Below are 111723 nucleotides of genomic sequence, written 5' to 3'. Positions count from 1 at the left end.
CCGACGAGCAGCGTGATCAATAAAGCATACTGGCGTAAGCGATCACTGCGTTCTAAATAAAGCGAGATCAAGACGGTCAGAATCGAGATGACGGCAGGTAATACTTGAATTCGTCCATCCTCGATATTGAGCAATCCTTTCATGACGGATCCGGACAGTTGTGCCGACAGCAACAGCATATAGACACCGATGACTTGCGGTGTAAAAAGAGGGACTAAGCGCCGTAAGACACCGGTTACCGTCAAGATGATACAGATGATGCCGCTGAGTAGGAGTAAGAATCCAAGCGACTGTAACGTGTTTGAATAACTACCGTACAATGTGACACCAATCGACGAATAGAGAGCAAATACACCCCACCAAATTCCAGCAGGACCTTCCATGATCGGTAGACGATGTCCGAGCAGGACTTGAAAGAGACTTAAGATGGCAAATACGAATAGACAACGAGATAAGAAGGAAAGCGTCTCGGCACCCGAGAGTTCAAACGATGCTGCGATGGCAAGGGGCGGGGCAATGTTGGTACAAATGATGAATAAAAACCATTGAATCGTAGACACAAGGGTACGCGGCAAAACGTGAATCTCCTTTCGAAAAAACAATATTGGTTTCATCTTAAACCAATTCATGAAAAAGAGATAGGGATGCTTACAATGACTGAAAATTCTAATATTTGTTTTCATATGTGATTCAACACATAATATGGAGTATAACGGTAACGGGAGGGAATGACATGAAAAAGTGGACGATACGAATCATCGGAACGATTGCTGCGCTCTTGGCACTGCTTGTATGTGCCTTCATGATCTGGGCACAGTTCGATTATGATGCTTCCTCGCAAGCGACATCTTACGTTGAAACAGAGACACCCCGTGAAGTGACGTTCGGGAAAGAGGCGAGTGACGTCGGATTCATTTTTTATCAAGGAGCAAAAGTCGATGCAGCGGCTTACAGTTATTACGGCAAACAACTAGCGAAAGACGGGCACTTCGTCGTCATCCCGAAGCTACCGTTTCGGATTGCGTTGCTTGACTCAAACAAAGGACTCGCTATCATCGAGGAATATCCGCAGGTCAAAAAGTGGTATCTGATCGGGCATTCGCTCGGCGGAAGCGCGGCTTCGACGATCGTCGAACAACATCCGAAAATTAAGGGGATCGTTTTTCTCGCGTCCTATCCGATTGATTCGATTGATGTACCCTCATTGACGATTTATGGTGGACGAGATGGTGTCTTACCCGTCGCTGATATCGAAAAAAGTAAACAGGACGTTCGAAAAGATGCGGTATTCCATGAAATCAAGCAAGGGAACCATGCAAACTTTGGTATGTACGGTCGACAAAAGGGAGACAATAGTAGCCCATTAACGCCAAAAGAACAACAGGACGAGTCATTAGATGAAATCAAACGATTTATCGATACACCTTAATCGATGCTCTTAGTGAATAAACGATTCATCAATCAAACGAAAAGGATGGAGAGATTTCGGCACTGAGTCCGGAATCTCTCCATCCTTATTTCTAATGAGTCATCGATTTAACTCAAGCGATGAGCGACTTCGTCAAGCGTTGGCAAAGCAGCCATCGCTCCTTTGACAGAAGCAGCAAGTCCGCCTGAAATTGCTGCGAACCGACCGATGTCGCGAAGTTCATCTTCAGACCAATCAAATGAAAAATCGCGTAACGCACACTGGTAGAGTAAACCGGACATGAAGGCATCTCCAGCACCTGTCGTATCGATTGCGTCGACCGTAATCGCATCGATGACAGCCATCGCACGATCCGTATAGAGAATCGATCCTTCACTTCCTCGCGTGATGGCAAGAAGACGAATCGGATATTCAGCTAACAATTCAGCAGCCCCGTCATCAAGATTCGTTTGTCCAGTTAGAAACGTCAATTCTTCCTCAGCAAGTTTGACGATTTGTGCATCCGGTAGGACAGACCGAATCGTCGTCCGCGCTTCGTCAAGATTCGGCCATAACGACTCTCGTAAGTTCGGATCGTAAGAGACGGGTACTTCGTGTGCTTTTGCACGTGCGATGGCTTTTCGTGTCGCGTTGACGGATTCTCCAGTGATTAAAGAGATCGAACCGATGTGTAATAAATCGACGGACGTGAAATCCTCTGGGACATGCGTTTCGTGGAATTGCATATCAGCGCGCTCCGCGTTGATGAACTCGAACGATCGCTCTCCACCCTGACCGTTCGTAACGAGCACAAGTCCTGTTTTTTGCGTCGAATCGTGGACGAGATGATCGGTACGAACACCATAATGATGTAACGTATCTTTCAAGAAGTGCCCCATCGAATCATCACCGACAGCTCCAAGAAAATAACTATCAGCACCTAATCGAGCGAGTCCGACAGAGACATTGGCAGGAGCACCTCCAGGATTTTTTTGAAACGTCATGTTATCAGCATCAAGAGGAATCAAATCAATCAATGCTTCCCCTAAACTAAAGATTTTCATACGTAGAACTCCTTTCAAGATCCGGACGAATCCGTTCGATGTGTAAAGCCATATAGCCGATTTCTGATTCAGGTACACGTGTATCGAGTTCGACAGTCAACCAATTGCCCATTTGACTCGCACAGGCATAAGCCTCGGCATAACGTGTTTTGACGGCAGATAAAATCACATCATCCATGTCGTGTAAGGTTTCTCCTTGTTCAATCCGGGCGAGGACCAGTTTCATATGCGTAAAGAAACGATAATACGTCATCGATGAGGTCTCGATCGTTTGTCCAAAAAAGACTTCGATCTGTTCACGTAGTTCATTGAGTAACGTGACCGTTTGTAATGCAGTAGCCATGTTCGGATGCGTTTGACGTGCATTATATAAGTGAAGCGCGATATTCGCCGCTTCTTCTTTCGGTAGCGTGACCTGTAAAGCACGCTCGATTTCAAGAACTGCCCATTCTCCGATTGCATACTCCGGTCCATACAAAAGGCGAATTTCTTCTGCCAATCGATTATGCACGACGAGTTGTTCACGTGCTAATCGTACGGCGTGAGCAAGGTGGTCCGTCAGACTGACATGAATATAGTCATGAAACGGTGTCTGAAGCTCACCTTCTGCATGCGAGATGATCCGTTCCGATAAATCAATGATCTCGAGTGGTGTCGTTGTCAGAATCTCTTTGAACTGTTCTGCATTTTCAAATGACGGGATGAACATTTTTTCGATCTTCGTCGCTTGAATCGGATCTTTTTTCTTTTTTCCAAAAGCAATGCCTGGTCCCATGACGATGCGTTCCTGTCCATTTTCTTTGACGACAACAGCGTTGTTATTGAGGATCTTATGAATAATCAGCCTGACGTCCTCCTTTCCGGTCTTTTCTTTTATTATAAAGCGAACTCCGGCGCTTTGCGAACCGACAAATGCGACCACCGAGCCCGAGGACTCGGTTTGGTCGCATGAAGGATTAAGCAGCAACGTCCGTTTCTTTTTGTTTTCGTGCATCGAGACGCATCAAGACGACAGTCGAGATGAAAGCAGTGACGACTGCAATGGCGAACCCAACGAGATAGTTAATCAGGTTTGATGCACCGAGTGGCGCGACGATCGCAATCATTGGAATTCCAGTTAATCCATAAGCGTTCGCAGCGACTTGTGTCAAGACGACATAACCGCCACCGATCGCACCACCAATGGCACCACCGATGAATGGTTTTCCAAGACGTAAGTTAACGCCATAGATGACGGGTTCCGTGATTCCGAGAAAGGCCGAGAACGCAGACGGTAGGGCGAGTGCTTTGAGTTTGACGTTCTTCGTTAAGAAGTAAACGGCAAGTCCAGCACCACCTTGAGCGACATTCGCCATTGACCAAATCGGTAAGAGGAAGTTCTTTCCGATACTCTTGTCGGCAAGTAATCCTGCCTCAATGGCATGGAAACTGTGGTGCATCCCGGTGATGACGATTGTCGAATAAAGTCCACCGAAGAGAAGACCGGCGACGACTGAGAACTGCTCATAGAAGAAGACGAGTACGAATGAAATGCCTTTTCCGAGTAACGTTCCAATCGGACCAATGACGATCAATGCCAAGAATCCAGTGACGAGGACAGTGACGAATGGTGTGACAAGTAGATCGAGTGTTTCTGGCGTCCGCTTCCGAACTTGTTGTTCAATCTTTGCCATGACCCAAACCGTTAAGAGAACCGGGAAGACCGTTCCTTGATAACCGATCAACTCGATGTTCATTCCGAGGAACTTCATGACTTCCGGATCACTATTACCGAGCGTCCAAGGGTTTAAGAGGGACGGGTGTGTCATGATTCCCCCGATGACGGCACCGAGGTACGGGTTCGCACCGAATTCACGGGCTGCCGAGAAACCGATCAGAATCGGTAAGATGATGAAGGCAGAAGACGAGAACATATCCAGTAGTTGGACGATCGGTGAATCACCGTCAACCCAACCGAAGGCCTTGATCATACCGAGTAATCCCATTAAAAGACCAGCTGCGACGATTGCCGGAATGAGTGGAACGAAGACGTTCGAGAGCGAGCGGGCAAGACGGGCGAACGGATTTAATTTTTGCGATGCAGCCTTTTTAACGTCGAGTGGTTCTTCTCCATCGACCTTTACACCGGCAAGTGGTGCAAACGCAGCAAATACCTTGTTGACGGTACCGGTTCCAAAGATGATTTGGTATTGACCAGAACTTGAGAAGGCGCCGCTGACACCATCTAAGTCTTCAAGTGCTGCTTGATCGACCTTTGATTCATCATGCAAGACAAGACGTAAACGCGTCGCACAATGAGCAGCAGTGATGATGTTCTCGCGTCCACCGACGAGTTCGAGCACACGCTTAGCAGTTTGTTGATAATCCATCGGAAAAGTCCTCCTTTTTCATGAAACGTGCTGAATGAGACAAAAAAAGGCAAGACCGAACGACACCTCTCCTAAGGAGGCGTCATTTCGGTCTTGCCAGCCGTACTGTCACAATCCGCACTATTGATTTGATTTCATCATAAAGGAGAAAAGAAAGCGTTGTCAACAATCAATTTTCATTTTTTTGAATTTGAATATCGACCTCAACCCCGTAGTGATCGGAAACGACCGGTCCGTGAATCCCATCAAACACGACACCGACGCGTTCGACGTCAATTTTCCGATTCGATAAGACAAGATCGATCCGCAATCCTTGTTGATTGTCTTCCCATCCATCGATGTTGCCATTGATCGTCTCAATTCCGACCGTTTCCTTAGCTAGAAGGAAAACGTCGTGCAATCCCCGTTGCATCATATAGTCATAACCTGTATTTCGTTCTAAGGCATCGTTGTTGAAATCACCGAGGAAGAATGTCCATTCGAGTGGATCCATCCGAGCCATCAAATGATTGAATTGTTCCTGGAACGGTTCGACTTCATCTGCCCACCAGCCAAGATGGCATGTATTGAACGTAATCGGTGTTCCGTCGACTTGGATCGTCGCACGAACGATTTTTCGCGATTTCCAATCGAATGTATCTTGACTGCGGCTGACATAATAACTATCCGATTTTAAGATTGGATGTTTCGTCAAAAGAGCGAGTCCTTCTTCGTACTTATCATAGCCGATATGAGCAAAATCCCAGACGAGAGAGTAGGTTTGACCTTGGTCTTTTAACGCTTGCTGGATCAAATAGGCAAAGTTATCGTTGCGCACATCGTCATAGACGATGGGTGTATCCATCAATTGACTCACTTCTTGTAGTGCGATGACATCATAATCTTGAGCGAGAATTTGTTGGACGATCTGGTTTAATTTTTCAAGTGGTTGTTCTTCTTGCCACGAATGACAGTTTAATGTGAGTAGACGCATGAGTGGTCCTCCTGGTTTTTCAAATAAGAAAGGTGAAACTCTTATAAAAGAGCTTCACCTTTAGGTAGTTCCCTAATCTCGCAGGTTTATGCGCCGATCCGGTCTTGGATATCTGATTTTAAGATATCGGCTTTTGGACCGTAGATGGCTTGCACGCCATTGTTCTTAAGGATCAGACCAAGTGCACCGTTTGCTTTCCAGTCTGCTTCTTTTGCAACAAGCGCTGGATCTTTGACAGTGACACGAAGACGCGTCATGCAGGCATCGACGTCCTCGATGTTTTGCTGTCCACCAAGCAAATCGATGATTTGTGAAGCTTGCGAACCGTCGGCAGGAGCTGATGTCGCAGCAGCCTCACCTGAAGCTTCAGTTGTAGATACGTTGATATCGTCCAGATAGTTCCCGTTACGACCTGGTGTCGCATAGTTGAACTTCTTGATGACGAAACGGAACGTGAAGAAGTTCAAGAAGAAGAAGAACACACAGACACCGATGAAACGAATTAAATCACCAATTAAACCAGCTTTTGCGATCAATGGAATCCGCGTCAAGAGTTCGATCGCACCGAATGCGTGAATCCGAAGATGCATGACATCTGCTAGTGCGAAGGCAACACCCGTCAATACAGCGTAGATGACGTAAAGAACAGGAGCGATGAACATGAACATGAATTCGATTGGCTCCGTGACACCTGTCAAGAAGACTGCAAGTCCAGCAGATAAGAAGACAGGTTTGTATGCTTTCTTCTTATCTTCATCAACTGACATGTACATTGCAACAGCAATACCGATCAATGAAGCAAGTGATGTGACGACTTGTCCTTCTTTAAAACGAGCAGGAACGACACTGTTGATTAAGTCATTGTATCCTTGTGTGTTACCGGCTTGTTTTAAGTTAACAAGGTCAGTGATCCAAGCTAACCAAAGCGGATCTTGACCCGCAACCGTCGATCCTTGAGCAGCACCTGTCAGGATTTTGTACGTTCCACCGAGTTCCGTGTAGTTCATCGGTACAGTCAACATGTGATGAAGACCGAACGGAAGTAATAGACGCTCGAGTGTACCGTATACGAACGGTGCAATGATCGGTGCAGAATCACGTGAAGAGGCAATCCAGCGACCGAAGTCATTTAATAAGCCTTGAACGAACGGCCAAACGAGTGATAAGGCGAATGCTGCCACGACTGATCCACCGATAACGACGAATGGAACAAAACGTTTTCCGTTGAAGAATGCAAGCGCATCTGGCAATTTACTGAAGTTATAAAATTTATTAAAGAGAACAGCACCAAGGAAACCAGAGATGATTCCGACGAATACCCCCATGTTGAGAGCAGGTGCCCCCAAAACTGAAGTGAAATAATCTTTTACGATGAGCTCAGAACCAAGCAATGAATCGACCGTTGCTTTTGGATCCGCGATCATGTCAGCGTTGACGCCGAAGATAGCTCCTGTGACGCGGTTGATCAAAATGAAGGCGAGTAACGCTGCGAACGCACCACCAGCACGTTCTTTTGCCCATGATCCACCAATCGCTACGGCGAACAAGACGTGAAGGTTCGTAATGATGGCCCAACCTAAATCTTCAACGATTCGAGCAATCGTTTGCATTAACGCGATATCGCCTCCGTACATGCCGATCAGTTTCCCGACCGAGATCATGATTCCTGCAGCAGGCATAACAGCGATGACGACCATCAACGCTTTACCGAGTTTTTGCCAAAAATCGAACGAAATAGCATTTTTCAAGATCATTCACTCCTTTTGTATCTCTTTTTCTCTAATATGTGTGTAAGAACAGTGCAATAATGTAAGCGATTAATGCAACCGTTTGCATATAGAATTGTAAGCGATAACTTTTTAAAAAGCTAGTGTTTTACAAGAAAAATATTTGAAATTTTATTTTGATTAAAAATTGGTAGTTCGGAAAGGTATTCAGATTTAAAAAAAGTGGGAATAAGACTACAGTGAACGTTGTCTAGTTTTAAAAGAAGAAAGGATGTTTGAAGCGGATGAAAGAAGGGATTCAACCGATCGGACAGTACGGACAGCGAATTCGTACATTACGAGAACGTCATCAGTTAGATCAGCATACATTAGCAGAGTTAACTGAGACGACACCTGAGATGATCCAGCGTATTGAAAGTAGCATTGCCCATCCCTCATTTTCAATGATTGAGCGACTGGCCCGTGTCTTACATGTCCCTTCGGATCACTTAATTCGGCATATCTGGCCACCTGAGGTCATCCGTCAGCATGATAGCACGTCCTTGATCGACCTTCCATCTAGTTGATGAGTATTAAAAAAGAGGAACAAAGGGATTTCCCCTTGTTCCTCTTTTAGTCGTCTTAACGATTATCGATCGTTTCAGGATAGAGATCGTGATTGAATAGACGGTGCTCTGCCATTTGTTCGTATTTTGTACCAGGCTTCCCATAATTGTAGTACGGATCAATTGAGATTCCACCGCGTGGCGTGAATTTGCCCCATACTTCAAGGTAGCGAGGTTCCATCAATTTCACGAGATCCTTTCCGATGACGTTGATGCAGTTCTCATGAAAATCACCATGGTTACGGAAACTGAATAAGTACAACTTCAGTGATTTTGATTCGACAAGTTTTTCGTCTGGGATGTACGAGATGTAGATTGTCGCGAAGTCCGGTTGATTCGTGATCGGACAAAGACTCGTAAACTCTGGTGCATTGAATTTCACGAAGTAATCATTCTCAGGGTGACGATTCGGAAATGCTTCGAGAACTTCTGGTTGGTATTCAAAAATATATGGTACGGCTTTTTGGCCGAGTAACGATAAGTCGTTTAAATCTTCAGGTCGCATGAATCATTTCTCCTTAGACGCCACGATCGTTCGCGAAAACGAGGGCATGTAGTTGTGGTAGGACGCGCGCATGATTAAAGCGTTCATCACGAGCAACGCGTTCCCATAGTGTTTTTAAATCATGTAGCATGCGCGGAGCGATCGTTCCTTCTTCGTGCGGATCAGGATTACCGAGCGATAGATAAAGCGTCTTTAGCGCATATCGTTCTGAAATCATCGCCGCGAAGTCAAGGTCTTCCTCATTAAAGATGACGATTTTAACAGCACGTTGTTGTTCCGGTAAACGTTTGAAAAAGACATCCAACCGATCGAAATCAATCTTCATCCCGCTTGAAGGTGGTTTAGGGCTAAGGGTGACATCATCGATATCAAGCAACCAATTTTGCCAGTAAGAACCTTGGGTCTCAACGGACATCGTGATGTTTCGTTCTTTTAATGCCGTAACCAGTGTGCCGATTGATGCATGAAGTAACGGATTCCCACCAGAAATCGTGACATGTCCGTAAGAGCCGAGTGCATCAAGGCGTTCCACGATCGTCTCTGCCGTCAAGAGTTCTGGTTTTTCAGAGCCATCCCATGTGAAGGCGGAGTCACACCACGAACAGGAGTAGTCGCATCCGCCGGTCCGGACGAACATCGTCTTTTGACCAATCGATCGTCCTTCTCCCTGAAATGTTGGTCCGAAAATCTCGAGAACCGGAATTTTTGGTGTTTTCGTTAAGGCACTCATGCTTCGTTCATCCACTCACGACGAACTTCAGCAAAAGCAGTCGGTGTCTCATAGAGTTTAACGAATTCGACACGGAGTCCACGTTCGTCTGGGAGGTGTTGTCCGAGCGTCTCGAAAATCCAAGCCGCCATGTTTTCAGCTGTCGTATTCATGTATGGTAATGATTCATTTAAATAACGGTGATCGAGAAGTGGTTCGAGATGTGTTTTAAAGATTTTCTTAAGATCACCAAAATCGAGTGTCATACCGCGGTGATCCAGAAAACCACTGATCCCCATATCGACATGGTACGTGTGACCATGAAGGGCACGGCATTTTCCATCGTAATCATATAAATGGTGCGCTGCATCGAACGTTAATTTTTTAACGATCATGACGCGGGATTTTGTATAGATAAGCGAGTCGCCAGTCGGGCGCTCGACCGTTTCAGGTGCTTCGTAATTGAATGTCATGTGTGTTGAACCTCCTTGATGTATGCATCTAAGCCATTTTTACGTAATTCACAGGCTGGGCATTCGCCGCAACCATCTCCAATGACGCCGTTGTAACACGTCAACGTGCGATTTCGAACGAAATCAAATGCACCGAGCGAATCGGCAAGCGCCCACGTCTCTTTTTTGTCGAGCCACATGAGTGGCGTGTGAAGTACGAATGGATAGTCCATCGCAAGGTTCAATGTCACGTTGAGTGACTTGATGAAGGCATCACGGCAGTCAGGGTAACCGGAAAAGTCCGTTTCACATACGCCAGTGACGATATGACGGATTCCGCGTCCTTTCGCAAGGACGGCTGCGAACGAAAGAAACAGGTGGTTCCGTCCATCTACGAAAGTAGAAGGAAGACCATCTTCGTTCGTCGTGATGGTTTGGCTGTGGTCAGTCAAGGCGTTACTCGTCAGTTGACTGAGAAGAGAGAGATCAAGCTCATGGTGTTTGACACCGAGCTCAGAGGCGATGTCGCGTGCGACTTCAAGTTCTTGTGCATGACGTTGTCCGTAATTAAACGTCACGACTTCGACTTCTTCGTATTGTTTCAGTGCCTGAAACAAGCAAGTCGTTGAGTCTTGGCCGCCACTAAAGACGACAAGAGCACGTTCGTTTTTCATAATGTACACTTCCATTCCTAGTTTTTGTAACGGAGGAGGTTACGAACTCCGGAGACGTAGTCTCAACTATTCACACTAGCAGAAGCTATCGAAAAAGTCGACGTTTTCTGATGAAGACAAAAAAAGAGATGCGTATCGTCGGTCGGACGGTACGCATCTCTTGCAAGAAGATTAAAGTGGATAGTGGTAGTAGCGTTCTTTGACGAGCAAGTCACGGATATTCGAGTCTTCCGAGATGACTTTCATCAGACCACCTGTTTGTGAAGCGTGGGCTTCGAGTGCCTTGATCTTTTGATCCGTATAGGCACTGACATCATGAATGAACGTTCCTTCCCCGAGCTCTTCTTTCGTATTGTTCGCGAAAGCGACCGCAAGAAACTCTGGACGATCAGCAGGATCCATCATCCGAAGGGCACGAACGACGGCGCGAGCTGTTGCTTCATGATCGGGATGGACCGCGTAACCCGGGTAGAACGAAATCAAACGAGTTGGTCGTGTTTGTTGAATCAAGGCAAGAATACGGTCGGCAAGTGCTGCTTCATCCTCAAATTCAACAGTCTTATCACGAAGTCCCCACATTTGAAGATCCGAAATCTTCATTTTCGCAGCAGCATCGATCAACTCACGTTTACGAATCGTTGCGAGCTGTTCCCGGTTCGTAAAGACAGGGCGTCCCATGTTACGTCCCATCTCACCAAGCGTCAGACAAGCGTATGTGACAGGACCACGATTTTCAGCGTGCTCGATGATCGTACCAGCAGAACTGAAGGCTTCGTCATCCGGGTGAGGGAAGACGACGAGTAAATGATCTTCGTGTGTCATGCGTCTACCTCCTCTGCACCTTGAGCGAACGGTGTCGAGCTAAGTTCAAAAGCAATTGCAAGACGTCCCTCGATATCGTGACCGGCAATCAATAATTGATCCCCAGCAAATTCGAAGTCAGTCAATCCTTCACCGTATAACCAGCCGTGGGCGAGTTTCAAACCGATCCGGTAAGGTCCGTTTCCTGTGATCAGACCACGTTCGTAAGTGATTTCCGCATTACGGAAAAACATCCCTGCGCTATGGAAAGTTGGATCTTGGTGCGTCGCGTAGGCACCGTTCGTCGTCTCGACGTGAACATACAGCGGTGTATTCGCATGTTCGTCGATATAACGCTGTATTTCTTGTAAATCAATGGCTTGCATAAACTTTTCTCCTCTCCTATACAGAAAGAAGTCCGCGGATATCGCGGACTTCTTAAGCGGATCAAGACTGGACTGTACGATGTGCAGCGTGATCAGTTGGTCCGACGTATTCATTCAAACGGAATGAATGACGAATCGCAGAAGTGATGAAAGATTTTGCTGTACGGACAGCAGCTTCTACCGATGCACCTTTTGCGAGTTCGGCCGTGATTGCTGCAGAGTACGTGCAGCCGGCACCGTGCGTGTACGGTGTCTCGATTCGTTCGTCCTCAATCAGGATAAACTCTTTTCCGTCATAAAGCACGTCAACTGCTTGTGGATGGTCAATCTTGCTGCCGCCTTTGACAAGAACGTATTGCGCACCTTTTTCGTGAATCCGTGCTGCTGCAAGTTTCATCTCGTCGATCGTTGCGGGTGTCTTGCCAAGACCCGACAGTTGTCCGGCTTCGAAGACGTTCGGTGTGACGACCGTTGCAAGTGGCGTCAAGACATCACGGAGTGCGTTTGCCGTATCAGGATTCAGCACTTCGTCTTCGCCTTTACAGACCATGACAGGATCGATCACGACGTTTTGAACGCCGGATGATTTAATTTTCTCAGCAACGGCTTCAATGATTTCGACAGTCGGGAGCATACCCGTCTTCATCGCATCAACACCAATACCTCCAAGGACCGTGTGGATTTGTGTCCGGACGAGTTCTGTGTCGATTGGGTAAACCGCATGGTGCCAAGAGTGATCAGGGTCTTGTGCGACGATGACCGTCAAAGCATTCATTCCATAGACACCAAGTTCTTGGAATGTTTTCAAATCAGCTTGAATACCAGCTCCACCACTCGTGTCGGAACCAGCAATCGTTAAGGCTTTACGTTTTGTCATGGGGCATTCCTCCTAAAGAAATAGACAATCCTTCTTGTTCTTCATCATAGCGAATTATGGGAAAAACAACAACTGTCGACGCTTCTAACGTACACAAAACCCCACCTCTTTTGAGTAGGCGGGGCAAGTACTTATTTAATGAATAAGAAGTCGAGAATATAGTAGATCAAGGCAGCGAAAGCCATCGAAATCGGCAATGTGATGACCCATGTAATGAGCATACGTTGTGCAGTTCCCCATTTTACACCTTTCTTACGGTGCGATGTACCTACACCCAAGATGGCAGAAGAGATGACGTGTGTCGTCGAAACCGGAAGATGAATCGCCGTTGCACCAAAGATGATCGCTGCTGATGTTAAGTCAGCTGCAACCCCGTTGACCGGACGGATTTTCATGATTTGACCACCAACGGTTTTGATGATCCGCCATCCACCGACAGATGTTCCGAGACCCATTGCGATCGCACATGAGAGTTTAACCCAAGTCGCAACTTCGTGATCTGTTTGATAACCAGATGAGATCAAAGCAAGCGTGATGATACCCATCGCTTTTTGTGCGTCGTTCGTACCGTGTGTATACGACTGCAAAGCAGCGGTTGCAATTTGAACATGACGGAAGCGACGATTCGTTTTCGCCAAGTTTCCTTTTTTGAAGATGACTTTAAAGATTGCATAAACGATGAAACCGAGTGTGAATGCAAGCACTGGTGAAATGAGCAAGGCTTGAACGATTTTCAAGAAACCTTTTGCTTCGATTCCTCCGAATCCGACAGAGGCAACAGCAGCACCAGCAATCGAACCGATCAGTGTATGCGAAGAACTTGACGGAATACCGAAGTACCAAGTCAAAAGGTTCCAAGCAATGGCTGAAATCAAGGCAGCGATAACGACGTAGCTACCATGTTCAAGTGTTGACGGGTCAACGATGTCACCAGAGATCGTTTTTGCGACTCCAGTGAACGTGATTGCACCTAGGAAGTTCATCGATGCAGCCAAGATGATGGCATGACGTGGTTTCAAAGCACGAGTCGAAACCGAAGTCGCGATCGAGTTCGCTGTATCGTGGAAACCGTTGATGAAGTCGAAGCTAAGTGCGAGAATCACGATTATGGCGGTGATGATAAACAGGCTATCCATCTCGTTAGCTCCTCACTTAAGCGTTTTTCATGATGATCGTTTCAATGACGTTAGCTGCATCTTGGCAGTAGTCCGCGATTGATTCGAGCGATTCATAGATTTCTTTGTATTGGATGATTTTAATTGGATCTGTTTCTGTTGCGAACAATGCTTTGATCGATTTACGGCGTAGGTTGTCACAAATCGTCTCTTGTTCTTTGATTTTGATGACGTGTTCACGCATCGGTTGCAATTTACGTGCAACAAGAAGATCCATTGACATCGCGAGTTCTGTGACAGCGATGTTGATTTCATCGACGAACTTGATCATGTGCTCGTCTGCTTGAACGATATTGTAGATTTCGAAGATCGCTGAACATTCTTCAAAGCCGTCTAAGACGTCATCAAGTGCGTTAGCAAGTGCGAGTAAGTCTTCACGGTCGATCGGCGTGATGAACGCATTGTTCAAGTCGATGATCAACTGGTGCATCAAATCGTCCCCAGCTGTTTCGAAGTCTTTTACTTTATGTGCAAATTCTTTTACATCCGCGATGCCGTTGATTTTAAAGTCAACGAAGAATTGCGAAGTCGTTTTTAAGTGTCCTGCGATTTCGGATAATTTCACTGCGAATGGATCTTGTTTTTTACTAAACATTTCTTCTGCCTCCATATTAAGAACAAGAATAGAATAGTGAAGTAACTTCACGAGTTCGATTGTAGCAGACGGTATTGTAAAAGAATACATTTATGAAGCGTCTTTACGAAATCTTAATAAATCTTAATATGAAGCTGATTGTAGATTTAATAAATTGTCTGACAATGGTAAAAGTGAAGTGTACTTGATTGAAATGAGTTGGATTACGTTGTGATTGCAAGAGATTGTCTTGTGATTGTAAGAATAAAAGCGCATCAGAAGTGGGAAAAGAGGATATGGCGCATGAAAATCGAATGATATGATTAAGTCTGCGTAATCAGGTAAAAGAGGAGGATTTTATTATGCTCGTACAAAGTTTATGTATTCCGAAGCATCAATGTGTCACGATTTCCGAGACAGCGACGATTCGTGAAGCACTCGACACACTTGAAAAAACAGGATACCGCTGTGTTCCAGTCCTTGATCAATCAGGACAGGACTTCAAGGGCAACATCTATAAGATGCACATCTATCGGCATGGGATGAATGGTGGCAGCTTAGACGACAACGTCATGTCGCTGATTAAGAATACATCCAAATACATCTATACAGGAAGTAATTTCTTTGAAGTTTTCTTCTCGATCAAGGAATTGCCGTATATCGCTGTACTAAATGACGACGGTCATTTCTTCGGCATCCTGCCTCACGGAAAAATGCTCGGAATGCTTGAAGAAGCGTGGAACCGTGATTCTGGAAGTTACGTCCTGACAGTTGCTTTAAGTGAACAAAAAGGGGCACTTGAGAAAATTTCGAAGATCGTCAACAAATATTCGACGGTCGCGAGTCTGATGACGCTCGATGCGAAGAGTAGCGTCATGCGTCGTGTATTGATTACATTACCGACGGATTGTGACGAGAAGACGAAGAAAAAAATTGTCAAGAAACTTGACGACAAGGGACTTCGTGTCGTTGCTGTCGAAGATTTAGCCGTTCGTGTATAATGGACCCGCACAAGACCAGTCATGACTGGTCTTTTTTTGAGGGAAAGGAAGGATAGACGATGAAATTGTTAGTAGTAGGAGCCGGTGCGATGAGTGAGGCACTCGTTCAAGGGTGGGTCGCTTCTGGATTTGCACGAGAAGATATCACGATGACGAATCGGAGTGGCGGGGCACGTTTGACAGAAGTCGCAGCGCGACATGGTGTTCAGACGGTCGAGCAGGAGGACGTCTCCTTATACGATATCGTCATGCTGGGTATGCAACCCGATGGTGTACTCGACTATGTAGCGAATCAAAAATGGACGAATCAGACAATCGTTTCGATTGCCGCACACATTACACCACATGAAATCGAACAGTTGGCAAAACGTCCGACAGTCGCTGCCATGCCGAATACTCCAGTCGCACATTGTTTAGGAATGACTGGACTATGGTTCGGCTCACGCGTGAATGAAGAGATCCGAAGTGTAGTCGAGGCATTATTTGGACGCGTCGGAGAAATTGCGGAAGCAAATGAAGCAACAATGCCTGCATTCATGGCGGCAGCTGGATGTAGTCCGGCTTTCTTCTATGAAATCGTAGCTGGCATGGTGCCGGTTTTGACGGATGCTGGTTTTGAAGAAGAAAATGCACGTCGAATCGTGGCTCAAGCGATGAAAGGTTCAGCTGAAATTCTCATGCGCTCCGACGCAAGCACGGATCGTCTCATTGCCGATGTTGCAGCACCTGGTGGACCAACGGATCGTGGCGTCCAAGTGCTACGCGAGCGTCAGCTGTTCGATACGATGCAAGCGGCACTGCGAGAGAGTGCACGCGAAACAGAAGAATAATGTATTTAAAAATCGTTTGCGTATATCATCGTACGCAAGCGATTTTTCGTTCACGAAAGTTTCACGTGAAACATAAGCAAAGCGATTGCATCTTGAAATAAGAATTCGTACACTGTAAAAAGAAACCGTCCAGACGGTACAGTAAAATATGAGGGAAGGGGGAGACTATTGGCCAGTGCAAAAGCGCAAGAGACACGGCGTCGGATTCTTGAAGCAACGACGACGATCATTTTGCAACAAGGATTCACCCAATTGACGCTCGAAGAAGTAGCGAAACAAGCGAATGTCTCAAAAGGTGGGCTATTGTATCATTTCGCTTCGAAGGAAGCTTTATTAATGGGGGTCATCGAGGCGCAAGAAGCACGACAATTTGAACTATATGAACAGTATCAGTTGACGATGGGACCGATGGAAGCGTTCGTGACGTTGCAAATCCAGCAGCAAGAGGAGTTCCATCTCGACATGGATGCGCTTCTTTACTTGTTGTCCTTGTTAAAGGATCACGCGACGTTCGTTGAGGAACGAAAGCGACAAGCGGAGCAGTTCTTCCGCCAACTGACAGAACAGATGGATCCGGTTGAAGTATTGTCGATTCGCTTTACATTAGACGGTTTGAAATTGTCGGAGCATTTTCAGTTCGGTGCACCGTCTCCAGATGTGCGACAACGATTAATTCAGCAATTAATAGAACGTACACGACGACTAGATAAACAAATTGAAGAGTGAGGGAGAACCATACGATGCAAAAGATCATCCAGTTTTCGGTGAACAATAAGTTTGCCCTCTGGCTCATGACGATCATCATCACGGTTGCCGGTATTTATGCGGGAACATCGATGAAGCTCGAGACATTGCCAGATATCACGACACCGACCGTGTCGGTGACGACAATTTATCCAGGTGCTACACCAGAACAAGTTCTAGATGAAGTCAGTCGAGAACTTGAAAGTAAGGTCGAAAATTTATCAGGAGTCGATACTGTACGCTCGACGTCCTTCCAAAATGCATCGAACCTACAAATCGACTATAACTTCAGTACGGATATGGAAGAAGCCGAGCAAAAAGTAAAAGAAGCTCTTTCAAACGTCGAATTACCGGAAGGTGTTCAGGAACCACAAGTATCACGGATTTCCTTTGATGCATTCCCAGTCATCGGTTTTGCCGTTTCGGATAAGGAACGATCCCTATCTGAATTGACGAAACTCGTTGAAAACGAACTTCAACCAAAGCTTGAAGGAATCGAAGGGGCGCAGACGGTTCAAGTCGCGGGTCAAGAGATTCGTCGGATCGAAATTCGCTTCGATGAGAAAAAACTCGAACGTTACGGTCTAACCGAAGAGAATGCGAAACAATTGATTCAAGCTAATGATTCTCGTTTAGCGCTTGGCTTGTACGAGTTGGGGGATAAGGAACAAGCAGTCGTATTAGATGGAAAAGCAACGACAGTCAAGGAATTAAAAGATCTTCGTCTTCCCTATACACCGCCAGCATCGAATACTCCTGAAGCAGGACAAGCAGGACAAGCACCATCGTCAGCTCCTGCGTCATCTCAAACGACACCATCGACAGGTGCAGCATCAGGTCAAGCAACACAGACGGCGCCTACGCAAGTACCAACTATCACCTTGTCGCAAGTCGCGACGATCGAAGATAAAGGGATCGAAGAATCGATCTCGCGTTCGAATGGTGAACGATCGATTGGTGTTCAAGTGACGAAGTCGCAAGATGCGAATACCGTCGATGTCGTCAATGCAGTGAAGCAGACGATCAAAGACTTTGAAAAAGAAAACGGTTCGGTCAAGGCATCTGTGACACTTGATCAAGGAAAACCAATTGAGGAATCTGTTTCGACGATGATCAGCAAAGCATTGATTGGTGCATTATTTGCGATCGTCATCATTTTGCTGTTCTTACGAAACATCAAATCAACGATCATCGCTGTTATTTCGATTCCGTTATCTCTTTTGATGGCAATCCTTGTGCTGAAGCAGATGGATATTTCCTTGAATATCATGACACTCGGAGCCATGACGGTCGCGATTGGTCGAGTCGTTGATGATTCCATCGTCGTTATCGAAAATATTTATCGTCGTTTGACGGATCCGACGGAAAAGTTAAAAGGAAAAGAACTAATTATCAGTGCAACACGAGAGGTATTCATTCCAATCGCATCGTCTACGGTTGTCACGATCGCGGTCTTCTTGCCGCTCGGATTCGTTACGGGATTCGTTGGTGAACTCTTCTTACCATTCGCGTTGACAGTCGTCTTTGCACTGTTCGCGTCCTTGATCGTTGCGGTTACAGTCGTTCCGATGTTCGCTGATTCGCTCTTTAAGCGTGGTAAAGCACCAAAACCGGAAAAAGAAGAGGGCGGAAAGCTAGCGAATGGATATCGCCGTATGCTGAATTGGTCTCTCAACCATAAACTTATCGTCTTTGGTCTATCAGTCTTGCTGTTGATCGGTAGTTTTGCTCTCGTACCAACGATTGGCGTCAACTTCTTGAATCAAGAAGGAGAAAAGACACTCTATGTCACGTACAATCCAAAACCAGGTCAAACGCTAGATGATTCGTTAAAAGCAGCTGATCAAGCAGAAGATTATTTCAACAAACAAAAAAATATCGATAATCTTCAGTTTACTGTCGGTGGAGAAAATCCATTAAATCCAGGGAACACGAAACAAGGTGTCTTCATCGTTCAATACGATCCAGATACGGAAGATTTCGCAGATGTTAAACAGACAGCCATCAAACAGCTGAATGCTGACATTCCGACAGGAGAATGGAAAGAGCAAGACTTTAGTGGTGGCGCAGCTTCGTCAGGCGTCTCGTATTCAATCTTTGCGAATAATATTGAAGACTTAGAAGCAGTAACGCCGAAATTCGTCGACGCCATCGAAGGTGAATCGAAGTATGTTCGAAAAGTAACGACAGATTTAAAAGAAGCGTATACGCAATATACGTTCGAAGTCGATCAGCAAAAAGCGGCTGAATTCGGCGTTTCAACAGCACAACTTGCGCAAGGCATTGCCAATGTCCAAGGAGAAGAAAAACCACTTTCTACTATTAAGGTAGATGGAAAGGAACTCGATGTCATCGTTCCAAACGAACAAACGACATATGATTCCGTTCAAGACTTGGAAGAGACGGATGTCGTGACACCGCTTGGCGTGCGCAAACTGTCAGATTTCGTTGAAGTGAAAAAAGGAACGACTCCTGATTCGCTCAATGAACGTGATGGAAAACTCGTCGCTACCGTTACAGCAGAACTAAAAACGGATAAAGCAACCGAGGCTTCTCAAGCGATTGAAAAATCTGTTAAAAACATTGATCGTCCGACAGGTGTCTCGTATGAGCAAGGTGGAGTCACAGAACAAATCCAAGAGTCGTTCACACAGCTTGGTCTAGCAATGGCAGCAGCTGTAGCGATCGTCTATCTCGTCCTCGTCATTACGTTTGGAGGAGCATTGACACCCCTCGTCATCTTGTTCTCACTTCCATTCGCAATCATCGGTGGACTGGTTGCCCTGTTGATTACAGGAGAGACGATTTCTGTGTCATCCTTGATTGGTGCTTTGATGTTGATCGGGATCGTCGTGACGAATGCAATCGTCTTGATCGACCGTGTCATTCATAAAGAAGCGGAAGGTTTATCGACGCGTGAAGCACTACTCGATGCAGCAGGTACACGTTTACGTCCAATCTTGATGACGGCCCTTGCGACGATTGGTGCACTTGCACCACTTGCGCTTGGACTCGAAGGTGGCGCATTGATCTCGAAAGGGTTAGGTGTGACGGTCATCGGTGGACTGACAAGTTCGACGTTGTTGACACTCCTTATCGTGCCGATCGTTTATGAATTCTTAGCACGTTTCCGGAAAAAGAAGTCAATCGATTCTTAAAAAAATGATTAATGACTCAAACTGACAGGTGTGTAGAAATGGCTATCCTAAGCCATTCTACAACCTGTTTTTTTATTTTGTTACAAAAGTATTACGAAAAAGAATTCACGTTAAAGAACTGTAATATGATGAAAATCTGGAACATGATAGGATAAATACAGAAATTATCTGACAATTCAGACGTAAAATACATTCATATATAAGAGGAGAATGAATCGATGAAAGCTGTCACTCGTGTTTTGTTAACCTTAACGTTACTAATCAGTAGTTGGACACTCGTCCCAGCATCAACGCAAGCTGCAACAAGTAAAAAAGTAGTGGTGTCAGTGGATGTGTTGAATATTCGTGCAAAAGCTGCTGTATCGAGTAAACGAGTCGGGCAATTGAAACTCGGACAAGCTGTAACCGTCGTAGGTCAGGTCAAAGAATGGTATCAAATTCGTCATCAAGGAAAATCAGCATACATCGCCTCTACATACACGAAAGCATATAATGCTAAAGCAACGAAAGGTCTTAGTAAAACAGGATCAATAATCGTTTCGGTAGCGGAAGGTCTCAAAGGACGTCCTTATGTATTTGGTGCGACAGGTCCAGTTAGCTTTGATTGCTCTGGGTTTACACGTTACGTCTATCAAGCATTAGGAAAGTCACTCCCACGTACGGCAGCGGCTCAATACTCAGCAACAAAACGTACGGCACCTGGCGCTGGAGATCTTGTCTTCTTTACACATGGAAGTGGGATTCAACACGTTGGAATCGCTGTTGATGGTGGTACGATGATCAACGCGAACTCGTATTATGGAAGAGTCGTCAAAGAATCGTTCCGTGGCGGCTACTGGGGATCACGTTATGTAGCGGCAGGAACTCTTTAAACGAAAATGAAGCGACGAATTCAAATCGATGAACTCGTCGCTTTTTTATATGGATTCAGGTATGAGGAAGAACGGTCGTTCCATCAATGAACGCCGAAGGAACTTCGATTTGTGGACGAGCAACAAGATCTTCACGGATGGTTAATTGAAAAGCATGTCGTCCGATCGTGGCATACGGAATCGCGATGGTCGTCATCGCTAAGACTTCAGCGAGTTCACTTCCATCAAAACCAATGACAGACAGGTCTCCGGGAACCTGATAGCCTTGTTTTCGGAGTTCTAAGATGAGACCCGCTGCGACGTGATCACTTGCGGTCAAGATGGCGGTCGGTCGTTGTTTTTGTTGCATCCAACGCCTTGCGATGGTCGCGCCATCTTCAATCGTCAAGGTCTGTTCATAGACGAATTCGTCACGCACGGCCTCTTGATACGCATGTTTACGTGCCAAGCTATTCGTGCTGTCCGGTCGCCCAAGACAGATGCCGATGCTCGTATGTCCTTGTTGTCGCAGATGTGAAAGTCCTTGTTGAAAGGCCGTATAGTGATCGATATAGACGGCAGCGACATCTTCATGATGTTCACAAAAGACGATTGGTCCATAACGTTCATATGGTAAAATCGCTGATAACGGAAGACTGTGCGACACGACGATGAGTGCGTCGATTTCCTGTTGTGCCAGCGCATCCAGTGCCAGTTGCTCATGCGTTTCCACATAATTCGTTTGCCACGTCAAGAACCGATAACTCGCGTCAAAGGCAGCTTGTGCGATGCCTTGAAGAATAGCAGCGTGATACGGATGATCAACGAACGGGAGCATGACTCCGACCGTTTTTGTCATACCCGTCGATAGATGGACGGCAGTCTGATTACGGATATATCCGAGTTTTTCGATGGCTTCTCGAACAGCTTGTCGCTTCTCGTTCGCCACATAAGGGTGATCATTTAGTACACGTGAGACTGTCGTAACGGACACGTTGGCTTCACGTGCCAAGTCTCGGATGTTCGTCATCGCGCATCCCTCCTGGATTACATCTTACGAGATAATCGTCGTTCAAGTCGGCGCCAATCCTGTCGAGAGACGGGAGCTGAGAATGGAGCTGTCTGCTCAGCCAGTTCATTGATTTTTGAGAGCAGTCGCGTTTTTTCTTGAGGAGACAAATCAGGGTATTGATCGACCAACGTGTGCTGACACAAATAATAGCCTGCTGGTGTATGCAATTGTTCGATGGCCCACTCAAAAGCAACATTTCGTTTAAACAGCTGGATTAATCGTGTATGAATCGACATGATATTACCTCCTTTTTAGTGTATATCAAGACGATAGGCTATGAAACGCGTTTCACGGCAAGAACTATTTTTACGCAGCGAATCGATTGGAAAAATTCAGCAAGAATTGACCAGGTAGACAAAGAAGTCTATGATTGTGACGATACAACACAAAGAGGGGCGAACGTAAAATGGAATCGACAGACTCGAAGCTGGCATTGAAAATGCTCGTTGTTCTATCTCGGACGATGCATGCGGTGACGGAGCAAGTGAAGGCAGATATCAAAACACATCAGTTGAATTTATCGGAATTCGGCGTTCTGGAATTGCTGTACCACAAAGGGGACACGCCTCTACAACAAATTGGCGATAAAATTCTATTAACGAGCGGAAGTGTGACGTATGTCGTGGATAAACTTGAAAAGCGTGGGTTGATTGCGCGAAAATCATGTGCGACGGATCGTCGTGTCACGTTTGGGACATTAACCGAAGCTGGGCGCGAACTAATGGAAGAGACATTCCCGAAACACGAAGCCTTTTTAGCAGACCTATTCAAGGATTTGTCGGTTTCTGAAAAGGAACAATTGATTGATCAGTTAAAACGAATCGGTTTACGAGCCGAACATTATACGCCGCTCGAAAATGTGTAAGAATTAGCACTTATAAGATCAAGCAAGCTCAAGTCACGGACTTGAGCTTTTTTTTATTCGTTAAGAAGTCAAACTAATTGACAAACGAAAAGGTGGTTGGTATGTTTAGTTACAGAATTTACTTTAAATAAAAGGGAGAAATAATAATGACTAAATTACTTTATGTAACTGTTAACCCGAAAGCTACAGAACACTCTTTCAGCCTTCAAGTCGGCGAAGCATTCCTCGAAAGCTACAAAGCAGCGAATCCTTCAGCTGAAGTAGAAGTTCTTGATCTATATAACGAAACAGTCCAAGAAATCGATACAGATGTTCTTAGCGCATGGGGCAAATTCGCAACTGGCGAAGAATTAACAGAAGTGGAGATCGCAAAAGTTGGTACGATGACAAAACATCTCGAGCAATACATGGAAGCAGATGAGTATGTCTTCGTCACACCAATGTGGAACTTCTCTTTCCCAGCACGTCTCAAAATGTACATCGACAGCGTTCTTCTTGCAGGTAAAACATTCGCTTACACTGCAGAAGGTCCAAAAGGTTTGATGGAAGACAAAAAAGCACTCCACATCCAAGCAACAGGCGGCGTCTACACAGGATCTGGTCTCAACTTCGGTGATGACTACCTCCGTCAAGCACTTGCTTTCACTGGTGTAACAGACTACGATGCACTCTTCATCGAAGGTATGGCAATGAACCCAGAAAAAGCAGAAGAAATCAAAGAAGCAGCAATCGCTAAAGCGAAAGAACTCGGTCGTTCATTCTCGACTGTCAACGCATAAGATAAGCGTCAAAAAGGCTCCCGCCGTGTCGGGAGCCTTTTTGTGTGCTCTCAAGAGAGCGTTGATTTTTTACGAAGCACGAGCGTCAGGAAAAGTAACAAATCCTTGAGTTTCTCGAATCCACGAGGGTGCGTCGAGATACGATAGAGCCACTCTAGCTTGAAGCGACGGAATAATTTAGGCGCACGTTTACTATGTCCTGACCAGACGTCGAACGCACCACCAACACCGATGAAGATGCCGTGATCGACTTGATCATAGATGGAAGCAATCCATTCTTCCTGTTTTGGCGCACCGAGCGCGACGAGAACAAGATCAGCGTCTGCTTCTATAATGGCTTGCGTTGCTTCTTCTGTCTTTCCAAAACCATGAAACGTTCCAACGAAGTGGATGTTCGGAAAACGAATCGATAACTGACGGATCAACGATTTCATGACTTCCGGGCGTCCACCGAGTAAAAAGACACGCTTCTCGAGTGCGTCTGCCGTCCGCAATAGTTCACGTGCGGTCTCGATTCCTGGCAATGTCGCAGTGAGCGGTGCTCCCATCCGTTTACTGGCAGCCGTCACACCGATTCCGTCTGGTGTGATGAACGTCGCCCGTCGTAAAATGGCTTCGTAGGAAGGTTCACGCAATGCACGCAATACGAGCTCTGGATTTGCGGTGACAAGAAAGGCTTTTCCGCGGTCGTGTAAGATTGTTTTAATATGGGTATACCATTGCGAAGGTGCTGCATCGACGAATGGTAGTCCGAATAATTGTTTTGTCTGAATCATAGTTTTCCACCTCATCATCCATCATAGCAGAATCAAGACGGACGAACAGCGACTTGAGGCTGAAAAAGGAGCGGATTCACATGCATCCATCTTGGCAAACCGTGTTAAAAGAAGAAAAGGAAAAACCCTACTTTCAAGAACTGTGGGCTTTTTTGAAGGAAGCCTATCAAACGACGACTGTCTATCCTCCGAAGGACCGGATCTTTCATGCGTTTGATGCGGTCGCGCCAGAAGATGTCCGGTGCGTCATTTTAGGGCAAGATCCTTATCATGGTCCGCGACAGGCGAATGGACTCAGCTTTTCCGTCCATGACGGAGTTCCGATTCCTCCGTCCCTTCGAAACATGTATAAAGAACTCGTCGCGGATATCGGTTGTCCGGTACCGACATCCGGAAATCTCGAAGCATGGTCACGACAAGGAGTATTCTTACTCAATACATCGCTTACGGTTGAGGAGGGGAAAGCGGGATCCCATGCTAAAAAAGGTTGGGCACAGTTCACGGATCGGGTCATCGAAGTATTAGGAACACAGACACAACCGATCGTGTTCATCCTCTGGGGGAATCACGCGAAGAGTAAAAAAGCGCTGATCGATACGGATCGTCATCTTGTTCTTGAAGCCGTCCATCCGAGTCCCTTATCAGCAAGTCGTGGATTTTTCGGTAGTAAACCGTATTCACAGACGAATGCTTGGCTCAAAGAGCAGGGAAGAGAGCCGATCGACTGGTGTTTAACGTAAATCAAAAGCGTGTGCTCCGTTGAATGCGGAACACACGCTTTTTGAGTTAATTAACGGCTTGAAACGGTTGGTTCTTCATCCATCATGAACTTTTCGACGACGAGAGCAACACCATCTTCATCGTTCGAAGCAGTCATATACTGTGCTTTTTCTTTGACGGTATCGGCTGCATTCGCCATCGCGACGCCAAGACCTGCCCATTCGATCATCGATAGATCGTTGTTGCCGTCTCCACAAGCAATGACTTCTTCTTGAGCGATTCCCAGTTTTTCAGACAGTAAGGCAAGGCTTGTGCCTTTTGTCACACCATCTTCCGTGAATTCAAGGAAAAATGGCTTCGAGCGAGCTACCGCGAGTTCACCCGCAAGTTCCTGTTGAAGCGTCTGTTCGACGCGCGCGAGGTGCGTCTCTTCTGCCATCATTAAACACTTGACGACAGGTGTTTGAATCGCTGCTTTAAAATCAGCGACAGGGATGATTTCCATGCCTGTCAGTTGTCCTTCGAGCGTCGTATATTCATTCGGTTCCTCTGTCAGAATCTCATGTCCGACATACGTGTGGATGTAGACACCCTCCCGTTTACTCAAATCATCGAGACGGTGGACCGTCTCCGGGGAAAGGGTGCTGAGGAAGAGCGACTCGTTCGTTTTACAATCAATGATGGACGCGCCATTGAAGCTCAGGATGTAACTGCCATAGCGTGCGAGTTCTAGTTCTTTTGCGAGGTCGAGCATGGCAAATGTCGGACGACCGCTAGCGAGCACGACCTTCTTCCCGCGACGCTGCGCAGCGAGTAAAGCTTCTTTCGTACGTGGTGAAATCGTATGGTCACTTGTCAACAAGGTATCATCTAAATCGAGAACAATCATTTTATATGTCATACATTCAAACCCCTTTCAATTATCTGTATATCGTAACAACTTGTACCCCGTTCGACAATATACTCTCCTCGAAGAGAGTATGATAAAGTGGAAACAGAGCCCGTACGGAAAGGATTCCAACTTTATGAAATATCTCTTCATGATCATATCAAGTCTATTATTAGCAGGTTGTAGTACGATGTTTCCGCATCCTGCCTCTCTACTCGAACATCCGTCCCTTCCGGCATGGGAGCAGTCGTTGAAAGAACGGATTGACCGCGATTTGCCGAAACAGGCAGAAATCGTGGCACCACGAAATCAAGCGGTATCACGTCTATACGAACTCGTCGATTTAGATCGAAACGGTAAAGATGAGGCGATCACCTTCTACCGCAGCGAGCAGGACGGGCGCTTCACGATTCATCTTCTCGTCCATGAACGACAAGGCGAAAAATGGCGACTCGTGGCGCGACAGACGGTAGCTGACGGTCGAGCCATCGATCGACTCGAAGTCATAACTGACGCACGACATAAACAAAACCACCTGGTCATCGGTATTACCAGTTATGGTGAAAATACGTTATACATCATTGAGCAGTTACTATCGAAGCAACGAGACGTCACGAAAGTCGATCGGTATGATCGTCTGTCGGTAGCTGATTTGAATCAAGATCGAGAGCGGGATATGGTGCTTCTGCAAAAGGGCAGTCCGTCTCGTTTGATTTATTATAAAGACATCCTGTCGAAAGAGCACCAAGAGACGACACTTTTAACGCAGGATGGCGATTTATTCGCAGAACATGATTTATTTGAAGTCGATACGATCAATGCCGCTCGGAATAAAGGCTTGATCGTCTCATATACACGAGATGCGAAAATGCACATCGGATTATTCCGTTTAGCGAACGATACATTGGAACAGGTTCGTTTCGGTCAGGTCGATGAGATCGTCGAACCGATGTATACCTTCCCGAAAGATGTCGATCAAGACGGAATCGTCGAGTTTGGTCATCAATACACGCCAGAAGGTAGTAAAGGGCGTGAAGGAGAACCGAAACCACGCATCACGGCATACTACACATGGAATGGATCAGATAATCCGCCATTTCTCGAGAGCGGGTTCGAACTGCGAGAAGAGCAATACATCGATCAAGAATACAATTTCGTCATGCGGTTCCCTGCCAACTGGGCGACGCGTGAAACGATCGAAAAACGCGAAAATCGTGTTCGGTTCATCAATCGGGAAACGAAACAGATTGATTTCGAATTAGAGGTCATTCCAAAGAATCAATACATTGCGAGTGATCAAAAACGAAAAATCAAAGAAGGTATCGATTATGTCTATGTGATTGATGCGACGAAGGATTATGAAGTGTTCGTCAATCGTGTCACACTCGTGGAATAAAGAATCAGGGGGAGAAGAGAATGACCAAAATACTAGTAGCCGAGGATGAACATGCGATTCGCAGTTTCATTGTCATTAATTTGAAACGGGCAGGCTATGATGTCATCGAGGCGGAGAATGGGAAAGAAGCGCTTGCGCAGTTTGATCAACAAACCTTTGATATTCTGTTACTCGATATCATGATGCCGGAAGTCGACGGTTTTGCCGTCTGTGAACAGGCGCGGGCAAAGGATGAGGTCGTCGGGATCATCATGCTGACGGCACGAACACGAGAAGAGGATAAAGTCATGGGACTGAGCGTAGGCGCAGACGACTACATCGCGAAGCCATTCAGTCCAGCAGAGCTACTCGCGCGCATCCAGTCGCTCCTGCGACGGGTAGAGACGTTACGTCGTCGGAAACAGCCGCGTGAACTCGTCTCTGGACCGTTCCGGATTGATTTAGGGGCGAAACGCGTCCAAAAAGAAGGTGTCGACGTCGAAGTGACGCCAACTGAATACGATTTACTTTGCCACTTCATCAAAAACGAAGATCAAGTCATGTCGCGAGATGAGTTACTCGATGCGGTATGGGGTGAGAATTACTTTGGTGATCGGAAGACGGTTGATGTCAACATTCGCCGTCTTCGTCAAAAAATCGAAGAGAATCCAGCGGAACCGAAGTTCATCGAAACATTGTGGGGACATGGATACAAGTGGCGTAACGAAGAATGAAGCGCCAGATATTGATGCGGTTCATGACGATTATCACGGTGACAGTCTTACTCGTCATCGGGATCCTCTCGTTCGTGACCTATAACTATTACTACGTGACGGCGACGGATGTCTTGAAACGTCATGCGAATGCGAGTGCTGTCTTATTTGCGAATAGCGGTCTTGCTTATGATTACGCCGATTCAGAAGCGACGATCCATGATGTACTCGATTCTTACGCTTATCCAGACGCTGAGATCGAAGTGTTGGATGCGACAGGGATTCCGCGTTACTCCTCGACTGGATTCATCTCAGAACGGAAGTTGACGCGAGAGGCGGTCAATCAAGTAAGGGCGGGACAGACCGTCACGAAACGATATGACGATGAGACAACGGGAGAACATTTACTGGAAGTAACAGAACCTGTCGTGTCGTTCGGTCAGACGACGGGAGCGCTTCGTTATACGACGTCGCTTGAGCGAATCGACCGACGTGTGATCGAAATTTGTTTAGCGATCGTCCTCCTGGGTACAGTAATTTGGGGACTTGCCTTCATCTATTCCTCACGTCTTGTCTCGTCGATCGTCCGACCGATTCAAGAAGTCATCGGTGCATCGGACCAAATCGCGAAACAGCATTACGACGTCAAGGTGAACGAGGAATACTCGTTCGAGCTTGGAGAATTAGCGCGGACGATCAATTATATGGGGCAACAGATCAAACAGCAGGAAACGTTGAAAGATGAATTCATTTCTGGTATTTCTCATGAATTGCGGACACCGCTGACATCAATCAAAGGCTGGAGTGAAACGTTACTCGTCGAACAGGATCAGTTGCCGGAAGAGGCGTCGCTTGGGATGGGCATCATTCATTCGGAGACGGAGCGTTTGATTTCGCTCGTTGAGCAGTTACTCGATTTCTCAAAACTCGAGACGAGTCGCCTCGTCTTATATCGTCAGGAAGTCAACTTGACGGAAATTATCGAGAACGTGACGGCGCAACTTCGTCAAAAGCTGGAAGAAAAAAATGTCCAGATCGTACAGAAGTTACCGGCACAAGTCGTCGGTCTATACGACGAAAACCGATTGAAACAAGTCTTCTTGAACCTACTTGATAATGCGATCCGCTTTTCTCCAGTCGGTGGCACGATCACCATTCGACTCGTTCGTTCAGAGCGTGTATTGTTCCTCTCCTTCAGTGATGAAGGTCCCGGGATTCCGAAAGAGCACTTACGTCACGTCACAGAAAAATTCTATCAAGTGCAAAAAGGAAAGGGTGGAACAGGGCTCGGTCTATCGATTTGTCGAGAACTCGTCGAAGCACATGAAGGCAAGCTATTCATTGATAATCAGCCGGAAGGCGGCGTCATTGCGACGATTCTGCTACCTGTCACGAAAGCGTAAACACTGAGACAGGCAGAGTGAAACAGAAACTGGTAAAGTTAAGTGGATTATAGTACGAAATGGATCAGATGATAGGAAACGGAGGAATCAGTCATGGCACTTGGTGTTTCAAATGGTACGCTTCAACCGCTCTCCGGAAAACCGAACGCGGTATCTACTCAAACCGATCTACAGGAAATGAAAATGCGACCGCTCCCGTTCAAAGGAACGCTTGCAGATTCGAAGTTTCAACTCTTACGCATCCTTCAAAGCCTCGACCGCGTCAAAGTCGTCAAGGAAGAAGGAACATACATTCACGCCATCTTCACGAGTAAAGTTTTTCGCTTCAAGGATGACGTCGAATTTTATTTCGATGAAGCCGCACAGGTAATTCACTTCCGTTCGGCATCACGTGTCGGGTACTCCGACTGGGGCGTCAACCGTAAACGGATGGAAGACATTACACGTCGCTACGAGGAGGGCTCACGATGAAGACCTATCAATTAGTTGTTATCGGTGGTGGGGCGGCCGGAATGACGATTGCTGCTGGTGCAGCAAGTCTCGGCGCACATGTCGCCTTGATCGAACGCCATACGCATCTAGGTGGAGATTGTCTCCACTATGGCTGTGTGCCTTCGAAGGCTTTGATTGAAGCGGCGCACGATGTTCATGTCATGAAGCGAACGGCTGAAAAATACAACGTGACGCTGAACGGGGACGCGGTTTATTCGAAAACGAAAGCAAGCGTCGATCGGGCGCGTAACATCATTCAATCACACGATGGAACGAAACGGTTCGAAGACCTTGGCGTTGATGTCTATATCGGAGAAGCGACATTCCTCAGTGCCCATGAAGTCGAAGTGGCGGGACAGCTTGTCGTTGGTGAGAAATTTGCGATCTCGACTGGATCGCAACCAATCATTCCACCGATTGATGGACTGGATACGATTAATTATTTAACGAACGAGACGATCTTTGAATTGACGGAGCGTCCCGAGCGTCTGCTCGTCATCGGTGGTGGGGCAATCGGTCTTGAGTTGTCGCAAGCTTACGCGCATCTCGGAACGGAAGTCACGGTCATCGAAGGTATGAAGACATTGCTCGGAAAAGAAGACCGTGACATGGTCGAAGTCATTCAACGTCAGCTCGAACAAGAATTGACGTTGCATCTCGATACGAAGGTCACGCACGTCCGCAAGTCAGCCGGGGGCATCGAAGTGACGGTCGAAGCAAACGGCGAATCACGTGTCATCGAAACGGATGCCGTGCTTGTCGCAGTCGGTCGTAAGCCACGCATCGAAGCACTACGTCTCGATCGAGCTGGTGTACACGTCGAAAAAGGATTCGTCCAAGTCGATGGTTCACTTCGCACAAGTCAGCGACACATCTTTGCGGTCGGAGATACGATCAACTCGCTTCCGTTTACGCACGTCGCAGGGCTTGAAGGAAAAACGGTCGTCACGAATGCTTTATTCGGTCTACGGACGAAGCCGGATTATCGAGCGGTTCCGTGGGTCACATTCACGACGCCTGAATTGTTCCATCTCGGATTGACGGAAGACGAGGCACGTAAGAAACATGGCGAGATCAAGGTCTATCAGACTGGTCTCGATGAAGTCGATCGTTTCGTCATCAATGGTCAGACGGAAGGTCGCGTCAAGCTCATCGCGGATAAGCGTGGAAAACTGATTGGAGCACATGCAATCGGAGAACAAGCCGGTGAGTGGATGCAAGAAGTCGTCTATGCGATGGCGCGTAAAGATAAGGTCGGTCAATTGTCGCGTGTCGTCCACCCATATCCGATCCGCGGTGCTGCTGTTCAGCGTGCTGCTGATGTCTACTGGCGTGAACGTCTATTCGCTGGTCCGATCCCAAAATGGTTGAAACGTTATTTCGACTGGAAACAAGGAGAATGATTCATGCAACAACCTGCTACTAAACGGAATTTCGTTCCGCTCGTCATCCTGCTGACGCTTGTCATCAATTTGCTCGTGGCGCTCTTATTCTTTGCGCCACCAGTACAAGTTGATTCAGGATTCGATTGGACGTTGCTTCCTTTTTTGAATGCCATCTTCAATAGTTTTACCTTCATGCTGTTGCTCGGCGCTTGGATTTCCATTCGTCGTGGCAATCGGGTGAATCATCGTCGCTTCATTGGTGGTGCGATGATGACGACGACTTTATTCTTAATTTCGTACGTCACGTATCACGCCGTCAGTGAATCGACGAAATTCGGGGGCGAAGGTTTTGTTCGCCCTGTCTATTTCTTTATCCTGATTACGCACATCATCCTAGCGGCAGTCATCGTTCCACTTGTCTTGATGTCACTCGCGCACGCTGTGAATCAAAACTTCGAGAAGCATAAAAAGTGGACACGCTTTACGATGCCGCTTTGGTTATACGTCAGTTTGACCGGTGTCATCGTCTATATCATGATTCGTCCGTATTATTAAAAAAATCCTTCGTGGTGAACTGCCACGAAGGATTTTTTATCGTTAGGACTTCACTTTTGTTTCGTCGAGTACATTTGCTTTTAAGTCGATCAATGGTCGAATCAACACTTCGACGCGTCGATTCTGACTGCGACCTGCTTCCGTTTGATTGGACGCGATTGGTTGGAATTCACCGTAACCGCTGACGGTGAAGCGTTTTGGTTCAAGCTTTGGATTCCGTTGTAAGGCACGCATGAAACTGATCGCCCGGTCCGCACTCAGTTCCCAGTTCGACGGATACTGTGCTGTGTTGATTGGAATATTATCTGTATGTCCAGACACTTGAATCTGACGTTGCCCTGCTTTGACGAGTAGTGCACTCATCCCCTCTGCGATTTGAAGTGAGCGTCCTCTTACTTCTGCTTGAGCTGGTGAGAACAACGCGCGGTCGCGAATCGTAAAGACAAGTCCTTCATTCGTGATTTCGACCTTGATGTCTTTTTCAAGTTTTTCATTCTTAATGTATTGATTGGCTTCTTCTTTGATTTTTTCGAGTTCTGCGATTTCATAGCTTTGTGCCTTCGTCCGCGCATCGAGTTTTTTCGAATCCTCTTCTTCTTGAGTAGAAAGTGAACTGTTCGTGATCATCCCTGATCCACCGTTGAAGACAGAACTAAATGTCTGTGACATCGCTTTTAGTTTCACGACATCGACACTACTCGAAGCAAAAAGTACGATGAAGAGTGCCAGAAGTAAGGTCAATAAGTCGGCGTACGGAATTAACCAGCCTTCGGAGATATGTTCGTCATGCGGCTTCTTTTTCCGCTTCATAGTTCGCACGCTCCTTCGGTGTCAAGTACACAAGTAGCTTATCCTCTAAGTTTTTCGGTGATTCACCGTTTTGAATCGAGAGAATCCCTTCAATCATCATCTCGTATAATTGAATCTCGTTCGCTGATTTTTGCTTCAGCTTCGTTGCGAACGGGAACCACAGGACGTATCCGGTGAAAATCCCGAATAGTGTTGCGATGAAGGCACCTGAAATGGCGTGACCTAATTTTTCGATGTCCGATAAATCGGATAAGGCGGCAACGAGACCGACAACGGCACCGAGAACCCCAAGCGTTGGTGCGTAGGTACCAGCTTGCGTGAAAATGTTCGCATTTGCATGATGGCGTTCTGTCATGTTTTCGAGGTCACGTGTCATGACATCCTCGACATATTCGGATGGTTGTCCATCGATGACCATCATGACACCACGCTTCATGAAGGCATTATCGACTTCTTCAAGTGCTGATTCGAGAGATAACAGACCTTCTTTACGTGCTTGCGTCGAGAGTGTCAGAAATTGTCCGAGCAACACTTGTTTTGTCATCAGCTTTTGTTCGAATAAGATGACCTTAAACAAAGCAGGTAAGACTTTCAATCGTTCCTTCGGGAAGGAAATCATGATGGCAGCTGCTGTCCCGACGAAGATGATGACGAGTGCTGCAGGGTTAAGCAAAGCGACTGGAGGCGCACCTTTTAAGATCATACCTCCGACTAGTGTGATGAGACCAAGAATGATCCCGATGATCGACACGATATCCATGATTGATGTGTGCCACCTTTCTGTATGTAATCCGTATATGAACGAAAAATAAAAGAGCAGAAGACACTTCTTCTGCTCGGAAATCCAAAAACCGAGAATCAAGCGCCGTTTTCGTCGATTAGCATTTGAATGCTTTCGTTTCGTTCGTCACGCTCTATATCGGTCAGTACGTCGTATTTTTTTAACACTTGATACAATTCATTTAGAATCGGTTGCTCCAAATGTAATGATAAGAGTTCCTCGAATTGATAATACAATTGCGCAGGCATCCATTGTGATTGTCGTTCCAGCCTTCGCCAGACATCCTCAATCGAATGATCAGCCGTCTTAGGGTCCACTGTTTCCCTCAACCTCCTTTAATGATTACACGTCCACTTTTATCTAGTTTACCAAAAAAATACGAAAACGTTTAGTCGATTGCATATTTCGATAGAACTTCTTAATTCGAGGGAGTATGATAAAGACAATTCTGTCTGAAAACAATCTAGGGGGAGTAAGATGTTCTCGCATAAAAGACGTTCACGACTCGCACGCTTCGGGCGTTTAGGTGAATTGATGTATCATCAGCTGTTCGATAAACCGGCACGTTTTATCGCAACTGGCTTTACATTGACGATTTTACTGGGTGGTTTTTTATTGTGGCTTCCGATCTCGCAGCAAGAGGGGCAAGATGTATCATTCATCGATTGCCTATTCGTTGCGACATCGGCAGGAACCGTCACAGGACTGTCACCGATTAATATTGCCGAATCCTATAATTTACTCGGTCAAATCATCATGATGCTCTTAATTCAGGTCGGTGGACTTGGATTCATGACGATCGCGCTCGTCTTGCTCAGCGTCACGGGACGAAAAATCGGGATTCGTCAGCGGATCATTATCCAAGAGATGTTTAATCTCGATAGTCCGGGCGGAACGATTCGTCTCGTTCGTAATATCATCGTCACGACGGTCCTCGTTGAGATCGTCGGCATGTTTTTGATTGCGCTTGATTTGTTCATTCAATACAAATACAGCTTCGGAAAAGCACTCTATTACGGTTTGTTCCACGCCGTATCTGCCTTCAACAATGCAGGATTCGCACTATGGGGTGATAATCTAATCGGTTTCCAACAAGATACGACATTCATTCTGACGATTGCAGCGCTCTTGATGATTGGTGGTCTTGGTTTTACGGTCATCGCGGATATCGCTGGTAAACGAAACTTCAAGAAAATTTCGCTCCATTCTAAATTGATGGTGCTATCACTACTCGTCATCAATGGACTAGGTGTTTTAGCAATGATGCTCTACGAGTGGGTTTCGAACTTGGGTTCATTAAAAGATGAATCGTTCTTCAGTGCGCTCCATATCGTGTTCTTTCAAGTCGTCACGACACGAACGGCTGGTTTCCAGACGATCGATTTAACGACGATGGTGCCGCTCTCGATCGGTTTGATGATGGTTTTGATGTACATCGGGGCAGGTTCCGCATCAACAGGTTCCGGGATCAAGGTCACGACGGCAGCGGTCATCTTGAAGAATGTCTGGACGTATATACGCGGACAGCGTGAAACGGTTCTGATGCGACGGACTGTTCAGACGCAAGCGATTCAAAAGGCATATGCGATTGCTGTCTTCAGTTTACTGTTCATTGCTTTGATCACGACGTTCCTGGCGTTGACCCAGCCGAATATTTCCTTTATTGGTTTATTCTTTGAGACGGTCTCGGCATTTGGAACAGTTGGTCTTTCTTTGAACGTAACAGCTGAGCTCAATAGTTTTGGTAAGTTTTTGATCATGTTCATGATGTTACTCGGGCGTGTCGGCTCTTTAACGATTCTGTTCACGTTCGCGACGCAACGAGATCGGACGATTCGTTATCCAAAAGAGAATATGTTGATCGGATAACCGATAAAAAAGTCCAATCGACTTCCCTCGAGGAAGCACGATTGGACTTTTTTAGTGTGTTGCGTGTGTTTGGTAATACTGGACGAGTCGAGGCATCGTTTCTGCAAGGTCTGGACAAATAATACCAGTGTCCCGTAAATCACGTAAGGCATGTGTCGTGTCATATTGAACGGGATGAATGAAGTAGTCAAGTGTCTGCCGTTGCATCTGAAGTCGTTTCGCGACAGCTGGAGTCAATGCCGTGCTAACGAGTCGAAACGGAACGATTCCGCGCGGATAACGCCCATAATAGGCGACGTGTAACATCTCAAAAATCGCGCGTGCGCCATGTGGGAATGGATCCGTCAGATGATAGGTCTTATTTCTTCCGACCGGTGCATGACTGAGATAAGCGGTCGCTTCAATGACGTAATCATAGGGCACGAGATTGACGAGTGCGTTTGCTCGACCTGGGTACGGAAGAGGGGCGAAGGATTGCAGGAGACGCATCGCGTTCAGAACGAAATACACCCCATCCCACTTCGGTGTTTCGCCCGTTTCGGAATGACCGACGACGATCCCAGGACGGATGATTGTATAGGGAATCGTTCCGATTTCTTTACGGAAACGTACCTCTGCTAAATATTTCGTTTCTTCATAAGCATTTTTAAAGGCACTTGCTTGTAATTCATCTTCTAGAACCATTCCGGAACGAAGACCCGAGACATACGCTGTACTGAAGTAAATGTAGCGCTCTAAGGTCCGACACGTATGAGCAAACTGTGTCACGTTCGCGGTACCGATCACATTGATTCGAAAGGCGGGTTCATATGCTGTTGCTAAATCATATAGCGCCGCGAGATGAAAGATGTGTGTGACGTCTTGTTGCAACATCATCCGCGCCTCTGATGATAAAGCAAGCTGTTCGACCGTGATATCCCCCTCATGTAACACGAGTTGATCCGGTCGTAAGGATGTACGTTCTAGAAGATCCTGGCGTCGCTCAGCGGCCGTATTCCGCTCTGATGATAAGTGCAGTAAATGAAAACAAGCGATTTGATCCGGTACACGTGCCAATTGTTCGATCAGTTTGGTCGCTAAAAAACCAGGAAAACCCGTCATGAAGTAGGTCCGCATCAATTCCATTCCTTTCTTGGATCACGTTCGAGTACAACGGTGAACGTCGAACCATCATTGATTTCTGATTCAACGGAAATCGCCCCTCCGTGTGATTCGATGATTTCCTTACAGATGGCAAGTCCGAGTCCGGTTCCACCAATTTTCCGAATGTCTGAGTTATCGACCCGGTAAAATTTCGTAAAGAGCTTTTCAAAAGCATTTTGTGGAATCCCTAGACCACGGTCGGTTACGGAGAACGTCGCTTGTTCCGGATTTGCCAAGAGACGAACTTCAATATGATCCGCCTGTGGAGAGTACTTAATGGCGTTCGAAAGCAAGTTCAAGATCACCTGCTTGATTTTGTGCTCGTCCGCAAAAATCAGAACAGGATCCTCTGGTAGTTCTAGATCAATCCGATGCGTCTCGACGGTCTCGCCATAGGCATCAACGGTCGATGCGAGAAGATCGCGTAACGAGAACGACGTGAAGGTATACTCCTGTTTTCCACCTTCTAGACGCTGAATGTCTAAAAACTCATTTAATAGCGTCGTCAATCGTTTCGTCTCTTCGTGGACGATCTCAACATAACGTTCGATTCTATCAGCCGATTGTTTTTTATATCGTAGTAATTCCATATAACCAAGAATGGAGGACAGCGGCGTGCGCAACTCATGCGATACCGTACTGACGAGTTCATCCTTTACTTGATCCATCTTTGCTTCTTCTGTGCGGTCACGGAAAACAAATAGGAAGCCATGACGAGAAATGCGGCTCTTTTCCTTTTTGATCGCCGTCGCATAAAATTCGAAATAAAGTGGACTGGATTCATTTGGTCGCTGTAACGTAAAACGAAACGATAGTTCAGAATGTTTTCCGGCGAGTAGTTCCTCTACTTGTCGGAGCATCTCGAATCGAGTATTCAAATCGAGATTCGGAATCAGACTGATTCGTTCTTGAATCTTACTTGGTGCAATACCTGGGACATCGAGTAATTTGCGTGCTTTGACGTTCATGAAGATGAAACTCCCGTCTTCTTCTGTCAGTAGGAAACCTTCATTGGATGCCTGAAGAATCGATTGTGTGATATCACGCTGGCGCATGATGGCATTTTTTTCGCGTTCAAGCATTTTTTCAATCTTTTTTCGTTCGGTAATATCACGAACGACAGCGACACGCATCCGGATATTGTTATAGATGATTTCACGCGGGAAGACTTCGATTTCGACAGAAGTTCCGTCGGCACGTTGACCGAGGACTTCGTATGGTTCTTCTCGATGCTCCTCGATCCGTTGTAAGACACGCGCGTGATGATCCGGATGAATCAATTCAAGCGTCGTCTTGCCTTTCATTTTCTCGAGTTTCGTCCGGAAAATGACTTCTGCTGCGCGATTGGCATCGATGATGATTCCGTGGTCATGAAAGATGACGGCTTCAACGACGGATTCCGAGAAGAGTCGGAAGCGGCGTTCGCTTTTCGTTAGATGCCATTCGATTTGTTTTTGCGGCGTGATGTCCTGAATGAGCAGGAAGTACGTATCGTTTGGCAACCGTGTCATATAAAGGCGTCCATGGAATGTTGAACCATCCAAACGATGATAGGTCCATTCATTTTCGGCTTCCCGTCCATGCAGTAAAAAAAGTTGGGCGTCCGATAAGTCTTTTAAGTTCAATTGTTCGAGATGTTGACGGCGGGTAGCAATTTCCTTTGCATCATGTAGAATCGTCGCTTGGAGACCAATGATGTCTTCGGCATGCTCGAAACGGAATAAGGTGCTTGCCACCTCGTTGCAGGTTTGAATCCGAAACTCCGAGTCGGTGATGAATAGAGCAGTATCTAGCGTTGAATTGAATAAGTCCTCGATTTTCAGGGGAGCGACATGGACAAGAAAATAGTCCGTCGCTTCAATCGCTGTGACTGTTAATTGATGTGTCGTTGCAATGACGGCTTCCTTCTGTAATGGAAAGAAATCATCCGTGATGGGAAACAGTTCCTGAACGGTTTCGATATTCGGGGCGTTCATGAACTGGTGTTGAAAAGCATCATTATGAAATTGAATCTTTCCGTTTGCATCGACTAGAAGAACGGGGTCTTTCATAGCACGTATCGTCGCGTGAATGATTCGTAGCGATGAAGGGGATGAATGTTCTGCCATGAGCTACCTCCTGACTGGTCTTCGACCATGGATTTTAAGACAGTCTTTCCTCGTTAGTTTACTTCTGCAAGACGAGTCGTATTTCCTGTTGAAGGAAGCAACCGACCAAGAATTTTAGTATAGTGAAAAAAAAGGTCACGATACAGTAGAGGGGAAAAGCACGATGAAACGATTGAAACGAAAACGATTGTTACTAGCAGCTTTGTTTGCAATGATAGGAATTTTCGGAACTTATTTTTTTTCGAGTTCTTGGGAACCTTTAATCTTAATCATCAGTATAGTAGGGTGTATCCTTTTTCTTCTTTTGTCCATTTTAACGCCGTCGCTTGAAAAACGACTCGATCGAATGGAAGGACGAGAATTTGAAGAATGGCTTGCCGATTTATTTGAAACAGCTGGATATCGGGTCGAGTTGACACCTGCTTCACGCGACTTCGGAGCAGATTTGTTGATAGAGGATGAACGAGGGTATAAGATTGCCATCCAGGCAAAGCGATATAGTGCGGCTGTAGGGCTCGAAGCGGTTCAACAGGTCGCTGCCTCGGTTCCATTTTACGGGATGGATGAGGGATGGGTCGTTACGAATTCGACCTTTACGGAAGCCGCATATCAGCTAGCGGAACCAAATCAGGTTCGCCTCATTGATCGGGAAGAATTGCTCGCATTTGCAAAGGAGATGAACCTGCATTGAACATGTCGAATGATTGTCGACAAAAGGGGGTTGTCAATTTGGAGAAACGGTGCAATAATCATTTTCGTTAACGAAATATCATACAGATAAAGAAAGTTAAACTATACAGGATGTCTAAATAAACTGGGGACGAAAAACCAGCACGTTTTAGCAGTGAGAGGAGAATTTCTGTTGCGCAAAGTTGTCTATGTGCAGGGTTGCGTTTTTTCGCAAGGTCATGCCGCGATTTATGATGAAGCGCACCAAATGATTGGTGCGGTTCAACACGATGAGAATGGTCGTGTTCAAGTAATGAATGGTGAAGGTAGAGGGGTAGCGTTTGGTAAGTTCATTCCGACGTGTAAGAAATGGGTCGTGATGAACCATGATGGACAAGAGGTAGGTCAAATGCGTGAGAAGTTTTCGCTCTTCTCGAAGAAATGTGAGTACAATGTGTATGAGCGTGGTACGTTCACGATTTCCTTCGACCTGACAAAAGGAAAATTCTCCGTACGGAGTGCCGCTGGAGAAGTCGTTGCGGAATTGTTGCAAGACGGTGATGAGTACCGTCTCGTCAAGGATGCAGACAAACTCTCGATGTACGAACTACTCTCTGTCTTGAAAAGTCTGACGAACAGCGTCCACTATAAATCACTGACAGCCGTCTAAATAAAAAAAGATGCCTTCCATGACATGGATGGCATCTTTTTTTCATCATGTCGTTTGCAGAACATGATGGAGACGTTGTTTCGCTTCGTGCGTCAAATGCGATACACGACGGGCATAGAGACACAGTTGCAGGACGTGGACAGTTTCAGGGCGGTAAGCGTTAATACGCTCGAGCGAGCGTCTGAGACGCTTCTCCGTCAATTCGATTGGACCACTTGTCTCCGCGTGTTGCGTGTAGACGAGATAAAAATTAAGCGGACTGATTAAATCATCCTCATCGATATTCGGATTCTTGAAGACGATTGTCAGCAGTTCCCGTGTTTCTTCTAACGAGAAAAGGTGTTTTAAATCATCTAGCAGATAGATGATCGAAGCCTGATTGATCGAGTACTTCTTTCCGCGATGCGGTACGCCGATGATGTCCCGGACTTCACGTTTCGTCCAGTTCTGAATCGTCGTCGCTGACATATGTTCGCCGATCAGGGCATTTGCCAAATGAACGATTTCATTGATGGATAGGCCATTTTTTAATGGATCGAATTGCTTCAAGCGATTGATGACCTTCGGCAATTCTGTGCCTTCTGTTGCGACGAGGGGTTCGATTCCTTTTCCTTCGTTCAAGCGTTGCAGACAACTTGATAATGTTTGGACTGCTTGAGCATCATACATTTCCAAAACTTCCTCTCTAGGACGTCATTTGACCTTATGTTATCAAATGAAGGTTCAATAGGGCAAATGGCAACTGAAACAACGTACAATAATAGGAAAGAAAGGGGGAATGACGATGGAATGGATAGCTGCTCTTGGCACGATTGGAATCGTCGGGCTAGTTCTCGTCATCCTGGAAGTCATTGGACACCGTTTCGGCTTTTCTCCCGAGACGGTTCGGAAATGGATTCATATTGCAGTTGGTCACTGGGTGTTTCTTGCGCTGCTCTGGCTGGATCACTGGTACGTTGCGATTGTACCGTTATTATTCTTTGCAGTCGTTAATCTACTGATACTACGAAAAGGAATCGGTCAGATGCACGACGTCGATCGTCCTTCTTACGGAACGGTCTATTACCCACTCGCTCTAGCGGGACTCGTCCTGTTCTTCTTCGAACGACAGCCGATGGCGCTCGTTGCGGGAAGCATGGTGCTTGCTTGGGGCGACGGTCTCGCTGCTCTCGTCGGAAAACGCTATGGGAAGACGTTTTACGTCCGTGGTGAGACGAAACGATCCTTTGAAGGAAGTATCGCCCTGTTTTTGGCGTCATTCCTCGTTTTGACCGTGACGTTCTTATTTTATGGACAACCGGTTTGGCTCGCTGTCAGTTATGGCTTCTTGCTTGCGAACATCGCAGCCTTGATCGAAGCCATCTCATATCGCGATCTCGACAATTTGATCTTGCCTTGGACGATCGCGGCACTCGTCGCGTTTGCTTTTTAACGTTCAGTCGCGTAACAACAATTGTTTGAAATAGAGAAAGCGTAATCGAATATAGTCCGGGTACGCACGCCAACCTGCATGACGGATGGTCATATCCCGACACATATCCTGAAAGACATGGCGATAGATCTTTTCTTCGGAATCGTCATAAACAGCTGCGAACAAGCCATGTTCGAGCATGTTGGAAAGGCATTCATCGAGCTTAGCGTAGAGGGTCTCGTCGCTGTCTTCGCGCAATGTAGCATGCAACTTCTCATATTGAATGCTTTGATTGACAGAAGCTGTCGCATGAAAGACGGTGATTTTGTCGAGATGAGATACGCCAAGGATTAATGCATAGAGTGCTTCCAACGTGTCGATCGAATGACCGTCTAATTGTTGGATGGAATCAATGGCCATCAGCGTATCGATTCCAGATGCGCCAACCTTTTTTAAATATGTAAACGCATGAACAGCTGACTCCCCATAAAATTGACGATGATTGTAATGGACGGCAAGGAAACGATGTCCTGCTGGCTCTTCAGGGAACCGTGTGATGGCTGAAAGGAAAAACTGTTCTGCTTCGTGCATATATCCTTCATCTTCACTGATGATACCGAGGAGTATGTATCCGTGCACATGCTCACCGATTTGCTGATGTGTCTCCTCGATCAGCCGGCGCGCTTGAGTGTGTTCGTTCTTGAAGTAAAGGGAATGAGCTGTAGCAATGTTGAGCAATGGATGAGATGGGACAAGAACACGTAAGCGCTCGGTTGCGGCAATACGTACGCTCTCTTCTGTATCGGATGTCAGTGCTTCGAGTAACGCGACTTCAGCGACGTGGCTCTGAAGTTCATGAGAATGGGCGGTTATGGTTTGTGTCATGTAATGAGATCCCCTCTACTAGTTCAAAATCATAAGTCTTCGTTTCTCATCATATGACAAGCCGAGTGTTGCCTCAAGAAGCAATAAAAAATAGTCGATGGTTCCTCAAAAAGGAATCATCGACTATTTCTACTTTCAAGATTATGCGTGTAGATGAAGCACATCTTCAACGGATTTGTACGTGTATCCGAGATCGCGTGCGACCGCTTCGTACGTGACGAATCCTTGTGCGACATTTAATCCTTTTTCAAGAGCATCGTTTTCAGCAAGCGCACGGTGTGTGCCTTTGTTCGCGAGCTCAAGGACATACGGAAGCGTTGCGTTCGTCAATGCTAGTGTAGACGTACGTGGAACAGCACCTGGCATGTTCGCGACTGCGTAATGAACGACACCGAATTTTTCATATGTTGGGTCATCATGCGTCGAGATACGGTCGACCGTCTCGAAGATACCACCTTGGTCGATGGCAACGTCAACGATGACAGCGCCCGGCTTCATGCGTTTGACCATATCGGCAGTGACGAGTTTCGGTGCTTTTGCACCTGGAATCAAGACAGCACCGATGACGAGATCACTCTCAGCGACCGCTTCAGCAATCGTGTACGGGTTGGAGATCAATGTGTTGATCGAGTTACCGAAGATGTCATCGAGCTGACGAAGGCGTTCTGGGCTGACATCGATGATCGTGACATCCGCACCGAGACCAACTGCGAGTTTCGCAGCATTCGTTCCGACGACACCGCCGCCGATGACTGTGACTTTTCCACGACGAACCCCAGGAACACCTGCAAGCAGGATGCCCATACCACCGTGTGGTTTTTCCAAGAACTGTGCACCGATTTGTGATGCCATACGTCCTGCGACTTCACTCATTGGTGTTAACAATGGAAGTGTGCGGTTCTTTTCAACCGTCTCATAAGCGATTGCTGTGATGTTCGAATCAACGAGTGCACGTGTCAATTCTGGCTCAGCTGCTAGGTGAAGATACGTGAACAATGTTAGATCCGGACGGAAGTATTGGTACTCTGAAGCGATCGGCTCTTTAACTTTTAAAGCAAGTTCGGCTGTTGCCCAGACTTCAGCAGCAGTCGCGATGATTTCAGCACCTGCTTTGACGTACTCTTCGTTCGTGAAGCCACTCCCCATACCTGCCATTGATTCAATGATGACACGATGTCCTTGTGCATGTAACGCTGCTACCCCGGCAGGTGTTAATGCAACACGGTTTTCGTTGTTTTTGATTTCCTTTAATACTCCAATGATCATGTGAACGCGATCCCCTTTCGCAAATAAACAAATCAATTTCTCTTCATCTTCAGTATACGAGAAATGAAAGCGTTCCACTTTATCGGCGTTTTCAAAAATAACCGATATCCTTTGTGGAAAATCACAAAGGGTATCGGTCTGCTTTTAGATACAAATAAAGTAAAGAGCGTTCAGGTAAAGATTCCATTCGAATGCCCGCTTCCTCCTCGATTCGTCGCATCCGATAGAGGATCGTATTCGGATGGACATGGAGATGGGAAGCGACTTGTTTGACGTTCCCATCATAATGAAGGAACCATTCTAACGTCTCACATAAGGAGGAGGCATGTTTCACATCGTAAGCACGCAACCGTTCGATTTCTTCCAAGCGAACCGTCCGCCGTCGCAAACGTTCTGAGAAAATCGGTAAGAGCTGAAATAGGCCGAGGCGTTCGTAACGGGTCACGTTCTTCAACTCAAATGGAAAGGCGTCTTTCAAACGCAAGACGATGCCCGCTTCTTCATAGCGCTCGGGAATCGCTTGGACGCCGGTGAAGACTTCACTACTTGCTGCGACGAAGTCAGTATAATCGAACCGCTCCGCGAGTAATTGTCGAAACGACTGGATGAAGGCGTCGAACTGCAGACGTTCTTGTTCTGCGTCGCGGTCGTTTGTGCTGATCCACAAGATAAAATCCGTCTCGTCATATGCATAAAGTAACGGACGAACCGTCTGCTGAATCGTCAATAAATAGCGCAGGCGATCGGCGAGACGCGGTGTGATTGCCTCTGAAAAACGAATGACCGTCAAGCGACTGATGCCGGGTGGTGCGACATGGAGTTTAGAGAACATCTTCAGGATTTCCGACTCGGATAGTTCTTCATGTAATAACTCGAAGAAGAACTGTTCCGTCTGCTCTTCCTTCCGTTTTTTCTGCATGTCAATCGCCAGTAACTGACGTTGAGCAAGTAGAGCTCCTTTCTTTAAGTCCGCTAGTTCCGAAGGAGTAAACGGCGTGCTTCGGGCAATCGACCAAATATAGCCGAGAATTTCTGAATCTTGCTTGATCGCAATAGCGACACGGTCATTCAGTCCGACATCCGTGCGTGCAGAAATAATGAGTGGATCATCTTGTGTCGCAAGGCTCTGGATGACTTCATCTTTCCAGAGTTGGTCGATGACCGATTCCGGTACACGGCGACCAATGATCGTTGCGACACGGGCAGGGTCGGTATCAGCTGTATGTGTACTATACGCAAGAAGGCGGTGATTGCGATCTTCAATCGTAATCGGGGCATTCAAGGCAATACCGATCGCTTCCGCTAAGTCGTCTAAGGAATGATATGAAGCTTCTAACATGGGATTTCCCTTCTTTCTCTTTCACTCGATAGTTTTAGTATATCTTCTATTGTGTAAAATCACAAAAAGTATTCTTTTGTATTGTAAGAAAACACAACTACATGCTACGGTAAGCCTCGGAAAAGAGAGAGAGGATGAAATGGCATGGAAGTATTACGTCTGATATCGGCTTGGGTCTGGGGGATTCCGAGTATGGTGTTGTTGGTAGGAACAGGAGTGTACTTTACGATCCGCTTACGTGGTCTTCAGTTTCGGCGCTTAAAACAAGCGTTTCAATTATCTGTTCAAAAATCAGGGCAAGGTGAAGGTGAAATCAGTAGCTTTCAGATGTTGATGACGTCCCTCGCGGCGACGATCGGAAACGGAAACATCGCAGGGATCGCAGTCGCCTTGACGATGGGCGGACCGGGCGCAGTCTTTTGGATGTGGGTCATCGGTTTAATTGGAATGGCGACGAAATATGCAGAAAGCCTCCTTGCCATTCTCTTTAGAAGTCGAAACGAACGCGGCGAAGCCGTCAGTGGACCGATGTATTATATCGAAAAGGGACTAGGATCTAAATTTAAACTACTCGCCATCCTGTTTGCGGCATTTGGTTTGATCGCATCATTTGGTGTTGGGAATACGGTGCAAGCGAATGCGATGGCAACGGTGCTTGAGCAATCGTTCCACGTGCCGCTGCTAGTATTCGGCATTCTGCTCGCAATTGCGGTCTATGTATCGATTCGTGGTGGGCTCGAACGCGTCAGTGCGATCTCTACGATCTTTGTTCCGATCATGAGCTTACTCTATATCGGTGCTGCTTGTGTCCTTTTAGTATTGAAGGCGGATCAGATTCTACCAGCCTTTGGTTTGATCTTTGAGTATGCCTTCCAGCCGCTTGCGCCAGCGGGAGCCTTCACCGGTGTATCGATCATGATGGCGATGCAAGTCGGTGTAGCACGAGGGATTTTCACGAACGAAGCAGGACTCGGGACAGCAGCCTTGATTGCAGGATCTGCGAAAAGTGAACGTCCGGTCGAGCAAGGATTGATCTCGATGACGAGTACTTTCATCGTAACCTTGATCGTCTGTACGATGACGGCACTCGTCCTTCTGACGACAGGTTTTTGGGATCCATCAGGTGGACTACATTCAGGTATGATGCATGATGCGAATCTTTCCGGTGCCGCGCTTACGGCAACCGCCTTTGCGAGTGTTCTTGGATCATTTGGAGAATGGACGGTCGCTTTCTCCGTTTTCTTCTTCGGTTATTCAACGATCATTGGTTGGTATGTCTATGGAGAGAAATGCTTGGAGTACTTGAGCGGTACGACACGCTTCAACGAAGGATACCGCGTGTTCTTTGCGCTCGCAGCCTGTTATGGTGCAGTCGCGCAATTAGAACCGTTGTGGTTGGTCGCAGATATTGCGAATGGACTGATGATGATTCCGAACTTGATCGGAATGTTGTTCTTGTCACACTTAGTCATTGAACAAACGAGAGACTATGAACGAGCCGGTCACAAACGAGTGGCTTAACGGAAAAAAGCGGTGATGCCTGATAGGGGGCATCACCGCTTTTCTGATGAGACGATTCATCCATTCGTTCGACGACGGCTGTAGATGAGGAGTGTCAGTAAGAAAATCAAACTAAGCGCAACGAGAACGGAGAGTGAAGCGACGTTCCAGCCGATGACTTCGAGGAAGACACTGACCGCAACCGTCAAATAGAAGATCCCGAGGTACTTTTTGACGAACGGACTTTCGAAATGCGTCAACTGCTTCGCGCCAATCGGTGCTCCGAGCAAGGCACCGACAATCAGCATGATCCCAACGAGAATATCGATATTCGTACTCGCGACCGTATAGTTGACGAGTCCCGATAGGACAATCAGTAACGCGGAAGCAATACTCGTTCCGACCGCACGTTTCAACTCATAGCCAACGATTCCGACGAGTAACGGTGTGATGATGAATCCACCGCTGACACCGAGGAGCGAAGAGATAAATCCAGCGAACAGACCAGTGAAGGCAAGAGCGAGATAGCGATTTTTCCAACCCGTCTGTTCACCGGTCGTCGATTTTGGACGTAAGAACTTATTCGCGAAGTAGAGTAAGAGTCCGATATAAACGATCGAGATCACGAGATGGGCACCGTTGACTTCCTCTAAGCGAAGGACGAGTGGTGTCGCAATTGTCGAACCGATGATTCCAACGCCCCCGACGACAAGACTATCGCGCCAGACGACATTTTTAAGACGTAAGTGAGAGATCGTACCTGAAACCGTTGATCCAAGAGTCAACATGAGACTGGTCGCGATCGCAACGCTTGGAGCATATCCTAAAATGAGTAGTAGGGGCGTCAAGATGATACCGCCACCGATTCCGAAAAAGCCGGAGATGATTCCAATGAAAAATCCGAGAATTAAGAAATAATAAAAAGCGAGATCCATGTACAGTCTTCCTTTCCTTTTCTTCTCTATTATCCACTTAGTATGGCAATGAATGAGAAGAATGTAAAAGGGGACGGCTCCTTCAAGGGGGTTGAAGGAGCCGTTAAGGGGAACTTATTCTTTTGACGCGGCGACTTCCGTGGCTGCATCGATACCGGTATTGGCCTTGACTAAGATACGCTCGAAGTTACCGGCAACTTCGTTCGATTTCGTCAACAATGTCCCGACGATGGCTCCGAGGAAGCCAAGTGGGATAGAGACGATTCCTGGATTCGTCAGCGGGAAGAGGGCTTCCCCGACGAACAAGGCTGAACCGTCGACTGCCCAAAGATTTGGACTGAGTGCGACGAGAATCAGTGAAGAGAATAACCCGACGACCATACCTGTGACAGCTCCGCCAGTATTGAAACGGCGCCAGAAGATCGTCAAGAGAATGACTGGCAAGTTGGCACTTGCCGCGACAGCAAAGGCAAGCGAAACGAGGAACGCGACGTTCATCGTTTGTGCGAACAATGCCAGTACCATCGAAATCAAGGCGACGGCGATGGAAGCGAGTCGTGCTGCCGTCATCTGTTCTTTTTCCGTTGCTTGTCCTTTACGTAAAATATGACTATAGAAATCATGGGCAAAGGCGGATGCTGCGGATAAGACGAGTCCCGCCACAACGGCGAGGATCGTCGCAAAGGCGACTGCAGCGACGAACGCGAAGAGTAAATCACCACCGAGTGCTTGAGCGAGAAGTGGTGCCGCCATGTTACCAGCAGCATTGGCAGCAATGATATCTTCAGAACCGACGAAAGCAGCGGCACCAAAGCCGAGGAAGATCGTCAAGATATAAAAGGCACCGATGATCCACGTCGCATATACGACGGATTTACGAGCAGTTGGAGCATCCTTAACAGTAAAGAAACGAATCAAGATATGTGGTAATCCAGCCGTTCCGAGAACGAGTGCGAGATTCAATGAAATCGTATCGAGCGGTAATTTGAACTTGTTTCCGGGATTCAAGAATGAATCACCGAGCGGTGTCGCTTGTTTGACTTCTGAAAACATCTTGAAGATCGAAAAATCGAACTTGGCGAATACCATGAACGAAATGACAGCTGTTCCTGCCATCAAGAGAATCGCTTTGATGATTTGGACCCATGAGGTCGCTGTCATACCACCGAAGACAACGTAGACTGTCATCAAGATACCGACGATGATGACACTCGTCGTGTAAGGAATTCCTAATAACAGTTCAATCAAGGCACCCGCACCGACGAGTTGTGCAATCATATAGAAAATCGAGATCGCGATTGAGTTCATGGCAGCGACTCCGCGAACTTTTGAAGCATTGAACCGAGCGGCAATCATATCTGCCATCGTGTATTTCCCAAGGTTCCGAAGTGGTTCGGCAACGAGGTACAAGACAACCAGATAGGCAACGAGGAAACCGATCGAGTAGAAGAATCCGTCAAATCCGGCCAAAGCGATCATCCCAGCAATTCCGAGGAACGAGGCAGCGGACATATAGTCGCCGGCAATCGCCATCCCGTTTTGTGCACCCGTGAGTCCGCCATCCGCTGTATAAAAGTCGTTAGCAGTTTTTGTTTTACGAGCAGCAAAGTATGTAATGACGAGCGTCAAACCGACGATCGCCGCAAATAAAGCAACGGCAGTATAATTCATTTCGACTCCTCCTTGATCTGTTCGACAAGTCGATCAAAGGCACGTGCTTTTTTGCTGTACATCATGCAGAACGTCCACGTCATGATGAACTGAGCAAAAGCGAAGATCCAAGCACCTGTAATATCACCGAACACCGGCTGATTTAAAATCGTGAAGTAGCTTGTTAAAATCGGAAGCGTAAAATAAAAAATAAGACAGAAACTGATGGCTGGAAGAATGAAGCCATTCTTTTGACGCATCAATTGTTGAAAGGTAGCGCTCTCGACGATTGCTGGAGCGGATTGAGTCGCTTCATTTTTTTGAACTTCGGACACTTGATGCATGAGGACGCCTCCTTTAAGGAATGAATGTAAATTCATTATAAGGATGTCGTTTCTGGAAAAGCTATCCTAATTTTTAAGAAGAAAAGCTCATTATTATATTAATATTGGTCATACCAATTTAATGTAAGCGTTTGCAATATTGAACATTGTTTGAACGTTATTTTTATATATTATTTATGTCGGAAAATGATTCAAAAGACCTAGTACGACAAAAAACGAAATTAACTCAAAAAAAGCCTGTCTATGAAATCATAGACAGGCTTGAGTCATTTTTCAGTTGGACGTTCGATTTTGTCTTCGATTTCCCGTAAATGATCCGCGCGTTTTGAAAGGGCGCGACGCTTTAACCACTCTTCCGTTCCGCGACTGACTCCCCAAATGGCGAGTAAAATCAAAAATAGAAGAACGAGACGCATCGGACGCTCAAGGAACGTCGACCATTCTTTTCCGATCAGCGAGAAGATGATGACGACGATTAAACGACCGGCACCAGCAGCGATCAAATACGTCCGCAACGATAGTTGAATCATGGCGGAAATGGACGTGATGATGAACGCAGGCATGAACGGAAGCGAGAAAAAGAATCCGAGTGAGATGGGACTCATGTGACGAACACGTTCGATCCACTGTTGCGCGGCATGGTGTTTTTCAAGCCAACGCGTGACCGGACGACGAAATAGATATCGAATACAAGCGAAGACGACGAGTGATCCAAGCATGCTCCCGACCCATGATACGAGAACACCCATACCAAAACCATAGGTTGCCGCATTCGCGGAAATGATCAGGACGAGTGGCAGGAAAGGAAATAGAGACTCAAGAAACGGGGCAATCAAACCGGTGGCAGCTCCTCCAGGTAAGTCTTGGAGAAAGAAAATCATCTGCTCGATCCAGTCACGAAGTGTATGGAGCATTCGGAATCCTCCTTGCGAGATGTACTACTGTGTTTTATTTTACCTCTTTCTGATTCAGAAAGGGAATGAAATTCCTTGAAAGGGATTCAGGAATTGTAGATTGTACATTCGAAAGGGAGTTGGTATTATACTTAAATGGGTGCGTTTTGCAGGCGTTCCCAGCTAGTCAATAGCTAGACGCTTCGTTTGCCAACGTTCGTTTTACTGCAAAAAACTGACATGGGGGCTAATGAGGAATATGAAACCTTATCGCGTACTATTATTTTATAAGTATGTTCCGATCGAAAATGCGGAACAGCTAACGAAAGAGCATCTTGCTTACTGTAAAGAGCTCGGTATTAAAGGTCGGATTTTGATCGCACCAGAAGGAATCAACGGCACACTCTCTGGAACGGTCGAACAAACGGAACAATACATGAAGGACTTGACGGCGGATCCACGATTCGCTGACATCGAATTCAAAATCGATGAAGTCGAAGAGCACGCCTTCAAAAAGACGTTCGTCCGTTACAAAAAAGAACTCGTCACATGGCGTTTTGAGGATGAATTCAACGTACCAGAAGAACACGCTGCGTATCTTGAACCAGCAGAGTGGAAAGAAATGATGAAACAAGATGATGTCGTCATTCTCGATGTACGAAACAACTATGAATACGACCTCGGACACTTCAAGAATGCTGTAAAAGTCGATGTCGATGCTTCACGGGAATTCCCGGAGTGGCTTGACGAGAACGAGCATTTATTTGAAGGAAAAAAGGTTCTCACATATTGTACGGGTGGCGTTCGTTGTGAAAAATTCACGGCGTACTTCCGTAAACGGCAACAGAGTGATGATATCTTCCACCTAAAAGGCGGAGTCGTCATGTACGGAAAAGATGAACAGACGCAAGGAGAAGACTGGGAAGGCGAACTATACGTCTTTGATGAGCGTGTACAAGTTCCTGTAAATGCCGTCAATCCTTCTGTCGTCTCAGAATGTTACTACTGTGGAAAACCGGAGACGCGTTACGTTAATTGTGCAAACCCGGAATGTAATCGACAGCACTTCTGCTGTGAAGAATGCGAACCAAAAGTCATGCGTTCGTGTTCCGATGAATGCCGGGAGCATCCGCGCAACCGTTATGAAAAAGAGCAACAAGAAGAATTAGTATAAGACAAGACTAAGAGTCGGATGATTTCTACTTAAAGAAATCACCCGACTCTTTTTGTGTACTCAAGAGGAAGGAAATAAGTAACGCAAAATATCCGGTAAACGTTTCGCCCAGGCGGTTTCATGATGAATCGCTTCCGGGATGATCGTATAGCGACTTTGAGTAAGTTTCTGTTCGACCGCTCGTGCTAAGACATCATTCGTGTGTAAATAATCTGTCTCGGTCATCGGACCGCTCACTTCTTTAGTACCAACATCCATATAACAGCGATGAGCGGCAGACAGAGACGGACTACGCTCGATGAATTCAAGGAGTGAAGAAAAGTTTGCCCATCCAGCAGTCGACAAAGCAGCGACACGCGTGATGACTTCCGGATATGCGAATAAACCATAGAGCGAGATGACGCCACCCATCGAGCTACCGATCATCGTCGTATCATCAGGACGTGTCGCGTAGTTGGCGTCAATATATGGTTTTAACTCGCGGATAATCCAGTCCATGTAGACCTTACCGTTTCCCCCGATTGACGTCCGGTGCGAGGGATAGGCAGTCCGCATCAGTAAAGCTTCGTCACTCCAGGGGGCGTAGTCATCGTAACGATCCATGCCGTCTTCTGGACTGTCAATCGCAACGACCATTGCCGGAATTTGTGTCTGTTGTAGTGCAAGATGAATCTCCCAGCCTTTTCCGAACGAGGCGGTTTCTCCACTAAAGACATTTTGTCCATCGTGCATATAAATCACCGGTAAGGCTTCGTTCGGATCTAAATGGGGCGGACGATGAATCCGAATCGTCCGGTGGGCTTGTGATGTCGGAAGCGTCATTTCAATTTCTGTAATCGACAATAGAGTCACGACCTTTCAAAGGTTTGCATAATGCGCGGTACAGTTACGTCCGTTGTGTTTTCCGCCGACATAGAGTGCATGGTCGGCTTGACGTAACGACTCTTCGAACGTCCGTTGATATCTTTCTTCCACTGTATCAATTCCGAGGCTGACGGTTAAGGACAGTCGGTGACCATCGACGAGGAAGGGACGATCCATGACCGCATGGCGGACCGTCTCGGCAATCTGGATGGCAGCCTCTTGACTACCATTTCGTAAGAGAAGTACGAATTCCTCCCCGCCATAACGAGCAGCAAAGACCTCATCATGTTGCAATTGGATCGCTTGGATACGTCGACCGAGTTCACGAAGGACAAGATCGCCTACTTTATGACCGTACGTATCGTTGACGCGTTTAAAATGATCAATATCAAACAGGATCACGGAGAGCGGATAGCAGTCAGCAGCAAACTCCTGCCGACCGTGTTCGTAGAAGGCACGACTATTCGGTAATTCCGTTAAGGCATCGGTCCGACTTTCCGTGTAGAGTTGAACCGTTTCACGAGAGCGCTCTAAGACACGACAAAAGATACGGAGCAGACGAGATAACTCATCGGCATTCGTCGCATCATAGGCATCTGCGACTTGATGGAACAGGATGATCGAGACATCGACCTCTCCGCTCGTAATCGAAGGAATCGCCAGCATCGAGTGACGATCGACAGGCAATCCGATTTGAATATCGTTGCCCCAGTCGCACCGAAGACCATAGATGATCGGGGTATGCAAATCGTCGGCTGTCAAGGAATGAAACAGTGGTAATACATCAATCGGTTGTTTCGTCCGGATGTTATAGATGACTTGTTTTCGCTGTTGTTGGATTGAGATCCAACCTTCAGAAAACGGTAGCAGATGCGGTAAATCAAGGAGTAACGAATCAATCGTCTCGCGTTCGAAGCGGGAAATCAACAAGTGTTCCTTCGCATCATCAAATCGCTTAGCATTATCGTTTGCTTCAAGGGAGTCGCCACGCTCTTGCAACAGACGTTTGAACAAAAAGAGAATCAAGGCGGAAACTGTAGCCGCGACGAGCGGACTTTCATCGTAGAACCAGATTCCAAGTAGAGCACTTAACATGCTGATTCCGTAGACGAGGGACTGAAGCTTTACGAGACGTTGCCAATCGTATTTCAAGAAGAGGAAGCGATTGACGAATAGACATTGGAAATAAGAGACAAGGAAAACGGTGATTAAAAAGCCGGTGAAAGGGAGCAAGGCTTTCGTATACGTAAAGTTTGAGCCGATCGGACCACCGAGCGCATAATACGCAAAGGCGGGAAGCGAGATGTAGACTAAATCGAACAAGGCGTTGATCGGGTAGAGGTAGACGAAACGTTTCCAGCGAATCGCTTTTCGGTGAGACATGAATTGAAAGACGAGAATACCGATTTGGCTTAAAATCAAGGCGTACGTTAAACCGTAATTGAGGAATAAAAATAAGATGATTCCTTCTTGGAATGTATAGTAAATGCCACCACGACGGACATTATCGAACTGAAACAGGAGAACGAGTCCGAATAAATAAAGAGTGTTGATGATGGAGACAGAAGGATGGAAGGTTGGTGGATGAACGATGCCGATCACTAATAACGTCAAGGCGACGAGACCGAAGACGATCCAGCTTGTCCGGGCTACATGTTGGTAGTAGCGCATGAAACATCCCTCCCCCTGAGAAGTATCTTTTATTCCTATACCCGAATTGTGGAAATTTTGATAAGCCATTTACCAAAAAAATAAGGTTGAGAGAAAAGAAAGAATTGCGTATAATGTGAAAGATATCGAATACAGTCGATGATGAAGAGAGTAACGGTTGATTTTCGTCAACTAGCGAATCAGGGAATGGTGGAAGCCTGAGGACGAACCGATCGTGAAACGCACTTCTGAGACGCTGCCCGATTCCTGATGGAAGAGGCGTAGCCGGGGGAACCCCGTTATCCCCGAACAAGGTGGGTGTCAAAATGACACCAAGAAGAGTGGTACCGCGGTCATTCCGTCTCTTTGCGCGTGGCGCAAGGGGCGTTTTTTATTGCCAAAAAATCAGTAAAGCAGGAGGAAATAAAGATGAGTTATAAAGCGCAGTATGCAGAAGTATTACATCAAGTCATGGAAGGTGCCTTATCGGTTGAACAAATCGAACAACTGATCGAGCAACCAAAACACGAAGATCATGGTGATCTTGCTTTCCCATGTTTCATGCTCGCAAAAGCATTCCGTAAAGCACCGAACATGATTGCTTCGGAGCTCGCAGAAAAAATTGACGCGCCGTTGTTCTCGAACGTTCAAGCTGTTGGTCCTTACATCAACGTCTTCTTGAATCGGGAAGTCGTCTCGCAAGAAATCGTCAACCAAGTTCTGACCGAGCAAGAGGCGTTCGGATCAAGTGAAGCGAATGGAAAAACGATCGTCACTGATTTTTCATCACCAAACATCGCGAAACCATTCTCGATGGGGCACTTGCGTTCGACGGTCATCGGGAACGCGCTCAACCAAATCTCACGTAAAAAAGGGTATGACGTCGTCGGTGTCAACCACTTAGGGGACTGGGGAACACAGTTCGGGAAATTGATGGTGGCTTACACGATGTGGGGTGAGGAAGAAGCGGTCCGTACAGAACCAATCAAGGAATTGTTGAAATTATACGTCCGGTTCCACGAAGAAGCGGAAACAAATCCATCACTCGAGGACGAAGGACGTCTCTGGTTCAAAAAACTCGAACAAGGTGATGAGCAGGCGACGACGCTTTGGACATGGTTCCGTGAAGTCTCACTCGTCGAATTCAACCGTGTCTATGAGATGCTCGGTGTCAAATTCGATAGCTTAAACGGAGAAGCCTTCTACAACGATAAGATGCAGCACGTCATTGATTTGCTCGAAGAAAAAGATCTCCTCGTCGAATCAGAAGGGGCGATGGTCGTCGACCTCGAAGCAGAAGGTATGCCGCCTGCCTTGATTAAAAAGAAAGATGGCGCAACGCTCTATGCGACACGTGACTTAGCGGCTGCTGTCTACCGTCTTGAAACATATCGTTTTGAGCAAGCGTTCTACGTCGTCGGTGGTGAACAAGCACTTCACTTCAAGCAATTGTTCGCAGTCTTGAAGAAGCTTGGATTTGAGAACGTCGACGGTATGCACCATGTACCATTCGGTCTGATCATGAAGGACGGAAAGAAAATGTCGACGCGTAAAGGTCGGATCGTCTTACTTGAAGAAGTACTACAAGAAGCGATCGACGTCGCGAAGAACAACATCGCGGAAAAAAATCCGAACTTAGCGAATGCCGAAGCAACGGCTCGTCAAGTTGGTGTCGGCGCCGTCATCTTCCACGACTTGAAAAACGAACGGATGAATAACATCGAGTTCGATCTTGAGCAGATGTTGAAATTCGAAGGTGAAACAGGACCGTATGTCCAGTATACGAATGCCCGAGCGCACTCGTTGCTCCGTAAAGGTGGCTATGATGGCACACCATTCGCTGGTAGCGCCGATGATCATGCATGGGGTGTCGTGTCGATGCTGAACCAATTCTCGACAGTCATCGATCGCGCGTTCACACGTCGTGAGCCGTCAATCATCAGCCGTTACGTCTTAGATCTTGCACAAAGCTTCAATAAATACTACGGACACGTCCGTGTTCTCGAAGATGACGCAGCAAAACAATCGCGTCTTGCACTCGTCAAGTCCGTCACGATCGTCTTGACAGAGGGTCTTCGTTTACTTGGTGTCGGCGCTCCAGAAGAAATGTAAGACCAATCCACGAATAAGAAGAGGTAGATTATGAAGACTGAGACGAAAGAACGATTACAGCAAGCTGCTTCACAGATGAAGCAGGAGCCTTTGGCAGAAACGGTCGCCTTCATGGCTGATTTTCACGGGAAAGTCGCGGCTTGGTTACCGGGAGAGTCTGTCGATTTCGTTCACGATTTCGTGACGGCGCCGGAAGCAGAGTTGATTGCTCCGATCGAAGGAGACGCATTACGGACGAAAGACAATTTTGAATTCTTCATGCGCAAGAAACAGACACGGAAAAAACTAGGTGAACTGTTGACGCTTTGGAAGTCGGCACGCACGACAGAGACATTGAGTCAGATCGATGCGATCGGATTGAAGAAGTGGCTCGCTCGTAATGAATTCCGTTCGGAAGACAAGCCGTGGGATTATTTGAACCGTCTGCACGTTCTGCTGTTCCTTGATTTGATGACGACGATCATCGACGATCATCAATTGACGAGTCTGCATGAGCAACTGGTTGGTACGACACCGGTTCCGACGAGCTTCGTACGTCGGCAAGGGGATGTCCGTCAAGTCATCGAAGCATTCGTGGAAGAAACGAACTTCACACAAGTAGATGTCGTCAAGGCATCACTTGTCCGGTATCTCTGATCAATAGGATGCACGAACAAAAGCCGTCGAGCCCTGTGCCCGACGGCTTTTGTCGTATCTTCTTACTTCGCCTGATGGAACACGATCGATTGTTGTTCTGAATCGTAAAGACACCATTCCCGTTCGAACACGACGGGACCCAGATTGACAGCATATTGTTTTCCTTTGATGGATAAAGTTTGACCTAGTGGGCTCGGTTTGGCGATGCCATTTCGAAACAATCCTCTGATGTGACTATGACCAAAAAAGAGTAATGGTTCACGTTGCTGTGACAGATCGGGTTGAAAATCCCGAGACCAATTCAATTGGTCTCCATGAATCAATAATGCCCCCTCGATGCGTTGTTTTCGCGGGCAATCGCGTAACGCATCGATGACAGGAGAGAGATGTGGTGGAACGAGCGACAGGATCCGTTCTTCTTGATTACCAAGTAAACTCTTAAAATCAATCAGGTCTAAAAAAGCATCATCGAGCGTCACGACAAGGGAGAGCGATTCAAAAGAATAGCGCTTCGCTCGCTTTTTACCGACATGGCATTCATGAATATCACCGAGACAAAACAAATGCGCATCGGGAGCGAGTCGCCGTATGTCAGCTAAGACAGCCGCTGTGTCAGCTACTGAGCTGTGAAGATCCGCAAAAAGGGCATAACGCATAATCGACCACTCCTTTCGTTAAGGAGATACCCGAAAATGCGTCATGCCCATCTTTTTTCAATCAAGTCGTACGTGTTTTATTCAGTTTCGACTGTGACGCCACGTTCTGCGAAGACGACTTTTGCGACTTCGAGTGCGTTTAAGACACGTGGGAATCCAGTGTAAGGAACAAGGTGCATGATAGCTTCGACAATTTCGTTTCCTGTCAAACCAGCTGTCAATCCAGTATTGATGTGAAGAGCGAGCTGTGGTTCTGTACCTTGTGTGACGAGAGAAGCGATTGTGACGATTGCGCGGTCACGATTGACGAGACCATCGCGGCTGTAAACTTCACCGTATGCGAAATCCGTGATCCACTCACCGACTGCTGGAGCGATATCTTTCAGGGATTCAGAGATTTTATCATGCGTAGATTGTGCGGCGTTTGCGTCTGTGAATTCGCTGAGTTTTTTTACGCCTGTTTCGTGACGTGATTCAAAATGAGTTGCCATGGTAGAGGACTTCCTTTCTTTTCTAACGATGTTCTTATCGTAAAGGAGGAAATACCATTCTACAAATACATGGTTTTTATGAAAGGTATGCTTATTTGGAATACATATCACTGACGAATTGAATCCATTTCCGCGTCACGTACGATTGATAGCGACCGGTCGGAACGGCGATTCCTAAGTGCCACGGCACTCGTGTTTTAAGCGGGATCGTTTTGACACCACGAATCGAAAAACGATTAGCGATTGAACGTGGAAGGACGGTCACGGCATTTCCTTCTGCGACGAGTAAACATAAGAAGTCCCACTGTGAGCTCACCCGAGACACGTTAGGTGTAAATCCGGCATCTTGGCAGGCGTTCAAGACGACATCGTGAAGCGAGAACGTTTCATTAAACAAGACAAACGGCATGTCGGCGACTTCTTCTAACGCAATCATCGACCGATCGGCGAGTGGATGATCATTTGGTAAAAACAAATGCAATTCCTCTTCGATAAAGGGATGTGTCGTTAAATGCTCATCCGAAGGCAACACCGTTGCGATCAAATCGACTTCACCGGCGACGACCGCTTTTTCTAACGCATGTCCACCGGCTTCAATCAATTCGATTTGGATCATCGGATACATTTCCTCAAAACGGCGCAATAGACCTGGGAAAAACAGCGAACCGATCAGTGGGGGAACACCGAGACGGATCGTTCCTTTCGTCAAATGCATGACATCATAGAGGTGAGAAGGCAAATCAGATAACTGACGTAGAATCTTTTCACCTTCGATCAATAAGGTCTCACCGGCATCCGTCAAGACGATTTGTCGTTTACTCCGATCGAACAATTCCATCTCAAGTTCTTCTTCTAAATGACGGACCATTTTACTGAGTGTCGGTTGCGTGACATGGAGATGTTCAGCGGCACGAGTGAAGCTTTTGAAGCGTGCTACTTCCGTAAAGTATTCCAATTGGCGGAAATCCATCAGTATTCTCCTATTCTTTTGAGTTATAGATGTCATAACAAGTATTCATTTTTATTATTCTTTCAATCAGCGTACAGTAAAGAGACCGAACACGTAAAGATAAAGAAAGAAGGAATCAATCATGATGAAACAACTTGAAGGAAAAGTCGCGTTAATTACAGGAGCAGCAAGTGGAATCGGGCTTGAGATCGCTGAAGAATTCGCTCAAGAAGGCGCTAAGGTCGTCATCGTCGATCTTCAAGAAGAAGCCGCAAAACGCTCTGCTGAAACACTTCGTGAAAAAGGCTTCGATGCATTTGCCGTCGCAGGTGACGTGACGAATGAAGAGGCGATCAAATCAAGTATCGAACAGACTGTCGCGCATTACGGAACGATCGATATCGTCATCAACAATGCAGGAATGCAACACGTCTCACCAATCGAAGAGTTCTCGACTGAGAAATTCGACTTGCTTCAAAGCATCATGCTTCGTGCACCGTTCCTCTATACGAAATACGTCTTCCCGATCATGAAAAAACAAGGCTCTGGACGAATCTTGAACATGTCATCGATCAACGGATTGATTGGTTTTGCAGGGAAAGCTGCTTATAACAGTGCGAAACACGGCGTCATCGGTTTAACGAAAGTCGCAGCATTAGAAGGGGCAACTTCAGGTATCACGGTCAACGCGATTTGCCCAGGCTATGTCGATACACCACTCGTCCAAAACCAATTGTCTTCGCTCGCTGAAACACGGAATGTACCACTCGAACGTGTATTAGAAGAAGTCATCTATCCACTTGTCCCGCAACAACGTTTACTCCAAGTCAAAGAAATCGCGGATTACGCTATTTTCCTTGCAAGTGACAAAGCAGCAGGTGTCACGGGGCAAGCTGTCGTTCTCGATGGTGGTTACACAGCGCAATAAACAACACTTTAAATTAAATGAAGGGAGGTACTTTTTGGATACGATCCAGAAAGCACCTCCCTTTTTTGTTTGATCGACTGAACATGAACGTTCAGCCGATTGATGAGAATCGATTAACGGAAGTTAATGAACTGCACGTCGACTGATAACGGAAGCTCACGAACGATTTGCATGACTTGTTGTAGGTCGTCACGTGATTTACCTGTGACACGGATTTGGTCATCTTGAATCTGTGTCTTCACTTTTAATTTCGATTCCTTGACGGCATTGTTGATCTTTTTCGCGTCGTCACGGTCGATTCCACTTTTCAGAATGACGCGTTGACGAACTGTATTCCCTGCAGCCTGCTCGACTTTTTCGTACTGCAGGTTTTTGGTCGGAACTTCGCGCTTAATCAATTTTGCTGTTAAGACATCTTTGACTTGATCGAGTTTGAAATCGTCATCTGAGATTAGAATCAAATCCTCTTTTTCGAGCTTCATGTCGCTCTTTGAACCTTTGAAGTCGAAGCGATTCGTGATTTCCTTCAGTGCGATCTGGACGGCGTTCTTGACTTCCTCGATGTTGATTTGTGACACGATATCAAATGAATTATCTTTTGCTGCCATGTTAATCTCCCCTTTCATTCCACTCTCTATTTTAGAGAGGAATACCGGAAGCGTCCACTGCTTTGAAATTTTGTTATAATAAAAACCATGAAATGAAAGGGGTGCTTAGCTTTGAAACAAACAGCAGACATGTTGACGCTCACACCGCAAGAACTGGATGAGCGATTTGCCTATAGTGGAAATGATTTAGGAGCGACTTTCTCAGAGACAGCGATTCGCGTGCGCTTGTGGGCGCCGACGGCAGAACGTGTCGTGATTCGTCTCTATAAGACATTACGCGCACGAAAAGTCGAAGAGGTCGAGATGATGGCAGGCGAACGGGGAACATACGTCGTTGAACTCGATCGAGCGGCATATGAAGGTTATTTCTATACGTTTCAAGCGAGCATCAACGGACAAAAGGTCGAGGCAGTCGATCCGTATGCGAAAGCCGTCGGAACGAACGGAAAACGCGGTGCGCTGATTGACCCGACAAGTGTGACACCAGAACGATGGATTGAAGAACGCCCACTGTTCCATTCTTCGCAAGACGCAGTTGTTTATGAACTACACGTACGCGATGCAACGAGTCATCCGGCTAGTGGTGTCGTCGCACGTGGTACATTCGCTGGACTGACGGAAGCAGGAACACGGACACCAAATGGTGGATTAACAGGACTTGATTATTTAGCGGATCTCGGTGTGACGCATGTCCAGTTATTGCCGATCTACGATTTTGGCTCAGTCAATGAGGCAGCGCCGAACGACCCGGATAACTATAACTGGGGATATGACCCGGTGAACTACTTTGCGCCGGAAGGTTCGTACTCGTCAAATCCGGATGATCCAAGAACGCGGATCCTTGAATTAAAACAATTGGTTCAGGCGTTACATGACCGTGGGATCCGTGTCATCATGGACGTCGTCTTCAATCATACGTATGATGCGGCAACGGTTCCGCTCGGTCAGTTCGTTCCTGGCTACTTCTATCGTCAAGAGGCGGATGGTAGTCTCTCGAACGGTAGTTTCTGTGGAAATGATACGGCGTCTGAACGTCTGATGATGCGGAAGTTCATTCTTGATTGTGTGACGTACTGGGCGAAAGAGTATCATCTGGACGGTTTCCGATTTGATTTGATGGGACTGCATGATGTCGAAACGATGAATCAGGTGCGTCATGCACTCGATCGCATTGATCCGTCGATTCTGATCATTGGTGAAGGCTGGGATCTCGATACGCCGCTTGATCCGGAAGAAAAAGCGAACTATTTCAACGCACCGAAGATGCCAGGAATCGCGCATTTCAATAACGGCTTACGGGACGGGGTCAAAGGCGACGTTCAAACACCAGAAGATCGTGGTTTCATCAGTGGTGCATTCGACCGGACGAGTGAAGTCAAACGGGGAATCGCTGGTAACGTCTCTTCGCAAGGGTTTGCCGATGAACCGAATCAGGTCGTCTCGTACGTCGAGGCTCATGATGATTTGACGATTTGGGATAAATTAACGGTATCTCGTCCAGAGGACACGGAGGAGATTCGTCGGAAACGACAAATGCTCGCGAATGCGATCATCTTGACGGGACAAGGCATTCCTTTCCTTCATGCCGGACAAGAGTTCTTCCGGACGAAGGACGGGATTCGTGACAGCTTCAATGCAGGAGAGGTTGTCAATCGTCTTGACTATGAACGGGCGGAAACAGAGCGTCCAGCAGTCGAATACGTCAAAGGATTGATTGCCCTTCGTCGGCAATATCCGATGTTCCGTCTCGCAAACGCAGCGCTGATCAAAAAACATCTGCGTTTCCTGGAAGAAGGAGAAGGCGTCATTGCCTTTGAACTGAAGCGCACCTATGAAGGATACGTCGAACGGCAACGTGTCTATCATAATGCGACGGAAGAGGATGTCACGATTGAATTGCCAAGTGGTGAATTCGAGGTATTAGTGGAGTCGGGTGCTGTTAAGTTGCACGCACCACGGTTGCATGAAGAGAAACAGTTGGTCGTCCAAGCATTGACGACGACGGTCATCGCCGAACGAAAAGCGGACTACAAGAAATATGCGGTAGCAGGTGGTGCAGCACTGACGATCATTGGATTGTTGTATGCAGCGAACAAACGTCGAAAGAAAACCGATTAACTATAGAAGGACGAAGCGCAGGATGGCTTCGTCCTTTTTTTCGTGGATGACAAACCGATGTCACCCTGTCATGCAATTGACTTGCGAAAAATCATCAAAAGATTGTTTGAAGAGGCATCTTTCGGGAAAAATCTATATGTAGTATCTAAGATGTTGTTTTAAAGTGAGAGGGTGTACGTAGTATGTTCGGTTTCGGTGATTTATGGAAATTCTTTTTATCGTTCTTTTTACTTTTGCCTATCGTGACATTGATTCATGAGATGGGGCATTACTTTTTTGCCCGATTATTCGGTGGAAACATGGAAATCAATATTGGGTCAGGAAAATCGTTGCTTCGTGTCGGTCCAATCCGCTTGAATCGTATCTATTTCTGGGATGGCTGGTGTCAATATGAGGCATTACGCAATGAGTCGAAATTCGCTAACATACTCGTTTATGCTGGCGGATCGATCGCAAACTTGGTGAGTATCTTAGTCGTGAACGGTCTCATTTATGCCGGTGTATTCGAGGCATCGATCTTTACCTACCAATTTGCATATTTCTCATTTTATTTCGTCTTTTTCTCACTCTTCCCGATCGATCACCCGAATGGTTATCCGAGCGATGGGAAAGCGATCATCAATGTCTTCCGCTACGGGAAATCGGATTATCATCCACAATCCTAAACGAAGATTAAAGCCTCTTTCCATCGTTGGAATAGAGGCTTTTTACTCAAGATTCTGATTCGCTAGACGAATCAGATTCCGTTTTCGCTTGTTCCTGTTCGAGTTCAACGAGCTTTTGAATCAGGATATGGCGTGGCATATGCATTAACTGCTCAAGTGGTACGTTCAGACGTTTTGCGAGTTCGACAGCCGTCTCTGCTGATAATTGTAAAGGTTTCATCGTGTTCGTCCTCCTTTTTCCATGAAGTTAGTATAACAGGAGGTGCAAGCCGAGCGCATCAATAGTAGCGAGAAACCGAGAAGGTTGATACCGTATGAAGTAGGAAGTGATGCATATGTATAAACCTGCTGCAGAGCTGTTACTCCATGAATCCGTCTCACTGTTCGATCGAATCGGGGAGGATTTGCTTCTTTTTCGAGATCGCCACGGATTTATGAAATGTGATGCGGATTTAAGACCACTATGGGAAACAGCATGTGCGTATGTTCCATTCTCCTGGTACATTGAGCCAGGCGGTGGACGATTGTTCATCGTATTTGAAGAGTCAGCTTATTTTGGTTTATTGGATTTAGAGCAAGGGCATTTAGATTATATCGAGCGACCCGCTGCTTTTTCCGAAGCATGGTTCAGTAATTTATTCTTGTGGCAAGACGATGAGATCTTCCTGTACACGGCAGAAACAGACGTCATCTGTGTGAACGTTCAAACAGGGGACTGGCGGTACTCAAATTATGAAGAGGCGCCACTGTTCGGACGCTTAGTGGAGCGAGGATATGATACACGTTTGACGTTCGAACGATTCATCGCACCTACGACGATTATCTCCTATGATGATCTAAAAGAACGGTATGTGATTTGGGACGCTGCGACGGATCAGGAATCGATCATTCCTTTTTCGGATTACGCGGAGTATTCACTCGTTGATCACCGGCACCAATTGTTTTCGATCACCGATTCATCTCGTTTTTACTTGTATGAGAAGAGTCAGCTGAAATATAAGTTCGAGGGATGTCATTCCTCCGTTTTACTCAAAAGTGTGTTACTCGATGAAGAGGCGCGACGTCTTGCGATCGTGTCGACATCGGCGACATTCGGCAACACATGGGTTCAAATTTTTCAAAAGACGTAATGAAACATCCTTTTCGCTTTTCAGCAAGAAGGATGTTTTTTGTACGTTTTATACAGAAAGGGGACGCATCATGGAACGGCTTGGTCATCTGATGAGTACGTATTTTCGAGGAGTGTTGATTGTTTGGGCAATCCTGCTCGTCGTGCTTGGATATTTCGCTTATCAACTACCCGATCGGCTAGAAGGAAACGGATTTACGCGTGACGGTGATTTTCAACGCGTCGAGACCGTACTCGATCAAGACTTCGGTCAGGATCCGCATACGATCATCGTTCTATTTGAAAATCAAGAGAATCTACAACAAACGATGGTGGAACATGTCGAGCGCTTCCGTGATATTAATGGCGTCGGAAACGTCACTGGTCCCGTCGAAAATCCGCGAGCGATTCGGGACGATAAGGGGTACGTGACGGTCGGTGTACCGACACTTGATGCGAAATGGGCAGCTGCAGTCACGCGTCAATTGGATGACACTGGAACAATTCGACTGACCGGTGAACCGGTCGTCGTCGATGATTTGAATACAGCGTCCAAAAATGACCTCATCCGGGCTGAGTTGATTGGAATTCCGGCAGCATTGATCGTCTTGCTACTCGTTTTTGGTACACCGGTTGCGGCGATTTTGCCGTTGATCATGGGTCTCGTTACTTTTATCTTTGGTGCCGGTGTTCTGTATTTCGTTGCCGGACAACAAGAGTTATCAATCTTCGTCTTGAATGCGGTCGCGATGATTTCGCTTGCGCTCGGAATTGATTTTTCGTTGTTATACGTCAATCGATTTCGCGAAGAACGGCAGGACGGACAAGATATTCGGAAAGCAGCAATCCGTTCGGTCGAGACGGCAGGACGTTCGATTTTATTTTCCGGAATCTGTGTCTTCGTCGGACTCGCTGGATTGTTATTGATTGATGTGGATGTCTTCCGTGCTGTTGCGATCGGTACGCTCGTCTCGGTCCTCGGGGCAGTCATCAGTGCGTTGACACTGCTGCCGGCACTATTGATCGTCTTCGGGAAGGTGCTAGAGAAAGGGCGACTCTTCCGGCAACGAGCCGGTCGTAGTGAAGATCGTTGGCGGCGCCTCGCTCGTTTCGTCATGAAGCGGCCGGTCGCAGTCACGATTCTATCTTTATTACTTCTTTTGCCTTGTTTATTGCCGTTACGTGACTTGACGTTGAATATTCCGCAAGCGACTGCTTTACCAGAGTCGTATCCATCGCGTCTCGCTTTTGAGTCGTGGGAAAAAACATTTGGAAACGATGGAACAGATGCCGTCCTCATCTTGTCTGCCGATCCTGCGTCAGAGGTGGGACGAGAAAAAATCGAAGACGTGACGATTCGACTCGAGTCAGATCCTGAGGTGCGTTCCGTCGTATCCGCCGCAACGATTGCCGAACAGCAACAAGTGCCGCTCGAGCAGTTAGTCGCTGTTCCCGCCGGACGCGATGCACTGAAGCCATTTCTGTCAGAGAACGATCAAGCACGGATCGACGTCAATTTAAAAGGGGATCCGGGGGATGCTGCTTCGCAAGACTGGGTGCGAAAGATGCAAGCGGACGGTTATCTTGTCGGGGGACCGGCAGCCTTCAACCAGGAAATTTATGATGCCATTGAATCGAAACTCCCACTGGCAGTCGGTGTCGTCGTCTTGGCGACATTCATCATCCTGCTGATTGCGTTCCGGTCCATCTTGATCCCCATCAAGGCGATTCTGATGAATTTGCTTAGTCTAGGAGCGACATTCGGATTACTCGTCATCTTGTTCGAGTCCGGCGCAGTTCTTCCGCAGGAGACGATTGGTATTCTGACACCGGTCTTCATCTTCTCACTCGTCTTTGGTTTATCGATGGATTATGAAGTGTTCCTCGTCTCGCGAATGGAAGAGTATTATGACGAGACAGGCGATAACGATTACGCGACCGAGATGGGGCTTGCGAAGACGAGTAAAATCATTACGTCTGCTGCCTTGATCATGATCGTCGTCACTGGAGCGTTTGCCTTCACGGGCGTCAGTCCAATTAAACAACTTGGCGTCGGTATCGCGCTTGCGATATTTATTGATGCTACGATTGTCCGGATGTTACTCGTCCCCGCACTGATGAAACTATTTGGTCACTGGAACTGGTGGTGGCCGGGTGGTCGTCGTAAAGCGATCCGCAAGTGACACATCGCGTAAGCACATCAGTAGCTATTCAGAGGAAGACGAGCGTATACTGTCGATATTCAATTCAAGAAATTAGAGGAGGCACTTCACTCATGGCAACTCAAGCAATGTTTGAACCATTTACATTACCAAACGGTGTGACGCTGAAAAACCGCGTCTTGATGGCACCGATGACGAACTATGCAGCACAAGAGAACGGCGAAGTATCGGATGCGGAACTCGCGTACTATGCAGAACGTTCAGGCGGCGTCAGTGCGGTCATTACAGCATGTGCGAACGTCACAGCAGACGGTCAAGGATTCCCGAATGAGTTCGGTGCGCATCGTGACGATCTCGTTCCAAGTCTGAAGCGACTCGCAAAAACGATTCAAGATAAAGGCGCAAAAGCGATCTTACAAATCTTCCACGCTGGTCGTATGGCACCACCAGAACTCGTCGGTGGGCAAACAGTCAGTGCAAGTGCTGTCGCACCCGTACGTGAAGGGGCAATGACACCTCGTGCGCTAGAGGCGGAAGAAGTTGAAGCGATCGTTGAAGCATTCGGTCAAGCGACACGTCGTGCGATGGAAGCTGGATTTGATGGTGTTGAGATTCACGGTGCGAACACGTACTTGATTCAACAATTCTTCTCATCACACTCAAACCGTCGCGAAGACAAATGGGGCGGTAGCTTAGAAAAACGTCTCGCCTTCCCATTAGCGGTCGTGGATGCAGTCGAAGCTGTCGCGAAACAAGATCCTTCGTTCATCGTCGGATACCGTTTCTCTCCAGAAGAGATCGAAAATCCAGGAATCACACTCGATGACACGATGCGTCTCGTCGATGAGCTGGCGAAAAAAGATCTCGATTACTTGCACGTTTCCGTGATGGACTTCTTCGCAGGTTCGATTCGTGACGAAAATGAAACGACATCACCAATCACACTCGTTCAAGAACGGGTTGGCGAACAAGTACCTGTCATCGGTGTCGGATCGCTTCACACAGCGGACGAAGTCGAACAAGGTTTGGCTGTCGTTCCAATGATCGCTCTCGGTCGTGAGCTGATCATGGAACCGAAGTGGGTTGAAAAAGTCGAAGCGGGTGATCTTGCGTCAATCCGGACAGAACTTGATCCAGAAGCACAAGCAGAACTCGTCGTTCCAGATGCATTATGGGCAGGCATCACAAGTCGTCCAGGCTGGTTCCCAATCAAACAAACAAGCAAATAATTGAACACCATCAAAAAGCACTCTAGATCTCATGTCTAGAGTGCTTTTTTGTTTAATAGGCAACCTGTCCCATCCGAACGCCACAGAATGTATGCAAGGTGACCGGATCCTGTAGATTCGTTCGTTCCAACATATCGTTTAAGAGTAGGGCGCAGACGTAAGCATCTTCTTTCGCGTCATGATGTTGAAAAGAGACGTTGAGGAATTCTGCCATCGTATTCAATCGATGGTTCGGCAACCATGGATACAGTTTGCGGGATAATTTGACCGTGCAGCCGTACGTGAAAGCGGGCATCTGGTACATATCGTATTTTTGAATCGCTTTCTGAAGCGCCCCCATATCAAATGATGCATTATGGGCAACGACCAGTTGAGCACCTGCGATTAAATCGTATAAGCCATGTGCTTCCATCGCTTCAGGTAACGTCGGTGCATCGAAGACATCACTCGGACGAATTCCATGAACCCGGATGTTTCCGGCATCGAAGTTCTCTTCTGGATTGATTAAGACCTGTTTACTCTCCGTGACGCGACCGTTGGAGAGAACGGACCAACCAAACGCACAAATGCTTCGGCTATTCCGATTTGCCGTTTCAAAGTCAATCGCTAATGTATACATGCAGCAGGCTCCTTTCTGTCATTCACTAGTAACAGAATACATGTTCGTATTATAGAAGTCCATCAAAAAAGACCATCTGCAAGGCAGACGATCTTAAATCCATTCCAGTCACTTCGCGGTGGCGACTTTTTGTTCCTCTGCGACGTATTCCTCCGGTTTAAATAACAGAACGCGATCTTTATAGGCAAAGACAAGGGCTGTCAAGACAGCCATCGCATCAGCGATCGGGAAAGCGAACCAGACACCATTGACACCGAAGAACAGGGGCAAGATCAGAACGAGTGGAATCGTATATAACGTTTGGCGTGACAAGGACAAGAATAAAGCGACTTTTGCTTTAGCGAGCGATTGATACATCCCGTTGATAATCATTTGAATTCCATAGACGAACGATAGAGCGAATAAGATACGCATCGCACTCGAGCCTTCCTGTAGAAGTGTCGTTTCTTCCGTGAACAAGCCGACCCAAAAACGAGGGAACAATTGAATCAGTAACCACAAGCTAATCGATAACGATAAGCCATAACGGATTGCGAGCTTAATGGCAAGCGACATCCGGCTAAATTGCCGAGAACCGAAATTATACCCGACGATTGGTTGCATCCCTTGCACGATCCCCATGATCGGCATACCGACGAGCGCCATGAACTTATTGATGACCGCAAACGTCGCTAGTTCTGTCGTACCCCCGTACCGGACGAGCATATGGTTGACGGTGATGAACAGAATCGATTGGGAGACTTGCATGATGAACGACGATGATCCGATTTGCATCATCCGAAACGTTAAACGGAAATCGGGTTTGAAAGCATTTCGATCGAGTGTTAACCCCGTTTGCCGACGTTTCGTAAAGAAGAATCGGAAAACAAGTGCAGCACCGACGATTTGCGCAACAACTGTTCCGAGTGCAGCACCTTGAATGCCCCAATCAAGACCAAAGATGAACAGGGGGGTCAAGACGATGTTGATCGCAACCGTCGTCAGCATGACGCGCATCTGATAGTTCGCACGTCCTTCTGCGCGGAGCATCGCACTTGACGCCATCGTCAACATGAAGAAAGGAGATCCGATCAAGAGGACGCGTAAGAAATCGATACTATACGGCATGATCTCATCTGTCGCTCCAAAGAGACGAAGTAACGGTTCGACGAAGATGAAAGCACTGATGATAGCGAGCATACTGATGAAGAAAACCGCGATTAAGACGTTTGCATAAGCACGACTAGCACCATCCGTTTGTTTTTGACCGAGCCGTTGTGATGCAATTGCAGCACCCCCGATCCCGATCGAGTTGGCGATTGCCATCAATACGAGCTGGACGGGGAAAGCGATTCCGACGGCGGCGACGGCAGCTGTACCGATGCCTTGGGCGACAAAAATCGTATCGACGATATTGTAGAGTGCCGTGACGAGCATCCCGACCATTGCCGGTAAGGAGAGACTAAGTAAGAGCTGATTGACAGGTGCCTCACCCAGGCGGGCAGTGTTTTTATTCATGGAAGGAGAGCCTCCTTTTTTAGACAAGTGGTAAGTAGGGTTTTACTCAGAGTAGTCGCTTCTTTGACGAGATGCAAGAAATCACTCTATTCAATGTGTTTGTTCCATGAAAAAAGGATGCGCCATGAAGCGCATCCGATAGAACTAAATTTAAGATGGTGTAGGCAAGTACCCTTTCGAGTACTCAAAAGCAATGAATAAAATGGCGCCGAGCGCCAAGTAAGCGAGAAGCGTGATCGTTTGTTGTTTTTTCGGCATCTGGTGATACTGGACTGACTCTTCAGCGAGTCGGAGCGGTTCAATCCGCTGATCGATTCGACGCAACAATGCATCGTAGTCGTTCGCAGCATCATATTGATACCGTAACAGATCGTCGGCTTCCTGACGTGCCTCTTCCGGACTCGCTTGTCGCAAATCCTGTAAATCGAGACGAAGCGACCAAGCAATCGGATCGTACGTACTTTCGACCGTTTGTTCTTCCTCCACTTCCGGTGCAAGAGCGACTTCAGCGTTTGCACGTTCTTGCTCCGCTTTTGCGCGCAAGACGCGTTCGCGTGCAGCACGGTAAAGCATCAAGGTCGATCGGTTCTCTTCGTATTGTTTTGCGAACTTATACCGTTTCCAGACAGCACTGCCGCCGAAGAAAGCAATCAAGAGCAGAATCAGGCTGAAGTTCGTGATGCCGTAAGCAATCAAGGCAGCAAGACCCGCAACCCAGACGATGATCGGAAGTCCCGCAAGAATCCGTCCACCGTCAAGCGGACTGACAGGAAGTAGGTTGAAGAGATTCAATAGAGCCCCGAGGTGGAAGATGACGAGCCAGAAGTCATTTCCGGTCACGGCATATCCAATCGCAAGCGGAATCAGGGACAAGAGACCCGCGAGTGGTCCACCGTACGCAAGAATCGCTTCTTGTTTTGGTGTCCGGAACGTATCTTTGATCCCGATGACAGCTCCCATGAAGGGTACGAAAATCGCAGGACCCGTTTTAAAACCGAGTCGTTTAGCGGCGAGTAGATGTCCCATCTCATGAATGAATAGGAGATAAAGCAATCCGACCCCGAACCAGACGCCAAATACTTGAGCGTAAAAGAGAAGCGAAACTCCAAACGAAATCAGAGTGCCTCCAAACTTCGAAAATTTCAATAAGGCAAGGATGACCTTTCCTTTTGTTAAGAGAAAGGCGCCGGCAACAGCAAGCCCACCCCAACGTTTTTTAGCCATCGTGAAATTCCTTCTTTCATCATGTGACGTTCTTCCTTAAGTGTACGACACAAATGTAGAAAAAGTTTCATTTAGACTGCTCGGGAATTAGATAGAAACAACTACCATCTGGCTGACGCGCTTCACTACCGACCTGAAAATGATGTGTCGTTGCAAGCGCAGCAGCAATCGACAATCCGAGTCCACTTCCTGAACGGTCGCGTGCTGTATCGAGTCGGTAAAACCGATCGAATAACCGGGCACGTTCTTCGTCCGTTAGAGATGTTCCTCGGTCAAGAACAGTCAGACGTTCTTGACGAAGATGCAATTCGGGTGAAGTGGCATACTTCAGGGCATTATCGATATAAATCGTCAAGATGCGTAACACCGCTTCGCGATTCGCCCGAATCGTCCCAGAGGCATCAACAGGGATGATCGTTCCTGTCGCATGATACATCCGATCGGCGAGTTCGCTACCAAGTTCCGCTAAGTCGATCGCTTCGACAGATGTTTCCTCATAACCGAGACGCGACAATTCAAGCATGGGTTCAATCAATGTCGTCCGCATCGCGTGCGTCTCCTGCAAGATGTGTTCAATCGATTCATCGAGGACGTCCGGCTTCGTTTTGCCCCAACGTTTTAACAATTGGGTATAGCCCTCGATGACCGTCAATGGTGTCTTCATCTCATGTGAGACATCGGCGACGAACTGCCGTTGTTGTTCCATCGTCTGATCGACACGACCAATCATCTGGTTGAAGACGCGACCGAGGCGACCGATCTCATCATCGCGTTCGGTCTGCACGGTCTCAAGCGTACCGGAAGACGAAATCCGTTGCATCGTATCATTCAGTTGCCTGAGCGGGCGGAGCGTCTGATACGCAATCCAGAAGCTACTGATGAACGCGATGACGATGCCAACGACCAACACGATGGTGAAGGTCAAGACGAGTGTCGAGACCGTATCATCGACGCTCTCATCTTCGAACAAATAAGCTTGATCCTGATGGACGATACCGAACCAATCGCCAGACTTGAATGGATCATTCGAACGCGGAATACCGGGGAGGTCACTCGCTTGTACGTCTCCGTTAACGGTAGAAGAGTCATCACCATCTTCATCGTTTGAAATGACCCATCGTCCATCTTCGTTCGATAAGACGACGGAATCTTCATGAAGCGTCAGCAATGCCCGGACCGATGAATCATCCTCCATCAATTCCTCTGCTTGTTCAAGCTGAGTATAACGGGATTCAATCAGGTGACTTCGAACGACAAGGGTGACGACGATGAACGAAAGGAGTAACAAGAGTGTCGTAAAGGCGGTGACGGATAAAGCAAGTTTCGTTCGAAGCTTCATGGCGTCGCCTCCCGTAGCACATACCCAACTCCACGAACGGTCTGGATCAAAGCAGGAGGGTGGGCATCGACTTTTTTGCGAAGATAGCGGATGTAGACGTCGACGATATTCGTCTCACCGAAGTAATCGTATCCCCAGACGCGATTTAAGATTTGTTCGCGTGTCAGGACATGTTCCTTGTTTTCGAGTAAATACGTCAAAAGTTCGAACTCACGTGGTGTCAAATCGAGTCGTAATTCATCGCGAAATGCTTCATGTCGATCAAGATCGAGTACAAGATCGGCGAACTGTAACGTGCGCGATGCGTTATTCGTTGAAGTCGGAGTACGGAGTAACGCCCGGATCCGGGCAAGGAGTTCCTCCATCTCGAACGGTTTCGTCACGTAATCATTCGCACCAAGATCGAGTCCTGCGACCTTATCGTAGACTTCCCCACGTGCTGTGAGCATAATGACGGGGACGTGAATGCCTTTCCCACGGAGCCTGCGCAACACCTCGAAGCCGCTCAGCTCCGGCATCATCACGTCGAGTAAGACGAGATCAACCGAATGCTCAGCGGCAGCGAGACCATCTTTTCCGTTGGGGGCGACACGTGTCGCGTACCCGGCATATTGGAGTTCGAGTTCAAGGAGACGTGCGATTTTTGCATCGTCCTCAACGATTAAGATGGTGGTTGGCATAAACATCCTCCTTTAATGATCATTCATCGATTTCTGTTACTTCGTCTGACGCGTTCAACTCAAGTTTGACGGAACCACCGACTCGGACGTCATCATCTTGCTCCATGTTCGATGCACGAGAGTACGATTTTTGCGCACCATTCTGTTCGATTATGATCTCTTGATTCGTTATTTTAGCGAGTGTGCCGCGGACTTCTTGTTCCCGTGCATCGTCACGGTCTTCGTCGCGTGTAGCATTACGATCCTCGTCGTCATCTTCGCGATCAAGCTCACGGACTTGACCGTCTGCATTCAATTCGATTTTCACGATATCCCCGGATTTCGCAGCGTCGCGTTCCGCACGATCCGCAATCGCGTAGACAGTCTCTTGTCCATCTTGTTCAAGTGTCAATTCACTTTGTGATAGGGTACGAAGGATGCCGTATCGTTCATTCGCATCATCTGATGAATCATCTGAGCGATTGCCATCGTCCTCTCGGTCATTCCGATCATCTTGATCTTCTCGCTCGAGTTCTGTGATTTGCTGATTCGCATTCAAATCGATTTTAACCCAATCGCCTTCTTGCACGGCTTCGCGTTCGACTGACGATGCAAAGTCAAACGTCCGAGATTCACCGTTGACGTCGATCGTCATCGAACGATCCGATAGTTTCTGCAATATGCCTTCGATTTCCTGATCGTCACGCATGGAAGCAGGAAGCTTTTGTTCGACTTGGCGCGAAGCAGCTTCGACTTTTTGCTCTGCCTGCTGTGAAGTGGTGACCGTCGAGTTGACGAGAGAGTGTCCCGGACCTGTGAAGAGTAGGAACGCGCCGGCTCCTGTTAAGACTGTACCCGTTACGGCAAGTGTAGCGATTCCTTTTTTGAAGCGTTTATTCCCTTTATCTGTTCGTTTTTCAGTCATGATGATGTCCTCCTTTAGTAGTGGCTGTTGTTCTTATACATAGAATAACCAGACCACGTGAAAGGAAGCTGAGGAACAGATTAGAATTTGATGAGAATTAGATTGTTTTAATGATTCGGGCGGGATTTCCACCGACGACGCTGTTTGCTGGTACATCCTTGACAACGACACTACCTGAGGCGATGACAGCATTATCTCCGATTGTCACACCGGGATTGATGACCGCACGTCCACCGATCCAGACATTATTGCCGATGACAACCGGTTTTCCGAATTCATAACCACTATTGCGTTCGACAGGATCGAGTGGGTGAGTCGCGGTATAGATATGTACTCCTGGAGCAAGCATGCAGTTATCGCCAATCGTAATCGGACAAATATCGAGCAAGACACAGTCGTAGTTGGCATAAAAGCGAGCCCCTAACGTGATGTTATAGCCGTAGTCACATTTAAAGGTCGGTTCGATGTAAAAGTCAGCTTGCTCTGTCCGGAATAATTGTTGAAGAAGTGCCTTCCGTTTCGCACCATCATGGACACTCAATTGATTAAACTCATGGCAGAGCGATTGTGCCCGGATGCGGTCAGCCACGAGTTCCGGATCTTGTGCTAAGTAAAGTTCCCCTTGAATCATCTTTTCTTTTTCAGTCATCTGATTCACTCCTTCATCGTTATTACTCTCATTAGACTAAATGGTACCTCGTGATGCAACTGATATCCCGTTAACACACACGAAAACAGGATAGCCGAAGCTATCCTGTCGAGATTCAATCCTTATGCCAATTCGATTCCGCCTGTGACACCATAGATTTGCGCCGTGACGTAACTCGCAGCGTCTGAAGCGAGGAAGACATACACATCTGACAGTTCGACCGGTTGACCACTGCGTTTCAGTGGTGTTTCCTGTCCGAACTCTGGAATGTTCTCGCTCGGTTGACCACCCGAGATTTGAAGCGGTGTCCAAATCGGACCAGGTGCGACGGAATTGACACGGATTCCTTTTGGTGCGACTTGCTTAGCGAGTCCACGCGTGAACCCGTTGATAGCAAACTTCGTTGAAGCATAATCCAAGAGGTTTGCACTTGGGTTATATCCTTGAACGGATGTCGTCGTGATGATTGAAGCCCCCTCCTTCAAGAATGGCAGGGCTGCTTTGACGACCCAGAAAAGGGAGAAGACATTAATTTCGTATGTCTTACGTAATTGCTCCGTCGACAGGTCGAGAATATCTTCGACGGCTTGTTGTTTACCAGCGACAAGTGCCAAAATGTCGAGTCCACCGAGTGATTCGTGGGCTTCTTTAATGAGTTGCTGACAGAACGCTTCATCACTTAAATCACCAGGTAAAAGATATGCTTTTTGTCCTGCTGCTTCAACGAGTGCTTTGACTTCTTCTGCATCCTGTTGTTCTTCCGGTAAGTAGTTGAGGACGATATCAGCCCCTTCACGAGCATAGGCGATGGCTGCTGCTCGGCCGATGCCGGAGTCGCCACCCGTAATCAGTGCTTTTTTGCCGATTAATTTGCCAGAGCCTTTATAACTCTCTTCGCCACAATCGGGAACAGGTTCCATTTTTGCTTGAACCGCTGGTGCGTCCTGATATTGTTTTGGAAAATCGTCATTGAAGTATTGTGTTAACGGATTTTTCGATGCAGCCATGTAAACATTCCTCCTGAAAGTTGGTTTTGGTATAGGTTGTATGTTCCCTCAACAGGTCGGATTAAACGTTTCTGATGGTAGTAAATTTGGAAATTGATGGTTTACACTAGAAAAAGAGGAGTGTGAAGAAGATGATTGCTGGACTGTATGAAGCCCATTTACCGGTTAAAGAACTCGAACGATCGATTGTCTTTTACGAAAAATTGGGTCTTGCATGTGCGTTCCGAAATGAACGCGTCGCTTTCTTTTGGATCGAACACGGTAAGAGTTGGTTAGGACTATGGAAAGCCGGTCAAGTCGAGTTACCGTATCATCCATCGATTCGACATGTAGCGTTTCGAATGGAGCAAGAAAATATCGATAAAGCACAGGACTGGTTAAAGGAGAGAGGCATTACCGTTCGATCCGCCTTTGGTGTAACGGCAGCTGATCAACCGCTTGTTCTTGATAACCATCCACATGCGCACGCAGCAATCTACTTCGAGGATCCAGATGGCAATTCGCTCGAATTGATCGCACCGTTACGCTTTGACATGGAAACAGTGAATGGCACGATGCCGTATCATGACTGGCAAGAAGTATACGAAAAATGAATGAGAATAAACGAAAACAAGCAACGGATGATCCGTTGCTTGTTTTATTTATCTGTGATTCGTTTAAACACGAGCAGATTGGCGCTCGTTCATCGCTTGTAGAGCTGCTTGGTTCAGCAAGTTCCAAGGTTTGTTGTAGTGCGGTTGGAAGAAGAAGTCGACGAAAGCGAGCTCTTCAAGTGTCATATCATTTTGAATCGCGACAGAAAGTGTGTTCATCGCTTGTGTCAAATCCACTTTCGAGATAATTTGTGCACCGACGACACGATGAGTTTCCGTCTCGAAGACGAGTTTCAATTGGACGTCTTCTGCTGTTGGCATGAACTCTGGGCGATACGCATCTGTGACCGTCGTGCTGCTCACTTCAAGTCCGAACAACGGTGCCGCTTCTTCTGTCAAACCAGTCGACGCAATGTTCAGATCATATAGGCGAAGACCCGATGTGCCTTGTGTTCCTTGGTAACGAATCTTTGGTGCGCGTAAGTTTTTACCGATCAATGTTCCCATCCGGACAGCATTTGTTGCAAGTGGGATATAGGCATGTGTCCGAGCTGGATTGTAATAGACGGCACAGCTGTCACCAGCAGCAAAGATGTTCGGGTTGCTCGTCCGCATGTAATCGTCAACGATGATGGCACCGTTCGGTAGCATGTCGACTTGACCTTTTAAGAGTTCCGTACTTGGGCGGAAACCGACACAGAGAATGACGAGATCCGTTTCGAACGTTCCTTTGTCTGTCACGACGTGTGTCACAGCACCGTTTTCTCCTTTGAAGCTTTGGACGGTTTGTCCGAGTTCGAGGCGAATACCGCGGTCTGTCAATTCACGTTCGATGACGTCAGTGAATGAGCGGTCGAGGTATTTGTTGAGAATGCGATCCGCACTGTCGATGAACGTGACGTCTTTTCCGTATGCTTCAAACGCTTCAACGAGTTCAGCACCAATATATCCTGCACCAACGACGGTGATCCGTTGTGCATCTGTCGCTTTTTCAATGATTGTTTGAGCGTGGTGATAGTTTTTACAAAGCTCGATTTGATTCAACTCGATGCCAGGAAGCATCGGAATGATTGGCCATGATCCTGTCGTCATGATGAGTTTATCGTACGTATCGTGAACGACTTCACCAGTCATGAGGTTTTTCGCAACGATCGTTTGGCGTTCACTATCGATTTCAAGCACATCATGTTTCAGACGCATCTCAGCGCCGAGTTCAGCGAGTTCACTTGGTGATGAGTAGAAAAGTGATTCCGCATGTTTGACGACACCACCGACGTGAAGCGCGATTCCACAAGAGAGAAACGATACATTGTCATTCCGCTCATAAACGGTGATCTCGACGTCTTGTTGTGAAGCGAGTTCTTTGACTGCTGCTGTTCCTGCGTGTGTACATCCGATGACTGCTACTTTCATGGGTAAAGTCTCCTTTGTGTTTTGTTTGTGATAAATATCACATTCATTTGATATACTTAGTGTAATCCTTCACAAGGTCGTTTTCAAGTAGTTTGTTCAATGTTGAGCATAATCTTGTCTAAATTGTGAATGAGTGAGCAAAACTGTTTGGATTATGTGAAGAATGCGTAAAACTGTTTTAGTTACTGAAATTCGGGTTATAATGAAAGTAGATTTTTAATGAAGGGGTGGAAACCGATGGATACCGAGAGGACCAATCATCTATTCAGCTTACCTGATTTTTAGCAGTACCGGTCATAACGAACAGACGGTAATGGCTTATAAAAATCAGGGAGAGCGAAAATAGATGAATACCCAAACGGGACGTATAAAACCTCTCCCACGATGTAAACGGGAGAGGACAATAAAACATGAAACGAATCGCAACCATCTTAACCGGAACGCTCATCATGGCGTTTGGTTACTACACATTGAATGAACAGTTCGGATTAGCAGAAGGCGGCTTCATCGGATTATCGTTGCTAGGTCGATACTTTTTTGATATCAATCCTTCAATTTCGATGATCGTGCTCGATATTCCATTTTTCATTGGTGCTTTGTATTTCAAAGGAAAACGCTTTGTCAGTGAAGCGTTACTTTCAGCAGGTGCGTTATCAGTCTTTTATGAAATGTGGCACCGACTTGATTTGTTCCACTTTCCAGAACAGGCTTGGCCAGCGACGCTCATCGCAGCGATTGCTAGCGGAATCGTGACCGGATATGGTCTCGGACTTGTTTTGAAAAGTGGAGCGGCAACAGGTGGGGACGACCTGCTATCGATGGGACTCAGCAAACTGACAGGTCTATCGATCGGAACAATCTTGTTCGGACTCGACGCCATCGTGTTAGTCATCTCACTCGTCTATCTGCCGCTCAGCTTAACGTTATATACGTTACTAGCTGTAGCGATCGCTGGACGTGTCGTTGCTGTCATGACACGGGAGCCTGTCATCGTACCGGCACCAGTCGTACAAAAAGTCACGCAGTGAAACGAATGAATGTCCAAAAAAATCATGTATCGGATTCGACATCGTCGAGTCCGATTTTTCAGGTTTATTGATTAGAAAAATTCAAAGGAGAACGACTAGATGATTCGACAAGCATATGCTTCAGAAGCACAACAGATTGCCCCGTTGATTGAGCAAGCAATTCATGAGATTGCTGAGACACTGACGGGAACGACAAAGCGGGAGGAAGTTTTAGATCGACTCGCGTACTTCGTCGCTGAAACAGGAAACCGACTGAGCCATGAGAACATCCTCGTGAAAATCATCGAGGGTGAAGTAGCGGGCATCGTGATCGCTTATGCCGGAACGGATGCCGAACAACTCGACGAACCGATCAAAGCACAACTGAAACGTTGGACGGGGCGCGATGTCCAGATTGATGTCGAGACGGAAGGTCCGGTCTATTACCTGGATACTTTATCGGTTGACGCGCGTCATGGCGGAAAAGGAATTGGTACGGAACTGCTTCAGGCAGCGGCGGAAGAGGGCGAGAAACGAGGACTACGAGCGTTCACCTTAAACGCTGATCAAACGAATGCCGGGGCACAGCGTCTGTATCGTCGTCTCGGCTTCGAACCAGTCCGGACGATTGAAATTAGCGGCGGTACCTTTGATTATATGGAACGTCGTTACGATACGCAGCAATGAAAAAAACCATGTCGATTTCCACGATGTCATTCGGGAATCGACATGGTTTTTCGTATGCATGCAGTTGTGTCATCAAGGCGTTAGTTGATACAGCATCGCTTGCGCGTCTTCCGGTTCGTAGCGGGCATCACTCGTGAAGCGAACGATTTGTTTGACGTTTGGTCGCACGCCTTGAGCGTGGAGGCGCTCGAGCAATCGACCGGTCACGTAACTCTGATCGGATTTTGGTTCTGCGTTCCATTTACTGATTGATCCGATCGGAACGATTGCGGCATCCGGTCGTTCGGACTGGAATTGGCGAGCTTCCTCGTCGGTAAAGACTGTCGCGCCGATTGGAAGAGTCGCTACGTAACGAGCCAGTTCAATCGTCGCCGGGGGACGCGTGGCTTGATCGTTCAATGCGAGGCTACCGATCGTCAACTGAACGACTAAAAATGGTAGATACATCTGCAACGGAAGCTGACGGATCAACCAGATGAGTAGCAATAGGACAAGCGGTAAGACATGACGGGGTTTATCGATGTTTTGTCCGAGCCAGACCCAGACGAAATAGAGTCCAGCCGTCGCTCCCCAAGCGACATCGACCGTCCAACGTTTCCGTAAGAATAGCAGCAGTCCTGATACTAGCCCGATCCACGTGCCATAACCGATCCCATGCCAGAAGAGTTGCTGAAGTGTTTGAACGAATCGTTGGAGGATGGATGCATCATCGGTCTGAGCAGAACCACCCCAATCGGAAAAATGACCGCTGACGAAACGGAGTGACAATTGAAGAAACGAATAGGGTCCACCGACGGAAAAGGCGACCGGGAGCAACCAAGCCAGTTGCGCCAGAACAAGGAGCGCACATTCGGATAAGAGTTGCCAGTAATCCTTTCGTACTTGCCACAGCAAGACAAGCAACATGAAACCAAACGGCGCATAGGACAGTCGAGTCGCCATCAGTAAACCGAACAGAAGATACGGAAGCCAGCGACGAATCTGATGTCGGGCGCGTTCGATGCTCCAGCCGTACCAAACGAGTAGTCCGAGGGCGAGTCCATCTGACATCCCGGTTGCAGCGAACGTCACGAGTGAGGCAGTGGAGAGAACGGTAAAGGCAGCGATCAGCCGCGTCGTATCATATGCATGACGGCTGAACAGCAAGTAGAGTGGCAAGAGGGCACTGGCTAGTCCTAATGTGGAGACGAGTCCAAGTGCTTTGACAGGTATCATCAGTGGCAGAAACAGATTGGCAAATAAGATGAAAAAAGGATAACCCGGAAAATGCGGGCGTAAATCAGCCAAATCATAATCAGTCACAGCGAGCGTGAAGTTCGCGATATCGTAGCTCGCGATGAATGGACTGACGTAGGCAATCCGCAAACTGATCCAGCCACCGATGAATAGCAACGTGATCCAAAAAAGCGATCGTCCACGCGGACGTGAACGATCGCTTCGGACGGTCAAGAAACCTCCTGTAAGGACTTCGATGACTTCGATGGTTTGTTTTGACGGAGCAACATCCAACCAGCAAAGGCGAAATAACCCCACCAAGCGATGACTTGTTCGAGCGATGGGTTATGACTGTATCCGAACATTGCACCCATGAACGTTCCGATCTGTCCACTGATCAATGTCGAGTTTCCTGTATCACGCAAGTATTGTACCTGATCGATGTAGTGCTCCGGCATGAAGCCGACGATGTTATATACAGCAGCTGGTGTGCCGTCAGCATTCATCAGGAGACTACCGAGCAAACCAAGATCTTGGAAGCGTCCAATCGTTTGGACGAGCATGCCGGCTGCGATGAAGAGAATTAATACGCCCGTTACTTGGAAGAAGCGTTTGACGGGAATCTTCATTGAGCCGGAAACGAATAAGTATCCGAAGATCAAGGCGAGTAACAGACCAGAAACCGCACCGTAACTCGTTAGGACTTTTTCGATTTCCCCACCTGAGATGGCAGCGAAGAAGAAGACTGTCTCAATTCCTTCTCGAACGATGACGAGGAAGGAGTGGATGATCATCGTGATCGCACTACCCGTCGAGACGGCAGCGGCGACCTTCGCTTGGGAGGCTTTTTGATTCTCTTTCGCTTCCTTCCCCATCCAGAGGACCATGTGTGTCAAGAGCAGGACGGAGACCATCATGATGCCGAGACGGAGATACGTATCGCTTCCGAAGCTCGCAAAACTCGTAAAGACGACTTGGAACAGGAATGCGACACCAAGGCTAGCGAGAAGTGCTAACCCGACACCTGCGTAGACCCACTTTTTATATTGTGGAGCGTTCAATCGATCGAGATAACCTAAGATCAACCCAACGATGAGAACAGCCTCGAGACACTCCCGAAGTGTAATCAAAAACGCTTGAAAATCCATCTGTCTTCCTCCTTATGAGCGGCGTTTCTTCTTCCATTGACCAATGACGACGATGACGATGAGTACGATGACGAGTCCGAGCGCAATCAATTTCCAAATCGCGTCCGTTCCGAACGTTTGACCGAGGAAGGAGTCTTCTTCCGTGAAGACGCCTGTTTTTTCTTCACCCGGCAGGACGAAAAGAGGCGTCAACGTATCTTCGATCATCGTAATGTTTTTCTTGAAGGATTCTTCATCACTCGCTTTTTTCCCGACCCCAAACAGGCCAGGATTTCCGAGTGCCTTTAATGATTCATCAAATGCAGTATACACGTCATCGGATGTTTGTGCATCCTTGCTTTCCTTAACGTAAGGTGCGAGCACATCATACGTGCCGCGGGCTTTCGCGAGTAAGAGTTTCGCTTGACCGAAGTCCTCGAACTGCTCTTCAGCAAAGTGCAGGCGACGTTCGATATTTTGACGGAGAGCGACACGATACGCTTGCTTTGCAGCCTCGGCATCTTCTTGTTCGAGAGCCGTGTCGATCTTCGCTTTCGCTTCAGGGAAATACAGTTTGAATTCTTTATCATAGGCGGCAAGCGTCTCTTTCGCAAGCGCGTAATCCTTGGCATCGAGTTGTTCTTCAAATTGTTTATACGCTTCCGCAAAAGCTTCCTTTCCTGGGTCTCCGTAACTATAAGCGGAAACCGTGGAAGTGCTCACGAACAGTGAGAGCAGGAGGAGCGGTAGCAAAAGAAGGCGTTTCATCCGAGGTGCTCCTTTCGTTCCATGCGTTCTTCAACGCTAAGCTTTGTAATCGGTCGTCGCCACTCCCGGTAAATCGCTGGGAGGACACGTTGGACATAATTCAGACGGATAAAGGACTTTCCTGCTTCCCGGACCCGGTAACGAATCGGGACTTCGTGAAGGCGGAAACCTTTCCGGACGAGATTGAGGGTTAAGACTTGCGCATAGTTATAATCGTGAATGATCTCAGCATGGTGACACGCTGCGCGCGAAAAAGCACGCATCCCGCTTTGACCATCATAGATTTTACGTTTCAATAAAAGGCATTGCAACCACGTGAAGACATGATTACCGATATAACGATAAAGTCGCATCCCGTCGACGGTACCGAGGAAGCGTGAGCCAAAGACATAATCTGCTTGGTCATCGAGGATCGGTCGGACGATATCCGGAATTTGATCGGCAGGGTATTCGTTATCGGCATCAATCATGACGGCCACATCAGCACCGAGTTCATAGGACTGGCGGAGTCCTTCCCGGACTGCGGCGCCGAGTCCTTGATTCTGCTCGAACCGATAGACATGTGCGCCGTGTTGACGCGCAATCGAACTCGTCGCATCCACTGAGCCATCGTCGATGACGAGGGTCTCGACCGGAATGCCGTCAATCATATCCGGGATTCGTTTTAAGACGAGCGGAAGTGACACTTCTTCATTGTGTGCTGGTAAAAAGACGATGATCTTCATTTAGACGTCGCCTCCTTGAAAGCTTCTGTCAGCAGCACACCACGGCTATCGTGCGGGATGTCTGCCCCTAGGACTTTGGTGATCGTCGGTCCGAGTGACAAGATATGGCGGTGCGTATCCACTTTCAGACCGGCATGAACGTTCTTGCCATACATCCAGAACGGAACGAACCGTTCGCCTTCATCCAAGTGACCGTGTCCACCGATTCCGTCCGCTTGACCGTGATCCGCCATGACGATGAGTGTCGCATCCTCGAGTTTACCAAGACGATCAAGTTCCTCACAAAACTCGGCAAGGAGTGCATCCGCTTCCTCGATTTTTTCGACATACTCGGAATAGAGGGTGCCTCGACTGTGTCCCGTTTGATCCGTTCCGATCAGCTGGATTGCGAGTAGATCCGGATCCTCTTCATGGACGATTTGTTTCGCACGCTCTACGATATTTCGATCCGCGACATCGTTATGCATGACTGCCGTGACGGTCCGTACATCGGTTGAACCGAACGCATCGACGAGGTGAGCGATACCAAGAATCTTACCGGATTTATCGACGGCACGGAGACGGTCGAAGACGGTATCCGTTTTAACGCCGGTCGTGTTCCAGACCATGTTCGAATGAATGCCGTGATCTTCTGGGCGAGCACCGGTGAACATCGAACTGAAGCAGACGACGGTCCGGGCGGGGTAGACCGTTTCCATATTCGTATATTCCGTTCCTTCCTGACGCAATCGTTCGAGGAACGGTGTGTTTGCTGCCATGTAGCGATCTTTGCGCATCCCGTCGACAATCAGGACATAGACTTTTTCTGAAGTCGGAAGTGTCGCGTCCGTCGTTAATGCTTCTGGTAACTTCGGTTTCCAGTCGAACAGGTAGTGATGCAGAATCCATGCAAAGATGAATAGACCAATTGGGAACCAGACGAATGTCATGTCGAGTGTCGACGCGTCACTTGCCGTCCACCAGTACATGAGCAACAGAGCAACTTTAGGCAGTTGCTCCTGCGCGTTACCACTTGTCGAATCACTATTCTTCAGAACGAGTTTCCAAAAACGCGTGAAGTTCGTCCAGCGCGTTCCGATCCGGAGATGATAATAGATCGTCCCCCAGAAAAAGATCGTGAAGAAGAAATAGAGACCCGCGCCATAGGCGAACAAAGGTAAATAATCTACATTCGTACTCCGAAGGAACAGCCAAACGATGACCGGAATCCAAAGGTAATTTCGTAAAAATAACGGAAAATCATAACGCCAAAGCAAGATAAATAAAGGAAGCGTCACGATGAAACCAAGACCAGCTTCTGCGAGAGGCATCTGCGTCCATAAGGCGTACGTCAAGAAGACGCCGATCGTAAAAATGGGTGTGAAGGGTTTTCCTTCATTGAGTAAGTTCCAGGCGCGTGCTGCGACTTTTTCAAAGCGAGAAGCACTTTTCATCGTCTTCCTCCTTTCCAATCAGTGTATTTGAGCTGACGAACCAACAACCGAAGTGTAGCCGGATGCCGAATGAGAACGTACAGCGGGATGAGAAAAGCAAAGGCATATTTAAAGAAGTGCGTCATCAAGGCAACGTCGTACGCATGAGCAACACCGGCTTGCCGTAACACCGTGCCCATCGCGAGTTCGTACGTTCCGAGTCCACCCGGCGTGAACTGAATCACACCGGACAGGACACCTGCACTCATCGCGATCAATGTCGTCGGGAAGGACACATCGATACCTGCTCCGTGCAAGAGGAGGAAGACGGCGAGTGCCTCGACGGCCCAAGCGAGCGTTCCGAACAGGACGAGCGCTGGGAGATGCGGGACATGTCGGCGTAACACGAGTAATAACGCGGTCGCAAGGAGCGCGACGAGCAAGACGATTGTGTGAAACAACCAACCAATCAGAATGAAGGTGCACAGAACGATCAAGTCAATGCTTCGTTGTAAGACGAAGATCGCGCTCGTCTGTTTCCATGGACTTCCGACGGCTCTTGCTGTCACGAGTCGGATCATCTCTCCGAGCTTGACCGGTGAGAGGTGATTGATCGTCAGTCCGAGATACAGGCTCGACAGGTACACGGCAGTCGGTGCACGTTTGGCATCGGCGCGGCGCCAGGCGACCGCGCGTAAATAAAAGGCGATCGCATACGTCAAGGTCGCAAGGATCGTCCAGGGACTCTTGAATAAAGCTTCGATATACCGATAAGAGACCGGTAACTCCAAGAAAAAACGGAGCAGTAAAAAGATGACAAGCCCGGTAAGCGTCAGGTACAGAAACGTTCGGATTAGCGGTTTTGATGCCACGCGATCACCTGCTCCAGTCCAACATCAATCTCGATTGACGGTTGGTAACCGAAGGCTTCCTGTGCCGCCGTCGTATCACTCCATGTCATCGTCACGTCCCCGCGCCGTGCAGCCTGAGTATGCACGGGAACATCGAACCGTTGACCAATCCGTTCAGCTAGCGTGCGGACGGAGACCGGCTGATTCGCGCCGAGGTTATACGTCCCGACTGCACGAGCTAGCAACGCCTGTTCCATTCCGCGGGTGATGTCATCGATATACGTGAAGTCACGGATCGGATCACCGAAGACGGTGAGTGCCTCTCCGCGCAATGCCTGTTCGATGAATCGAAACAGCGCCATATCGGGACGCCCCGATGGACCATAGACCGTAAAGAAGCGAAATAATGTCACGTTTACATCATATAAATGAGCATAAGCATGGCAAAAGCTTTCGGCACTATACTTGGCTGCCGCGTAAGGACTGGCGACGTGTCCCGTTGCCTGTTCCTCTTTCAGCGGCCCGGTCTGTTCCCCATAAACGGAAGAAGAAGACGCGAAAAAGACATGCGGCATGCCATGTCTTTTTGCGGCTTCTAACAAGGTCACCGTCATATCGATGTCCTCACGAATATAGTGATGCGGTTCTTCGAGCGAACGCGGAACACCTGGAAGAGCTGCGAGATGGAAGACAGCGTCGAACGATGTCTCCATCCAGGCGTCGAGATCGTGATGAACGTCACCCGTCGTCACGGTAACGCCGGCACGTCTTAATGCAGCTGCCCGTTCTTCTTTCAATTGGACATCATAGTAGTCCGTAAAGGCATCAAGGACATGGACGGTATGATGCTGCTGGAGCCGGAGGGCGAGGGCGGCGCCAATGAAGCCGGCACCTCCTGTGATTCCGATATTCATCTTATCCCTCCGTTTCCATTTCCTTCTTAGTTAAGTGGTTCGAGTGCGTCTGTGATCCGTTCGCCTGTCGTTTCAGCCTTGACGTCACCTTTTTCGACGAGTGCGAACCATTCGTTTGCGTCTTTTGCGACTTGTGCTGCTTTGTCTTTACCGAGACGGTTCTCAAGCGTCGGTTTCATCGCCACGACGAACATGTTCGCTTCCATTGCTTCTACACGTGCTGTATCGACGTCTTTCTTCTCGATCGCTTCTTGTGCTTCTTCATGATAACCGTCGACTTTTTCCGTCAACGCTTTTGCGAACAATCCTTCGATTTCTTTGTAAGAGACGTCAGCTGGCTTTGTTTTTGAGAAATCATAGCGCTCTTTCAGCGTTTTGACAGCTTCTTCGTCTCCGCCTGCTAATGATTCTTCGATCGCAAGGAGGAAACCATATCCTTCTGCTTGCTCCATTTGTAATTCTTTTTCGTCCGTACCTGCTTTTGCTCCATCCTCGATTTTTTGTGCATAACCGAGTGCAGCTAAATAGAAGGAACGATAAATTGATTTATCTGTCACTTGTTTTGCAACGTTGAAGTCACCGAGTTCTTTTGCGTCGATGGCTTCTTGCTGCGCTGCAAGACCTGATGTGATCGCTTGAGCGATGGCGTCTTCGTTTTTGAAGCCGTAACTCGCGTCGCGTTTTTCTGCAGTCGGGATGAAGACAGTCTTCGCCATTGCTTCGATATCCTTAAGTGCTTCTGTTGCAGCTTCTGGTTTACCGGCGACGAGTGCTTCTTCGGCTTTTGCTTGTGTTGCTTTTTGTAATTTATAGAAATACGATTGTAGACCTTTATCAACGAGTTGACGAGCGATGTTCTCATCGAGATCCTTCGCTTCCACACCTGCTAAAGCAGACTGGATGACTTGTTCGATTTCTGGTGCTGTCGTTTCGACACCACCTTTTAGTTTCGATTCATAACTTGTCGTGACCATCTTCCAATCGATTGCTTGTCCTTCTTTTGCTTTGTCGAGTTCTGTTTTGATTGAGCTGAAGATCGTCAATTCATCTGTCAGTGTCGTTGCAGCAATCCCCGCATCTGCTGATTTTGTTTCGGTCGACTGTTCCGTTTTCTCTTTTTTCGGTGCAGTCGTATCCGTTTCATTCGAACCGCAGGCAGCCAAGATACCAGCTACCATGAAGATAGAAGCTACTTTTAAACGTTTTTTCATAATCGTGATTCCCCCAGAAGAATTAATAAGACGTTTTCCGTCATGTAGTCGTTTTCACAAATCTAACTATAGCGAGAATAATTCTCATTGTCAATTGAACTTTAAAGAAAAAAACGGCTTCGGAGCAGGGCTCCAAAGCCGTTTTAAATGAGAAATTAGAACTGTTCGTACAGTTTTGTCAAATACGTGTAGACTTCGTCTGATGCTTGGAACATCATGACAGAATGTCCGAAGATCGCAGCTGGGTTGAAGCCATGATCGAGATCGATCGTTGATGCGATCGTGACATCACGGTCGCTATCGAGAACGACGCGGAAGTATTTGAACTCTTGGTTGAAGTCGTTGATGGCGTTAAGGATCGGGAGATCCTCGACACCGTCTGGTACGTGTGTCACCGTACGAGCGAACAACTCGACATCTGTCGTCGTTTTACTGAAGACGATCATCATCATCGGTTCTGCTCCAGCAGGTGTTTTTTCTTGTGTCATGAAGAAGACGTGTGTCTCATTTTCACGCGCTTCCATTGGAATCCCTTTTTCCACGAGGAAAGCTTGGAAAGCTTCCAAGTGTTGTTGCTGTTGTGGTGCGATTCCTTGTTCGTTTGTTTCGGGTTGACGATCTTGGTGAATCGGTGTCACTTTATTATTCTCGTTTGATTCGTTCGAGTTACGTTCCTGGTCCATTGCAAAATCCCCCTTTATATACTATAAGTTCAGTTTCAAGCATTTCAGAAGGAATTGCAACTAATGTCCGTTAAGATAGGAAGAAAATACAAAAGAGCAGAGATATGTCTTGTTTGTGAATTTGCGAGCAATTGACTTGAAATGACATACCTAACAGGGTATATTAGGTGACAGATAGAAACTCAAGGAGGAATCATCAGATGAAAACGATCATCGTAGGTGGCGTCGCAGGTGGCGCTACGGCAGCAGCACGACTGCGGCGGATTGACGAAACGGCAGAAATCATTTTGCTTGAACGGGGAAAAGAGATTTCGTTCGCGAACTGTGGACTGCCTTACTACATCGGAGACGTTATCAAGGATCGCAATAAATTACTCGTCCAAACGCCGGAAGGCATGCACGCACGGTTTAATTTAGATGTCCGTAATTTGTCGGAAGCGATTCGGATTAACCGTGAAGCGAAGACGGTCACGATCCGCAACGTCGAAACGGGTGAAGAATACGATGAATCGTACGATCATCTGATTCTTTCTCCAGGCGCAAAACCGATTCGTCCAAACATTCCAGGACTTGAAGAAGCAACGAACGTCTTTACATTACGGAACATTCCAGATACGGACCGGATGCGGGAATACGTTGATACGACGCGTCCAGAGCGAGCAGTCGTCATCGGTGGAGGATTCATCGGTCTTGAAATGGCAGAAAACCTCGTCGAACGTGGGACGCACGTCAACCTCGTCGAGATGGCGGATCAAGTCATGGCTCCGGTCGACCCAGAAATGGCAGCAATCGTTCATGAACATCTTCGTGCGAAAGGCGTCGAGTTGATTCTAGAAGATGGCGTCGCTCGTTTTGAAGAGGCAGGTCGCCGCATCGTCCTGACAAGTGGACGCGTGATCGAAACCGAGATGAACATCCTATCGATTGGTGTTGCACCGGAGAGCACGCTCGCAGCAGATGCTGGTTTAACGCTTGGCATCAAACAGACGATTCAAGTCGACGATCAACTGCGGACATCCGATCCATCAATCTTTGCGATTGGCGACGCGATTGAAGTCAAAGATTATATCACGAAGGAAGCGACACACGTCCCGCTCGCATGGCCAGCAAACCGTCAAGGACGCCTCGTTGCTGACATCATTGCTGGACGCGACGTTCGTTACAGCGGCACGCTTGGAACAGCGGTCGCAAAAGTCTTCGACTTGACGGTCGCTTCGACTGGTAACAATGAAAAACGGTTACGCCAGCTCGGTCTACGTTATGAAGCGGTTCATCTCCATCCGGGATCGCATGCGGGGTATTACCCAGGAGCGAGTCCGATTTCGATGAAGCTGTTGTTTGATCCGATCGAAGGAACGATTTACGGCGCACAGGCAATCGGTATGACAGGTGTTGAGAAACGGATCGATGTCCTCGCGACAGCGATCAAAGGTGGATTGACAGTGCTTGATTTACCAGATCTTGAACTATCATATGCACCGCCATATAGTTCAGCAAAGGATCCGGTCAACATGGCAGGTTATATTGCGTCGAACATCGTGCTTGGTGACAGTAAGAACGTTCATTGGCACGAAATCGATGAAATTGTCGCCAACGGCGGTCTGTTACTTGATGTCCGTGAACCATCGGAAAACGAGTTAGGTTCGATTCCGGGATCGGTCAATATCTCGTTACCAACGTTACGTGAGAAGTTGGATGATCTACCGAAGAATCAAACGATCTATGTGACGTGCCAAGTCGGATTACGTGGATATGTAGCGAGTCAACTATTGCAACAACACGGTTATGATGTGAAAAACTTAAGTGGTGGCTACAAAACATGGTCGGTCGTGCATCGCGATCAAGAAGCGCGAAGCCAGGCAAAGGAGGAGACAGCTGTGACGGTAACGAAACGTGAGCCAAAAACGAAAACTGCACCGGAACAAGTGACGCTACTCGATACGTGCGGCTTACAGTGCCCAGGTCCAATCTTAGAGCTGAAAACAAAAATCGATCAGATGACGGACGGCGAGCAAATTTTCGTCAAGGCGTCAGACCCAGGATTCTTGCCAGACGTTCAAGCATGGGCGAAAAAACTAGGTCACACGGTCCATTCAGCGGAGATGAATCAGGGAGTCGTTGAGGTCATGCTTGAAAAAGGGCAAGGAGAGACACTAGCTCCAGCACCGGTTCAAGTCAATCCAGCAGATGATGCGACGATGGTCGTCTTCAGTGGTGATCTCGATAAAGCACTTGCGTCTTTTGTCATCGCGCAAGGTGCACAAGCGATGGGGAAACAAGTGACGATGTTCTTTACGTTCTGGGGCTTGAACATCATTCGAAAACCAGACGCACCGGCAGTTGAAAAAGCTGGTATTGAACGGATGATGGGCATGATGATGCCAAAGCATGCTGGGGAGTTACCACTCTCGAACATGAATATGGCAGGAGCCGGTCAAAAGATGATGAAAAAAGTCATGAAGGATAAACAAGTCGATGCGCTCGAGACGATGATGGCAAAAGCGCAAGCAGCGGGTGTACGGATGATCGCCTGCACGATGTCGATGGATATCATGGGCATCAAGAAAGAGGAATTACTGGATGATATCGATTACGGTGGTGTCGCGAGTTACCTTGGTGCAACGGATGGTGCTAACCTGAACTTGTTCATCTAATTCAAAAATGCTTGATAAAAACGTGTTAAACCTGACATCGGATGTGAGGTTTAACACGTTTTTTGTAGTCTGAAGTATAGATGAGTTTGATTTTTCAAAAAAAATTGCGTATGATAATTCACATGTGAAAAAAGTTTACATCTAAAAAGAGAAACTATGTGGTGGAAGTGGAGGGAATCGGATGGAGAAGCAGGTAATGGATGTAGTCAGTAGAATCAGTGACATGTTATGGACAAACGTACTGATCATCTTACTCGTCGGATTAGGCATTTATTTTACATTCCGGATGCGGTTCGTTCAATTCCGGATGATACCGGAGATGTTACGCTTACTGTTCCAAGGAACGGATAAAGGGAAAGATGGCGTGTCGCCATTCCAAGCATTTGCGATCAGTACGGCAGCACGTGTCGGTACTGGTAATATCGCAGGTGTCGCGACAGCGATCGCACTCGGTGGACCAGGAGCGGTCTTCTGGATGTGGTTGATTGCTTTGATCGGATCGGCATCGGCATTCGTCGAGAGTACACTCGCTCAAATTTATAAGGTACGTGATGATAAGGCGTGGCGTGGGGGCCCTGCCTATTATATGGAGAAAGCACTCGGTCAACGTTGGTTAGGGATCTTATTCAGTATCTTGATTACGATCTCATTCGGATTTGTTTTCAATTCCGTTCAATCGAATACGATCTCGCTTTCACTTCAAAATCAATACGGCTTTGATAAGACCTGGATTACGGTCGGACTGGTCGTGCTGACGGCACTCGTCATCTTTGGTGGCGTCCGTAGCATCGCAACTGTCGCGTCGTTCCTCGTACCAATCATGGCAGGTGGTTACATCCTGATCGCGCTCTACATCATGGCGACGAATCTTGAAGTACTGCCAAGTATTTTTAAATTGATCTTCCAAGAAGGTCTATTCGAATTCAAGACGCTCGCAGGTGGTGCAGTAGGGGCAGCGCTCTTGAACGGGATTCGCCGTGGATTGTTCTCGAACGAAGCCGGTATGGGTTCAGCGCCGAACGCAGCGGCAACAGCGGAAGTCTCTCACCCAGTCAAACAAGGATTGATTCAATCGTTTGCGGTCTTCGTTGATACATTGATGGTCTGTTCAGCGACAGCGATGATCGTTCTCGTCAGTGGAGTGGCAACAAAAGATGCTAGTGGTCAACCGGTAGCTGGGATCGACTTAGCACAAGGTGCGCTCGCATCACAAGTTGGATCACTCGCGACAGGATTCATGGTCGTCGCAATTTTCCTCTTTGCCTTTAGTTCCGTCGTCGGAAACTACTACTACGGTGAATCGAATATCAACTTCATCCGTGAAAATAAACAAGTCTTGATGGCATATCGTGTGCTCGTTCTCGTCATGATCGTCTTCGGTTCACTCGTTGAATCGGCGAACCTCGTGTGGGCTTTAGCAGATATCTTCATGGGGCTGATGGCGATCGTTAACTTGTACGCGATCTTCCGTCTTTCAAAAATCGCCAAACTGGCGCTCGAAGATTATGTCGGGCAACGAAAAGCTGGAAAAGAGCCACGATTCTATGCGGACTCGATTTCGAACTTGCCAGGGAAAGATACGCTTGAAGCATGGCAAGAATCAGAAAAAGACGAAAAAGCGATCTAAGGAGAGGGAGTCAGAGAAATCTGGCTCTTTTTTTGTATAGAACGAATTTAAAAAGGGAATACAGAGTACAGAAGGGAGGGGGAGAATGGAAAACGTACATTTCGTCCGCGTCACGGATGCGGTCTGGGAGTCGTTCGGAAACGATCCCCACATCATCATGGACTGGATTTTATTCATTCATGAGACACAACCCGATCATGAACAATTATTCGCTCTCGAACAGACGAATGCCATCTATCATTTGATGAATCAAATCGATATCTATATTGATCAAGACACACATTACAACCTGGGACGAGCCATCGTTGGCGAAGAGTTGATTGTCAATGAGGAGAAAGCGGCGATTGTCGGTATTCTGCCCTTGCCACTCCTCATCATCTCGGCTGAGGTGATGCGGAATTTTGATCAACGGGCACTCGCTTCGATTCATGATGAAGCCGGAACACCGGGCGAATTCGAGGATATCTGGGAACAGTTCGCCGATTTGCGTGCCTATTTTCAAAAGGCAGAAGAAGCGGAAGATACGATTTTGATTTATTATGTCTGATCAGCTTAAATCATAAAAAAAGAGACCCGCTTCTAAGTCATAGACTAGAAACGGGTCTCTCGTCGTTCAAATGAATCAAGAGGCTGACTTAAAAAAAGAATGACGCGTCTTTTCACGCCCTTTCCTCAGGCGAGACACAAGCCAATTTTCCTGCTTTATTCAAGCAGGAAAACGGGTCTTGCTTGTCTCTGACAGCGCAAAGATGCGCTTTTTCCTGTAGGAGTTGCGTGAAACGCGTCATTCTTTTTGTTACGAGATAGGGTGGCAGATCATCGTTCTGCCACCCCTCTCTTTGTGGAAACGGACTTTTGAGTCAGCCTCATCTTTTACGTGAATCGTCAAATTAAAAATCGATTTCGTCCGGATCTGGTCCAAGGCGGACGTCCGTTGCAATACGATCAATTTTCTCAAGATCATCGGCATCGAGTTGGAAATCAAAGACGTCGAAGTTTTCCGCAATGCGTGCTGGTGTGACAGATTTCGGAAGAGCGACGATGCCGTTGTCGAGGTGCCAACGTAAGACGACTTGTGAAGGTGTCTTGCCGTGTTTCTCTGCGATTTCCTTGAAATCGTTGATTTCGAGGAATTTCCCTTGCATGAGTGGACTCCATGCTTCGACTTGGATGTTGTGATCTTGCAAGTATTCATGCAATTCGTGTTGTGGCAATTGTGGATGCAACTCGACTTGGTTGATCATTGGTGCCATCAAGCCCTCTTCTGCCAATGTATCGAGGTGATGTTCTTTGAAGTTCGAGACACCGATCGCTTTGATCTTACCTGCTTCATACAGTTCAACCATTGCTTTCCACGCTTCGATATAGCCTTCGACCGGCCAGTGGATGAGATAAAGGTCAAGATAATCTGTTTCGAGACGTTCGAGCGATTCTGCGAATGCTTCCTTCGTCCGACCGGCACGAATATCATCGTTCCAGACTTTTGACGTTAAGAAGAGATCCTCACGTTTCACGCCGCTTTCCTTGATTCCTTTTGCGACACCGCGCTCGTTTTTATAGACAGCAGCCGTATCGATATGACGATAGCCGACACGTAGTGCTTCAGCGACAGCAGCTGGTGCTTCTGTTTCTTCGTCTACTTGCCAGACACCGAATCCGATTTGGGGAATCGTAATACCGTTTGAAAGTTTTGCGTATTGCATGTGTTACTCCTCCTCATAAAACGTAGTTTAGATTTGCTCGTTTAGTTTAGCATGAACGAACGAAGACGTCCGTTTCCATGCTCATGGAGGAATAAAATACGGTAAAATAGAAAAGAACCATGAGATTTAATCGTGTGTTAAAAGAGGGGGAGAAAAGATGGCTCAAAAGAATAAAAAGTTATCCAAATGTACTTGGCTTAGTATTGGCGCCTTGTTAGTAACGCAGGCAGTGGGTCTATTTCTTAGTGCGCGAAAATCAGGACGTAATCCATGGGTTTGGGGAGGCGCTGGACTTGTTCAATTCCCGCTTCCGGCAATTGCTTATTTAATCTTAGAACGACAAGCGAAGCAGAAAAAATAATAAAACAGGTCCAATCGTCGACGCGATTGGACCTGTTTTATGGTTACGAAGAAATTTTTTCTTGCTTCGTCGCTGTCTTCTTCATGCGTGGCAAGCCGAAGAAAATGGCGATTGATCCACAGACGAAGAGGAGGAATGGATAGAACAGATACGGAATCAGTTCAGGAGAAGCCGTTTTCGTCAATTCTGCTGCAATCAATAGTTGTGCTCCATACGGAATGATGCCTTGAATCCCACAAGAGAAGATATCAAGAATACTCGCTGATTTCTTGCGATCGACTTCATACGTATCGGCGATTTCAGCTGCCAGTGGTCCAGCGACGAGAATCGAGATCGTATTGTTTGCTGTCGCAAGATTCGTCGCACTGACGAGTGCCGCCATACTGAATTCGGCACCGCGACGCTGTGAAATCTTGCGTGTCAGCGTCTCTTTTAAGAAGGCGATTCCACCGTTGAACGTAATCAAGCTGACGAGACCACCCATGAGGAGCGTCAAAATGGAGATCTCCGCCATGCCCATCATTCCTTCAGACATCGAGAGGACGAAGCCACTCAAGCCGAAACTACCATCGATCATACCGATGATACCGGTTAGCAAAGTACCACCAATAAGGACAAGGATGACATTGACGCCAAATAGTGCAAGGACGATGACAGCAAGGTATGGAATCAACTTATAGAACTCAAATGCTTTTGCTTCGACGACGTCACCAGAACCAGACACGAATGCGAGCAAGATGACCGTCAAAATAGCAGCCGGTAGGACGATCATGAAGTTCGTCCGGAATTTATCACGCATGTTCGTTTTTTGGGTCCGGACGGCAGCAATCGTCGTATCCGAGATGAACGACAAGTTATCGCCGAACATCGATCCACCAACGACAGCAGCCGCTGCTATCGCAACGTTGATGCCTGTCGCTTCATGAATACCGAAGGCGATCGGCGCGAGTGCAGCAATCGTTCCAGTCGATGTTCCCATTGCCATCGAGATGAAGGCGGCAATGACGAACAGACCACTCATCAGGAGTGATGGAGGGAGGAACGTCAAAGCAGCATTGACGGTCGCATCGATGGCACCGATTGCTTCTGCCGTTCCAGAAAACGTACCGGCTAATAAGAAGATGAAGACCATGATCATGATATCGGGATTTCCGGCACCCGTTGCAATTCGTTCAACCGTTTGATTGATGGATCCTTTCGTCGTGATTGCAGCAAAGATCAAAGCGATCAATGCAGCGATGAGGATCGGGAATTTGTAAAAGTCGCCATAGAAGATCCCGGCTCCGATGAAGAGGACCAGGAATACGACGAGGGGAAGCAGTGCCCATTTGTTAGGCGTGATCGTTTCATTCATTGTTGACACCTCGTTTCTCAAAGATACAAAAAAAGACCCCTTCGCAAGAAAGAAGGAGGTCTTTATGAAATAAAGACGCTCTTCTTATCTCTCAAGCTTTCGCTTGCTGGATTTGGCACAGTACGAATCAAATCGTCCGCTGCCGAAACATCATTGGGCCAGTCCCTCCGTTTCTCGCGATAAAAAGAAGTCATTCAATTGTTGTAAAACACGTTTCTTACCGTACCGTATTGAGTAACGCGTGTCAACTGTACTTTACTGAAGTGCTTGTTTCAATGTTTGGACGTTTTCTTCCATCAACTTGAAATAAGAACTGTTTTGTTGTGCTTTCGTGACCGACTCTAGGTTATGAATCGTCACGGATTCAGCTCCGATTTCTTTTTGGATGACACGTGCGACCTTAGGTGAGACCGTCTCTTCGAACGCGACGTATTTCAAATCATGCATCCGTGCTTCTTTCACTAAAGCAGCCAGTTGCTTTTGTGACGGTTCATCGGAAGGAGAGATTCCCGCAATCGGTAGTTGCGTGAAACCATATCGTTCTGCGAGGTAACCGTATGCGGCATGTGTGACGAGAAGTTCTTTTTTTGATCCGTCAGCAACCGCTTGTTTGAATTGTTCGTCCAATTCATCTGCTTGCTGATCGAACGTTTTTAAGTTTTTCTCGAATGTTGCTTTGTCTTTTGGTACTTCTTTTGATAAGGCAGTTGTAATCGAGCGTGCCATTGCTTTCGCGTTGACAGGATCGAGCCAGACGTGTGGATCGTATTTTCCATGGTCATGACCCTCTTCTTCATGCGCATGTTCATCCGTTGCATGATCATCGTGCCCTTCTTCTTCGTGGGCATGTTCGTCTTCTGTATGCCCCTCTTCTTCATGTGCATGAAGTGTAGCATCCGATTCTAGTAAGTTGACATCTTTACTCGTCTCAATGAAGCGGACGTCTGTACCCTTTAGGCTCTCTTGAATTTTTTTCGAATACGGCTCAAGCGTCGTACCCGTTAAAAGGAACAAGTCTCCTTTAGCAATCTCAGTGAGTTGTTTTGATGTTGGTTCGTAAGAATGGGGATCCGCTCCAGGTGGGACAATCATTTTGACATTGACTTGATCGCCACCAATTTCGCGGGCGATAGCAGCCGTCGCAAACGTTGATGCGTAGACTTCTGTCTGTTTGCTATCTGAAGTCGATGAATCGGTATTTGATCCGCAAGCCGCGAGGACACTTGCACTCGCGAAGGCGACTGTTAAAGCAGGAATGATTTTTTTCATTATATGATACCTCCATTATTAAAACGTAACTATTCCGATTTGGACTTTCTCACTATAGCGGAACACCGATGAAGCGTCAAGTACGAATACCAAGACGTTCGACTTCTTTTAAAACGGGGTAAAAGGATAATAAAGTGAAGAAACTGGCACGTCTTTTGGAGGTGATCAAGTGAAACGTGAAACTGCATGGCTAATGGGGGGAGCTGCATTATTGACGACAGCAGCAGCGGGAGCGAGCATCTGGAACAATTACGGTGCATTACTTCGGTGGACCGAACCCGCCTTGCCACTCACAGAAAAACAACTTGCACCGCGGACACTCATCTATAAACAGGTGGGGGACCGCACCTTACAGCTCGATCTCTATTATCCGCTGGGGGAAGGACCATTTCCAATTGCCATCTACGCACACGGTGGTGCATTCGTTCGTGGAGAACGGGACGATATGTTCTGCTTTAGTCCAATCGTCGACCGCCTACTTGAACTCGGAGTTGCCGTCTGTAGCATCGATTATCGTTTGTTCGAAGAGGGCAGTTATTTTCCGGATAACCTCGAGGATGTACGGGATGCGTTATGTTTTTTGAACAAGGAAGCAGAGGACCTTCGTATCTTAAGAGGACGGATGATGGTATGGGGAGACTCTGCCGGAGCCGCACTCATGTTGACGACGGCACTTGCCCCAACTGCTTTTGTCGGAGAGCGTGATGAACGCCACATGCCATTGGTCAGTGGTGTCATCGCTTTATATCCGCCGACGAATTTTTTATTGTTTAATTTCATTCAGACTTGGATTGCCCACATTAAGTTCTATAAGGGTGGACGGGAAGAATGGCGCAAGCTGATGACACACGTCTCACCGGTCACACACCTATCTTCGGATGCCCCACCGATCATGCTCTTGCATGGCAAAAAAGATCCAATCGTTCCCTTTTCGCAAGCACTCCATTTCGTCGAAAAAGGAGCCGATGTCGGAGCTGATGTCCGTTTATTTTCTTTTCCGAACGGTACCCATTCGCTTGCCAGTTTTGCTCAGACGGAAAATCCATTGAAGATCGAGCGATTGCTCGAACGAATTGAGCGTTTCACCTGTCAGGTGCTACTGTTGCCACCGCGACAACTTCCGAATGGAAAACATGATACAATCAGTCATATTTCTTAAATGAGGGAGACAGAGACATGACTGAAATTTGTTTAGTGCGGCATGGTCAGACGGATTGGAACTTAAACGAACGGATTCAAGGAAGAGAAGATATACCGTTGAATGCAACAGGAAGAAGACAAGCGGAACTCAGCGCCGCTTATCTAGCGAATGAAAAATGGGATATCTTATTAGCAAGTCCGTTGTCCCGTGCTGTTGAGACAGCGGAAATCATCGGGCGTGCTGTCGGTTTGACGATTACGGCGACAGACGAGCGACTCGTCGAACGCGAATTCGGTGCCGCCTCTGGTGAACCGGTCGCAGCGATTTACGAGACCGTTCAAGCGAACGATACGACACTTGTGCCAGGTCTCGAAACGGAACAAGCCATCCAGGGTCGCGTGTTCGAGGCGCTACAGGAAGTGACACGCATGCATGCGGGCAAACGGATCTTGATCGTCTGTCACTCGCATACGATTAAGGCAGCTTTATCATCGATTGATGCGACGTTCAGTTACCGGACACCTTTGAAAAACGCGTGTGCGAATTATATCCAATATACGGATCACTATACGATTGATCGAATCAACGTAGCGGATCACATCACGGACGAGGTCGAAAAACCTTAAGAGACTGGCGCTTTCGGGTGTTCTGCTAGATATTGCTTGAACGTTTCCTTTGCAATGCTCGTAATATGCGCGCCGCGCTTCGAACGACGATCCTTATATTCTTGGACGAGTTCTTCGCCAGCGAATCCATCTTCGACGACTTCGCGTAGGATTGATTCAGATAAATCATTCTTCATCATGACCATCTTACCCGTGAAGACATACGAGACGTGTTCGCTTAAGGCAGTCCGTTCAAGGGGCGTGACGATCATCGCGGCAGGATCATTATCAGGTCGTGAGATCGTGATTTCAATCAAAGCACGTAAATGTTTTGTGAACAATTCATCGACGATCGGCTGATCCATCGGAGGAACGACGATTTCTGCAACCCACTGTGCCGTCTGTTCGGTACTAACCGTCAATCCGTCCTGAATGGCGACGGGAATCGTCGTATCACGTCCTGATTCGTCCATTAAAATGCGTAACGTGCATAACTTAAAGGTTTTCATGAAAAAATGCCCTCCTTTGTTCGCTTACGATTTTCCTACAGTATACCGTGAGGAATGGGGGACGGGAAACTTTTCCTGACGAAATTCGTATGAACTATGTTTAAATAAGACTAGATACTACTAAACAGGAGGATCGTTCATTATGCCGCAAGTACTCATTGGAATATTAGGAATCCTGGGTATCGTTCTACTTGCCCACCATATCATCATGTATTGGCATGCTGAACCGACAGACCGCCCGACGCTTGCATATCGCATTGCGCTCCTGATTGCCTGTTTGCTACTCATTAGTGGAAGTGATCATTTAATCAGTATTTTCTACGCTGATTCCTTAGCTGAATTCGGTCAACGCATCACGTATATCGTCTTCATCGGAGGTGCACTCGGCTTCGCGTGGTACTTTCGTAAGAAGATGGAACAAGCGCCAACAGAAATGACACCTGTCGGAAACGAAGCAGGATTAACATGAGAAAAAACGCCGTTCTTCCTGAGGAGGAACGGCGTTTTTTGGCGTCTTATTTTAAACCACTCGCCAGTCGGGTATCCCGAATCATGTCGAGTTTGAGCTTCCAGAGACGATCGCTGAATGTGACAGCATAAATCTCTGGCAAACGCAGCCGTTTGTACTCTTCCCAGAGACGACCGATCTGTGTTTCGTGGAAGTGGCGACTTTCTTCAATCGTTGGGACCGTATAGACCAGTTCTCCATCTTTGAAAATTGGTTCAAGTAACCGCTCGACCTTGAACTGTTCGATGCGATTTCGGAACGATGGGTCCCGGACGTCGATGAGATCGACAGCTTCAAGTGTCGACGGATCTTCGTCCATCAACGTCACGTAATCCCCTTTGAACTTATCCGTCACTGGATCGATGATGCGATAGACTTCCTTGATGTGAGGCGTCGTCGTCTTGGCTTTTGACGAGGATACTTTAATGACGGGTGCGAGCTCGCCATCTACTTCACGCGCGACTAGTTTATAGACCATCCCAAGAGCCGGTTGTTCGTAGGCCGTGATGCCACGTGTTCCGACGAGGAACGTATTGGCTTGGGCACCTTGGATGCGCAAGTCCTGGATGACGTATTCATCGAGGTCACCCGATAAAACGATATCGACTTCCGGGAAGCCAGCTTCGTCAAGCATGTTGCGGGCACGTTTTGACAAGTAGGATAAGTCACCGGAATCGATTCGGATGCCGCGTAGTTTATGTCCTTTGGCTTGGAGTTCTTTCGCAACCGTGATCGCATTCGGAAGACCACTCTTGAGCGTATCGTACGTATCGACGAGTAATGTCGCCTGATCCGGATAATGAGAAGCGAATGTCCGAAATGCCGTCAATTCGTCATCGTGGAATTGAATGTCGGCGTGCTCCATCGTTCCGCCACACGGGATGCCGAAGTCGCGTCCTGCTGAAGCAAGGCTTGTGACGTCAAAACCAGCCAGGTATGAAGCACGCGTTCCGAAGTAAGCGGCATCGATTCCTTGCGCGCGACGAGCACCAGCTTCGAGGAACTTCGCACGGGGAGCCGATTGACGAATACGTGCGTATTTCGTCGCGATGAGCGATTCGTGGTTCGCGATGTTCAGAATCGCAGTCTGTAAGAGTTTCGCTTCAAAGATGCGTGCTTCGATCCGAATCAGTGGTTCGTTCGGGAAGACGATTTCGCCTTCTTTGACACTTGAGATCGAGCCATTGAACTTGAACTGACGCAGTTCATCCTTGAACTCATCCGGGAAGCCGATCATCTCTTGCAAGTACGTGATATCTTCTTCCGTGAAACGGAGTGTTTGAATATACTCGATGATATTTTCGAGACCCGCAAAGACGACATAGCCTCCTGCGAACGGATTCGAACGGTAGTAAACATCAAAGACGGCGCGTTCATTATGACGTCCTTCTTTCCAATAGATATACATCCACCGTGGTAAGTACAGATCGGTATGGAGTGCAAGATTACGTTGTAACATGACGGACAGATCCCTTCTTATTCGCCGACGACTTCTGCGCCGATCGATTGTTTAAAGTGTGTAAGCGCCCAGTCGTGACCCGTCGCGTTAAAGCTTGCGACTGCATCGGCATGGACGACGATACGATACCCGAGATTGTAGGCATCGACAGCTGTATGAAGGACACAAATGTCCGTACAGACACCGACGAGGTGGACTTCGCGGATACCGCGTTCACGCAAGCGTAAATCGAGGTCCGTCCCGGCGAACGCACTATAACGCGTCTTGTCGATGACGTGATCGGCGACCCGTGCCATGGCTGCGACTTTCCCGAACAGATCACGTCCATGTGTTCCGCGGATATTATGAGGTGGGAAGAGGACAGTTTCCGGGTGGAACGTATCGCCTTCCTCGTGAATATCGTTGGCGATGACGACGTAATCTTCCGTTGAAAACTCCTCCATCAACGTAGCGATCCGTTCTTCAATCGCTTGTCCTGGTTTTCCGCAAGTCAGCTTTCCTTCGTCAGCAACGAAATCGATCGTGTAATCAATGACAATCAGAGCGCGCATATGCGTAAGCCCCTTTCCGATTTTGAATTAGTGTTCTCTTTCACATTGTACTCTATCTCACACAGAAGGCAAAAGGAAGAAATCGGATACAAACAGGTATAGAGAAGTAAGAGAATGGGGTATAAGGTATAGGACGAAAATGATAGTAGAGGAGGAGAAAGGGATGGCTAGGTTGAATGAGTATGAAGTGGAAGAGCGTCTTGAGCGGTTGCAGGATTGGAGTGTCGTCGATGATGAAATCGTCCGGACCTATACACTTGCATCGTTTCCTGCGGCACTGGATTTCGTACAGGAAGTCGGGAGTGTTGCGGAAAACTTGAATCATCATCCACGGATCGTGATCGACTATAAAAACGTCACACTTGCTGCGACGACTCATGATGAAAACGGATTGACGGAAAAAGACTTTCAACTTGCGGAGGCCTGTGATGCCATCTAAACTTTCGATCACATTCGGTAGCGGTTCGTTCGTTGAACAAATTCGTTCCCGTGATGCTCATATTCGTGTCGCTAGCGGAAGCGGCGATGCCATCCTCTGGATGGAGACGGACTCGAAATCACCTTTTCAAAGCGGCAATACCTACACGTTGCTCGAATCACGTGGCAACTTTTCGGATGAAGGCAGTCTCTTCTACTGGTCGATTCCGGCAGATCAAAATAGCGGGGATCTATTCGTACATCAAGTGATGTCGAATCCGAAAGTCATTGGAGCAGAATATGGTGGTTTCCAGGCATTTCGGATTGGACGTGTCGAGAAGGGAACGGATCTTGTCTTATTGATCCAGTTCCATGAGACAGGGGACGGGGCTCGTTATGCAAAATCAGTTGAACGTCTCACGGTAGACCAGTATGCTGAAGAGGCAGGGAAGTCGTTCGCGCCTTCTCCCGTCATGAAACGGTATCAAATCGTACCACCAACAAATGAGTGAGATGCAGGGGGACTAACAGATGAAGAAGAACTATTTTGTCGTAGCAACACTTGGTGGCGCACTTGTCGGCGCTACTTTATCACTACTGCATAAAGATACGCGTCAAGCGCAGTTCGCAGCAGTGAAACGGACATTCAGCGGCGCAGGAACACAATTGTCTGCTGTCAAACAAGATCCAAAAGGACGTTTTGAAGAATTAAAAGCACTCTATACGGACAATCAGGAAACGATCCATAACCTGATTGATGATGTGAAGGACTTGGCAGAAGTTCTTCGCAAATAAGCTAAAAAAGGGACTCGCGCTAAAAGCGTGAGTCCCTTTTTTATGCCGGTTTACAAGTAGCGGAAGAATAATCCGAGTACAGCAAATGCGATGATGATGTAGAAGAATACACGGCCAAGTTGACCAGAACCGCTGACGAAGACAGGACCACCGCTCGTACGACGACCGGTTTGGAACGGACGTGTGAATGGAACGGCACGATTACCGAAGACGAATCCGAAGAGGAATCCGAGGACGAAACCGTACAAGTGACCGAAGACAGCAACGTTCGATCCAAGCAACGTAAAGACTGCCGTGACCGCGGTAAAGATGTACACAAGACGTGTATCATCTGCCATGATGACCGTCCGTTTGAACCGACTTAAGTAGACGTAAAAGCCAAGCAGACCAAGAATGGCACCAGATGCTCCAGCTTGTCCATAGAACGGTTCATTGATTTTCGTAAAGTACGTCAAGATGTTCGCAAGCGTACCAACGAGCAAATAAAAGGCAGCAAATCGACCATGACCGATCATCCGCTCAAGCGGTGGAGCGAAGATGACGAGAGCAAACGTATTGAACGCAATGTGCCAAAAATCGTAATGCAAGAACGTTGCTGTGACGACACGCCACCATTCACCTTGTTCGATTAAGAGATTGATGGATGCCCCTGCATTTAGAGGAGAGAATGTCAGATTAAGGAGTGGGCCCAACTGTTCGATGACAAACAGGGCGACTTGGATTAAAATGAACAACGAAACGACCGGATAAGAACGTGTGAACGTTTGTAGGTTTTCCGTTCGACTAAACATGACAACACCTCGCTTCATCTTCATTCTATATGAAGATGGCGAAGAATAGTACTGTGGAGGCGCCTTGGATGATTTATGGAATTGGAATCGATTTAGTGGAACTGGATCGAATCGAGCAAACGCTTGAGCGCCAGCCACGTTTTGTAGGAAGAATCTTGACGCAGGCAGAGCAGGAACGATTTCAATCGCTCTCGGGACACCGTCGCATCGAGTATCTCGCTGGACGTTTCGCCGCAAAGGAAGCGTTCGTCAAAGCATTCGGAACCGGCGTCGGAAAAGAAGTCTCTTGGCAAGACGTTGAAATCTTAAACGATGAGACGGGGCGACCGATCATGAGTGGACCATTCGATGGCGTCATCCACGTCTCGATCACACATTCAGAACATTATGCATCTGCGCAAGTCTTATTAGAGAAGAGGGAATGGGATGTACCGACCAACTTGGATTGAAATCGATCGGGAAGCGATCGCACATAATATACGCGAAATCAAAACACGGATGGGCGAACAACAGGTGATGGCGGTCGTCAAGGCGGACGGCTATGGTCACGGGGCAGTGACAGTTGCTGAGATCGCTCTTGAGAACGGAGCCGACTTACTCGCTGTCGCACTCCTTGAAGAAGCGATCGAGTTACGCGAAGCGGGGATCCAAGCACCGATCCTGATGCTTGAAGCCTTATTGCCAGAACATGCACCAGTCGCATCGAATTATGATGTCGCCGTTCCTGTCTTTTCAGCCGATTGGCTTCAGGAAGCGAAACGTCATTTGACGGAAATCGATCATCTCCGTTTGCATATCAAGATCGATACGGGAATGGGACGACTCGGACTGCAACATGTCGATGAGTTGAAGCGAATTCTTGCTGAGTGTGATGATGATCTCGTCGAGCTCGAAGGCATCTATACGCATTTCGCGACTGCTGACGAGCTGAACAGTCAGTTATTCGAGCGCCAGCTCAAGACGTTTTTATCGTATGTCGCACTAGTACCGGACATCCGTTATGTCCACTGTGCCAATTCGGCGGCAGCGATTCGCTTAGCAGGTCAAGCGCCGTTTAACGTCGTTCGAGTTGGTATCGCATTGTATGGAGCGATGCCGTCGGATGAGATGGCAGGACATTACGAGTTCTTAAAACCAGCGTTTTCACTGAAAAGTCGTCTGATGCAGGTCAAACAAGTCGAACCGGGACAAACGATCAGTTACGGAGCGACCTATACAGCGCCGACGGATGAATGGATCGGTACCGTTCCGATCGGTTACGCGGATGGCTGGTCACGTAAGTTCCAAGGTTATTCGTTGATCGTAAACGGTCTGCCGTGCGAAATCGTCGGACGGGTCTGCATGGATCGGCTCATGATTCGTTTACCACGGGAATATCCGATCGGAACGGAAGTCATCTTGATTGGAGAAGGGGCACCAATCGAGGAAGCGGCGCATTGGCTCGGAACGATCAACTATGAAGTTCTCTGTCAATTCTCGAAGCGTGTTCCGCGTCAATGATTCGTACAAGACATCAATAAGATGGCAAAAATATGTTATTTGTTTGAATTTTGATTGTATTTTCTGAATTCGACTGATATATTGAAGTAGAAAGTGAGTCGTTCGTTAAGGTTTCAGTGAATCTGGAGGTGCCATTATCTTGGTCCAACAACGGGAAATGCAGTTTGTTGAGCGAAATGTAGCGAAGGAGACGATTGGGATGAAGTCGAACCATACGACCGAAGAACGCAAGCGTCAGCTACGTGAGGAATTGAAGCGTGGTTACGAAGAAATGGCAGCAATCAATTTATCGATCGTTGGCGAAATGTTCCAGATTGAAACGGAGGCGGAGTTCTCACTCCTACGTCAAGTAAGCGGGGTGTAAGCTTTGATAGTCAAACGTGGCGACGTGTTTTATGCAAATTTGTCACCTGTGGTCGGATCGGAACAAGGGGGAGTTCGTCCCGTGCTTGTTCTACAAAATGATATTGGTAACCGATTCAGCCCGACAGTCATCGTGGCTGCGATCACGGCACAGATCGACAAAGCCAAACTACCGACCCATGTGGAAGTATATCGAGAGCGACACGGATTAGAACGTGATTCGGTCATCTTACTTGAGCAAATCCGGACAATTGATAAACGCCGTCTAACGGATAAAGTCACACATCTAGATCCAGACACGATGATGAAGGTAAATAGTGCCGTCGCAATCAGCTTAGGCTTGGTTGATTTTTAGGCACTTACATAGAAGCGCAACACAAGAAGAGTCGATACTAGCGTATGCGACTTTTTTTGACCTCTTTTTTTTATAAAATGGGTTTCAAAGTTTTCACTTCGGGGAAACATACCCAAGTGACCTTTTTATAAAAGGATGAGGTAGGATAAATAGTAAGACCACATAGACAGATTTTCCTTGAGGAGGAACTTGAAGATGGATTTAACAATTAAAACAGAGCAGCTTGACGGTCAGACGCATCTTTATATCGCAGGTGAGATTGATACGTATACAGCACCAAAACTTCGCCAAGAACTAGTCCCGGCAGTTGAAACAAACGATGTCGTCGTCCATTTGGATGAAGTCCACTACATGGATTCGACAGGTCTCGGCGTGTTCGTCGGAGCACTCAAAGCAGCGAAAAAGAACGGTACATCGTTCACGCTCGTCGGCGTTTCTGAACGCATCCGTCGTCTATTCGAAATCACAGGTCTTTCAAGCATCATTACAATCGATAGTGGTGTAAGAGGTGGAACGCAATGAAGAACGAACAACTAAACATGACATTACCGGCAAAACCGGAATATGTAGCCATTGCCCGTTTGACGGTTTCAGGCGTCGCGAACCGGATGGGATACACGTATGATGACATCGAAGATATCAAGATCGCTGTCTCAGAAGCATGTGCGAACGCTGTTCAACATGCGTACGAAGGAAAAGAAGATGGTAGCATCGCCTTGACATGCAACGTCTATCCGGATGATCGTCTTGAGATTGTCGTCAAAGATAACGGCATTACGTTCGATAAAGATGAGGTCAAACGCCAGAGTGAACCGATTACAGATTCACACGATCTCGACTCCTTGCATGAAGGAGGACTCGGTATCTTGATGATCGAAGCATTGATGGATCAAGTAACGATCGAGAAAGCGAACGGCGTCACTGTCCATATGACAAAATATATGAATAGAGATGAGGTGGGTCAAAGTGCCAGCAAAGTCTCAACAACGCCATCACAGTGATGATGAAGTACTTCGACTGATTGATTTGTATCAGCAGGACGACCAAGATGAGGAAGTGCATGCGGCATTACTCGAGCGTTATTCAGACTTGGTAGAAGCTTTGGCCCGGAAGTTCTCGCGTGGTCGACCAATTCATGACGATCTTGTTCAGGTCGGTATGATTGGGTTGCTCGCAGCGCTTCGCCGCTTCGATAAAGAATTCGGTCGCAGTTTTGAGTCATTTGCTGTTCCGACGATCATCGGTGAAATCAAACGTTTCATCCGCGATAAGACATGGAGCGTCCATGTTCCACGTCGCATCAAGGAACTCGGACCGAAAATCAAGAAAGCAGTGGAAGAATTGACGACGGAGTTGCAACGCTCTCCGCGTATCGATGAGATTGCTGCGCGTCTTGAAGTATCGGAAGAGGAAGTCCTCGAAACACTTGAAATGGGTAAAAGCTATCAAGCGTTATCCGTCGATAGTTCGATTGAGGCAGATCAGGAAGGTAGTACCGTTACGTTACTCGACCTCGTCGGGAATCAAGAAAACGGCTACGACTCCGTCGATCAACGTCTGATTCTTGAGAAGGCATTTGCTGTCTTAACGGACCGCGAGCGTTCGATTCTCGAATGTGCCTACTACCGCAATATGAGTCAAAAAGAAACGGGCGAACTACTCGGCATTTCACAAATGCACGTATCCCGTCTCCAACGACGCGCTTTGCAGAAGTTGCGTGAAGCGATCAAAGTTGAACCAAATGAAGTATTCTCAAAAGACTGACCTCGTGTCAGTCTTTTTTCTTTTCCATGCGTTCTTCGGTATAATGAATGAGAGGTGAAGCAGATGGAAAAGAGAATCGCAAGTGAATTGAATGTACGTCCTGCGCAAGTGAAGGCAGTCCTACAATTGACGGAAGAAGGCGGTACAATTCCGTTCATCGCCCGCTACCGAAAAGAACAGACAGGAGAACTCGATGAGGTCGCGATCAAAGCGATTCTCGATCGACATAAACAATTAACGCAACTTGAAAGCAGACGGAGCGACGTCCTTGAAAAGATCGAGGAACAAGGTGCACTGACTCCGGAACTTCGTCGAACACTTGAAGAAGCGACGACGTTACAGCAAGTCGAAGATATCTACTTACCATTTCGACCAAAACGTCGGACGAAGGCAGAAATCGCACGGGAATCAGGACTTGCACCGCTTGCTGACTGGTTCCGCGACAAGTCCGCCTATGATGAAGCGACATTCCACCGCTTAAGCAATGGGCTGGATCCGGAAGAAGCACTTGCTGGAGCACAATCGATCATTGCCGAGGAATGGGGCGAACAAGCGACGGTGCGTGAGTTCATTCGTAAGCAAATGCGCCGTTCAGCAGAAATCGTCACGAAACAGAAAAAGGATGCAGTTGATGAAAAAGGTGTCTTTGCACAGTATTATGCCTACAGTGAGCGGATTCAACAGATCGTTCCGCACCGGATTCTGGCGATCAACCGTGCGGAAGCATTGAAAATCGTCTCTGTGAAAGTGGTGTTAGAGGAACAACAGGTTTTACCCACATTGCTTCGTTCATACGCACAACTGGCGCCAAAGAAACGTGATATCATCGAAGCGGCGATCACGACGGGCTATAAAAAATCCGTCTTTCCTGCCATCGAACGCGAAATTCGAAATGAACTGACGGAAAAGGCAGAACTCCAAGCGATTGACGTCTTTGGTAAGAATCTCCGCCAACTCTACATGCAGCCACCGATGAAAGGGAAAGTCATGTTAGGTCTTGATCCGGCTTACCGGACAGGGTGTAAGTGGGCGGTCATCGATCCGACAGGTGAGATGAAGGAAGTCGGCGTCATCTACGTGACGATGTCAGAGCAAAAAGCGAAAGAAGCACGTCAAACCCTTTCACAGCTCGTCGATACATACGGGATCGAATTGATTGCGATCGGGAACGGAACAGCTTCACGGGAAACAGAAGCATTCGTTGCGGACTGGATGAAGGGACAAAAAGATATCGCCTTTACGATCGTCGACGAGGCAGGAGCAAGTATTTATTCCGCTTCAGAGATTGCCCGGACCGAGTTCCCAGAGCTTCAGGTCGAACAACGATCCGCGATTTCGATTGCGCGTCGCCTGCAAGATCCGCTGGCTGAACTCGTTAAAGTCGATCCACAGTCTGTCGGAGTCGGTCAGTATCAACATGATGTCTCGCAAATGAAACTGAAGGAGACACTTGATTTTGTCGTTGAAACGGTCGTCAACCAAGTCGGAGTTGATGTTAATACAGCGTCAGAACCGCTTTTGAGTTACGTCGCAGGAATCACGAAGGCGACAGCGAAAAAAATCGTTGAACGCCGCTCGGAACTTGGAACGTTCAAGACGCGTCAGGAATTATTGAAAGTCCCTCGTCTTGGTGCAAAGGCCTATGAACAGGCAGCAGGATTCTTGCGAATTCTAGAAGGTACGCATCCGCTCGATCGGACGCCGATTCATCCAGAGCAGTACAAAACAGTCGAGAAGTTGTTCAAGACATTAGGCTTAACGCTGGAGCAAGTTGGAACGGATTCGGTGCGGGAACAGTTGTCTACATTGTCATTACCGGAGATGGCACAGACGCTCGAGATCGGAGAACCGACACTACGTGACATCATCGAAGCGTTACAACGTCCAGGGCGTGACCCACGGGAAGCGCTCGATAAACCGTTACTTCGTCAAGATGTTCTATCGATGGATATGATCCAAGTCGGAATGGAGTTCCAAGGAACGGTCCGCAATGTTCTTGATTTTGGTGCGTTCGTTGATATCGGAGTGAAAGAGAATGGCTTGATTCATATCTCGAAGCTCAGTCGTAAACGTGTCAAACATCCACTTGATGTCGTCGCTGTCGGGGATATTGTGACGGTCTGGGTGACGAATGTTGAACCAGAGCGGGGACGGATTGGTTTGACACTGGTTCCGCCGAAATGACGAATGAACAATTACAACGATACGTCGAGCAACTTTCGCTCGACGTATTTTCCTTACCGTTTCGACATGAAGCTTATTTTAATCCACGGCTGAAGACGACAGGTGGTCGTTACTTCTTAGGCGATCATCATTTAGACTTCAATAAACGATATATCGATGACATGAAAGTCTTCCGCGGAATCGTGATTCATGAACTGTGTCACTACCATTTACATCTAGCAGGAATGGGGCACCGTCATCAAGATCAAGACTTTAAAGAATGGTTAGAGCGCTACGGTGGGCTTCGATACAGTCCGAGGAGACAAGAAGATGAAAAAAAATCCTATCTTTACGAATGTGAGAAATGCAGCACATTATATAGAAGGAAAAGACGCATGAATACGGAAAGATATCGATGTGGTCGATGTCGCGGAAAGATTTTTTACAAAAGTAGTTGACGTTCATTTCGGAGCATGATAAATTATAGAAGTCGTCAAAACGACAGCAACTAAACAACTTATCGTCGCTAAAAACTTTTTTAAAAAAGCATTGACGGAAAGAAAAAAAGTTGCTACTATATAAAAGTGTTCCGAACAGAACGTAACGTTCCGCAATAGCTCAGTGGTAGAGCAACCGGCTGTTAACCGGTAGGTCGTAGGTTCAAATCCTACTTGCGGAGCCATTCTTTTGGAGATGTACCCAAGTGGCTATAAGGGGCGCCCCTGCTAAGGGTGTAGGCCGGGAAACTGGTGCGAGGGTTCGAATCCCTCCATCTCCGCCAGACCTCTTATGTGAAAATGTTTCTTGAGAATAATTATTAATTACGATATGGCCCGTTGGTCAAGCGGTTAAGACACCGCCCTTTCACGGCGGTAACACGGGTTCGAATCCCGTACGGGTCACCATATGGAGGATTAGCTCAGCTGGGAGAGCACCTGCCTTACAAGCAGGGGGTCGGCGGTTCGATCCCGTCATCCTCCACCATTTCTTTTTAAAGAGTTGTTTACAACTTCAAATTGCGGTCCTGTGGTGTAGCGGTTAACATGCCTGCCTGTCACGCAGGAGATCGCGGGTTCGAATCCCGTCAGGACCGCCATTTTTGGGCTGTAGCCAAGTGGTAAGGCACTGGATTTTGATTCCAGCACGCGAAGGTTCGATCCCTTCCAGCCCAGTTTTTATGTGTCATTAGCTCAGTTGGTAGAGCATCTGACTTTTAATCAGAGGGTCGCAGGTTCGAATCCTGCATGACACACCATTTTTAATTTCATATTTGCGGTCGTGGCGGAATCGGTAGACGCGCTAGGTTGAGGGCCTAGTGGTGGCAACATCGTGGAGGTTCAAGTCCTCTCGACCGCACCATATCGCACCCTTAGCTCAGCTGGATAGAGTACTTGACTACGAATCAAGGGGTCGGGAGTTCGAATCTCTCAGGGTGCACCATATTTTGTTTGCTTTGACGGGCCTATAGCTCAGCTGGTTAGAGCGCACGCCTGATAAGCGTGAGGTCGGTGGTTCGAGTCCACTTAGGCCCACCATTTTCAAAACAAACAATGACGAACTTTGAAAACTGAACGATGAGGCAAAAATCGTATTCTACGGAATACAAACATGAATGAAGCGCAAGCTTCGTCAATCGTGACTTCGGTCACAACAACGAGCAAGTCAAACACTTTATGGAGAGTTTGATCCTGGCTCAGGACGAACGCTGGCGGCGTGCCTAATACATGCAAGTCGAGCGCAGGAAACTGACGGAACTCTTCGGAGGGAAGGCAGCGGAAT

At 47.4% G+C, this 111723-nt stretch carries 116 protein-coding genes, 10 tRNA genes, 1 rRNA gene, 1 riboswitch and 1 other annotated feature (1 of these 129 only partly in view); of the genes, 63 read left to right on the top strand and 64 right to left on the bottom strand.

The genetic code is table 11. The features are described from left to right. Nucleotides 1–575: the 5' end (the start) of a purine/pyrimidine permease gene (locus ACZGCQ_RS14145; RefSeq protein WP_481266642.1), read on the bottom strand. 697 nt of this gene lie to the left of the window's left edge; only the first 575 of its 1272 coding nucleotides appear in the window; the start codon lies at nucleotides 573–575; its stop codon lies off the left edge, out of view. Between the two features lie 158 nt (nucleotides 576–733). Between ACZGCQ_RS14145 and ACZGCQ_RS14140 the strand changes: the two genes are divergently transcribed. Then, nucleotides 734–1429, top strand: a complete 696-nt coding sequence (locus ACZGCQ_RS14140; RefSeq protein WP_481266641.1) for an alpha/beta hydrolase — start codon at nucleotides 734–736, stop codon at nucleotides 1427–1429. 107 nt (nucleotides 1430–1536) lie between these two features. Here ACZGCQ_RS14140 and ACZGCQ_RS14135 read toward each other — a convergent pair whose 3' ends face one another. From ACZGCQ_RS14135 to ACZGCQ_RS14115, 5 genes are all read right to left on the bottom strand, one after another. Further along, a complete protein-coding gene (locus ACZGCQ_RS14135) occupies nucleotides 1537–2472 on the bottom strand; it encodes a carbohydrate kinase family protein (RefSeq protein WP_481266640.1) in 936 nt (311 codons plus the stop codon). After that, on the bottom strand, nucleotides 2459–3394 hold the full coding sequence (locus ACZGCQ_RS14130) for a PRD domain-containing protein (protein WP_481266639.1): 936 nt from the start codon (nucleotides 3392–3394) through the stop codon (nucleotides 2459–2461). The genes ACZGCQ_RS14135 and ACZGCQ_RS14130 overlap by 14 nt, the downstream gene beginning before the upstream one ends. Nucleotides 3395–3428: 34 nt before the next feature. Beyond that, the gene (locus ACZGCQ_RS14125) at nucleotides 3429–4841 is read right to left on the bottom strand and encodes a sucrose-specific PTS transporter subunit IIBC (protein ID WP_023469730.1); all 1413 of its coding nucleotides are present in this window, start codon (nucleotides 4839–4841) and stop codon (nucleotides 3429–3431) included. A gap of 169 nt (nucleotides 4842–5010) precedes the next feature. Then, entirely contained in the window at nucleotides 5011–5814 is an 804-nt protein-coding gene (locus tag ACZGCQ_RS14120) for an endonuclease/exonuclease/phosphatase family protein (RefSeq protein ID WP_481266638.1), read from the bottom strand. A gap of 86 nt (nucleotides 5815–5900) precedes the next feature. Further along, nucleotides 5901–7568, bottom strand: a complete 1668-nt coding sequence (locus tag ACZGCQ_RS14115; protein WP_023469728.1) for a PTS transporter subunit IIBC — start codon at nucleotides 7566–7568, stop codon at nucleotides 5901–5903. 257 nt (nucleotides 7569–7825) lie between these two features. Here ACZGCQ_RS14115 and ACZGCQ_RS14110 point away from each other — a divergent pair, with 257 nt between their 5' ends. After that, entirely contained in the window at nucleotides 7826–8107 is a 282-nt protein-coding gene (locus ACZGCQ_RS14110; protein WP_029342924.1) for a helix-turn-helix domain-containing protein, read from the top strand. A 55-nt stretch (nucleotides 8108–8162) separates the two neighbouring features. Here ACZGCQ_RS14110 and queF read toward each other — a convergent pair whose 3' ends face one another. The 9 genes from queF to ACZGCQ_RS14065 form a co-directional block, all read right to left on the bottom strand. Then, nucleotides 8163–8651: a preQ(1) synthase gene (queF, locus tag ACZGCQ_RS14105; protein ID WP_023469726.1), complete on the bottom strand. Its 489-nt coding sequence runs from the start codon at nucleotides 8649–8651 to the stop codon at nucleotides 8163–8165. Between the two features lie 13 nt (nucleotides 8652–8664). Beyond that, complete coding sequence (queE, locus tag ACZGCQ_RS14100) at nucleotides 8665–9381, bottom strand: 7-carboxy-7-deazaguanine synthase QueE (protein WP_336798674.1); 717 nt, start codon at nucleotides 9379–9381, stop codon at nucleotides 8665–8667. Beyond that, a complete protein-coding gene (gene queD, locus ACZGCQ_RS14095) occupies nucleotides 9378–9833 on the bottom strand; it encodes a 6-carboxytetrahydropterin synthase QueD (RefSeq protein WP_023469724.1) in 456 nt (151 codons plus the stop codon). The genes queE and queD overlap by 4 nt, the downstream gene beginning before the upstream one ends. Further along, a complete protein-coding gene (gene queC, locus ACZGCQ_RS14090) occupies nucleotides 9830–10486 on the bottom strand; it encodes a 7-cyano-7-deazaguanine synthase QueC (RefSeq protein WP_023469723.1) in 657 nt (218 codons plus the stop codon). Before queC ends, queD begins: the two co-directional genes overlap by 4 nt. 171 nt (nucleotides 10487–10657) lie before the next feature. Then, on the bottom strand, nucleotides 10658–11308 hold the full coding sequence (gene bshB2, locus ACZGCQ_RS14085) for a bacillithiol biosynthesis deacetylase BshB2 (protein ID WP_023469722.1): 651 nt from the start codon (nucleotides 11306–11308) through the stop codon (nucleotides 10658–10660). Continuing rightward, nucleotides 11305–11673 (bottom strand): YojF family protein, encoded by a 369-nt coding sequence (locus ACZGCQ_RS14080; protein WP_481266637.1) that lies wholly within the window; start codon nucleotides 11671–11673, stop codon nucleotides 11305–11307. Before ACZGCQ_RS14080 ends, bshB2 begins: the two co-directional genes overlap by 4 nt. A 61-nt stretch (nucleotides 11674–11734) precedes the next feature. Further along, on the bottom strand, nucleotides 11735–12550 hold the full coding sequence (gene pdxK / locus ACZGCQ_RS14075) for a pyridoxine/pyridoxal/pyridoxamine kinase (protein ID WP_023469720.1): 816 nt from the start codon (nucleotides 12548–12550) through the stop codon (nucleotides 11735–11737). Nucleotides 12551–12681: 131 nt separating this feature from the next. Next, nucleotides 12682–13686, bottom strand: coding sequence for an inorganic phosphate transporter (locus ACZGCQ_RS14070; protein WP_023469719.1), 1005 nt, complete (start codon nucleotides 13684–13686; stop codon nucleotides 12682–12684). A gap of 16 nt (nucleotides 13687–13702) precedes the next feature. Further along, complete coding sequence (locus ACZGCQ_RS14065) at nucleotides 13703–14320, bottom strand: DUF47 domain-containing protein (protein WP_023469718.1); 618 nt, start codon at nucleotides 14318–14320, stop codon at nucleotides 13703–13705. Between the two features lie 341 nt (nucleotides 14321–14661). Here ACZGCQ_RS14065 and cbpA point away from each other — a divergent pair, with 341 nt between their 5' ends. The 5 genes from cbpA (at nucleotide 14662) to ACZGCQ_RS14040 (ending at nucleotide 20904) form a co-directional block, all read left to right on the top strand. Beyond that, nucleotides 14662–15300 (top strand): cyclic di-AMP binding protein CbpA, encoded by a 639-nt coding sequence (cbpA, locus tag ACZGCQ_RS14060; protein WP_023469717.1) that lies wholly within the window; start codon nucleotides 14662–14664, stop codon nucleotides 15298–15300. Nucleotides 15301–15359: 59 nt separating this feature from the next. Continuing rightward, nucleotides 15360–16130: a pyrroline-5-carboxylate reductase family protein gene (locus tag ACZGCQ_RS14055; protein WP_481266636.1), complete on the top strand. Its 771-nt coding sequence runs from the start codon at nucleotides 15360–15362 to the stop codon at nucleotides 16128–16130. A gap of 168 nt (nucleotides 16131–16298) precedes the next feature. After that, the gene (locus ACZGCQ_RS14050) at nucleotides 16299–16856 is read left to right on the top strand and encodes a TetR/AcrR family transcriptional regulator (RefSeq protein WP_481266635.1); all 558 of its coding nucleotides are present in this window, start codon (nucleotides 16299–16301) and stop codon (nucleotides 16854–16856) included. 14 nt (nucleotides 16857–16870) lie between these two features. Next, entirely contained in the window at nucleotides 16871–20032 is a 3162-nt protein-coding gene (locus ACZGCQ_RS14045; protein ID WP_481266634.1) for an efflux RND transporter permease subunit, read from the top strand. 218 nt (nucleotides 20033–20250) lie between these two features. Then, nucleotides 20251–20904: a C40 family peptidase gene (locus ACZGCQ_RS14040; protein WP_481266633.1), complete on the top strand. Its 654-nt coding sequence runs from the start codon at nucleotides 20251–20253 to the stop codon at nucleotides 20902–20904. 55 nt (nucleotides 20905–20959) lie between these two features. On the opposite strand, the gene ACZGCQ_RS14035 is transcribed toward ACZGCQ_RS14040, so the two are convergent. Beyond that, nucleotides 20960–21913 carry a LacI family DNA-binding transcriptional regulator gene (locus ACZGCQ_RS14035; RefSeq protein ID WP_481266632.1) on the bottom strand — a complete coding sequence of 318 codons (954 nt, stop codon included), beginning with the start codon at nucleotides 21911–21913 and terminating at the stop codon, nucleotides 20960–20962. A 17-nt stretch (nucleotides 21914–21930) separates the two neighbouring features. Further along, entirely contained in the window at nucleotides 21931–22191 is a 261-nt protein-coding gene (locus ACZGCQ_RS14030) for a hypothetical protein (RefSeq protein WP_029342914.1), read from the bottom strand. Between the two features lie 170 nt (nucleotides 22192–22361). Here ACZGCQ_RS14030 and ACZGCQ_RS14025 point away from each other — a divergent pair, with 170 nt between their 5' ends. Together ACZGCQ_RS14025 and ACZGCQ_RS14020 are read left to right on the top strand one after the other, a co-directional pair. Next, complete coding sequence (locus tag ACZGCQ_RS14025; protein ID WP_029342913.1) at nucleotides 22362–22820, top strand: MarR family winged helix-turn-helix transcriptional regulator; 459 nt, start codon at nucleotides 22362–22364, stop codon at nucleotides 22818–22820. A gap of 146 nt (nucleotides 22821–22966) precedes the next feature. Further along, nucleotides 22967–23599 carry an NAD(P)H-dependent oxidoreductase gene (locus tag ACZGCQ_RS14020; protein WP_481266631.1) on the top strand — a complete coding sequence of 211 codons (633 nt, stop codon included), beginning with the start codon at nucleotides 22967–22969 and terminating at the stop codon, nucleotides 23597–23599. A 50-nt stretch (nucleotides 23600–23649) separates the two neighbouring features. Here the strand turns inward: ACZGCQ_RS14020 and ACZGCQ_RS14015 are convergent, their stop codons facing one another. Continuing rightward, entirely contained in the window at nucleotides 23650–24375 is a 726-nt protein-coding gene (locus ACZGCQ_RS14015) for a WecB/TagA/CpsF family glycosyltransferase (RefSeq protein WP_481266630.1), read from the bottom strand. 80 nt (nucleotides 24376–24455) lie between these two features. On the opposite strand from ACZGCQ_RS14015, the gene ung reads away from it, so the two are divergent. After that, nucleotides 24456–25115, top strand: coding sequence for a uracil-DNA glycosylase (ung, locus tag ACZGCQ_RS14010; RefSeq protein ID WP_481266629.1), 660 nt, complete (start codon nucleotides 24456–24458; stop codon nucleotides 25113–25115). Between the two features lie 50 nt (nucleotides 25116–25165). Here ung and ACZGCQ_RS14005 read toward each other — a convergent pair whose 3' ends face one another. Beyond that, nucleotides 25166–25996 carry a Cof-type HAD-IIB family hydrolase gene (locus ACZGCQ_RS14005; protein ID WP_481266628.1) on the bottom strand — a complete coding sequence of 277 codons (831 nt, stop codon included), beginning with the start codon at nucleotides 25994–25996 and terminating at the stop codon, nucleotides 25166–25168. A gap of 139 nt (nucleotides 25997–26135) precedes the next feature. Here ACZGCQ_RS14005 and ACZGCQ_RS14000 point away from each other — a divergent pair, with 139 nt between their 5' ends. The 6 genes from ACZGCQ_RS14000 to ACZGCQ_RS13975 all read left to right on the top strand — a co-directional run bounded on the left by ACZGCQ_RS14000 (nucleotide 26136) and on the right by ACZGCQ_RS13975 (nucleotide 31907). Continuing rightward, the gene (locus ACZGCQ_RS14000; RefSeq protein WP_262415771.1) at nucleotides 26136–27380 is read left to right on the top strand and encodes a hypothetical protein; all 1245 of its coding nucleotides are present in this window, start codon (nucleotides 26136–26138) and stop codon (nucleotides 27378–27380) included. A 20-nt stretch (nucleotides 27381–27400) separates the two neighbouring features. Then, complete coding sequence (locus tag ACZGCQ_RS13995) at nucleotides 27401–28093, top strand: response regulator transcription factor (RefSeq protein WP_023469704.1); 693 nt, start codon at nucleotides 27401–27403, stop codon at nucleotides 28091–28093. Further along, a complete protein-coding gene (locus tag ACZGCQ_RS13990; protein WP_481266627.1) occupies nucleotides 28090–29475 on the top strand; it encodes a sensor histidine kinase in 1386 nt (461 codons plus the stop codon). Before ACZGCQ_RS13995 ends, ACZGCQ_RS13990 begins: the two co-directional genes overlap by 4 nt. Before the next feature lie 93 nt (nucleotides 29476–29568). After that, on the top strand, nucleotides 29569–29946 hold the full coding sequence (locus ACZGCQ_RS13985; protein ID WP_029342907.1) for a DUF1499 domain-containing protein: 378 nt from the start codon (nucleotides 29569–29571) through the stop codon (nucleotides 29944–29946). After that, on the top strand, nucleotides 29943–31370 hold the full coding sequence (locus ACZGCQ_RS13980; protein WP_481266626.1) for a dihydrolipoyl dehydrogenase family protein: 1428 nt from the start codon (nucleotides 29943–29945) through the stop codon (nucleotides 31368–31370). The genes ACZGCQ_RS13985 and ACZGCQ_RS13980 overlap by 4 nt, the downstream gene beginning before the upstream one ends. A 3-nt stretch (nucleotides 31371–31373) precedes the next feature. Further along, nucleotides 31374–31907, top strand: coding sequence for a DUF420 domain-containing protein (locus ACZGCQ_RS13975; RefSeq protein ID WP_029342905.1), 534 nt, complete (start codon nucleotides 31374–31376; stop codon nucleotides 31905–31907). Nucleotides 31908–31949: 42 nt separating this feature from the next. Here the strand turns inward: ACZGCQ_RS13975 and ACZGCQ_RS13970 are convergent, their stop codons facing one another. The 3 genes from ACZGCQ_RS13970 to ACZGCQ_RS13960 form a co-directional block, all read right to left on the bottom strand. Beyond that, complete coding sequence (locus ACZGCQ_RS13970; RefSeq protein ID WP_195865998.1) at nucleotides 31950–32717, bottom strand: flagellar motor protein MotB; 768 nt, start codon at nucleotides 32715–32717, stop codon at nucleotides 31950–31952. After that, a complete protein-coding gene (gene motA / locus ACZGCQ_RS13965) occupies nucleotides 32692–33477 on the bottom strand; it encodes a flagellar motor stator protein MotA (RefSeq protein WP_029342903.1) in 786 nt (261 codons plus the stop codon). The genes ACZGCQ_RS13970 and motA overlap by 26 nt, the downstream gene beginning before the upstream one ends. Before the next feature lie 98 nt (nucleotides 33478–33575). After that, nucleotides 33576–33815: a hypothetical protein gene (locus ACZGCQ_RS13960; protein WP_023469697.1), complete on the bottom strand. Its 240-nt coding sequence runs from the start codon at nucleotides 33813–33815 to the stop codon at nucleotides 33576–33578. Nucleotides 33816–33975: 160 nt separating this feature from the next. Between ACZGCQ_RS13960 and ACZGCQ_RS13955 the strand changes: the two genes are divergently transcribed. Beyond that, the gene (locus ACZGCQ_RS13955; protein ID WP_035395598.1) at nucleotides 33976–35367 is read left to right on the top strand and encodes a TrkH family potassium uptake protein; all 1392 of its coding nucleotides are present in this window, start codon (nucleotides 33976–33978) and stop codon (nucleotides 35365–35367) included. Nucleotides 35368–35418: 51 nt separating this feature from the next. Here ACZGCQ_RS13955 and ACZGCQ_RS13950 read toward each other — a convergent pair whose 3' ends face one another. Together ACZGCQ_RS13950 and ACZGCQ_RS13945 are read right to left on the bottom strand one after the other, a co-directional pair. Further along, nucleotides 35419–36468, bottom strand: a complete 1050-nt coding sequence (locus ACZGCQ_RS13950) for an SDR family oxidoreductase (RefSeq protein WP_481266625.1) — start codon at nucleotides 36466–36468, stop codon at nucleotides 35419–35421. A gap of 14 nt (nucleotides 36469–36482) precedes the next feature. After that, on the bottom strand, nucleotides 36483–38618 hold the full coding sequence (locus tag ACZGCQ_RS13945) for a PAS domain-containing sensor histidine kinase (protein ID WP_481266624.1): 2136 nt from the start codon (nucleotides 38616–38618) through the stop codon (nucleotides 36483–36485). A 304-nt stretch (nucleotides 38619–38922) separates the two neighbouring features. Between ACZGCQ_RS13945 and ACZGCQ_RS13940 the strand changes: the two genes are divergently transcribed. After that, the gene (locus tag ACZGCQ_RS13940; RefSeq protein ID WP_230088865.1) at nucleotides 38923–39309 is read left to right on the top strand and encodes a restriction endonuclease; all 387 of its coding nucleotides are present in this window, start codon (nucleotides 38923–38925) and stop codon (nucleotides 39307–39309) included. A 171-nt stretch (nucleotides 39310–39480) separates the two neighbouring features. After that, a complete protein-coding gene (locus ACZGCQ_RS13935; RefSeq protein ID WP_481266623.1) occupies nucleotides 39481–39957 on the top strand; it encodes an LURP-one-related family protein in 477 nt (158 codons plus the stop codon). Between the two features lie 45 nt (nucleotides 39958–40002). Here ACZGCQ_RS13935 and ACZGCQ_RS13930 read toward each other — a convergent pair whose 3' ends face one another. Next, nucleotides 40003–40626, bottom strand: a complete 624-nt coding sequence (locus tag ACZGCQ_RS13930) for a DUF1836 domain-containing protein (RefSeq protein WP_023469690.1) — start codon at nucleotides 40624–40626, stop codon at nucleotides 40003–40005. 115 nt (nucleotides 40627–40741) lie between these two features. Here ACZGCQ_RS13930 and ACZGCQ_RS13925 point away from each other — a divergent pair, with 115 nt between their 5' ends. Then, nucleotides 40742–41389 carry a diacylglycerol/polyprenol kinase family protein gene (locus ACZGCQ_RS13925; protein ID WP_481266622.1) on the top strand — a complete coding sequence of 216 codons (648 nt, stop codon included), beginning with the start codon at nucleotides 40742–40744 and terminating at the stop codon, nucleotides 41387–41389. Nucleotides 41390–41392: 3 nt separating this feature from the next. Here the strand turns inward: ACZGCQ_RS13925 and ACZGCQ_RS13920 are convergent, their stop codons facing one another. From ACZGCQ_RS13920 to ACZGCQ_RS13910, 3 genes are all read right to left on the bottom strand, one after another. Beyond that, the gene (locus tag ACZGCQ_RS13920) at nucleotides 41393–42253 is read right to left on the bottom strand and encodes a tetratricopeptide repeat protein (protein ID WP_481266621.1); all 861 of its coding nucleotides are present in this window, start codon (nucleotides 42251–42253) and stop codon (nucleotides 41393–41395) included. Between the two features lie 141 nt (nucleotides 42254–42394). Further along, nucleotides 42395–43519: an alanine dehydrogenase gene (gene ald, locus ACZGCQ_RS13915; RefSeq protein WP_029342897.1), complete on the bottom strand. Its 1125-nt coding sequence runs from the start codon at nucleotides 43517–43519 to the stop codon at nucleotides 42395–42397. 121 nt (nucleotides 43520–43640) lie between these two features. After that, nucleotides 43641–44858 (bottom strand): PucR family transcriptional regulator, encoded by a 1218-nt coding sequence (locus ACZGCQ_RS13910; RefSeq protein WP_035395605.1) that lies wholly within the window; start codon nucleotides 44856–44858, stop codon nucleotides 43641–43643. 144 nt (nucleotides 44859–45002) lie between these two features. Here ACZGCQ_RS13910 and ACZGCQ_RS13905 point away from each other — a divergent pair, with 144 nt between their 5' ends. Further along, nucleotides 45003–46379 carry an alanine/glycine:cation symporter family protein gene (locus ACZGCQ_RS13905; protein ID WP_481266620.1) on the top strand — a complete coding sequence of 459 codons (1377 nt, stop codon included), beginning with the start codon at nucleotides 45003–45005 and terminating at the stop codon, nucleotides 46377–46379. Nucleotides 46380–46435: 56 nt separating this feature from the next. Here ACZGCQ_RS13905 and ACZGCQ_RS13900 read toward each other — a convergent pair whose 3' ends face one another. From ACZGCQ_RS13900 to ACZGCQ_RS13885, 4 genes are all read right to left on the bottom strand, one after another. Continuing rightward, nucleotides 46436–47293: a sulfite exporter TauE/SafE family protein gene (locus ACZGCQ_RS13900; protein ID WP_481266619.1), complete on the bottom strand. Its 858-nt coding sequence runs from the start codon at nucleotides 47291–47293 to the stop codon at nucleotides 46436–46438. Nucleotides 47294–47407: 114 nt separating this feature from the next. Beyond that, complete coding sequence (locus ACZGCQ_RS13895; RefSeq protein WP_214729068.1) at nucleotides 47408–48964, bottom strand: solute symporter family protein; 1557 nt, start codon at nucleotides 48962–48964, stop codon at nucleotides 47408–47410. Further along, nucleotides 48961–49287, bottom strand: a complete 327-nt coding sequence (locus ACZGCQ_RS13890; RefSeq protein WP_023469682.1) for a DUF485 domain-containing protein — start codon at nucleotides 49285–49287, stop codon at nucleotides 48961–48963. The genes ACZGCQ_RS13895 and ACZGCQ_RS13890 overlap by 4 nt, the downstream gene beginning before the upstream one ends. A gap of 266 nt (nucleotides 49288–49553) precedes the next feature. Further along, on the bottom strand, nucleotides 49554–50201 hold the full coding sequence (locus ACZGCQ_RS13885; RefSeq protein WP_029342892.1) for a TVP38/TMEM64 family protein: 648 nt from the start codon (nucleotides 50199–50201) through the stop codon (nucleotides 49554–49556). Nucleotides 50202–50439: 238 nt separating this feature from the next. Between ACZGCQ_RS13885 and trhO the strand changes: the two genes are divergently transcribed. Next, nucleotides 50440–51354: an oxygen-dependent tRNA uridine(34) hydroxylase TrhO gene (gene trhO, locus ACZGCQ_RS13880; protein WP_023469680.1), complete on the top strand. Its 915-nt coding sequence runs from the start codon at nucleotides 50440–50442 to the stop codon at nucleotides 51352–51354. Nucleotides 51355–51414: 60 nt separating this feature from the next. Here the strand turns inward: trhO and ACZGCQ_RS13875 are convergent, their stop codons facing one another. Next, nucleotides 51415–52197: an alpha/beta hydrolase gene (locus ACZGCQ_RS13875; RefSeq protein ID WP_069940082.1), complete on the bottom strand. Its 783-nt coding sequence runs from the start codon at nucleotides 52195–52197 to the stop codon at nucleotides 51415–51417. Nucleotides 52198–52212: 15 nt separating this feature from the next. Continuing rightward, nucleotides 52213–53889, bottom strand: a complete 1677-nt coding sequence (locus ACZGCQ_RS13870) for a GGDEF domain-containing protein (RefSeq protein WP_481266618.1) — start codon at nucleotides 53887–53889, stop codon at nucleotides 52213–52215. A 129-nt stretch (nucleotides 53890–54018) separates the two neighbouring features. After that, nucleotides 54019–54237 (top strand) — a binding site (T-box leader). Nucleotides 54238–54297: 60 nt separating this feature from the next. On the opposite strand from ACZGCQ_RS13870, the gene argS reads away from it, so the two are divergent. Together argS and ACZGCQ_RS13860 are read left to right on the top strand one after the other, a co-directional pair. Further along, nucleotides 54298–55980: an arginine--tRNA ligase gene (gene argS / locus ACZGCQ_RS13865; RefSeq protein ID WP_481266617.1), complete on the top strand. Its 1683-nt coding sequence runs from the start codon at nucleotides 54298–54300 to the stop codon at nucleotides 55978–55980. A 30-nt stretch (nucleotides 55981–56010) separates the two neighbouring features. Further along, nucleotides 56011–56616 (top strand): hypothetical protein, encoded by a 606-nt coding sequence (locus tag ACZGCQ_RS13860; protein ID WP_481266616.1) that lies wholly within the window; start codon nucleotides 56011–56013, stop codon nucleotides 56614–56616. A gap of 62 nt (nucleotides 56617–56678) precedes the next feature. On the opposite strand, the gene ACZGCQ_RS13855 is transcribed toward ACZGCQ_RS13860, so the two are convergent. The 3 genes from ACZGCQ_RS13855 to ACZGCQ_RS13845 all read right to left on the bottom strand — a co-directional run bounded on the left by ACZGCQ_RS13855 (nucleotide 56679) and on the right by ACZGCQ_RS13845 (nucleotide 58733). Then, entirely contained in the window at nucleotides 56679–57272 is a 594-nt protein-coding gene (locus tag ACZGCQ_RS13855) for a metallophosphoesterase family protein (RefSeq protein ID WP_481266615.1), read from the bottom strand. Between the two features lie 77 nt (nucleotides 57273–57349). Continuing rightward, on the bottom strand, nucleotides 57350–57763 hold the full coding sequence (locus ACZGCQ_RS13850; protein WP_023469674.1) for a carboxymuconolactone decarboxylase family protein: 414 nt from the start codon (nucleotides 57761–57763) through the stop codon (nucleotides 57350–57352). 91 nt (nucleotides 57764–57854) lie between these two features. Further along, nucleotides 57855–58733, bottom strand: a complete 879-nt coding sequence (locus tag ACZGCQ_RS13845) for a LysR family transcriptional regulator (protein ID WP_481266614.1) — start codon at nucleotides 58731–58733, stop codon at nucleotides 57855–57857. 121 nt (nucleotides 58734–58854) lie between these two features. Between ACZGCQ_RS13845 and ACZGCQ_RS13840 the strand changes: the two genes are divergently transcribed. Beyond that, complete coding sequence (locus ACZGCQ_RS13840; RefSeq protein WP_029342884.1) at nucleotides 58855–59640, top strand: 3-hydroxybutyrate dehydrogenase; 786 nt, start codon at nucleotides 58855–58857, stop codon at nucleotides 59638–59640. A gap of 113 nt (nucleotides 59641–59753) precedes the next feature. Here ACZGCQ_RS13840 and ACZGCQ_RS13835 read toward each other — a convergent pair whose 3' ends face one another. Further along, nucleotides 59754–60248: a YajQ family cyclic di-GMP-binding protein gene (locus tag ACZGCQ_RS13835; RefSeq protein WP_023469671.1), complete on the bottom strand. Its 495-nt coding sequence runs from the start codon at nucleotides 60246–60248 to the stop codon at nucleotides 59754–59756. Nucleotides 60249–60359: 111 nt separating this feature from the next. On the opposite strand from ACZGCQ_RS13835, the gene pulA reads away from it, so the two are divergent. Together pulA and ACZGCQ_RS13825 are read left to right on the top strand one after the other, a co-directional pair. Next, on the top strand, nucleotides 60360–62366 hold the full coding sequence (gene pulA, locus ACZGCQ_RS13830; protein WP_481266613.1) for a type I pullulanase: 2007 nt from the start codon (nucleotides 60360–60362) through the stop codon (nucleotides 62364–62366). Nucleotides 62367–62548: 182 nt separating this feature from the next. Next, complete coding sequence (locus ACZGCQ_RS13825; RefSeq protein ID WP_029342882.1) at nucleotides 62549–63031, top strand: site-2 protease family protein; 483 nt, start codon at nucleotides 62549–62551, stop codon at nucleotides 63029–63031. 46 nt (nucleotides 63032–63077) lie between these two features. On the opposite strand, the gene ACZGCQ_RS13820 is transcribed toward ACZGCQ_RS13825, so the two are convergent. Continuing rightward, nucleotides 63078–63251: a YycC family protein gene (locus tag ACZGCQ_RS13820; protein ID WP_023469668.1), complete on the bottom strand. Its 174-nt coding sequence runs from the start codon at nucleotides 63249–63251 to the stop codon at nucleotides 63078–63080. Between the two features lie 115 nt (nucleotides 63252–63366). Between ACZGCQ_RS13820 and ACZGCQ_RS13815 the strand changes: the two genes are divergently transcribed. From ACZGCQ_RS13815 to ACZGCQ_RS13805, 3 genes are all read left to right on the top strand, one after another. After that, the gene (locus ACZGCQ_RS13815; protein ID WP_481266612.1) at nucleotides 63367–64161 is read left to right on the top strand and encodes a hypothetical protein; all 795 of its coding nucleotides are present in this window, start codon (nucleotides 63367–63369) and stop codon (nucleotides 64159–64161) included. A 70-nt stretch (nucleotides 64162–64231) separates the two neighbouring features. Next, nucleotides 64232–66322 carry an MMPL family transporter gene (locus tag ACZGCQ_RS13810; protein WP_481266611.1) on the top strand — a complete coding sequence of 697 codons (2091 nt, stop codon included), beginning with the start codon at nucleotides 64232–64234 and terminating at the stop codon, nucleotides 66320–66322. Between the two features lie 92 nt (nucleotides 66323–66414). Further along, a complete protein-coding gene (locus ACZGCQ_RS13805; protein WP_481266610.1) occupies nucleotides 66415–67530 on the top strand; it encodes an NADH-dependent flavin oxidoreductase in 1116 nt (371 codons plus the stop codon). A 52-nt stretch (nucleotides 67531–67582) separates the two neighbouring features. Here the strand turns inward: ACZGCQ_RS13805 and ACZGCQ_RS13800 are convergent, their stop codons facing one another. The 8 genes from ACZGCQ_RS13800 to ACZGCQ_RS13765 form a co-directional block, all read right to left on the bottom strand. Next, nucleotides 67583–68149, bottom strand: coding sequence for a 3'-5' exonuclease (locus tag ACZGCQ_RS13800; protein WP_053452136.1), 567 nt, complete (start codon nucleotides 68147–68149; stop codon nucleotides 67583–67585). Nucleotides 68150–68257: 108 nt separating this feature from the next. Continuing rightward, nucleotides 68258–69646 carry an MATE family efflux transporter gene (locus tag ACZGCQ_RS13795; protein ID WP_481266609.1) on the bottom strand — a complete coding sequence of 463 codons (1389 nt, stop codon included), beginning with the start codon at nucleotides 69644–69646 and terminating at the stop codon, nucleotides 68258–68260. A 150-nt stretch (nucleotides 69647–69796) separates the two neighbouring features. Next, entirely contained in the window at nucleotides 69797–70870 is a 1074-nt protein-coding gene (locus tag ACZGCQ_RS13790) for a site-2 protease family protein (protein WP_029342876.1), read from the bottom strand. Nucleotides 70871–70937: 67 nt separating this feature from the next. Further along, nucleotides 70938–72209 (bottom strand): sensor histidine kinase, encoded by a 1272-nt coding sequence (locus tag ACZGCQ_RS13785; protein WP_029342875.1) that lies wholly within the window; start codon nucleotides 72207–72209, stop codon nucleotides 70938–70940. Further along, nucleotides 72206–72889 (bottom strand): response regulator transcription factor, encoded by a 684-nt coding sequence (locus tag ACZGCQ_RS13780; protein ID WP_481266608.1) that lies wholly within the window; start codon nucleotides 72887–72889, stop codon nucleotides 72206–72208. The genes ACZGCQ_RS13785 and ACZGCQ_RS13780 overlap by 4 nt, the downstream gene beginning before the upstream one ends. Nucleotides 72890–72908: 19 nt before the next feature. Further along, nucleotides 72909–73793: a hypothetical protein gene (locus tag ACZGCQ_RS13775; protein ID WP_481266607.1), complete on the bottom strand. Its 885-nt coding sequence runs from the start codon at nucleotides 73791–73793 to the stop codon at nucleotides 72909–72911. 97 nt (nucleotides 73794–73890) lie between these two features. After that, nucleotides 73891–74442 carry a maltose acetyltransferase domain-containing protein gene (locus ACZGCQ_RS13770; RefSeq protein ID WP_432238431.1) on the bottom strand — a complete coding sequence of 184 codons (552 nt, stop codon included), beginning with the start codon at nucleotides 74440–74442 and terminating at the stop codon, nucleotides 73891–73893. Between the two features lie 122 nt (nucleotides 74443–74564). Beyond that, nucleotides 74565–75449: an SDR family oxidoreductase gene (locus ACZGCQ_RS13765; RefSeq protein ID WP_481266606.1), complete on the bottom strand. Its 885-nt coding sequence runs from the start codon at nucleotides 75447–75449 to the stop codon at nucleotides 74565–74567. A 131-nt stretch (nucleotides 75450–75580) separates the two neighbouring features. On the opposite strand from ACZGCQ_RS13765, the gene ACZGCQ_RS13760 reads away from it, so the two are divergent. After that, on the top strand, nucleotides 75581–76042 hold the full coding sequence (locus ACZGCQ_RS13760) for a VOC family protein (RefSeq protein WP_069940075.1): 462 nt from the start codon (nucleotides 75581–75583) through the stop codon (nucleotides 76040–76042). Between the two features lie 63 nt (nucleotides 76043–76105). On the opposite strand, the gene ACZGCQ_RS13755 is transcribed toward ACZGCQ_RS13760, so the two are convergent. Next, on the bottom strand, nucleotides 76106–77455 hold the full coding sequence (locus ACZGCQ_RS13755) for an FAD-dependent oxidoreductase (protein WP_214729028.1): 1350 nt from the start codon (nucleotides 77453–77455) through the stop codon (nucleotides 76106–76108). Between the two features lie 410 nt (nucleotides 77456–77865). Between ACZGCQ_RS13755 and ACZGCQ_RS13750 the strand changes: the two genes are divergently transcribed. Beyond that, nucleotides 77866–78483 (top strand): YitT family protein, encoded by a 618-nt coding sequence (locus ACZGCQ_RS13750; protein WP_064300662.1) that lies wholly within the window; start codon nucleotides 77866–77868, stop codon nucleotides 78481–78483. A 99-nt stretch (nucleotides 78484–78582) separates the two neighbouring features. Further along, nucleotides 78583–79149: a GNAT family N-acetyltransferase gene (locus ACZGCQ_RS13745; protein ID WP_350469031.1), complete on the top strand. Its 567-nt coding sequence runs from the start codon at nucleotides 78583–78585 to the stop codon at nucleotides 79147–79149. Between the two features lie 72 nt (nucleotides 79150–79221). Here the strand turns inward: ACZGCQ_RS13745 and ACZGCQ_RS13740 are convergent, their stop codons facing one another. The 9 genes from ACZGCQ_RS13740 to ACZGCQ_RS13700 all read right to left on the bottom strand — a co-directional run bounded on the left by ACZGCQ_RS13740 (nucleotide 79222) and on the right by ACZGCQ_RS13700 (nucleotide 88055). Then, nucleotides 79222–80658 carry a hypothetical protein gene (locus ACZGCQ_RS13740; RefSeq protein WP_481266605.1) on the bottom strand — a complete coding sequence of 479 codons (1437 nt, stop codon included), beginning with the start codon at nucleotides 80656–80658 and terminating at the stop codon, nucleotides 79222–79224. After that, entirely contained in the window at nucleotides 80595–81512 is a 918-nt protein-coding gene (locus ACZGCQ_RS13735; RefSeq protein ID WP_214729915.1) for an FTR1 family iron permease, read from the bottom strand. The genes ACZGCQ_RS13740 and ACZGCQ_RS13735 overlap by 64 nt, the downstream gene beginning before the upstream one ends. Nucleotides 81513–81524: 12 nt before the next feature. After that, nucleotides 81525–82259, bottom strand: a complete 735-nt coding sequence (locus ACZGCQ_RS13730) for a hypothetical protein (protein ID WP_235515952.1) — start codon at nucleotides 82257–82259, stop codon at nucleotides 81525–81527. Further along, complete coding sequence (locus tag ACZGCQ_RS13725) at nucleotides 82256–82984, bottom strand: glycosyltransferase family 2 protein (RefSeq protein ID WP_481266604.1); 729 nt, start codon at nucleotides 82982–82984, stop codon at nucleotides 82256–82258. The genes ACZGCQ_RS13730 and ACZGCQ_RS13725 overlap by 4 nt, the downstream gene beginning before the upstream one ends. Then, nucleotides 82981–84417: an alkaline phosphatase family protein gene (locus tag ACZGCQ_RS13720; protein ID WP_481266603.1), complete on the bottom strand. Its 1437-nt coding sequence runs from the start codon at nucleotides 84415–84417 to the stop codon at nucleotides 82981–82983. The genes ACZGCQ_RS13725 and ACZGCQ_RS13720 overlap by 4 nt, the downstream gene beginning before the upstream one ends. After that, nucleotides 84414–85268: a lysylphosphatidylglycerol synthase domain-containing protein gene (locus ACZGCQ_RS13715; protein WP_481266602.1), complete on the bottom strand. Its 855-nt coding sequence runs from the start codon at nucleotides 85266–85268 to the stop codon at nucleotides 84414–84416. The genes ACZGCQ_RS13720 and ACZGCQ_RS13715 overlap by 4 nt, the downstream gene beginning before the upstream one ends. Then, entirely contained in the window at nucleotides 85250–86161 is a 912-nt protein-coding gene (locus tag ACZGCQ_RS13710) for an NAD-dependent epimerase/dehydratase family protein (protein WP_481266601.1), read from the bottom strand. The genes ACZGCQ_RS13715 and ACZGCQ_RS13710 overlap by 19 nt, the downstream gene beginning before the upstream one ends. 26 nt (nucleotides 86162–86187) lie before the next feature. Continuing rightward, on the bottom strand, nucleotides 86188–87372 hold the full coding sequence (locus ACZGCQ_RS13705) for a hypothetical protein (RefSeq protein WP_481266600.1): 1185 nt from the start codon (nucleotides 87370–87372) through the stop codon (nucleotides 86188–86190). A 155-nt stretch (nucleotides 87373–87527) separates the two neighbouring features. Beyond that, nucleotides 87528–88055 (bottom strand): type III secretion system chaperone family protein, encoded by a 528-nt coding sequence (locus ACZGCQ_RS13700; protein WP_023469644.1) that lies wholly within the window; start codon nucleotides 88053–88055, stop codon nucleotides 87528–87530. A gap of 200 nt (nucleotides 88056–88255) precedes the next feature. Between ACZGCQ_RS13700 and ACZGCQ_RS13695 the strand changes: the two genes are divergently transcribed. From ACZGCQ_RS13695 to ACZGCQ_RS13685, 3 genes are all read left to right on the top strand, one after another. Further along, nucleotides 88256–90709, top strand: coding sequence for a CoA-disulfide reductase (locus ACZGCQ_RS13695; protein ID WP_481266599.1), 2454 nt, complete (start codon nucleotides 88256–88258; stop codon nucleotides 90707–90709). A gap of 181 nt (nucleotides 90710–90890) precedes the next feature. After that, complete coding sequence (locus tag ACZGCQ_RS13690) at nucleotides 90891–92336, top strand: alanine/glycine:cation symporter family protein (protein WP_481266598.1); 1446 nt, start codon at nucleotides 90891–90893, stop codon at nucleotides 92334–92336. 85 nt (nucleotides 92337–92421) lie between these two features. Continuing rightward, nucleotides 92422–92883, top strand: a complete 462-nt coding sequence (locus ACZGCQ_RS13685; protein WP_029342856.1) for a hypothetical protein — start codon at nucleotides 92422–92424, stop codon at nucleotides 92881–92883. Between the two features lie 343 nt (nucleotides 92884–93226). Here ACZGCQ_RS13685 and ACZGCQ_RS13680 read toward each other — a convergent pair whose 3' ends face one another. After that, a complete protein-coding gene (locus ACZGCQ_RS13680) occupies nucleotides 93227–94039 on the bottom strand; it encodes an aldo/keto reductase (protein ID WP_029342855.1) in 813 nt (270 codons plus the stop codon). Between the two features lie 157 nt (nucleotides 94040–94196). Here ACZGCQ_RS13680 and ACZGCQ_RS13675 point away from each other — a divergent pair, with 157 nt between their 5' ends. Continuing rightward, complete coding sequence (locus tag ACZGCQ_RS13675; RefSeq protein ID WP_023469639.1) at nucleotides 94197–94400, top strand: hypothetical protein; 204 nt, start codon at nucleotides 94197–94199, stop codon at nucleotides 94398–94400. 43 nt (nucleotides 94401–94443) lie between these two features. Here the strand turns inward: ACZGCQ_RS13675 and ACZGCQ_RS13670 are convergent, their stop codons facing one another. Beyond that, on the bottom strand, nucleotides 94444–95754 hold the full coding sequence (locus ACZGCQ_RS13670) for a Na+/H+ antiporter NhaC family protein (protein WP_481266597.1): 1311 nt from the start codon (nucleotides 95752–95754) through the stop codon (nucleotides 94444–94446). Nucleotides 95755–95835: 81 nt separating this feature from the next. Next, nucleotides 95836–95940, bottom strand: a riboswitch (SAM riboswitch). A 69-nt stretch (nucleotides 95941–96009) separates the two neighbouring features. Then, nucleotides 96010–97023 (bottom strand): metal ABC transporter solute-binding protein, Zn/Mn family, encoded by a 1014-nt coding sequence (locus tag ACZGCQ_RS13665; protein ID WP_481266596.1) that lies wholly within the window; start codon nucleotides 97021–97023, stop codon nucleotides 96010–96012. A gap of 169 nt (nucleotides 97024–97192) precedes the next feature. Between ACZGCQ_RS13665 and ACZGCQ_RS13660 the strand changes: the two genes are divergently transcribed. After that, nucleotides 97193–98182, top strand: coding sequence for an alpha/beta hydrolase (locus tag ACZGCQ_RS13660; RefSeq protein ID WP_481266595.1), 990 nt, complete (start codon nucleotides 97193–97195; stop codon nucleotides 98180–98182). Nucleotides 98183–98199: 17 nt separating this feature from the next. Then, nucleotides 98200–98790, top strand: coding sequence for a histidine phosphatase family protein (locus ACZGCQ_RS13655; protein ID WP_481266594.1), 591 nt, complete (start codon nucleotides 98200–98202; stop codon nucleotides 98788–98790). On the opposite strand, the gene ACZGCQ_RS13650 is transcribed toward ACZGCQ_RS13655, so the two are convergent. Continuing rightward, the gene (locus tag ACZGCQ_RS13650; RefSeq protein ID WP_029342849.1) at nucleotides 98787–99278 is read right to left on the bottom strand and encodes a YwpF family protein; all 492 of its coding nucleotides are present in this window, start codon (nucleotides 99276–99278) and stop codon (nucleotides 98787–98789) included. The two genes, ACZGCQ_RS13655 and ACZGCQ_RS13650, sit on opposite strands and share 4 nt — an antisense overlap. Before the next feature lie 142 nt (nucleotides 99279–99420). Here ACZGCQ_RS13650 and ACZGCQ_RS13645 point away from each other — a divergent pair, with 142 nt between their 5' ends. Next, complete coding sequence (locus ACZGCQ_RS13645) at nucleotides 99421–99747, top strand: hypothetical protein (protein ID WP_029342848.1); 327 nt, start codon at nucleotides 99421–99423, stop codon at nucleotides 99745–99747. A gap of 46 nt (nucleotides 99748–99793) precedes the next feature. Here the strand turns inward: ACZGCQ_RS13645 and ACZGCQ_RS13640 are convergent, their stop codons facing one another. After that, nucleotides 99794–101245 carry a nicotinate phosphoribosyltransferase gene (locus ACZGCQ_RS13640; RefSeq protein WP_029342847.1) on the bottom strand — a complete coding sequence of 484 codons (1452 nt, stop codon included), beginning with the start codon at nucleotides 101243–101245 and terminating at the stop codon, nucleotides 99794–99796. Nucleotides 101246–101262: 17 nt separating this feature from the next. After that, nucleotides 101263–101796, bottom strand: a complete 534-nt coding sequence (locus ACZGCQ_RS13635) for a cysteine hydrolase family protein (protein WP_481266593.1) — start codon at nucleotides 101794–101796, stop codon at nucleotides 101263–101265. Nucleotides 101797–101959: 163 nt separating this feature from the next. On the opposite strand from ACZGCQ_RS13635, the gene ACZGCQ_RS13630 reads away from it, so the two are divergent. Genes ACZGCQ_RS13630 through ACZGCQ_RS13620 form a run of 3 tightly spaced genes read left to right on the top strand, consistent with a single transcriptional unit; the run spans nucleotide 101960 to nucleotide 103008 of the window. Continuing rightward, entirely contained in the window at nucleotides 101960–102235 is a 276-nt protein-coding gene (locus tag ACZGCQ_RS13630; protein WP_053452165.1) for a 4a-hydroxytetrahydrobiopterin dehydratase, read from the top strand. After that, nucleotides 102225–102725, top strand: coding sequence for a hypothetical protein (locus ACZGCQ_RS13625; protein ID WP_481266592.1), 501 nt, complete (start codon nucleotides 102225–102227; stop codon nucleotides 102723–102725). The genes ACZGCQ_RS13630 and ACZGCQ_RS13625 overlap by 11 nt, the downstream gene beginning before the upstream one ends. A 19-nt stretch (nucleotides 102726–102744) precedes the next feature. Continuing rightward, entirely contained in the window at nucleotides 102745–103008 is a 264-nt protein-coding gene (locus tag ACZGCQ_RS13620) for a hypothetical protein (protein WP_023469628.1), read from the top strand. A gap of 50 nt (nucleotides 103009–103058) precedes the next feature. Here ACZGCQ_RS13620 and ACZGCQ_RS13615 read toward each other — a convergent pair whose 3' ends face one another. Then, entirely contained in the window at nucleotides 103059–103799 is a 741-nt protein-coding gene (locus ACZGCQ_RS13615; RefSeq protein ID WP_029342844.1) for a rhomboid family intramembrane serine protease, read from the bottom strand. 68 nt (nucleotides 103800–103867) lie between these two features. On the opposite strand from ACZGCQ_RS13615, the gene acpS reads away from it, so the two are divergent. From acpS to ACZGCQ_RS13515, 20 genes are all read left to right on the top strand, one after another. Then, complete coding sequence (gene acpS, locus ACZGCQ_RS13610) at nucleotides 103868–104248, top strand: holo-ACP synthase (RefSeq protein WP_029342843.1); 381 nt, start codon at nucleotides 103868–103870, stop codon at nucleotides 104246–104248. Then, nucleotides 104226–105299 (top strand): alanine racemase, encoded by a 1074-nt coding sequence (gene alr, locus ACZGCQ_RS13605; RefSeq protein WP_481266591.1) that lies wholly within the window; start codon nucleotides 104226–104228, stop codon nucleotides 105297–105299. The genes acpS and alr overlap by 23 nt, the downstream gene beginning before the upstream one ends. Before the next feature lie 139 nt (nucleotides 105300–105438). After that, nucleotides 105439–105663, top strand: a complete 225-nt coding sequence (locus tag ACZGCQ_RS13600) for a hypothetical protein (protein WP_023469624.1) — start codon at nucleotides 105439–105441, stop codon at nucleotides 105661–105663. A 3-nt stretch (nucleotides 105664–105666) separates the two neighbouring features. Further along, a complete protein-coding gene (locus ACZGCQ_RS13595; protein ID WP_023469623.1) occupies nucleotides 105667–106017 on the top strand; it encodes a type II toxin-antitoxin system PemK/MazF family toxin in 351 nt (116 codons plus the stop codon). Nucleotides 106018–106212: 195 nt separating this feature from the next. Beyond that, nucleotides 106213–106539, top strand: a complete 327-nt coding sequence (locus ACZGCQ_RS13590) for an STAS domain-containing protein (protein ID WP_023469622.1) — start codon at nucleotides 106213–106215, stop codon at nucleotides 106537–106539. Further along, entirely contained in the window at nucleotides 106536–107018 is a 483-nt protein-coding gene (gene rsbW, locus ACZGCQ_RS13585; RefSeq protein ID WP_050679021.1) for an anti-sigma B factor RsbW, read from the top strand. The genes ACZGCQ_RS13590 and rsbW overlap by 4 nt, the downstream gene beginning before the upstream one ends. Next, entirely contained in the window at nucleotides 106984–107781 is a 798-nt protein-coding gene (gene sigB, locus ACZGCQ_RS13580) for an RNA polymerase sigma factor SigB (protein ID WP_023469620.1), read from the top strand. The genes rsbW and sigB overlap by 35 nt, the downstream gene beginning before the upstream one ends. A gap of 63 nt (nucleotides 107782–107844) precedes the next feature. Then, entirely contained in the window at nucleotides 107845–109965 is a 2121-nt protein-coding gene (locus ACZGCQ_RS13575; protein ID WP_481266590.1) for a Tex family protein, read from the top strand. Continuing rightward, complete coding sequence (locus ACZGCQ_RS13570) at nucleotides 109962–110402, top strand: SprT family protein (RefSeq protein WP_195865960.1); 441 nt, start codon at nucleotides 109962–109964, stop codon at nucleotides 110400–110402. The genes ACZGCQ_RS13575 and ACZGCQ_RS13570 overlap by 4 nt, the downstream gene beginning before the upstream one ends. Before the next feature lie 149 nt (nucleotides 110403–110551). Then, nucleotides 110552–110626 (top strand) — tRNA-Asn (locus tag ACZGCQ_RS13565). A 7-nt stretch (nucleotides 110627–110633) separates the two neighbouring features. Next, nucleotides 110634–110725: transfer RNA gene (locus ACZGCQ_RS13560), tRNA-Ser, on the top strand. A gap of 49 nt (nucleotides 110726–110774) precedes the next feature. Continuing rightward, nucleotides 110775–110849: transfer RNA gene (locus ACZGCQ_RS13555), tRNA-Glu, on the top strand. Between the two features lie 3 nt (nucleotides 110850–110852). Continuing rightward, nucleotides 110853–110928: transfer RNA gene (locus tag ACZGCQ_RS13550), tRNA-Val, on the top strand. Between the two features lie 36 nt (nucleotides 110929–110964). Next, nucleotides 110965–111040 (top strand) — tRNA-Asp (locus ACZGCQ_RS13545). A 4-nt stretch (nucleotides 111041–111044) separates the two neighbouring features. After that, nucleotides 111045–111116, top strand: a tRNA-Gln gene (locus tag ACZGCQ_RS13540). Between the two features lie 7 nt (nucleotides 111117–111123). After that, nucleotides 111124–111199, top strand: a tRNA-Lys gene (locus ACZGCQ_RS13535). 17 nt (nucleotides 111200–111216) lie between these two features. Continuing rightward, a tRNA-Leu gene (locus ACZGCQ_RS13530) sits at nucleotides 111217–111303 on the top strand. Nucleotides 111304–111307: 4 nt separating this feature from the next. Beyond that, nucleotides 111308–111384 (top strand) — tRNA-Arg (locus ACZGCQ_RS13525). An 18-nt stretch (nucleotides 111385–111402) separates the two neighbouring features. Next, a tRNA-Ile gene (locus ACZGCQ_RS13520) sits at nucleotides 111403–111479 on the top strand. A gap of 135 nt (nucleotides 111480–111614) precedes the next feature. Beyond that, nucleotides 111615–111723, top strand: a 16S ribosomal RNA gene (locus tag ACZGCQ_RS13515); the annotation flags it as partial.

The organism is Exiguobacterium sp. HSB13 (assembly GCF_056764755.1).
Note: the sequence above shows the minus strand (reverse complement) of the source record. Positions and strands in the feature narration are given on the sequence as shown.

What these genes read in the sequence shown, in the direction of transcription:
- ACZGCQ_RS13675 (WP_023469639.1), top strand. Translation starts at nt 94,197, where the DNA reads ATGGCTCAAAAGAATAAAAAGTTATCCAAATGTACTTGGCTTAGTATT.
- ACZGCQ_RS14030 (WP_029342914.1), bottom strand. Translation starts at nt 22,191, where the DNA reads ATGTCGATTCATACACGATTAATCCAGCTGTTTAAACGAAATGTTGCT.
- ACZGCQ_RS13900 (WP_481266619.1), bottom strand. Translation starts at nt 47,293, where the DNA reads ATGGATCTCGCTTTTTATTATTTCTTAATTCTCGGATTTTTCATTGGA.
- ald (WP_029342897.1), bottom strand. Translation starts at nt 43,519, where the DNA reads ATGATCATTGGAGTATTAAAGGAAATCAAAAACAACGAAAACCGTGTT.
- ACZGCQ_RS14005 (WP_481266628.1), bottom strand. Translation starts at nt 25,996, where the DNA reads ATGACATATAAAATGATTGTTCTCGATTTAGATGATACCTTGTTGACA.
- trhO (WP_023469680.1), top strand. Translation starts at nt 50,440, where the DNA reads ATGAAACCTTATCGCGTACTATTATTTTATAAGTATGTTCCGATCGAA.
- ACZGCQ_RS13590 (WP_023469622.1), top strand. Translation starts at nt 106,213, where the DNA reads ATGGATTTAACAATTAAAACAGAGCAGCTTGACGGTCAGACGCATCTT.
- ACZGCQ_RS14065 (WP_023469718.1), bottom strand. Translation starts at nt 14,320, where the DNA reads ATGTTTAGTAAAAAACAAGATCCATTCGCAGTGAAATTATCCGAAATC.
- ACZGCQ_RS13575 (WP_481266590.1), top strand. Translation starts at nt 107,845, where the DNA reads ATGGAAAAGAGAATCGCAAGTGAATTGAATGTACGTCCTGCGCAAGTG.
- ACZGCQ_RS14040 (WP_481266633.1), top strand. Translation starts at nt 20,251, where the DNA reads ATGAAAGCTGTCACTCGTGTTTTGTTAACCTTAACGTTACTAATCAGT.
- ACZGCQ_RS13990 (WP_481266627.1), top strand. Translation starts at nt 28,090, where the DNA reads ATGAAGCGCCAGATATTGATGCGGTTCATGACGATTATCACGGTGACA.
- ACZGCQ_RS13910 (WP_035395605.1), bottom strand. Translation starts at nt 44,858, where the DNA reads ATGTTAGAAGCTTCATATCATTCCTTAGACGACTTAGCGGAAGCGATC.
- alr (WP_481266591.1), top strand. Translation starts at nt 104,226, where the DNA reads ATGTACCGACCAACTTGGATTGAAATCGATCGGGAAGCGATCGCACAT.
- ACZGCQ_RS13650 (WP_029342849.1), bottom strand. Translation starts at nt 99,278, where the DNA reads ATGAAAACCTTTAAGTTATGCACGTTACGCATTTTAATGGACGAATCA.
- ung (WP_481266629.1), top strand. Translation starts at nt 24,456, where the DNA reads ATGCATCCATCTTGGCAAACCGTGTTAAAAGAAGAAAAGGAAAAACCC.
- ACZGCQ_RS13840 (WP_029342884.1), top strand. Translation starts at nt 58,855, where the DNA reads ATGATGAAACAACTTGAAGGAAAAGTCGCGTTAATTACAGGAGCAGCA.
- rsbW (WP_050679021.1), top strand. Translation starts at nt 106,536, where the DNA reads ATGAAGAACGAACAACTAAACATGACATTACCGGCAAAACCGGAATAT.
- ACZGCQ_RS14070 (WP_023469719.1), bottom strand. Translation starts at nt 13,686, where the DNA reads ATGGATAGCCTGTTTATCATCACCGCCATAATCGTGATTCTCGCACTT.
- ACZGCQ_RS13930 (WP_023469690.1), bottom strand. Translation starts at nt 40,626, where the DNA reads ATGTATGATGCTCAAGCAGTCCAAACATTATCAAGTTGTCTGCAACGC.
- ACZGCQ_RS13925 (WP_481266622.1), top strand. Translation starts at nt 40,742, where the DNA reads ATGGAATGGATAGCTGCTCTTGGCACGATTGGAATCGTCGGGCTAGTT.
- ACZGCQ_RS13775 (WP_481266607.1), bottom strand. Translation starts at nt 73,793, where the DNA reads ATGACTGAAAAACGAACAGATAAAGGGAATAAACGCTTCAAAAAAGGA.
- queC (WP_023469723.1), bottom strand. Translation starts at nt 10,486, where the DNA reads ATGAAAAACGAACGTGCTCTTGTCGTCTTTAGTGGCGGCCAAGACTCA.
- ACZGCQ_RS13970 (WP_195865998.1), bottom strand. Translation starts at nt 32,717, where the DNA reads ATGAAGCGGAAAAAGAAGCCGCATGACGAACATATCTCCGAAGGCTGG.
- ACZGCQ_RS13705 (WP_481266600.1), bottom strand. Translation starts at nt 87,372, where the DNA reads ATGAAAAAACGTTTAAAAGTAGCTTCTATCTTCATGGTAGCTGGTATC.
- ACZGCQ_RS13745 (WP_350469031.1), top strand. Translation starts at nt 78,583, where the DNA reads ATGATTCGACAAGCATATGCTTCAGAAGCACAACAGATTGCCCCGTTG.
- ACZGCQ_RS13810 (WP_481266611.1), top strand. Translation starts at nt 64,232, where the DNA reads ATGGAACGGCTTGGTCATCTGATGAGTACGTATTTTCGAGGAGTGTTG.
- ACZGCQ_RS14015 (WP_481266630.1), bottom strand. Translation starts at nt 24,375, where the DNA reads ATGATTCAGACAAAACAATTATTCGGACTACCATTCGTCGATGCAGCA.
- ACZGCQ_RS13855 (WP_481266615.1), bottom strand. Translation starts at nt 57,272, where the DNA reads ATGCGTTATGCCCTTTTTGCGGATCTTCACAGCTCAGTAGCTGACACA.
- ACZGCQ_RS13755 (WP_214729028.1), bottom strand. Translation starts at nt 77,455, where the DNA reads ATGAAAGTAGCAGTCATCGGATGTACACACGCAGGAACAGCAGCAGTC.
- ACZGCQ_RS13825 (WP_029342882.1), top strand. Translation starts at nt 62,549, where the DNA reads ATGTTCGGTTTCGGTGATTTATGGAAATTCTTTTTATCGTTCTTTTTA.
- ACZGCQ_RS13975 (WP_029342905.1), top strand. Translation starts at nt 31,374, where the DNA reads ATGCAACAACCTGCTACTAAACGGAATTTCGTTCCGCTCGTCATCCTG.
- ACZGCQ_RS13800 (WP_053452136.1), bottom strand. Translation starts at nt 68,149, where the DNA reads ATGTATACATTAGCGATTGACTTTGAAACGGCAAATCGGAATAGCCGA.
- ACZGCQ_RS13950 (WP_481266625.1), bottom strand. Translation starts at nt 36,468, where the DNA reads ATGACGGGTTTTCCTGGTTTTTTAGCGACCAAACTGATCGAACAATTG.
- bshB2 (WP_023469722.1), bottom strand. Translation starts at nt 11,308, where the DNA reads ATGACACACGAAGATCATTTACTCGTCGTCTTCCCTCACCCGGATGAC.
- ACZGCQ_RS13795 (WP_481266609.1), bottom strand. Translation starts at nt 69,646, where the DNA reads ATGAATAAAAACACTGCCCGCCTGGGTGAGGCACCTGTCAATCAGCTC.
- ACZGCQ_RS14080 (WP_481266637.1), bottom strand. Translation starts at nt 11,673, where the DNA reads ATGCAAGCCATTGATTTACAAGAAATACAGCGTTATATCGACGAACAT.
- ACZGCQ_RS13725 (WP_481266604.1), bottom strand. Translation starts at nt 82,984, where the DNA reads ATGAAGATCATCGTCTTTTTACCAGCACACAATGAAGAAGTGTCACTT.
- ACZGCQ_RS13645 (WP_029342848.1), top strand. Translation starts at nt 99,421, where the DNA reads ATGCCGCAAGTACTCATTGGAATATTAGGAATCCTGGGTATCGTTCTA.
- ACZGCQ_RS13710 (WP_481266601.1), bottom strand. Translation starts at nt 86,161, where the DNA reads ATGAATATCGGAATCACAGGAGGTGCCGGCTTCATTGGCGCCGCCCTC.
- ACZGCQ_RS13820 (WP_023469668.1), bottom strand. Translation starts at nt 63,251, where the DNA reads ATGAAACCTTTACAATTATCAGCAGAGACGGCTGTCGAACTCGCAAAA.
- motA (WP_029342903.1), bottom strand. Translation starts at nt 33,477, where the DNA reads ATGGATATCGTGTCGATCATCGGGATCATTCTTGGTCTCATCACACTA.
- ACZGCQ_RS14055 (WP_481266636.1), top strand. Translation starts at nt 15,360, where the DNA reads ATGAAATTGTTAGTAGTAGGAGCCGGTGCGATGAGTGAGGCACTCGTT.
- ACZGCQ_RS13890 (WP_023469682.1), bottom strand. Translation starts at nt 49,287, where the DNA reads ATGCATCAAGTGTCCGAAGTTCAAAAAAATGAAGCGACTCAATCCGCT.
- ACZGCQ_RS14035 (WP_481266632.1), bottom strand. Translation starts at nt 21,913, where the DNA reads ATGACGAACATCCGAGACTTGGCACGTGAAGCCAACGTGTCCGTTACG.
- ACZGCQ_RS13700 (WP_023469644.1), bottom strand. Translation starts at nt 88,055, where the DNA reads ATGGACCAGGAACGTAACTCGAACGAATCAAACGAGAATAATAAAGTG.
- ACZGCQ_RS13850 (WP_023469674.1), bottom strand. Translation starts at nt 57,763, where the DNA reads ATGGCAACTCATTTTGAATCACGTCACGAAACAGGCGTAAAAAAACTC.
- ACZGCQ_RS13945 (WP_481266624.1), bottom strand. Translation starts at nt 38,618, where the DNA reads ATGGCAGAACATTCATCCCCTTCATCGCTACGAATCATTCACGCGACG.
- ACZGCQ_RS13695 (WP_481266599.1), top strand. Translation starts at nt 88,256, where the DNA reads ATGAAAACGATCATCGTAGGTGGCGTCGCAGGTGGCGCTACGGCAGCA.
- queF (WP_023469726.1), bottom strand. Translation starts at nt 8,651, where the DNA reads ATGCGACCTGAAGATTTAAACGACTTATCGTTACTCGGCCAAAAAGCC.
- ACZGCQ_RS13665 (WP_481266596.1), bottom strand. Translation starts at nt 97,023, where the DNA reads ATGAAAAAAATCATTCCTGCTTTAACAGTCGCCTTCGCGAGTGCAAGT.
- ACZGCQ_RS14135 (WP_481266640.1), bottom strand. Translation starts at nt 2,472, where the DNA reads ATGAAAATCTTTAGTTTAGGGGAAGCATTGATTGATTTGATTCCTCTT.
- ACZGCQ_RS13680 (WP_029342855.1), bottom strand. Translation starts at nt 94,039, where the DNA reads ATGCAATACGCAAAACTTTCAAACGGTATTACGATTCCCCAAATCGGA.
- ACZGCQ_RS13685 (WP_029342856.1), top strand. Translation starts at nt 92,422, where the DNA reads ATGGAAAACGTACATTTCGTCCGCGTCACGGATGCGGTCTGGGAGTCG.
- ACZGCQ_RS13770 (WP_432238431.1), bottom strand. Translation starts at nt 74,442, where the DNA reads ATGACTGAAAAAGAAAAGATGATTCAAGGGGAACTTTACTTAGCACAA.
- ACZGCQ_RS14125 (WP_023469730.1), bottom strand. Translation starts at nt 4,841, where the DNA reads ATGGATTATCAACAAACTGCTAAGCGTGTGCTCGAACTCGTCGGTGGA.
- ACZGCQ_RS13750 (WP_064300662.1), top strand. Translation starts at nt 77,866, where the DNA reads ATGAAACGAATCGCAACCATCTTAACCGGAACGCTCATCATGGCGTTT.
- ACZGCQ_RS13785 (WP_029342875.1), bottom strand. Translation starts at nt 72,209, where the DNA reads ATGAAGCTTCGAACGAAACTTGCTTTATCCGTCACCGCCTTTACGACA.
- ACZGCQ_RS13655 (WP_481266594.1), top strand. Translation starts at nt 98,200, where the DNA reads ATGACTGAAATTTGTTTAGTGCGGCATGGTCAGACGGATTGGAACTTA.
- ACZGCQ_RS14120 (WP_481266638.1), bottom strand. Translation starts at nt 5,814, where the DNA reads ATGCGTCTACTCACATTAAACTGTCATTCGTGGCAAGAAGAACAACCA.
- queE (WP_336798674.1), bottom strand. Translation starts at nt 9,381, where the DNA reads ATGAGTGCCTTAACGAAAACACCAAAAATTCCGGTTCTCGAGATTTTC.
- ACZGCQ_RS13630 (WP_053452165.1), top strand. Translation starts at nt 101,960, where the DNA reads ATGGCTAGGTTGAATGAGTATGAAGTGGAAGAGCGTCTTGAGCGGTTG.
- ACZGCQ_RS13955 (WP_035395598.1), top strand. Translation starts at nt 33,976, where the DNA reads ATGTTCTCGCATAAAAGACGTTCACGACTCGCACGCTTCGGGCGTTTA.
- ACZGCQ_RS13895 (WP_214729068.1), bottom strand. Translation starts at nt 48,964, where the DNA reads ATGAATTATACTGCCGTTGCTTTATTTGCGGCGATCGTCGGTTTGACG.
- ACZGCQ_RS14020 (WP_481266631.1), top strand. Translation starts at nt 22,967, where the DNA reads ATGACTAAATTACTTTATGTAACTGTTAACCCGAAAGCTACAGAACAC.
- ACZGCQ_RS13980 (WP_481266626.1), top strand. Translation starts at nt 29,943, where the DNA reads ATGAAGACCTATCAATTAGTTGTTATCGGTGGTGGGGCGGCCGGAATG.
- ACZGCQ_RS13905 (WP_481266620.1), top strand. Translation starts at nt 45,003, where the DNA reads ATGGAAGTATTACGTCTGATATCGGCTTGGGTCTGGGGGATTCCGAGT.
- ACZGCQ_RS13670 (WP_481266597.1), bottom strand. Translation starts at nt 95,754, where the DNA reads ATGAATGAAACGATCACGCCTAACAAATGGGCACTGCTTCCCCTCGTC.
- ACZGCQ_RS13845 (WP_481266614.1), bottom strand. Translation starts at nt 58,733, where the DNA reads ATGGATTTCCGCCAATTGGAATACTTTACGGAAGTAGCACGCTTCAAA.
- ACZGCQ_RS13815 (WP_481266612.1), top strand. Translation starts at nt 63,367, where the DNA reads ATGTATAAACCTGCTGCAGAGCTGTTACTCCATGAATCCGTCTCACTG.
- ACZGCQ_RS14140 (WP_481266641.1), top strand. Translation starts at nt 734, where the DNA reads ATGAAAAAGTGGACGATACGAATCATCGGAACGATTGCTGCGCTCTTG.
- ACZGCQ_RS14025 (WP_029342913.1), top strand. Translation starts at nt 22,362, where the DNA reads ATGGAATCGACAGACTCGAAGCTGGCATTGAAAATGCTCGTTGTTCTA.
- ACZGCQ_RS13690 (WP_481266598.1), top strand. Translation starts at nt 90,891, where the DNA reads ATGGAGAAGCAGGTAATGGATGTAGTCAGTAGAATCAGTGACATGTTA.
- ACZGCQ_RS13620 (WP_023469628.1), top strand. Translation starts at nt 102,745, where the DNA reads ATGAAGAAGAACTATTTTGTCGTAGCAACACTTGGTGGCGCACTTGTC.
- ACZGCQ_RS13780 (WP_481266608.1), bottom strand. Translation starts at nt 72,889, where the DNA reads ATGCCAACCACCATCTTAATCGTTGAGGACGATGCAAAAATCGCACGT.
- ACZGCQ_RS13765 (WP_481266606.1), bottom strand. Translation starts at nt 75,449, where the DNA reads ATGGCTGCATCGAAAAATCCGTTAACACAATACTTCAATGACGATTTT.
- ACZGCQ_RS13805 (WP_481266610.1), top strand. Translation starts at nt 66,415, where the DNA reads ATGGCAACTCAAGCAATGTTTGAACCATTTACATTACCAAACGGTGTG.
- ACZGCQ_RS14110 (WP_029342924.1), top strand. Translation starts at nt 7,826, where the DNA reads ATGAAAGAAGGGATTCAACCGATCGGACAGTACGGACAGCGAATTCGT.
- ACZGCQ_RS13860 (WP_481266616.1), top strand. Translation starts at nt 56,011, where the DNA reads ATGAAGACTGAGACGAAAGAACGATTACAGCAAGCTGCTTCACAGATG.
- argS (WP_481266617.1), top strand. Translation starts at nt 54,298, where the DNA reads ATGAGTTATAAAGCGCAGTATGCAGAAGTATTACATCAAGTCATGGAA.
- ACZGCQ_RS13985 (WP_029342907.1), top strand. Translation starts at nt 29,569, where the DNA reads ATGGCACTTGGTGTTTCAAATGGTACGCTTCAACCGCTCTCCGGAAAA.
- ACZGCQ_RS13920 (WP_481266621.1), bottom strand. Translation starts at nt 42,253, where the DNA reads ATGACACAAACCATAACCGCCCATTCTCATGAACTTCAGAGCCACGTC.
- ACZGCQ_RS14115 (WP_023469728.1), bottom strand. Translation starts at nt 7,568, where the DNA reads ATGATCTTGAAAAATGCTATTTCGTTCGATTTTTGGCAAAAACTCGGT.
- acpS (WP_029342843.1), top strand. Translation starts at nt 103,868, where the DNA reads ATGATTTATGGAATTGGAATCGATTTAGTGGAACTGGATCGAATCGAG.
- queD (WP_023469724.1), bottom strand. Translation starts at nt 9,833, where the DNA reads ATGACATTCAATTACGAAGCACCTGAAACGGTCGAGCGCCCGACTGGC.
- ACZGCQ_RS13735 (WP_214729915.1), bottom strand. Translation starts at nt 81,512, where the DNA reads ATGGATTTTCAAGCGTTTTTGATTACACTTCGGGAGTGTCTCGAGGCT.
- ACZGCQ_RS13835 (WP_023469671.1), bottom strand. Translation starts at nt 60,248, where the DNA reads ATGGCAGCAAAAGATAATTCATTTGATATCGTGTCACAAATCAACATC.
- ACZGCQ_RS13730 (WP_235515952.1), bottom strand. Translation starts at nt 82,259, where the DNA reads ATGAAACGCCTTCTTTTGCTACCGCTCCTCCTGCTCTCACTGTTCGTG.
- ACZGCQ_RS13640 (WP_029342847.1), bottom strand. Translation starts at nt 101,245, where the DNA reads ATGTTACAACGTAATCTTGCACTCCATACCGATCTGTACTTACCACGG.
- ACZGCQ_RS13995 (WP_023469704.1), top strand. Translation starts at nt 27,401, where the DNA reads ATGACCAAAATACTAGTAGCCGAGGATGAACATGCGATTCGCAGTTTC.
- ACZGCQ_RS13570 (WP_195865960.1), top strand. Translation starts at nt 109,962, where the DNA reads ATGACGAATGAACAATTACAACGATACGTCGAGCAACTTTCGCTCGAC.
- ACZGCQ_RS13885 (WP_029342892.1), bottom strand. Translation starts at nt 50,201, where the DNA reads ATGCTCCATACACTTCGTGACTGGATCGAGCAGATGATTTTCTTTCTC.
- ACZGCQ_RS13615 (WP_029342844.1), bottom strand. Translation starts at nt 103,799, where the DNA reads ATGTTTAGTCGAACGGAAAACCTACAAACGTTCACACGTTCTTATCCG.
- ACZGCQ_RS14045 (WP_481266634.1), top strand. Translation starts at nt 16,871, where the DNA reads ATGCAAAAGATCATCCAGTTTTCGGTGAACAATAAGTTTGCCCTCTGG.
- pdxK (WP_023469720.1), bottom strand. Translation starts at nt 12,550, where the DNA reads ATGACAAAACGTAAAGCCTTAACGATTGCTGGTTCCGACACGAGTGGT.
- ACZGCQ_RS14000 (WP_262415771.1), top strand. Translation starts at nt 26,136, where the DNA reads ATGATCATATCAAGTCTATTATTAGCAGGTTGTAGTACGATGTTTCCG.
- ACZGCQ_RS13870 (WP_481266618.1), bottom strand. Translation starts at nt 53,889, where the DNA reads ATGCGCTACTACCAACATGTAGCCCGGACAAGCTGGATCGTCTTCGGT.
- ACZGCQ_RS13760 (WP_069940075.1), top strand. Translation starts at nt 75,581, where the DNA reads ATGATTGCTGGACTGTATGAAGCCCATTTACCGGTTAAAGAACTCGAA.
- ACZGCQ_RS13720 (WP_481266603.1), bottom strand. Translation starts at nt 84,417, where the DNA reads ATGAAAAGTGCTTCTCGCTTTGAAAAAGTCGCAGCACGCGCCTGGAAC.
- ACZGCQ_RS13635 (WP_481266593.1), bottom strand. Translation starts at nt 101,796, where the DNA reads ATGCGCGCTCTGATTGTCATTGATTACACGATCGATTTCGTTGCTGAC.
- ACZGCQ_RS13790 (WP_029342876.1), bottom strand. Translation starts at nt 70,870, where the DNA reads ATGGCTAAAAAACGTTGGGGTGGGCTTGCTGTTGCCGGCGCCTTTCTC.
- cbpA (WP_023469717.1), top strand. Translation starts at nt 14,662, where the DNA reads ATGCTCGTACAAAGTTTATGTATTCCGAAGCATCAATGTGTCACGATT.
- ACZGCQ_RS13625 (WP_481266592.1), top strand. Translation starts at nt 102,225, where the DNA reads ATGCCATCTAAACTTTCGATCACATTCGGTAGCGGTTCGTTCGTTGAA.